The 90,631-nt window shown below is 67.3% G+C and carries 74 protein-coding genes and 1 tRNA gene (1 of these 75 running past the window's edge); 34 read left to right on the top strand and 41 right to left on the bottom strand.

The annotated features are described in order from the left end of the window. Nucleotides 1–57: 57 nt before the first annotated feature. The 3 genes from ACN0SE_RS11580 to ACN0SE_RS11570 all read right to left on the bottom strand — a co-directional run bounded on the left by ACN0SE_RS11580 (nt 58) and on the right by ACN0SE_RS11570 (nt 2,955). Entirely contained in the window at nt 58–882 is an 825-nt protein-coding gene (locus ACN0SE_RS11580) for a hypothetical protein (RefSeq protein WP_417524679.1), read from the bottom strand. 150 nt (nt 883–1,032) lie between these two features. After that, nucleotides 1,033–2,199: a mannonate dehydratase gene (gene uxuA / locus ACN0SE_RS11575; RefSeq protein WP_417524678.1), complete on the bottom strand. Its 1,167-nt coding sequence runs from the start codon at nt 2,197–2,199 to the stop codon at nt 1,033–1,035. Between the two features lie 24 nt (nt 2,200–2,223). Continuing rightward, the gene (locus ACN0SE_RS11570) at nt 2,224–2,955 is read right to left on the bottom strand and encodes an FCD domain-containing protein (protein WP_417524677.1); all 732 of its coding nucleotides are present in this window, start codon (nt 2,953–2,955) and stop codon (nt 2,224–2,226) included. Nucleotides 2,956–3,260: 305 nt separating this feature from the next. Here ACN0SE_RS11570 and ACN0SE_RS11565 point away from each other — a divergent pair, with 305 nt between their 5' ends. Further along, entirely contained in the window at nt 3,261–5,624 is a 2,364-nt protein-coding gene (locus ACN0SE_RS11565) for a TIM-barrel domain-containing protein (RefSeq protein ID WP_417524676.1), read from the top strand. Next, complete coding sequence (locus ACN0SE_RS11560; protein WP_417524675.1) at nt 5,621–7,024, top strand: mannitol dehydrogenase family protein; 1,404 nt, start codon at nt 5,621–5,623, stop codon at nt 7,022–7,024. The genes ACN0SE_RS11565 and ACN0SE_RS11560 overlap by 4 nt, the downstream gene beginning before the upstream one ends. A gap of 34 nt (nt 7,025–7,058) precedes the next feature. Here the strand turns inward: ACN0SE_RS11560 and ACN0SE_RS11555 are convergent, their stop codons facing one another. The 6 genes from ACN0SE_RS11555 to urtA form a co-directional block, all read right to left on the bottom strand. After that, entirely contained in the window at nt 7,059–10,055 is a 2,997-nt protein-coding gene (locus ACN0SE_RS11555; protein ID WP_417524674.1) for a calcium-binding protein, read from the bottom strand. 88 nt (nt 10,056–10,143) lie between these two features. Next, entirely contained in the window at nt 10,144–10,839 is a 696-nt protein-coding gene (gene urtE, locus ACN0SE_RS11550; protein ID WP_417524683.1) for an urea ABC transporter ATP-binding subunit UrtE, read from the bottom strand. 4 nt (nt 10,840–10,843) lie between these two features. After that, nucleotides 10,844–11,584 (bottom strand): urea ABC transporter ATP-binding protein UrtD, encoded by a 741-nt coding sequence (urtD, locus tag ACN0SE_RS11545; protein ID WP_417524673.1) that lies wholly within the window; start codon nt 11,582–11,584, stop codon nt 10,844–10,846. Then, on the bottom strand, nt 11,581–12,813 hold the full coding sequence (urtC, locus tag ACN0SE_RS11540; RefSeq protein ID WP_417524672.1) for an urea ABC transporter permease subunit UrtC: 1,233 nt from the start codon (nt 12,811–12,813) through the stop codon (nt 11,581–11,583). The genes urtD and urtC overlap by 4 nt, the downstream gene beginning before the upstream one ends. Before the next feature lie 124 nt (nt 12,814–12,937). Then, a complete protein-coding gene (urtB, locus tag ACN0SE_RS11535) occupies nt 12,938–14,914 on the bottom strand; it encodes an urea ABC transporter permease subunit UrtB (RefSeq protein WP_417524671.1) in 1,977 nt (658 codons plus the stop codon). 75 nt (nt 14,915–14,989) lie between these two features. Beyond that, nucleotides 14,990–16,228, bottom strand: a complete 1,239-nt coding sequence (urtA, locus tag ACN0SE_RS11530) for an urea ABC transporter substrate-binding protein (protein ID WP_417524682.1) — start codon at nt 16,226–16,228, stop codon at nt 14,990–14,992. A gap of 422 nt (nt 16,229–16,650) precedes the next feature. Between urtA and ACN0SE_RS11525 the strand changes: the two genes are divergently transcribed. The 9 genes from ACN0SE_RS11525 (at nt 16,651) to ureG (ending at nt 22,398) form a co-directional block, all read left to right on the top strand. Next, complete coding sequence (locus tag ACN0SE_RS11525) at nt 16,651–17,511, top strand: urease accessory protein UreD (RefSeq protein ID WP_417524670.1); 861 nt, start codon at nt 16,651–16,653, stop codon at nt 17,509–17,511. Nucleotides 17,512–17,515: 4 nt separating this feature from the next. Next, nucleotides 17,516–17,818: an urease subunit gamma gene (locus tag ACN0SE_RS11520; protein WP_417524669.1), complete on the top strand. Its 303-nt coding sequence runs from the start codon at nt 17,516–17,518 to the stop codon at nt 17,816–17,818. A gap of 47 nt (nt 17,819–17,865) precedes the next feature. Then, the gene (locus ACN0SE_RS11515; protein WP_417524668.1) at nt 17,866–18,033 is read left to right on the top strand and encodes a hypothetical protein; all 168 of its coding nucleotides are present in this window, start codon (nt 17,866–17,868) and stop codon (nt 18,031–18,033) included. Further along, nucleotides 18,030–18,335: an urease subunit beta gene (locus ACN0SE_RS11510; protein WP_417524667.1), complete on the top strand. Its 306-nt coding sequence runs from the start codon at nt 18,030–18,032 to the stop codon at nt 18,333–18,335. Before ACN0SE_RS11515 ends, ACN0SE_RS11510 begins: the two co-directional genes overlap by 4 nt. Next, nucleotides 18,332–18,655 carry an antifreeze protein gene (locus tag ACN0SE_RS11505; RefSeq protein WP_417524666.1) on the top strand — a complete coding sequence of 108 codons (324 nt, stop codon included), beginning with the start codon at nt 18,332–18,334 and terminating at the stop codon, nt 18,653–18,655. The genes ACN0SE_RS11510 and ACN0SE_RS11505 overlap by 4 nt, the downstream gene beginning before the upstream one ends. A 255-nt stretch (nt 18,656–18,910) precedes the next feature. Beyond that, nucleotides 18,911–20,623, top strand: coding sequence for an urease subunit alpha (ureC, locus tag ACN0SE_RS11500; RefSeq protein WP_417524665.1), 1,713 nt, complete (start codon nt 18,911–18,913; stop codon nt 20,621–20,623). Between the two features lie 53 nt (nt 20,624–20,676). Continuing rightward, complete coding sequence (locus ACN0SE_RS11495) at nt 20,677–21,138, top strand: urease accessory protein UreE (RefSeq protein ID WP_417524664.1); 462 nt, start codon at nt 20,677–20,679, stop codon at nt 21,136–21,138. Next, nucleotides 21,128–21,769 (top strand): urease accessory protein UreF, encoded by a 642-nt coding sequence (locus tag ACN0SE_RS11490; RefSeq protein ID WP_417524663.1) that lies wholly within the window; start codon nt 21,128–21,130, stop codon nt 21,767–21,769. Before ACN0SE_RS11495 ends, ACN0SE_RS11490 begins: the two co-directional genes overlap by 11 nt. Further along, the gene (gene ureG / locus ACN0SE_RS11485; RefSeq protein WP_417524662.1) at nt 21,766–22,398 is read left to right on the top strand and encodes an urease accessory protein UreG; all 633 of its coding nucleotides are present in this window, start codon (nt 21,766–21,768) and stop codon (nt 22,396–22,398) included. Before ACN0SE_RS11490 ends, ureG begins: the two co-directional genes overlap by 4 nt. A gap of 778 nt (nt 22,399–23,176) precedes the next feature. Here ureG and ACN0SE_RS11480 read toward each other — a convergent pair. From ACN0SE_RS11480 to nadA, 4 genes are all read right to left on the bottom strand, one after another. Then, nucleotides 23,177–25,390, bottom strand: coding sequence for an NADP-dependent isocitrate dehydrogenase (locus ACN0SE_RS11480; RefSeq protein WP_417524661.1), 2,214 nt, complete (start codon nt 25,388–25,390; stop codon nt 23,177–23,179). 433 nt (nt 25,391–25,823) lie between these two features. After that, nucleotides 25,824–26,675, bottom strand: a complete 852-nt coding sequence (nadC, locus tag ACN0SE_RS11475; protein WP_417524660.1) for a carboxylating nicotinate-nucleotide diphosphorylase — start codon at nt 26,673–26,675, stop codon at nt 25,824–25,826. Then, a complete protein-coding gene (locus ACN0SE_RS11470; protein WP_417524659.1) occupies nt 26,672–28,240 on the bottom strand; it encodes an L-aspartate oxidase in 1,569 nt (522 codons plus the stop codon). The genes nadC and ACN0SE_RS11470 overlap by 4 nt, the downstream gene beginning before the upstream one ends. Before the next feature lie 5 nt (nt 28,241–28,245). Beyond that, the gene (gene nadA / locus ACN0SE_RS11465) at nt 28,246–29,295 is read right to left on the bottom strand and encodes a quinolinate synthase NadA (protein ID WP_417524658.1); all 1,050 of its coding nucleotides are present in this window, start codon (nt 29,293–29,295) and stop codon (nt 28,246–28,248) included. Nucleotides 29,296–29,516: 221 nt separating this feature from the next. Here nadA and ACN0SE_RS11460 point away from each other — a divergent pair. Beyond that, nucleotides 29,517–29,592, top strand: a tRNA-Thr gene (locus ACN0SE_RS11460). Between the two features lie 118 nt (nt 29,593–29,710). Then, nucleotides 29,711–32,158, top strand: coding sequence for an ATP-binding protein (locus tag ACN0SE_RS11455; RefSeq protein ID WP_417524657.1), 2,448 nt, complete (start codon nt 29,711–29,713; stop codon nt 32,156–32,158). 44 nt (nt 32,159–32,202) lie between these two features. On the opposite strand, the gene ACN0SE_RS11450 is transcribed toward ACN0SE_RS11455, so the two are convergent. From ACN0SE_RS11450 to ACN0SE_RS11440, 3 genes are all read right to left on the bottom strand, one after another. Then, nucleotides 32,203–33,714 carry a tripartite tricarboxylate transporter permease gene (locus tag ACN0SE_RS11450; RefSeq protein ID WP_417524656.1) on the bottom strand — a complete coding sequence of 504 codons (1,512 nt, stop codon included), beginning with the start codon at nt 33,712–33,714 and terminating at the stop codon, nt 32,203–32,205. Between the two features lie 12 nt (nt 33,715–33,726). Then, a complete protein-coding gene (locus ACN0SE_RS11445) occupies nt 33,727–34,209 on the bottom strand; it encodes a tripartite tricarboxylate transporter TctB family protein (RefSeq protein WP_417524655.1) in 483 nt (160 codons plus the stop codon). A 291-nt stretch (nt 34,210–34,500) separates the two neighbouring features. Then, a complete protein-coding gene (locus tag ACN0SE_RS11440; RefSeq protein ID WP_417524654.1) occupies nt 34,501–35,481 on the bottom strand; it encodes a Bug family tripartite tricarboxylate transporter substrate binding protein in 981 nt (326 codons plus the stop codon). Nucleotides 35,482–35,590: 109 nt separating this feature from the next. Here ACN0SE_RS11440 and ACN0SE_RS11435 point away from each other — a divergent pair, with 109 nt between their 5' ends. The 3 genes from ACN0SE_RS11435 to ACN0SE_RS11425 are packed head-to-tail and all read left to right on the top strand — an operon-like array spanning nt 35,591 to nt 38,609. After that, nucleotides 35,591–36,256, top strand: coding sequence for a response regulator transcription factor (locus ACN0SE_RS11435; RefSeq protein WP_417524653.1), 666 nt, complete (start codon nt 35,591–35,593; stop codon nt 36,254–36,256). Beyond that, nucleotides 36,253–37,629, top strand: coding sequence for a sensor histidine kinase N-terminal domain-containing protein (locus ACN0SE_RS11430; protein ID WP_417524652.1), 1,377 nt, complete (start codon nt 36,253–36,255; stop codon nt 37,627–37,629). The genes ACN0SE_RS11435 and ACN0SE_RS11430 overlap by 4 nt, the downstream gene beginning before the upstream one ends. Further along, on the top strand, nt 37,599–38,609 hold the full coding sequence (locus ACN0SE_RS11425; protein WP_417524651.1) for an ABC transporter substrate-binding protein: 1,011 nt from the start codon (nt 37,599–37,601) through the stop codon (nt 38,607–38,609). The genes ACN0SE_RS11430 and ACN0SE_RS11425 overlap by 31 nt, the downstream gene beginning before the upstream one ends. Nucleotides 38,610–38,846: 237 nt before the next feature. On the opposite strand, the gene epsE is transcribed toward ACN0SE_RS11425, so the two are convergent. Beyond that, nucleotides 38,847–40,052 (bottom strand): exopolysaccharide biosynthesis GT4 family glycosyltransferase EpsE, encoded by a 1,206-nt coding sequence (epsE, locus tag ACN0SE_RS11420; RefSeq protein ID WP_417524650.1) that lies wholly within the window; start codon nt 40,050–40,052, stop codon nt 38,847–38,849. A gap of 94 nt (nt 40,053–40,146) precedes the next feature. Here epsE and ACN0SE_RS11415 point away from each other — a divergent pair, with 94 nt between their 5' ends. The 6 genes from ACN0SE_RS11415 to ACN0SE_RS11390 all read left to right on the top strand — a co-directional run bounded on the left by ACN0SE_RS11415 (nt 40,147) and on the right by ACN0SE_RS11390 (nt 55,946). Continuing rightward, complete coding sequence (locus tag ACN0SE_RS11415) at nt 40,147–40,989, top strand: glycosyltransferase family 2 protein (protein WP_417524649.1); 843 nt, start codon at nt 40,147–40,149, stop codon at nt 40,987–40,989. Beyond that, on the top strand, nt 40,986–42,353 hold the full coding sequence (locus ACN0SE_RS11410) for an oligosaccharide flippase family protein (RefSeq protein ID WP_417524648.1): 1,368 nt from the start codon (nt 40,986–40,988) through the stop codon (nt 42,351–42,353). The genes ACN0SE_RS11415 and ACN0SE_RS11410 overlap by 4 nt, the downstream gene beginning before the upstream one ends. A gap of 97 nt (nt 42,354–42,450) precedes the next feature. Continuing rightward, complete coding sequence (locus ACN0SE_RS11405) at nt 42,451–48,867, top strand: type I polyketide synthase (protein ID WP_417524647.1); 6,417 nt, start codon at nt 42,451–42,453, stop codon at nt 48,865–48,867. Next, nucleotides 48,864–49,862, top strand: a complete 999-nt coding sequence (locus ACN0SE_RS11400; protein WP_417524646.1) for a glycosyltransferase — start codon at nt 48,864–48,866, stop codon at nt 49,860–49,862. The genes ACN0SE_RS11405 and ACN0SE_RS11400 overlap by 4 nt, the downstream gene beginning before the upstream one ends. Next, nucleotides 49,859–54,406, top strand: coding sequence for a MupA/Atu3671 family FMN-dependent luciferase-like monooxygenase (locus ACN0SE_RS11395; protein WP_417524645.1), 4,548 nt, complete (start codon nt 49,859–49,861; stop codon nt 54,404–54,406). Before ACN0SE_RS11400 ends, ACN0SE_RS11395 begins: the two co-directional genes overlap by 4 nt. 232 nt (nt 54,407–54,638) lie before the next feature. Next, complete coding sequence (locus ACN0SE_RS11390) at nt 54,639–55,946, top strand: GumC family protein (RefSeq protein WP_417524644.1); 1,308 nt, start codon at nt 54,639–54,641, stop codon at nt 55,944–55,946. An 89-nt stretch (nt 55,947–56,035) separates the two neighbouring features. On the opposite strand, the gene ACN0SE_RS11385 is transcribed toward ACN0SE_RS11390, so the two are convergent. The 6 genes from ACN0SE_RS11385 to ACN0SE_RS11360 form a co-directional block, all read right to left on the bottom strand. Next, nucleotides 56,036–57,595 (bottom strand): CpsD/CapB family tyrosine-protein kinase, encoded by a 1,560-nt coding sequence (locus ACN0SE_RS11385; protein WP_417524643.1) that lies wholly within the window; start codon nt 57,593–57,595, stop codon nt 56,036–56,038. Nucleotides 57,596–57,697: 102 nt separating this feature from the next. Continuing rightward, nucleotides 57,698–59,791: an NAD-dependent epimerase/dehydratase family protein gene (locus ACN0SE_RS11380; RefSeq protein ID WP_417524642.1), complete on the bottom strand. Its 2,094-nt coding sequence runs from the start codon at nt 59,789–59,791 to the stop codon at nt 57,698–57,700. A 5-nt stretch (nt 59,792–59,796) separates the two neighbouring features. Next, the gene (locus ACN0SE_RS11375; RefSeq protein WP_417524641.1) at nt 59,797–60,771 is read right to left on the bottom strand and encodes a glycosyltransferase; all 975 of its coding nucleotides are present in this window, start codon (nt 60,769–60,771) and stop codon (nt 59,797–59,799) included. Beyond that, nucleotides 60,768–62,003, bottom strand: coding sequence for a glycosyltransferase (locus tag ACN0SE_RS11370; protein WP_417524640.1), 1,236 nt, complete (start codon nt 62,001–62,003; stop codon nt 60,768–60,770). The genes ACN0SE_RS11375 and ACN0SE_RS11370 overlap by 4 nt, the downstream gene beginning before the upstream one ends. Then, a complete protein-coding gene (locus tag ACN0SE_RS11365) occupies nt 62,000–62,956 on the bottom strand; it encodes an NAD-dependent epimerase/dehydratase family protein (protein ID WP_417524639.1) in 957 nt (318 codons plus the stop codon). Before ACN0SE_RS11365 ends, ACN0SE_RS11370 begins: the two co-directional genes overlap by 4 nt. Continuing rightward, a complete protein-coding gene (locus tag ACN0SE_RS11360; RefSeq protein WP_417524638.1) occupies nt 62,944–64,068 on the bottom strand; it encodes a Gfo/Idh/MocA family protein in 1,125 nt (374 codons plus the stop codon). The genes ACN0SE_RS11365 and ACN0SE_RS11360 overlap by 13 nt, the downstream gene beginning before the upstream one ends. A 231-nt stretch (nt 64,069–64,299) precedes the next feature. Here ACN0SE_RS11360 and ACN0SE_RS11355 point away from each other — a divergent pair, with 231 nt between their 5' ends. Continuing rightward, nucleotides 64,300–65,073 carry a WecB/TagA/CpsF family glycosyltransferase gene (locus ACN0SE_RS11355; RefSeq protein ID WP_417524637.1) on the top strand — a complete coding sequence of 258 codons (774 nt, stop codon included), beginning with the start codon at nt 64,300–64,302 and terminating at the stop codon, nt 65,071–65,073. A 2-nt stretch (nt 65,074–65,075) separates the two neighbouring features. Here the strand turns inward: ACN0SE_RS11355 and dxs are convergent, their stop codons facing one another. The 6 genes from dxs to ACN0SE_RS11325 all read right to left on the bottom strand — a co-directional run bounded on the left by dxs (nt 65,076) and on the right by ACN0SE_RS11325 (nt 70,451). Then, on the bottom strand, nt 65,076–67,004 hold the full coding sequence (gene dxs, locus ACN0SE_RS11350; protein ID WP_417524636.1) for a 1-deoxy-D-xylulose-5-phosphate synthase: 1,929 nt from the start codon (nt 67,002–67,004) through the stop codon (nt 65,076–65,078). Between the two features lie 18 nt (nt 67,005–67,022). Next, on the bottom strand, nt 67,023–67,892 hold the full coding sequence (locus ACN0SE_RS11345) for a polyprenyl synthetase family protein (protein WP_417524635.1): 870 nt from the start codon (nt 67,890–67,892) through the stop codon (nt 67,023–67,025). A gap of 63 nt (nt 67,893–67,955) precedes the next feature. Further along, nucleotides 67,956–68,198: an exodeoxyribonuclease VII small subunit gene (locus ACN0SE_RS11340; RefSeq protein ID WP_323765914.1), complete on the bottom strand. Its 243-nt coding sequence runs from the start codon at nt 68,196–68,198 to the stop codon at nt 67,956–67,958. Further along, nucleotides 68,195–69,118, bottom strand: a complete 924-nt coding sequence (locus ACN0SE_RS11335) for a histone deacetylase family protein (protein WP_417524634.1) — start codon at nt 69,116–69,118, stop codon at nt 68,195–68,197. The genes ACN0SE_RS11340 and ACN0SE_RS11335 overlap by 4 nt, the downstream gene beginning before the upstream one ends. 140 nt (nt 69,119–69,258) lie before the next feature. Beyond that, nucleotides 69,259–69,960: a response regulator gene (locus ACN0SE_RS11330; RefSeq protein WP_417524633.1), complete on the bottom strand. Its 702-nt coding sequence runs from the start codon at nt 69,958–69,960 to the stop codon at nt 69,259–69,261. Beyond that, nucleotides 69,957–70,451 (bottom strand): MarR family winged helix-turn-helix transcriptional regulator, encoded by a 495-nt coding sequence (locus ACN0SE_RS11325; protein ID WP_417524632.1) that lies wholly within the window; start codon nt 70,449–70,451, stop codon nt 69,957–69,959. Before ACN0SE_RS11325 ends, ACN0SE_RS11330 begins: the two co-directional genes overlap by 4 nt. Before the next feature lie 161 nt (nt 70,452–70,612). Here ACN0SE_RS11325 and ACN0SE_RS11320 point away from each other — a divergent pair, with 161 nt between their 5' ends. Further along, nucleotides 70,613–71,482 carry a branched-chain amino acid aminotransferase gene (locus ACN0SE_RS11320; protein ID WP_417524631.1) on the top strand — a complete coding sequence of 290 codons (870 nt, stop codon included), beginning with the start codon at nt 70,613–70,615 and terminating at the stop codon, nt 71,480–71,482. Between the two features lie 420 nt (nt 71,483–71,902). Here the strand turns inward: ACN0SE_RS11320 and ACN0SE_RS11315 are convergent, their stop codons facing one another. Then, nucleotides 71,903–72,589 (bottom strand): response regulator transcription factor, encoded by a 687-nt coding sequence (locus ACN0SE_RS11315; protein WP_417524630.1) that lies wholly within the window; start codon nt 72,587–72,589, stop codon nt 71,903–71,905. Between the two features lie 152 nt (nt 72,590–72,741). Here ACN0SE_RS11315 and ribA point away from each other — a divergent pair, with 152 nt between their 5' ends. Further along, nucleotides 72,742–73,836, top strand: coding sequence for a GTP cyclohydrolase II (gene ribA, locus ACN0SE_RS11310; protein ID WP_417524629.1), 1,095 nt, complete (start codon nt 72,742–72,744; stop codon nt 73,834–73,836). Continuing rightward, on the top strand, nt 73,836–74,315 hold the full coding sequence (locus ACN0SE_RS11305) for a L,D-transpeptidase family protein (protein WP_417524681.1): 480 nt from the start codon (nt 73,836–73,838) through the stop codon (nt 74,313–74,315). The genes ribA and ACN0SE_RS11305 overlap by 1 nt, the downstream gene beginning before the upstream one ends. A 3-nt stretch (nt 74,316–74,318) precedes the next feature. Here ACN0SE_RS11305 and ACN0SE_RS11300 read toward each other — a convergent pair whose 3' ends face one another. The 9 genes from ACN0SE_RS11300 to sfsA form a co-directional block, all read right to left on the bottom strand. After that, complete coding sequence (locus ACN0SE_RS11300; protein ID WP_417524628.1) at nt 74,319–74,807, bottom strand: hypothetical protein; 489 nt, start codon at nt 74,805–74,807, stop codon at nt 74,319–74,321. Nucleotides 74,808–74,810: 3 nt separating this feature from the next. Beyond that, a complete protein-coding gene (locus ACN0SE_RS11295) occupies nt 74,811–75,302 on the bottom strand; it encodes an RNA pyrophosphohydrolase (protein ID WP_417524627.1) in 492 nt (163 codons plus the stop codon). A gap of 59 nt (nt 75,303–75,361) precedes the next feature. Beyond that, nucleotides 75,362–76,702: a S41 family peptidase gene (locus ACN0SE_RS11290; protein WP_417524626.1), complete on the bottom strand. Its 1,341-nt coding sequence runs from the start codon at nt 76,700–76,702 to the stop codon at nt 75,362–75,364. A 7-nt stretch (nt 76,703–76,709) separates the two neighbouring features. After that, entirely contained in the window at nt 76,710–77,831 is a 1,122-nt protein-coding gene (locus ACN0SE_RS11285) for a murein hydrolase activator EnvC family protein (protein ID WP_417524625.1), read from the bottom strand. Further along, nucleotides 77,828–79,351, bottom strand: coding sequence for a 2,3-bisphosphoglycerate-independent phosphoglycerate mutase (gpmI, locus tag ACN0SE_RS11280; protein ID WP_417524624.1), 1,524 nt, complete (start codon nt 79,349–79,351; stop codon nt 77,828–77,830). Before gpmI ends, ACN0SE_RS11285 begins: the two co-directional genes overlap by 4 nt. A gap of 109 nt (nt 79,352–79,460) precedes the next feature. Beyond that, nucleotides 79,461–80,273, bottom strand: coding sequence for a type I methionyl aminopeptidase (gene map / locus ACN0SE_RS11275; RefSeq protein WP_417524623.1), 813 nt, complete (start codon nt 80,271–80,273; stop codon nt 79,461–79,463). A 68-nt stretch (nt 80,274–80,341) separates the two neighbouring features. After that, nucleotides 80,342–80,803 carry a GNAT family N-acetyltransferase gene (locus ACN0SE_RS11270; protein WP_417524622.1) on the bottom strand — a complete coding sequence of 154 codons (462 nt, stop codon included), beginning with the start codon at nt 80,801–80,803 and terminating at the stop codon, nt 80,342–80,344. Further along, nucleotides 80,800–81,657 (bottom strand): EamA family transporter, encoded by an 858-nt coding sequence (locus ACN0SE_RS11265; protein WP_417524621.1) that lies wholly within the window; start codon nt 81,655–81,657, stop codon nt 80,800–80,802. The genes ACN0SE_RS11270 and ACN0SE_RS11265 overlap by 4 nt, the downstream gene beginning before the upstream one ends. Beyond that, complete coding sequence (sfsA, locus tag ACN0SE_RS11260; protein ID WP_417524620.1) at nt 81,654–82,367, bottom strand: DNA/RNA nuclease SfsA; 714 nt, start codon at nt 82,365–82,367, stop codon at nt 81,654–81,656. The genes ACN0SE_RS11265 and sfsA overlap by 4 nt, the downstream gene beginning before the upstream one ends. 45 nt (nt 82,368–82,412) lie before the next feature. On the opposite strand from sfsA, the gene ACN0SE_RS11255 reads away from it, so the two are divergent. Both ACN0SE_RS11255 and ACN0SE_RS11250 read left to right on the top strand, forming a co-directional pair. Next, nucleotides 82,413–83,135, top strand: coding sequence for a competence/damage-inducible protein A (locus ACN0SE_RS11255; protein WP_417524619.1), 723 nt, complete (start codon nt 82,413–82,415; stop codon nt 83,133–83,135). Then, complete coding sequence (locus ACN0SE_RS11250) at nt 83,132–83,860, top strand: GNAT family N-acetyltransferase (RefSeq protein WP_417524618.1); 729 nt, start codon at nt 83,132–83,134, stop codon at nt 83,858–83,860. Before ACN0SE_RS11255 ends, ACN0SE_RS11250 begins: the two co-directional genes overlap by 4 nt. Nucleotides 83,861–83,917: 57 nt before the next feature. Here the strand turns inward: ACN0SE_RS11250 and ACN0SE_RS11245 are convergent, their stop codons facing one another. Further along, nucleotides 83,918–84,280 (bottom strand): PRC-barrel domain-containing protein, encoded by a 363-nt coding sequence (locus ACN0SE_RS11245; RefSeq protein ID WP_417524617.1) that lies wholly within the window; start codon nt 84,278–84,280, stop codon nt 83,918–83,920. A gap of 162 nt (nt 84,281–84,442) precedes the next feature. Between ACN0SE_RS11245 and ACN0SE_RS11240 the strand changes: the two genes are divergently transcribed. The 3 genes from ACN0SE_RS11240 (at nt 84,443) to ACN0SE_RS11230 (ending at nt 87,574) form a co-directional block, all read left to right on the top strand. After that, a complete protein-coding gene (locus ACN0SE_RS11240) occupies nt 84,443–85,015 on the top strand; it encodes a peroxidase-related enzyme (protein ID WP_417524616.1) in 573 nt (190 codons plus the stop codon). After that, on the top strand, nt 85,012–85,941 hold the full coding sequence (locus ACN0SE_RS11235; RefSeq protein ID WP_417524615.1) for an OmpA family protein: 930 nt from the start codon (nt 85,012–85,014) through the stop codon (nt 85,939–85,941). Before ACN0SE_RS11240 ends, ACN0SE_RS11235 begins: the two co-directional genes overlap by 4 nt. A gap of 214 nt (nt 85,942–86,155) precedes the next feature. Continuing rightward, entirely contained in the window at nt 86,156–87,574 is a 1,419-nt protein-coding gene (locus ACN0SE_RS11230; RefSeq protein WP_417524614.1) for a pyridoxal phosphate-dependent decarboxylase family protein, read from the top strand. Between the two features lie 147 nt (nt 87,575–87,721). On the opposite strand, the gene ACN0SE_RS11225 is transcribed toward ACN0SE_RS11230, so the two are convergent. Continuing rightward, the gene (locus ACN0SE_RS11225) at nt 87,722–88,141 is read right to left on the bottom strand and encodes a VOC family protein (protein WP_417524613.1); all 420 of its coding nucleotides are present in this window, start codon (nt 88,139–88,141) and stop codon (nt 87,722–87,724) included. Between the two features lie 118 nt (nt 88,142–88,259). On the opposite strand from ACN0SE_RS11225, the gene ACN0SE_RS11220 reads away from it, so the two are divergent. The 3 genes from ACN0SE_RS11220 to ACN0SE_RS11210 form a co-directional block, all read left to right on the top strand. Continuing rightward, nucleotides 88,260–89,717 carry an AMP nucleosidase gene (locus tag ACN0SE_RS11220; protein ID WP_417524680.1) on the top strand — a complete coding sequence of 486 codons (1,458 nt, stop codon included), beginning with the start codon at nt 88,260–88,262 and terminating at the stop codon, nt 89,715–89,717. Between the two features lie 131 nt (nt 89,718–89,848). Next, complete coding sequence (locus ACN0SE_RS11215) at nt 89,849–90,139, top strand: HU family DNA-binding protein (RefSeq protein WP_417524612.1); 291 nt, start codon at nt 89,849–89,851, stop codon at nt 90,137–90,139. 136 nt (nt 90,140–90,275) lie between these two features. Further along, nucleotides 90,276–90,631 carry the 5' end (the start) of a cation diffusion facilitator family transporter gene (locus ACN0SE_RS11210; RefSeq protein ID WP_417524611.1) on the top strand. Its footprint extends 562 nt past the window's final position, so 356 of the gene's 918 nt are visible here — the first part of the coding sequence; it begins with the start codon at nt 90,276–90,278; the stop codon falls past the right edge of the window.

Genomic DNA, 90,631 nt, shown 5'->3' with positions numbered 1-90,631 from the left:
CACGGTGAAAATCCTCCCGCCCTCCCTGTCGCCAGAAAGGGCAAAGGTGGACGACTTTTACGCCGCCCGCAGCGGGCTCATCCCGCCGCTACCGTGGCCGACTTTTGCACCGCAGTTCTCAAGCGCCTGCGACGACAGGGTCTCGTGCCAGCGTGCCCGCCAAAGCATCTGCAGCGCGTCAGCATTCCGGGCAAAGCTCTCGGGCGTGGTCAGCGTGATGCGATAAGGCCCGTCGTCGAGATATCGGCGGCGAAAGCGGCGGATCTTGCTGCGGATGCTCTTGCTGACGGTCTCTTGCAAGTAGGCGTCGGAGCTTTCGGGCAAGGCGACGGTTGGCACGCGCAGCTTGTCGGTGACACCGCCGTTGTCGGAATAAGCCGGCCAGGTGACGCGGAACTTCTCGGGATCAAAGCCCGCGGCAAAAAGCCGGGCGCGTTCTGGGGCGGAAAGATAGCGCAGCGACAGCCGCCTCCACGGCAGGGCCGCGAGCGCATTCGCAAGCGCGGCCATGGCGGGGGCTTCGCGGGTGGGATCGCAGAGAAACCCGGTCGCGTCGCTCAGCCCGAGGCGGCCGGCGGCATCATAACGCGTCTGGCAAGCACCGGCGCTGTCGCTCCAGTGAAAAGCATGGCGCAGGGGCAGGATGGCGGCGATGTCCTGAGGGGCGGTCCCGGAACGCGCCACCAGCACATGCCATGTGCCGGGGTTGTCGGCCAGCAGGGTCTTCATCCAGCGCCAGGACAGGAAGAAGCCAGCGTGCGGGTCGATCCCGGCCAGACGCTCCCAGCCACGGCGAAGCATGGTCAGCCCGTCGAGACTGTCGATCACCTCGACGCGCAGATCGGCTCCGGTCGCGGGGGTCAGCGCAGCGGTCACGTTCACGGGCATCTCCATTCGTCGCATAGGCCGTGGCTCTAGCAGGCAAATGCGGAACGAATGTGCCGGAAGTCGGGCCTGCGCCCGGAATGTCTACGGGCCTTGCAGCGCGTGGTCTCAGGTCGCGCGGAGGGCAGCCCCCCGCGCGACAAAGTCTCAGCCGCGGGCCATGGCGGCAAAGGCCGCCGCCGCGCCGCGCAACTCGGCCAGGCCGCGCAGACGGCCGATATAGGGATAGCCCGCGCGCATGCCGCGCGACAGGTCCCAGCCGATCATGTGGCCATGATCGGGGCGCATCGGGATCTGCCGCCCGCTGTCGGTCTCCAGCTCCAGCGCCCGGCGCACGATCTCGACCAGCCCGGCATCGCCGCCAAGATGCGCCGCCTCGTGGAAGCTGACGCCATCCGCCTCGCGCTCGGTCGAGCGCAGGTGCAGGAAGTGGATGCGGTCGCGGAAACGCTCGAACATCGCCGGCAGGTCGTTGTCGCCGCGCGCACCCAAAGAGCCGGCGCAGAAGGTCAGGCCGTTGGACGGGCTCGGCAAATGATCGAAGATCGCCGCCAGATCTTCGGCGGTCGACACCACGCGCGGCAGGCCGAACAGCGCAAAGGGCGGATCGTCGGGGTGGATCGCCAGCTTGACGCCCAGCTCTTCGGCCACCGGCAGCACCCGGTCGAGAAAGGCCAGCAGGTTGCCCCGCAGCCGCGCCGCGTCGATCTCGGCATAGGCGGCGATGCGGTCGCGGAAACTGTCGATTGTCCAGCTTTCCTCGGCCCCGGGAAGCCCGGCGATGATGGTGTCGACCAGCCGTTGGCGGGTGGCGGCGTCCATGGTGGCATAGCGGGTCTCGGCCTCGGCCACGATTGCGTCGAGGTGATCGGCGCGGGCGCCGTCACGCTCCAGCAGGAAGATGTCGAAGACCGCCGCGTCGACCGCATCGTAGCGCAGGCATTCGGCGCCATCGGCCAAGCGGTGATCCAGCGCGGTGCGCGTCCAGTCGAGCACCGGCATGAAGTTGTAGCAGATCGTGCTGATGCCCTGGGCCGCCACGGCGCGCAGGCTCTCGGCCCAGACATCGGCCATCGCCTCCCACCCCGGCGTGCCGGTCTTGATGCTTTCGTGCACCGGGATGCTTTCGACCACCACCCAGTCGAGGCCGGCGTCGCGGATCATCTGCTGCCGAGCGGCGACGTCCTCGCGCTGCCAAGGGGTGTCGGCGGGCACGCCGTGCAGGGCGGTGACAATGCCGGTGGCGCCTGCCTGACGGATGTCGGGCAGGGTGACGGGGTCATCAGGGCCAAACCAGCGCCAGGATTCGATCATGAGGGGCCTCTTCGGAATGTGGGGTTATCCGGTCTGGGCGACCGGTTCGAACAGGTAGCCGTCAAACGCCGGGTCTTCGACATCCGACAGCAGCATCAGGGTTTCGCGGACATTGCCGAGGTGCCGGCCCATGGCGGCCTTGGCGGCCTCGGGATTGCGGGCTTGCAGCGCGGCAAGGATCGCCTCGTGATCGTCCAGCCAGGCACGGCGGTACTCGGTTTCGAAGATGCGGGCGTGCAACCGGGCCCACATCGGGCTTTGATCGCGCTTGCGCCAGAGCTCTTCGACCACGTCGACCAGCACCGAGTTCTGCGTCGCCTCGGCGATCTGGCGGTGAAAGGCGCGGTCGCCGTCGTGGCTCGGGTCGCCCTGCTCCAGCTCGGCGCGTTCACGCGCCAGGGTCTCGCGCAGGCGGAGGATGTCGTTCTTGGTGACCATGCGGGCGGCAAAGCCGGCGATCTCGGATTCGATCAGCTGGCGGGATTGCAGCAGCTCGAAGGGCCCGATGTCGTCGCGCACTGGCGCGCCTGAGCCCTGCGGCGTGTCCGAGATGTAGATGCCGGAGCCCTTGCGCACCTCGACCACGCCTTCGATCTCGAGCAGGATCAGCGCCTCGCGCACCAGCGAACGCGACACGCCCAGCTGTTCGGACAGCCCGCGTTCTGGCGGCAACCTGTCGCCGGTCGAGAGCGCCTCGGCCCGGATGATCGCCTGGATGTCGCGGGCGACGTCCTGATATTGCCGACGTTCGCCCATCAGCCGGCCTGCGGGGCTGGCGCGGCGGTACCGTGCGGTGTGGCGATTGGGCGGGCGGCGGTGCTCAAGGGGGTCCTTTCTGCGGAAACGGTGGAATCTGGTTGACCAAACATGCCGCATGATGCCGCCTGATAGCAGAAGTAGTCAACCTGTTTCTTAAATTGGTTGACCAAAATTATCCCTTCTGCCAAGGTGCGGTCAATCTCAGCGCGAGGAGTCCCGATGACCGCCCACAGCCCGACCTGCCTGCCACGGCGCGCCGCTGATCCAGAGCGGACGCGGGCCACCCTCCGCGCGATCTCTCGATGAAGACCCTGCAGATCTGGGCGCTCGACGCCCGCCACGATTCGGGTGTCGATCTGCGGGTCGAAGGAAATCACCTGCTGTCGATCCGCACGCTGGAGCAGGACCTGATCCGTGTCTCGCTGAAAAAGCACGGCACCTGGCGGCTGGACCGGACCTGGTGCGTGGCCCCTGAGGGCGAGATGCCCTGGCAGGGACGCAGCCGCGACGACCTCGCCGGTTTCACCTGCCCGACGCCAAGGATCACCGAAGGCGCAACGCTGGTGATCGAGACCGAGGCGCTCCGTCTCACCGTCTCGCAGCCGCTGCATCTGGCCTGGGCCGCGCGCATCGACGGCCAATGGGTGCCCTTTGTCGAGGAACGCCCCACTGGCGGCACGCTGATGGGCATTCGTGGTCACCGGCACGCGCACTTCCTGCGCCGCTACCCCGGCGACCGGGTCTTCGGCCTTGGCGAAAAGACCGGCGATCTGGAACGCAGTGGCCGCCGCTTCGAAATGCGCAACCTCGACGCCATGGGCTATGACGCCGAAACGACCGATCCGCTTTACAAACACGTGCCCTTTACCCTGACCCAGACCGACGGCGCCGGGGCCTGGTCGATCTTTTACGACAACTTTGCCTCCTGCTGGTTCGACCTCGGCCACGAGCTCGACAATTATCACCTGCCGTATCGCGCTTACCGGGCTGAGGACGGCGATCTCGACTACTACATGCGCTGGGCGCCGCAACTGCTTGACCTGGTCAAGGGCCAGACCCGGCTGACCGGCGGCACCGCCTTTCCGCCGCGCTGGACGCTGGGCTATTCCGGCTCGACCATGAGCTACACCGACGCGCCCGACGCCCAGGCGCAGCTCGAAGGCTTCCTCGACCGGATCGCCGAGCATGACATTCCCTGCGACAGCTTCCAGATGTCCTCGGGCTATACCTCGATCGGGCCCAAGCGCTACGTCTTCAACTGGAACAGTGACAAGGTGCCCGACATCGCCGGCATGACCGCGCGCTTTGCCGAGGCAGGCGTGCATCTGATCGCCAATATCAAGCCCTGCCTGCTGCAGGATCATCCGCGCTATGACGAGGTTGCCACCGTCGGGCTTTTCATCCGCGACAGCGAGGCCAGCACCCGGCCCGAGCGCTCGATCTTCTGGGACGATGAAGGATCGCACCTTGATTTCACCAACCCCGAGGCGGTGGCCTGGTGGCAGGAGGGCGTGACGAAGCAACTGCTCGACCATGGCATCGGCTCGACCTGGAACGACAACAACGAATACGAGATCTGGGATCACCACGCCCGTTGCGACGGTTTCGGCGATCCGGTCGATGTCGGGCTGATCCGGCCGCTGATGCCGATCCTGATGAGCCGCGCCTCGGAAGAGGCACAGCGTCGGCATGCGCCCGGCAAGCGGCCCTACCTGATCTCGCGCTCCGGTGCGCCGGGGCTGCAGCGGCATGCCCAGACCTGGTCTGGCGACAACCGCACCGACTGGAAGACCATTCGCTACAACACCCGCACCGGCCTCGGCATGAGCCTGTCGGGGTTCTACAACATCGGCCACGACGTCGGCGGCTTTTCCGGCCCCAAGCCCGGGCCGGAACTCTTTGTCCGCTGGGTGCAGAACGGCATCTTCCATCCGCGCTTCACCATCCATTCCTGGAATGACGACGGCACGGTGAACGAGCCCTGGATGTACCCCGAGGTGCTGCCGCAGATCCGTGCGGCGCTGGCGCTGCGCTATCGGTTGCTGCCCTATCTCTACACCTGCCTCTGGCAGGCGGCGGCGTTGGACGAGCCGATGCTGCGGCCGCTGTTCCTGGATTTCCCGGGCGACCCGGCCTGCTGGGGCGAGCGGGACGAGTTTCTGCTGGGCCGCGATCTGCTGGTCGCCACCGTGATGGACGAAGGGGTGCAACGGCGCCGCGTCCTCTTGCCCGACAAAGCCGCCGGTTGGTGGGATTTTCACAGCGGTCAGTACCACGCCCCCGGCGCTCTGGTGGAACTGGCGGTCGATCTAGACAAAATCCCGCTCTTCGTTCGCGCCGGCGCGGTGCTGCCGGTCTCGGTCGGTGCCAAGCGCGCAGATCCCGCCGCTGACACGGCGCGCGAGCTGCTGGTCTTCCCGGCCCCCGGCACGGCGCAGGACAGCTCGGTCTTCTACGAGGACGACGGCATCAGCGAGGCGCCGGCGCACAGCCTGCTGCGCTTCACCCTCGCCAGCAACGCCACCGAGGTCAGCCTCGACTGGCAGCAGGACGGCAATGCCGCGCTGGTCCTGCCAAAGGCCCGGGTGATCCTGCCACAGGGCGAGACACGTTTGCTGCGCGCCCAAGGGCGGGCGATCACATCCAATGACGAGGTAGAGCTATGACCGATCTGCAGATCACCCACGAAGCGCCCGGCTATGACCGCGCCGCGCTGAAGCCGCGCATCCTGCATCTGGGCTTCGGCGCCTTTGGCCGCGCTCATTCGATGTGGTTTCTCGACCGCGGGCTTGATGCCGCCGGCGGTGACTGGGGCGTGGTCGCGGCGCGGCTGAACTCCGGGGCCGAGGCGCTCTCGGCGCTCGATGCCGCCGAAGGGCGCTATCACGTGGTCGCCGCCGATGGAGAAAGCGCGCTGTCGCGGCGGATCGGCTGTGTCATCGGCAGCCTGCATCCCCGCCGCGACGGGCCCGAGGCCCTGCCCGAGCTGATCGCCTCTGACCCGCTCGAGGTCGTCCTGCTGACCGTCACCGAAAAGGGCTATTGTCAGGCCGGTGGCCGGCTCGACAGGGCGCGCGATGACATCAAGGCCGATCTCTCCGGCGCGGGCGCACCGGGCACCGCCATCGGCGTGCTGGCCGAAGGGCTGCGCCGCAGGCGGGCGCGGGGCGGCGGGCCGATCACGCTGGTCTCTTGCGACAATGTCCCCGGCAATGGCGATATCCTGCGGCAGGTGATCCTCGACTACGCTGCCGAGATCGACGCCGACCTGCCCGGCTGGATCGAGGCAAACGCCGCCTTCCCCAATTCCATGGTCGACCGGATCACCCCGGCGCTCGATGCCGCCGGCACGGCGCTGGTCGAAGCGGCCGCCGGGGGTGCGGATGCCAATGGCATCGTCACCGAACCCTTCCATCAATGGGTGCTCGAGGATCATTTCGCCGGCGCCCGTCCGCCCTTTGCCGAAGGCGGGGCCGAGCTGGTGGCGGATGTCACGCCCTATGAGGAGATGAAGCTGCGCATGCTGAACGGCGCGCATACCTTCCTCGCCCAGGCGGGGCGCCTTGCGGGCTACGAGACCGTGGCCGAGGCCACGGCCGACCCGGTGCTGCGGGCCGCGACCGAAAAGCTGATGCTGGAGGAACAAGCGCCCACGCTCGACATGCCCGAAGGCGTCGACGTGCCGGCCTATGCCAAGGCGCTGATCGCGCGCTTTGCCAACACCCGGCTGCGCCACAGGCTCGACCAGATCGCCCAGGACACCAGCCAGAAGATGCCGCAGCGGCTGTTCGTGCCGGCCTGCCTGAACGCGGCCGCCGACCGGTCCTGGCCGCTGACCGCGCTGGCGATCGCCAGCTGGATCGCCGCCCTGCGCGACCTGCCGACGGTGGCCGATCCGCGCCAGAAGGAGCTGCTGGCCGCTGCCAATAGCGAGGATCCGGTGGCCGGTGTTCTGTCGCTGGACGGGCTGACCGAGGCGGGGGACGTGTTAGCGCCCGCCGTGCGCGAAGCCTTTGATAGCATCGGTCGCCAAGGGATCATCACAGCGTTGAAGCAGGCCCTGTAACCGGTACCTGCAAGGCCCGGCCGCGCGGTCGGGCCTATTGCAACAGGTCGGTCGCCACTTCGACATCATCGAAGCGCAGCATCTCGATCGCCCGCAGATGTGTCACGCCGTCCTTGTGCCAGGCACGCAGCAGCGCGCCGTCGCGGTCGAAGCCGTAGCTGGCATAAGGCCCCGGCAGCACCGCCACGTCGCGCCCGGGCCCGCCGTGCAGGAAATCGCCCCGGCCGTGGCTTACCAGCACATCGTCACCGGCATGGCCGATCAGCACGTCTTCCTCCGAGGTGCCCTCGAGCTCTTCGCCCCCGGCGCTGCCCTGCCGGATCACCCCCTGCAGAAAGGCGCCGGGATCGCGGGTCTCCCACCAGGCGGGGGTGCCGGTGTTGAAGGCCATCAGCGCGTCCCAGCGCGGGGTGGTGTCGTCGAGATGGCGCAGGTGGCCCCAGCTGCCGAACTTCGACGGCCTGCCGATATCGACGAAGGCATTGAACAGCGTGCCACCCACCGCCCGCCATTCCGTCAGCAGATCGGCATAGAGCGCGCCCATCTCGGGTGAATAGTTCAGCCGGTGGAAATAGGCGGTCATCTCCTCGTCCTGCTGCCACGGGCCGTGACCCAGGATATGCGTGCCGCCTTCGTACATCACCAGCTGCATGCCATGCGCGGCGGCGACGCGGGCGTGATAGGGCCAGAGCTCGCCGGTCAGCTCCTTGAATGACCCGGCGCGCAACCGGTCGATCACCGGCGCGATGGTGCCCTCGAACTGCCGCGCGCCCACGTATTCGCGCAGAGCCACGCGGCGCAGGCCCTCATCTTCGCCGGCCTCGCGGGCGCGGGCGGCGGCGGCGTCGAGCAGCGCTCTGACCTCGTGCCCCTCTTCCTCGCTGCCGATCAGATGGCCGAAATAGCCCGAGACCGCATAGGCCTGAAACCGCTCGGCCGGGGGCGCATTGCCCTCGGCCTGCCACAGCGGCGCCTCGAGCAGCGGCTCCTCCAGCCCCGGCCAGCCGGTGTGCACGCCGATCACGTTGACCAGCCTTGCAGGGGCCTGGGCGCCGAAAACCTCGGTCCAGATGTCGGCCACCTGGGCGGCGCGCATCCCGGCAAACTGCATCCAGGCGTCATCGCCGGCGGCGGCGCCCCAGCGGGCGCGGGCCTGCTCATCAGCCCAGGTCGCCTGCGGAAAGAAACGGTTCCAGAGCTCGTTGGAATACTCGGCATAGGCCTTGAGCCGCGGGTCGAGCCCGTCGCGCACCGCCTCGGCATAGGCGCGCAGGTAGCTGTCATCGGCCATATGCGGCATGGTGAACCACGGATCGGCACCCACCAGATTGGCCAGCGCGACCAGATGTTCGACCGGCACGCCGCGGTGGAAATAGGAATAGTCGCCGGTCCGTGCGCGGTCGTCCCAGGTCACCTTGGGCGAGCCGTTGGTGAACATCCAGTCCATGTAGCGCAGCGACCGCAGATCCTTGATGTGGTTGAGGAAATCCGGGTTGAACACCATCCCCGCCTCATGCAGCGGCACGTGATCCTCGCGCATCACCTCGATGTTGCGGATATAGTCGTCGGTGCCCTTGGGGTCGGTCTGGTTGATCTGTACCGCCACGGTGCCTTCGCCCGGCTCGTAGAGAAACCACAGCGCGCGCTCCTCCTTCTTCTGCACCCGGGCGCGGCCGACGATGTCGAGACTGCCGCTGCCCTCCCAGGTCACCCGGTAGCGCCCGGCGAGCGAGATAGCCTCGGGCGGCATGTCGGTCAGCAGGAAGGCCTCGACCCGGTCGACGCCTTCGGGCATCCGGGTCAGCCAGCCATGGGCATCAAGCACGCCCTGCGCCGCCAGGTCCTCGGCACTGACACCGCCCCATTGGCCGGGCAGGTGGCCAACCCAATGGCGCGCGGTCTTCATCACGTTGATGAAGGGCTGCTGGGTGGACCAGTCGGCGATGCCGTTGAGCCCCATGGCGATGGAGGGGTTGGCGAGACCGGTGCCGGTGGAGGGTGTAGCGTCCTGCGGCTCAGTGGCCACGACCTCTGGGGCGGGGGCCTCGGGCGCTTCGGCTTTTGGGACCGGTTCGGGTGCGGGCGCAGGTACCGGCGCCTCGGCTTTTTCGATGGGTTTTGGCGTGGGCGCTTCGGCACTCCGGCGCGGTGCGGCGTAATCCTGCATCTCCTGCCAGATGAACTCCGCCGCGGCAGCGTAGTTTTCGACCATCAGCGGATGGACGTTCTGGGTCAGGTCGAGACCCGCCGGCGGCGGGGCGTTGTAGAGCGCCGAATATGTGATCATCGCGGCGATCAGATAGGTCGTCGGCGTGCCGTGCGGCGCGTTGTCGGTGTAGAGATCGACCGGTCGCAGGTCTTCCAGCGGACCGTCGGTAAGCAACCCGGTAAGGATCGGCCCGACCGGGATCAGCCGCACATCGAGGCCGGGCAGGGCTTCGGCCACGGCATCGCGATAGGCGAGGTACCAGTCGTGGTAGTCGCCGGTGGTAAAGGCCAGGTAGCGGCGATAGGCGCGGCGGGTGGGCGGAAACGTGTCCATCTCGGCCCAGCCTTCATAAAGGAAGACCGTGGGCGAAAGCCCCTGATCGGCGACCCAGGAAGCCAGCGCCACGGTGCCGCTGACCGGGCTGCGGCCGTCGGTGTGATCGCCGTCGTAGGGCTCTGCCGGGCCCTTGTACTGGATGAAATTCTCTGGGTTTATCAGCAGGGTATCAATTCGCGCATCGCCAAATGCACGGCCCGTCTCATAGCTGGGGCTGACACCCGGAAAGCCCCATTCCGGCATTGGCGGCAGCTTGTCGGGGAACTGCCCGCCAAAGGCATACTGGCCGCTCAGCCGCAATTCCCGACCATCCGCCTTGGCTATCCGCGCCAGCCACCAGGGCACCGCCGTGCCGTCAGAGGCTGTGGGGTGGTTGATCAGCGAATTGCCCCAGACATAGGCCCTGACGGAGGCCACCTCCTGCGCCTGCGCGACGCCGGCCAGACCCAGCGCCAGCGACAGGGCCAGCCAGACTTTTCTCAACATGAGACATACCTTTCGAATCCCGCACCAACAGTCTTGCGAATGTTATGGCGAGAATTTGACGCGATGTCTCACGTTTGCGCGGGGTGGGTCAGACCGAGACATGCTCCAGCAGCACGTCGCGCTCGGCGCTGGCGCGGTCCCGCTCGAGCACGACCTCGCCGCGTTTGAGCACCACGAAGTGATCGCCCAGCCCATAGGCGAAGTCAAAGAACTGCTCGACCAGGATGATCGCCATCTCGCCCTTGCCGCGCAAGTATTTGATAACCTCGCCGATCTGCTGGATGATGTTGGGCTGGATGCCCTCGGTCGGCTCGTCGAGCAGCAGGAGTTTCGGCTTGGTGATCAGCGCGCGGGCAATTGCCAGCTGTTGCTGCTGGCCGCCCGACAGGTCGCCGCCGCGCCGGGCGCGCATCTGCTTGAGCACCGGGAAGAGCTCGAAGATCTCGTCGGGCACGAAATGTTCAGACCGGGGCAGGCAGGCATAGCCGGTTTCAAGGTTCTCCATCACCGTCATCAGCGGAAAGATGTCGCGACCCTGCGGCACGTAGCCCACGCCCTTTTGCGCCAGCACATGGGCGGGCGAAGGCGGGATGACCTCGCCGTCGATCAACAGGTCACCACCGGCGCGGGGATGGCTGCCGGAAATCGCCTTGAGCAGGCTGGTCTTGCCGACGCCGTTGGTGCCCATGACGCAGGTCACCTCGCCGGCGCGGGCCTGCATCGAGATGCCGTGCAGGATCTGGCTGTGGCCGTATTTCAGCGTCAGGTCGCGGGTTTCCAGCATCGGGTTACCTTCCGAGATAGACATCGATGACGTCCTTGTTCTTGGTCACGTGGTCGAGCGAGCCTTCTGCCAGAACCGAGCCTTCGTTGAGCACGGTGACCTTGCAGTTCAGCCGGCGGACGAATTCCATGTCGTGTTCGACCACCACCACCGCGTGTTTCCTGGCCGCCTCGACCAGCATGGTCGTGGTCTTTTCGCGTTCCGCCGGCGTCATCCCCGCCGCCGGTTCGTCGACCAGAAGCAGCCGCGGGTCCTGGGCCAGCAGCATGCCGATCTCGAGCCATTGCTTCTGGCCGTGGGAGAGCTCGCCGGACAGGCGGGTGAGTTCGTCGGTGAGGCCGATCAGCTCGGCGATCTCCTCGATCCGCTCGGCGCCGCGGCGGGTCTTGCGATAGAACAGCACGTCGAAGGGGCCACGCTTGTTGGCCAGCGCCATGGCGAGGTTTTCGCGCACGGTCTGGGCCTCGAAGACCGTGGGCTTCTGGAACTTTCGGCCGACACCGGCGCGGGCGATCTCGCTTTCGCTCATCTTCAGAAGCGATACGGACTTCTCGCCAAAGAGCACGCGTCCCTCGTCCGGCCGGGTCTTGCCGGTGATGATGTCCATGAAGGTGGTCTTGCCGGCGCCGTTGGGTCCGATGATGGCGCGCAGTTCCGGCTCGCCGATCTGGAAGCTCAGGTTGTTGATCGCCTTGAAGCCGTCAAAGCTGACCGAGACCCCCGACATTTCGAGAAGCGTTTTCATGGCTTGCCCTCCTCCTTGCGTCGCGCGCCGCCGTCAGGGCCGTAACCGCCCACGCGGTCGGGGATCGGGTGGCGGATGGTGATGAAGTCGAAGAGACCGCCGATGCCCTTGGGGAAGAACAGGGTGACGGCGACGAACGACAGACCCAGCAGCACCAGCCACCAGTCAGTCCACTGGATGGTGTAGAAGCCGAGCGGGATGGCTGGGGCGCCGCCACCGGTGAACCAGCTCGACAGCAGCGAGACGAAGGCCGCGCCGATCACCGCGCCATAGAGCCGGCCGCGACCGCCGATCGCCACCCAGACCGCGAGGTAGATCGACGCGATGGGCGCGATTTCCGCCGGGTTGATGATGCCGGCCTGCGGGTAGTAAAGCGCGCCGGCGATGCCCGCGACTATGGCGGTGAGGGTAAAGACGAAGAGCTTGTAGCTCTCGACGTGGTAGCCGAGAAAGCGCACCCGCGCCTCGTTGTCGCGGATGGCGCGGATCACGCTGCCCATCTTGCCGTCGACGACGACGGCAAAGAGCAGGTAGCCCAGCCCCAGTGCCAGCGCCGAGGCCCAGAAGAAGCCCATGGAGATCACCGATTGCGGCGTGTCCTCGAAGCCGGGGATGTTCTGCAGGCCCGAGAGGCCGTTGTTGCCGCGCAGACCGGTGTCATTCTGGAACAGGTAAAGCGACAGCGCCAGCGTCATCGCCTGGGTGAGGATCGACAGGTAGACGCCGGTGACGCGAGAGCGGAAGGCCAGCCAGCCGAAGACGAGCGCCAGGAGCCCCGGCACGATCACCACCGCGGCCAGTTGCAGCGGCAGCGAATGCGCGAAGCTCCAGAGGCCGGGGAGTTCCGAGGCGCCGACCACGCCGAAGATCTGCCCGGCGATGGCGTCCGAGACCTCGGTGGGCGTCGGCGGCAGGGCGCCGGCCTGCAGGCTTTCGAGCACGATGGCCTCGGTCCTGGCATACATCAGCCACATGCCGATGGCGTAGCCGCCGATGCCGAAAAAGGCGAAATGGCCGAGGCTGAGAATGCCGCAATAGCCCCAGACCACGTCCATGGCGATGGCAATGAGCGCGAGGCAGAGCGTCTTGCCCAGGGTCTTGACGAAGGAGGTGGAGACGAGGCCCACGCCGGTGGCTTCGCTGAGTGCGGTGACGCCCAGGGTGAAGAGGGCAAGCGCTGCGAGGAACCACATCACCGAGGGGTTGCGGAAGAGGAAGGAGCGGGTCATTGCGCGGCACCTTTCTGGTTGCGCCGCCGCTGGCGTCGCCGGGGGAGGGGGCTCTGCCCCCGTCCGCCAGAGGCGGACTCCCCCGCGGTATTTGCGGCAAGAGGAAGGACTGGGTGGGTCATGGTCAGTCTCCGGCGGCGCGGCCCTTGAGGGCGACGATGCCCTTGGGCCGGAACTGGATGAACAGGATGATGAAGAGGATCATGTAGGTCTGGGCGGCCAGCGTGTTCGACGGGTTGAAGAACTCGATGCCCTTTTGCAGGAAGCCGATCAGGGTGGCGCCCGCGAGCGTGCCCCAGACGTTGCCGACGCCGCCCACGACCACGGTCATGAAGCTCTGCACGATGTAATCGGCGCCCATTTCCGAAGTGACCTTGGCATAGAGCCCGATGGCGACGCCGGCGATGCCGGCGATGCCCGAGCCCAGGCCGAAGGTCAGCATGTTGATGCGGTCGGGGTTGATGCCCATGGAGCTGGCCATGCGCGGGTTCTGCGTCACGGCGCGCACTTCGAGGCCGAGGCGGGTCTTCTTCAGGATGAAGAGCAGCAGGCCGAGAAACAGGAGCGCCAGCACGAAGATGGCGATGCGGATGTAGGAGATCTGCACCACGTCGTTGAGCACCCAGGCGCCGTCGAGCCAGGCCGGCGAGGTCAGCGGGCGGGCCTGCGTGCCGAAGATGTTCTTGGCAAGCTGCTGCAGGGCGATCGAGATGCCGAAGGTGGCCAGCAGGGTCTCCAGCGGGCGGTGGTAGAGCCAGCGGATCACCAGCCGCTCCATCGCCACGCCGGCGGCGAAGGTGACGGCAAAGGCCAGCGGCAGGGCGACGATCAGCGACAGCGTGTAATCGGGCACGAAGAGCTGCACCACGTAGCCGGTATAGGCGCCCATCATGATGAATTCGCCATGCGCCATGTTGATCACGCCCATGACGCCGAAGGTGATGGCGAGGCCGATGGCGGCGAGGAAGTAGATCGAGGCCAGCGAAATGGCATCCATCGTCAGGTCGATGGTCTGGCCGACGCCGACGCGGGTCTGCACCTTGGCGAGGGTCGCCTTGGCGGCGGCGGTGATGTCCGGATCGGCCTCGTCATAGGTGTCGAAGAAGACGTGGGAGTCCAGCGCGGCGTCGATGTCGGCGTCGGTGACCAGCTGCGGCACGGTGCCCTCGGCGGCCAGCGCGGCATAAGCCCTGGCGCGGGCCTCTTCGGTGCCGAGCAGGCCCAGCGGCACGCCGCCGACCTTGCCGTCGACGATATTGGCCTCGAGCGCGGCGCGCAGGTCGCCGGCGCTGACCAGCGGCGGGGCGAGCTTGGTTTCGACCAGGGCGGCATAGGCCACGTCACGGTCGATGCCGTCACCGGAGGTCAGCACGCGGGCGATATTGCTGCCCTCGGGCAGAGACTTGGCGGCGGTGAAGCGGGTCGAGAGGATCTGGTTGAGCACCGCGCGGCCCTCGACGCTGAGATCCTCGGCAAGCGCCTCGATGGCGCTGATCCGCGCCTCGGGCGTCTCGCCGAAGCGGGCGGTGAGGTAATTGGCGAGGCGGATCTTGCGGGTCTTCAGGGCGGGGTCGCTCTCGCCATCGATCGAGGCCGCGAGCGCGCCCAGCTGCGAGGGGTCGGGGTTGCGCGAGATCGCGTCGAGCGCCTCGCGGCGGCGCTTGATGTCGGGGTCGGAGAGCTGGAACTGCACCAGAGCCGCGCCGATCTCGCGGCGGACGCCGCCGTTGGGCTTGATGTTGGTCAGGGCGTCACCGGCGGCGGTGCCGGCGGCATCTCCGCTGTCGATATCGGTCAGGGCATAGGCGTCGCCGGACTTCGCGGCATAAAAGAACAGCCCGTCGGCATCGCGCTGCCAGAGGTCCTTTTCCGCCCAGCGGTTGAGGAAATCGGGCACCTGCGGCAGGCCGGAGGCAACCAGCGCCTCGAGTACGGTGCCGACGGAGTTGCGCGAGGGCTTGGCCACCAGCGGCGCATGCTCTTGCAAGAGCGCCTGCAGCGGGGCGGGAGAGGTCTGAGGGGTCGTCGGGCCTTGGTCTTGCGCCAGCGCCATCAGGGGCAGGCAAAGCAGAGCCAGACACGCGAGGAACACGCGGTGCATTGTGAGGGCCTGTTCTTGCGGAGGGGGAAGGGGAAGCCGGGGGCGCGGGTGGGCCGCGCCCCCGGGACGGTCAGATCAGTAGTTGGACTTGATCTGGACGCAGGTCGAGGTCTCGGTGTTGTACATACCGCAGCCGAGTTCTTTCCAATCGGACTTCAGCACGGCCGATTCCGGCAGGAAGTCGGTCCAGGCGTCGCCGGGGACTTCTTCGGTCTGGCTGACGATGTCGAACTGGCCTTCGGCGGTGATCTCGCCGATCAGGACGGGCTTGGAGAGGTGGTGGTTGACCAGCATCTCGGCGGTGCCGCCGGTCAGGTTCGGGAAGGTCTGGCCGTACATCGCGTCACGCACGGCGTCGACGTCGGTGGTCTCGGCGTCGGTCACCGCGTTGACCCACATGTTGAAGCCGATGTAATGGGCTTCCATCGGGTCGTTGGTCACGCGGTCGTCGCCCATCCGGGCCTTCCAGGTGGCAATGAATTCTTCGTTGGCCGGGGTGTCGGCCGACTGGAAGTAGTTCCAGGCCGCGAGGTGGCCGACCAGGTTCGAGGTGTCGAGGCCCGAGAGCTCTTCTTCACCGACCGAGAAGGCCACGACGGGGATGTCGTCGGCAGAGACGCCGGCAGCGGCCAGTTCCTTGTAGAAGCCGATGTTGGCATCGCCGTTGATCGTCGAGATCACGCCGACCTGCTTGCCGTCGGCACCCAGCGCCACGACGTCAGCAACAATGGTGGCCCAGTCGGAATGGCCAAAGGGGGTGTAGTTGACGAAGATGTCTTCCTCGGCGATGCCCTTGGATTTCAGGTAGGATTCCAGGATGTTGTTGGTGGTGCGGGGATAGACGTAGTCGGTGCCGAGCAGAGCGAATTTCTCGACGCCAAGCTCTTCGAGGAAATAGTCGGTGGCCGGGATCGCCTGCTGGTTGGGGGCGGCGCCGGTGTAGAAGACGTTCTTCGACGATTCCTCACCTTCGTACTGCACCGGGTAGAACAGCAGGCCGTTCAGCTCTTCGATCACCGGCAGCACGGATTTGCGGCTGACCGAGGTCCAGTTGCCGAAGATCACGTCGACCTCGTGCACCGACAGCAGCTCGCGGGCCTTTTCGGCAAAGAGCGGCCAGTCAGAGGCCGGGTCGACGACAACGGCTTCCAGTTCGCAGCCCAGCAGGCCGCCTTTTTCGTTCTGCTGTTCGACCAGCATCTCGATGGTGTCTTTCAGCGTGGTCTCGGAAATCGCCATGGTGCCGGACAGCGAATGCAGCACGCCGACCTTGATCGGGCAATCGGCGGCCAGGGCCGGTGCGGCGGCGAACATGCCAAGCGCTGCGATACTGGTGAATGTCTTGGTGATACGGGTCATATCTTCTGTCTCCCCGCAGAGCGGCTGTGGAGCCATTGCACCAAAGGGCGCGGCGGCCTACAGAAAGCCCTGCAACGTTTGTTGCGAAAGTGTGGCGGCCGCTACGAATGCCAGTTCTCTTGGCCGTCACACGCCCCTCGCGCCGGTGTCCTTGCGAACCGTCACCGTTGCGTGAGCAAGGACATGAGTTCTGCATTGCGGCGAAGGGATCAATTCCGCTGCGAGAATTTCCGGCGCCTCATCGGCGATTGCCTGATTTCCGGGCGACGTTAACCTCTTTTGATTAAAAGATGGGCGAAAACCCCGGGCATTTGCTTCCAAACTGCCGCGAATCTGGCCATTGCCGGCGTCGATATGCTCAATCCGCAGCAGAACAGATGTTTTGCCGGAGCAAGCCGATTACCCTTCAGCCGCCGATATCCCAAGCGTTTCAGCCGCTTGCACGCCAGCCGCGGGCGCGGGGGCAGATCGCCCTCTCGGCCAAGCGGCTGGGCCGTCGCAGCGTGATCGACGGGTTGCGGCAGGCCGGCGCGATGAAGGCGCTGTTTCCGCGGGCGGAGGAGATGTTGCAAGCGATCTGCATCAACACCGCCGGCGGCGTGACCGGTGGCGACCGCCTGTCGCTGGCGGCCGAGGCCGGTCCCGGCGCGGCGCTGGGGCTGACGACGCAGGCCGCCGAGCGCGCCTACCGCAGCCGCGATGGCGACTTCGGCACGGTGGACAGCACGCTCAAGGTGGCCGAGGGCGCCATGCTGCACTGGCTGCCGCAAGAGCTCATTCTTTATGACGGCTGCGCGCTGCGCCGTCGGCTGACCGTCGATCTGGCCGCTGATGCCCGTCTTTTGATGGTCGAACCGGTGGTCTTCGGCCGCGCTGCCATGGGCGAGCGCCTGACCGACGCCCGCTTTCACGACCGGATCGAGCTGCGCCGCGACGGTCGACCGCTCTATCATGATGCCGTCCGGCTCGAGGGTGACATCAGCCGCCAGCTCGCCCGCCCGTCGATTGCCGGCGGGGCCGGGGCGATGGCCGCGCTGGTCTATGTCGCCCCCGACGCCGAGCGGCATCTGGAGGCCGTGCGCGCCTATCTGCCCGAGACCGGCGGTGCCAGCCTCTTGGCGCCCGACGTGCTGGTGCTGCGCCTGCTTGCCCCCGACAGCCATATCCTTCGGCAGCACCTGCTGCCGGTGCTCGACCGACTGTCGGGCGATACCCTGCCTGTTTCCTGGAGATTGTGACCCGATGAACCTGACCCCCCGCGAAAAGGACAAGCTGCTCGTGGCCATGGCAGCCGAAATCGCCCGGCGGCGGCTTGGCCGTGGCGTCAAGCTGAACCACCCCGAGGCGATTGCCCTGATCACCGACGCGGTGGTCGAAGGTGCCCGCGACGGCCGCTCGGTGGCCGACATGATGGAGGCTGGTGCCCAGGTCATCAGCCGCGACCAATGCATGGAGGGCGTGCCCGAGATGATCCACGAGGTCCAGGTCGAGGCCACCTTTCCCGACGGCACCAAGCTCGTCACCGTCCACAATCCGATCCGCTGACCCGCAGGGTGGGTTTGCAACCCACCGTTCCAAAAGGAGACTTCACCATGACCCGCCTGCTCACCCCGCTGTTCACCCTCACCCTCTCGACCGCGCCGGCGCTGGCCCATTCCGGCGGCCACCTGCACCCGCATGGCGCCGGCAACTGGCTGACGGTGACCCTGGCGCTGGGCCTCGTGGCTGTCGCCACCGCGCTGTTGGTGCTGCGCAAATGATCCCCGGTGAGCTTTTCCCCGCCGAAGGCCGCCTGACGCTGAACGAAGGCGCCGAGGCGATCACGCTGATGGTGGCCAACACCGGCGACCGCCCGGTGCAGGTAGGCTCACATTATCACTTTGCCGAAGCCAATCCCGCCCTAGATTTCGACCGTGACGCCGCGCGTGGGAGACGTCTGGACATTGCTGCAGGCACCGCCGTCCGGTTCGAACCCGGCCAGCGGCGCGACGTCAGCCTGATCCCGATCTCCGGCGCCCGACGCATCTTTGGTTTCAATCAAAAGGTTATGGGTCCGCTATGAAATACGATGTCTACACCGATCCCTTCGGCATGCTGAAATTCCAGACACAGGCCACGCTGATGGCGATGGAGGCCAGCGCCGTGATCTGGATGCGGGTCATGGGATGGGCCGGTCTCTGGTCGGTCCTGCCGTCCGAGAACACCCGCATGGTCACCGAAAAGCAGAAGGCCTTTACCGAGGCCGGCACCCGCATGGTGATGGGCACGATGAAGGGGCAGGAAGCGCACAAGACCCTGTCCCATGCGCTCAAGCCCATTCGCTCGACCACCAAGTCCAACGTCGGCCGGCTGATCAAGCGCGGCCCGAAGACCAAGAAGTAGGTGGATGTCACCACCAACCTTTCCATTGCCCGGTGATCGCGAGGAGAAAGATTAGATATGCGAAGGCCTGTAGCCAAAATGCTGTGCTCGACATGATTCACCCTTTTTCCGAGTCTCATCGAGTGAACTATTCTGGTCATGCCGAAGTCGTCGAGGGTGTGGAAAACCACGAGTCCCCCCGACCCTTAACGAAGATAAGATCTTAATGATCTTCGAGTCACAGTTTTCTTCACGTAAATGTGAAAGGTTGAAACAATGCCCGCCACGATCAAACGCTCTGACTATGCCGCCATGTTCGGCCCCACCGTCGGCGACCGCCTGCGGCTGGCCGACACCGACCTGATCATCGAGGTCGAGCGTGACCTGACCGGTCCCTACGGCGAAGAGGTCAAGTTCGGCGGCGGCAAGGTGATCCGTGACGGTATGGGCCAGGCCCAGACCACCCGCGCCGGGGGCGCGGTGGATACCGTCATCACCAACGCGCTGATCGTCGACTGGACCGGCATCGTGAAGGCCGACGTCGGCCTCAAGGACGGCCGCATCGCCGCCATCGGCAAGGCCGGCAACCCCGACACCCAGCCCGACGTGACCATCATCGTCGGGCCGGGCACCGAGGTGATCGCCGGCGAGGGCCGCATCCTGACGGCCGGCGGGTTCGACAGCCACATCCACTTCATCTGCCCGCAACAGATCGAGGATGCGCTGCATTCCGGCCTGACCACCATGCTGGGCGGCGGCACCGGCCCGGCGCATGGCACGCTGGCCACCACCTGCACCCCCGGCCCCTGGCACATCGGGCGGATGATGCAGGCGGCGGACGCCTTCCCGATGAACCTCGCCTTCGCCGGCAAGGGCAATGCGTCGCTGCCCGAAGCGCTGGTCGAACAGATCAAGGGCGGCGCCTGCGCGCTGAAACTGCACGAGGACTGGGGCACCACCCCCGGCGCCATCGACTGCTGCCTCTCGGTGGCCGACGACATGGATGTGCAGGTGATGATCCACACCGATACGCTGAACGAAAGCGGCTTTGTCGAAAACACGGTGAAGGCGATGAAGGGCCGCACCATCCACGCCTTCCACACCGAGGGCGCCGGCGGCGGCCACGCCCCCGACATCATCAAGATCTGCGGGGAAGAGCATGTTCTGCCCTCGTCCACCAACCCGACCCGGCCTTTCACTGTGAACACGCTCGAGGAACATCTCGACATGCTCATGGTCTGTCACCACCTCGACATGTCGATCCCCGAGGACGTGGCCTTTGCCGAGAGCCGCATCCGCCGCGAGACCATCGCCGCCGAGGACATCCTGCACGACATGGGCGCGTTTTCGATCATCGCCTCGGACAGTCAGGCCATGGGCCGCGTCGGCGAGGTGCTGATCCGCACCTGGCAGACCGCCGACAAGATGAAGAAACAGCGCGGACGGCTGGCCGAGGAGACCGGCGACAACGACAACTTCCGCGTTCGCCGCTATATCGCCAAATACACCATCAACCCGGCCATTGCGCATGGTCTGAGCCATGAGATCGGCTCGATCGAGGTCGGCAAGCGCGCCGATCTGGTGCTCTGGAACCCGGCGTTCTTCGGCGTGAAGCCCGAGATGGTGCTCTTGGGCGGCACCATCGCCTGCGCGCAGATGGGTGACCCCAACGCCTCGATCCCGACGCCGCAACCGGTCTATTCCCGGCCGATGTGGGGCGCCTATGGCCGCTCGGTCGAGAATTCCGCCGTAACCTTCGTCTCGGCCGCCGCGCAATCGCTTGGCATTGCCGAGACCTGGGGGCTGGCGAAACAGACCGTGGCGGTGGAGAATACCCGCCAAATCGGCAAGTCGCACCTCAAGCTGAACACCGCGACGCCGCATGTCGAGGTGCACCCCGAAACCTACGAGGTGCGCGCCGATGGCGAGCTGTTGACCTGTCAGCCCGCCGAAGTGCTGCCGATGGCACAGCGGTATTTCCTGTTCTGATCCCGGGCGCGCCCGCGCGCCTGACTGACCCTCATCCCCAGAGGACGATTCCCATGACCCTTCCCGTCACCCAGACCGTGGTGCCCCATCCCGACAATTGCACCGACCGCGTGCATCTGACCTATGACGACCGTTTCCTGCGCCGCAAGGTGCTGACGACCGAGCGCGGTCTGCGCTTTCTGGTCGATCTCGAACAGACCACCTCGGTCGATCACGGTCAGGGGTTTGCCCTGCCCAATGGCGCCTGCATCGAGGTGGTGGCCGCCGAGGAAGCGCTTTATGCCGTGACCGGCGATCTCACCCGCCTGGCCTGGCATGTCGGCAACCGCCACACCCCCTGCCAGATCGAGGGTGCCCGCCTGCTGATCCAGCGCGACCCGGTGATCGGGCATATGCTGGAGCATCTGGGCGCGGTTTTGCAGGAAGTGAACGAGCCCTTCACCCCCGAAGGCGGCGCCTATGGCCATGGACGCACTCATGCGCATGAACACGGCCATACCGCCCATGCACACTGATCTGCTGACCCTGCAGCACTGGCTCTCGCCCGGCTTTCCGCTGGGCGCTTTCGCCTATTCGCACGGGCTCGAAACCGCCATTGCCCGCGGTTGGGTGCGCTGCGGCGAGAGCCTGCGCGACTGGCTGGAGCCTCTTCTGGCCGACGGGAGCGGCCGGGCCGATGCGGTGCTGGTCTCGCTGGGCTGGCAGGCCGAGGATGACGCGGGGCTGGATCAGGTCGACGCCACCGCCCGCGCCTTCGCCGCCTCTGCCGAGCGGCTGATGGAGGCCGATCTGCAAGGCGTGGCCTTCTGCAAGACGGTGCGCGAGATCTGGGGCTTCGACCTGCCCGACATGGTGCTACCGGTGGCGCTGGGCCGTGCCGCGCGGCTGGCGGGTCTGCCGCTGGAACAGACCAGCGCCATGTATCTGCATGCCTTTGCCGCCAACCTGACCTCGGCCGCGATCCGGCTGGTGCCCTTGGGCCAGACCGAGGGGCAGGCGGCGCTGGCCGCGCTCACCCCGCTTTGCGCCCGTATCGCCTCCGAAACCGCCGAGGCCGGGGTCGAGGACCTCTACAGCAATGCCTTCCTGTCGGACGTGGCGGCGCTGGCCCATGAAACCCTGCAACCAAGGATCTTTCGCTCATGACCCGGATGAACGGACCCCTCCGCATCGGCATCGGTGGCCCCGTCGGCGCCGGCAAGACCACGCTGACCGCCAAGCTGGCGAAACTGATGCACCCGGAGTACTCGATCGGGGTGATCACCAATGACATCTACACGCAAGAGGACGCCGAGGCGCTGATGCGCATGCAGGTGCTGCCGCAGGACCGGGTGATGGGGGTCGAGACCGGCGGCTGCCCGCATACCGCGATCCGCGAGGATGCCTCGATCAACCTCGCCGCCATCGCCGAGATGCGGGCGCGGCACGACGATCTCGAGGTGGTGCTGGTGGAATCTGGCGGTGACAATCTCTCGGCGACCTTCAGCCCGGAGCTGGCGGATTTCACCATCTACGTGATCGATGTCGCCGCCGGCGAGGAGATCCCGCGCAAGGGTGGCCCGGCGATCACCAAGTCCGACCTGCTGATCATCAACAAGACCGACCTCGCGCCGCATGTCGGTGCGTCGCTCGAGGTGATGGAGCGCGATGCCCGGCGGATGCGCGGGGAGCGGCCGTTCCTCTTTGCCGCACTGCGGCATGACAAGGGGCCGGAGGAGGTACTGTCGGCGATCTGCGAGCTGGCCGGTCTGCGGGAGCTGGCGCGGGTTGGGTGAGCTCCGGGCTTTCTGGCTGGCCGGGAGGTCCCGGGTCGAGCCCGGGACGGATCTTGCTTGGATCGACGTCGGAGCAAGCCGCGCGTGGGCCAGACCGCGGGATGGCGATCCCCGGTCTGATCGGCGCGGTTTATCCCTGACATCTCCGGACTCCGAACGTGCGTCGCGCCCACGTCGACCAATCGCCAGCCCGGGGGGCGGTCTGGCGATCGCGCGGCGCCTTTGGCGCTGTTCGCGCGAAGGTGCTGGTGTCTCTTTGCGACGTCTGACCCTGGCCAGCCGCTCTCGCAAGACCTGACGCATGCAGGCTCAGCGACCGCGCAACATTCCGCACGCCGCGCCCCGGACCTGAGCCTCATGGTTGACGGCGAGGTCCCGGGTCAAGCCCGGGACGGCGACGTTCAGAGCGCTGCCTTTCCCCGCAACATCCGCCATGCCGCGCGACGGCCAGACCGCGGGATGGCGATCCCAGGTCTGATCGGCGCGGTTTATCCCTGACATCTCCGGACTTCGAACGAGCGACGTGCTTACGTCGGCCAATCGCCAGCCCTGGGGGCGGTCTGGCGATCGCGCGGCGCCTTTGGCGCTGTTCGCGCGGTCTGGGTAATCTGGCCCGTATCGTGCACGACCGAGGCGGGACGCTTGCCGACCGGGCGAGTAACCAACACCCGGCGAAACACGCCCCGGACTTGATCCGGGGCCTCCCCGCCAACCCATTACCGAAACGAAAAAGCCGCCCGGGACCCCCGGACGGCTTCAACCTTCAACACCGGCCAGTTCAGCCGATGATCGCGTTCAGCGTCGCGCTCGGGCGCATCACCTTGGCCTTCTTCTCGACGTCGGGCTTGTAGTAGCCGCCAATATCCACCGCCGGACCCTGCGCCGCGGCCAGTTCACCGGTGATCTCGGCTTCCTTGGCGGCCAGTTCCTCGGCGATCGGCTTGAAGTGCGCTGCCAGTTCGGCGTCGTCACCCTGCGCGGCCAGCGCCTCGGCCCAGTAGCGGGCGAACCAGTAGTGGCTGTCGCGGTTGTCCGGCTCGCCCACCTTGCGCGAGGGCGACCGGTCGTTGTCGAGAATGCCCTGCGTCGCCACCTCGGCAGCTTCGCCCAGCACGCCGGCCTTGGCATTGCCCTGGCTGTCGGCGAGGAACTTCAGGCTCTCGCCCAGGGCGCAGAATTCACCCATCGAATCCCAGCGCAGGTGGTTTTCCTCGACCAGCTGCTGCACGTGCTTCGGCGCCGAGCCGCCGGCGCCGGTCTCGAACAGACCGCCGCCGTTCATCAGCTTGACGATCGACAGCATCTTGGCCGAGGTGCCGAGCTCGAGGATCGGGAACAGGTCGGTCAGGTAGTCACGCAGCACGTTGCCGGTGATGGCGATGCTGTCCTTGCCGGCGGTGATGGTCTCGAGCGAGGCGCGGGTGGCTTCGCGCGGGGCCATGATCTCGAACTTGTCGGCCACGCCCTTGGCTTCGAGGATCGGCGTGACGTACTTGATCAGCTCGGCATCATGCGCCCGGCTCTCGTCCAGCCAGAAGATCGCCTGAACGCCGGTCAGGCGCTGACGGTCCATCGCCAGCTGCACCCAGTTCTCGATCGGCGCCTTCTTGGTGGTGCAGGCGCGCCAGATGTCACCGGCTTCGACGTCATGCGCATGCAGCACGTCGCCGTTTTCCAGCACGATGCGGAAGCTGCCGTCAGAGGGGGCCTCGAACGTAGTGGGGTGCGAGCCGTATTCCTCGGCTTTCTGGGCCATCAGGCCGACGTTCTGCACCGAGCCGGCGGTGGCCGGGTTCAGCGCGCCGTTTTCCTTGAAGAACTTGATGCTCTCGTCATAGACCGGGGCATAGGAATTGTCGGGGATGACGCAGTTGCTGTCGCCTTCCTGACCGTCCGGGCCCCAGCCCTTGCCGCCGGCGCGGATCAGCGCGGGCATCGAGGCGTCGATGATCACGTCCGAGGGCACGTGCAGGTTGGTGATGCCCTTGTCCGAGTTCACCATGTACATCGGCGGGCGCTGGCCGGTCACCTCTTCGATGGCCGCCATGATCTCGGGCTTGTCCTTGACCCGCTCGAGCAGGTCGCCGAGACCGGAGTTCGGGTTCACGCCAGCGGCTTTCAGCTCGTCGCCGAACTTCTCGAAGACCGGCTTCAGCCAGGCCTTGACCGCATAGCCAAAGATGATCGGGTCGGAGACCTTCATCATCGTGGCCTTGAGGTGCAGCGAGAACAGCGTGCCTTCGGCCTTGGTCTCTTCGATCTGCTTTTCCAGAAAGGCCGAGAGTGCCTTGGAGGACATGAAGGTCGCATCGACCACGGTGCCGTCTTCCAGCGCCCAGCCGTCCTTCAGCACCTGCGCGCTGCCGTCCTTGCCGACGAATTCGATCTTTGCCTTGCCGGCCTGGGCGGCGCTCAGCGTGGCCGACACCTCGTTCGAGCGGAAGTCGTTGCCGTCCATCGACGAGACCTTGGTCTTGCTGTCGGCAGACCATTTGCCCATGCGGTGCGGGTTGTTCTGCGCGTCCTTCTTGACGGCCTTGGCGGCGCGCCGGTCGGAGTTGCCTTCGCGCAGGACCGGGTTCACCGCCGAGCCCTTGATCGCGTCATAGCGCGCGCGGACGGCTTTCTCTTCGTCGGTCTGCGGGTCTTCGGGGTAATCCGGCAGCGCGTAGCCCTGGGACTGAAGCTCCTTGACCGCGGCCACCAGCTGCGGCACCGAGGCAGAGATGTTGGGCAGCTTGATGACATTGGCGCCGGGCTGTTTCACCAGCTCGCCCAGCTCGGCCAGGTCATCGGACTGGCGCTGCGCGTCGGTCAGGTTCTCGGGGAAGGTGGCGATGATCCGGCCGGCCAGCGAGATGTCCTTGGTGCCGACGCTGATGCCCGCCGCCGAGGCGAACTTGCGAATGATCGGCAGGAAGGAGGCGCTGGCGAGCTCCGGCGCTTCGTCTACAATGGTATACAGTATGTCTGGGGACTTGTTTTCGGCCATGATGTGGTGCCCTTTTTCAGATAGTGGAAGTGCAAGGTTCTTTGGGATGTGACGGGTTATCAGTGAACGCGCGCCCCGCCCGGGCGCAACCCGGATTTCGCCAAATGCTTCTATTCCCCGGTCGAATAAACCAGCCCCGCCTGCGTTTCAACCGGACAAAGCCGCGCGGTCCTGTTGGAGGGGGGCAGGGGGGGCGTTTTGTGTGGAAAGCGGGCGGTTTGGGGGGCTTGGCGGGCGGCTGTACCCCGGCGCGCCGCGCCCCGGGCGTGATCTGGGGCCTCATGGCAAGCGTTGAGGTCCCGGCGCGGGGGCCGGGACGGCGTGGAACAAGCGCTCCGCATTAACTCTCGGCGCACCGCGCCCCGGACTTGATCCGGGGCCTCATGTCAAACGTCGAGGTCCCGGCGCGGAACCGCGACGGGCGGTAAAAGCCTCAGAAGTCGAGGCCGAGGTCGAGCGTCCGGGCGGAATGGGTCAGTGCGCCGGAGGAGATGTAGTCCACCCCGGTCGCCGCCACCTCGGCGATCCGTTCGAGCTTCATGTTGCCCGAGGCTTCGGTCACCAACCGGCCGTCGACCAGCGCCACCGCCTTGCGCAGGCTGGCCGTGTCCATGTTGTCGAGCAGCACCACGTCGGCGCCGCCGACCTCGAGCACTTCGGAGAGCTGGTCGAGCGTGTCGACCTCGATCTCCACCCGCATCATGTGGCTGGCCTGCGCCTTGCAGGCCTCGAGCACCGGGCGCACACCGCCGGCGGCGGCGATGTGGTTGTCCTTGATCAGGATCGCATCCGACAGCGAAAAGCGGTGATTGAAGCCGCCGCCGTGCAGCACGGAGAGTTTCTCGACGATCCGCAGCCCCGGCGTGGTCTTGCGGGTGCAGGTGATGCGGGTCGCGGTGCCCCTGGTCTCGGCCACGAAGGCTGCGGTCAGGCTGGCAATGCCGGACAGACGGCCAGCAAAGTTCAGCGCGACGCGTTCACCGGTGAGGATCGAGGCGGCATCGCCCTCGATTTCCATCAGCACGTCGCCGGGCGCACAGGCGCTGCCGTCTGGCAGGTGGGTGGTCAGCGACAGCGCCGGATCGACCAGACGAAAGGCCAGCGCGGCGACCTGCATGCCGGAGACCACGCCGGGTTCGCGCGCGGTCAGTCGGGCTTTGTAAATGGTGCCGGCGGGGATCACCGTGCGGGTTGTGATGTCGCCGTAGCTGCCCAGATCCTCGGTCAGCGCCATGCGCAGCATCGGTTCGAGCACCAGATCGGGAACGGAGGAATGGGCGGTCATGCGGGGGTCTCCTGTGCCACCCGGTCACGCAGGGCGCAGGCCTCGGCGAGGGTGATCCGGCTGCGCCACGCCTCAGGCGCGGGCTGCGGGAAATCCTCGCGGAAATGCGCGCCACGGCTTTCCTCGCGCAGGAGGGCGGCCGCGGCGATCAACGTGGCGGTGGCGGTCATGTTGCAGAATGTTTGGCTCTGGCGGTTCTCGGCCTCGAGCTGGGCGATGTCGGTGAGCGCGCGGCGCAGGCCTGTGGCCGTGCGGATGACCCCGACATCGGCGGTCATCACGGCGCGCAGCGCGGCCAAAGCGGTCTCGTCGGGCGCTTGCCCGCCCGCTTGGAGCGGTAGCTGCACCTCGGGGGCCTCGGCAGCGGTGCCAAGGCTCTCGTCCATGCTCAGCGCGCAGGCGCGGGCATAGACCAGCGCTTCCAGCAGTCCGTTCGAGGCCAGCCGGTTGGCGCCGTGCAGCCCGGTCGAGGCCGCCTCGCCGCAGACCCAGAGGTTGCCGAGGCTGGCGCGGCCCTTGGCGTCGGTGTCGATGCCGCCCATGTGGTAGTGCGCGGCGGCGGCCACCGGGATCGGCCGTGTCGCCGGGTCGATGCCGGCGCGCAGGCAGGCCTCGGCCACGCCGGGAAAGAGCGTCAGGATGCGGTCGCCGAGCGCGGCGCGGGTGTCGAGCATCGGCGACAACCCGGCTTGGGTCTGGGCAAAGACCGCGCGGGCCACGATGTCGCGCGGCGCCAGTTCGGCATCGGGATGGGCCGCCGGCATGAAGCGGGTGCCGTCGCGGTTGACGAGGGTGGCGCCCTCGCCGCGCAGCGCCTCGGTGGCCAGCGGTGCCGGGTCTTCGCCCGAGGCGATGGCGGTGGGATGGAACTGCACAAACTCGGGATCGGCGATCAATGCGCCGGCGCGGGCCGCCATGCCAATCACCTGGCCGCGGATGCGGCGGGGGTTGGTGGTCAGCGCATAAAGCCCGCCGGAGCCACCGCCGGCCAGCAGCACGCCTGCGCCACGCAACAGCACCGGGGCGGAGCCGCCCTCGCCTGCGGATTCCAGCGTGACGCCGGTGACACGGCCGCCCTCGACCTCCAGCCCCGAGGCCAACCAGCCTTCGATCACCTGCACCGAGGGCGTGGCGCGGACCTGCGCCACCAGTGCCTTCATGATCTCTGCCCCGGCCTGGTCGCCTTTGACCCGCACTACGCGGGCAAAGCTGTGCGCCGCCTCGCGCGAGAGCACGTAGCCGCCAGCGTCGGTGCGGTCGAACGGCGCGCCGAGGTCGGTGAGGTCGAGGATATGGTCGCGCGCAGCCCGGGCGACCTGATCGGCCACCGTGCCGTCAACTATGCCGGCCCCGGCCTTCACCGTGTCGGTGGCATGCGCCTCGGGGCTGTCGGCCGGGTCCATCGCCGCGGCCACCCCGCCCTGCGCCCAGGCGGAACTCGCGCCCTCGCCCAGAACTTCGGGCGAGATCATCACCACCGGACGCGGCGCCAGTTTCAGCGCCGCGTAAAGCGCCCCCAGCCCGGCGCCGATGATGACGACGCGGGTGGTCTCGACCACCTGCACCCGTCTCAGAGCCCCAGCTTGCGCGACAGGTCGATCATCCGCTCGACCGCGACGCGGGCATTTTCGGCAACAGCCGGGTCAACCTCGACCGGGGTCTGCATGGTGTGCAGCGACCAGAGCACCTTTTCCAGGGTGATCTTCTTCATGTAGGGGCAGGCGTTGCAGGGCTTGGTCAGGTCGACCTCGGGCAGCTCCTGCGCTACATTGGCGGCCATCGAGCATTCGGTGACCAGCATCACCTTTTCGGGCCGGGTGTCGCGCACCCAGTCGATCATGCCGGTGGTCGAGCCGGTGAAATCCGCGGCCTCGACAACGTCGGGCTTGCATTCCGGGTGGGCGACGATCTTCACGCCGGGGTTGGCCTCGCGATAGGCGTTAAGTTCATCGGCGGTATAGAGCTCGTGCACGATGCAGGAGCCGGGCCAGTAGACCACCTTCTTCGAGCTCTGCGCCGCGACGTTCTGGGCCAGGAACTGGTCCGGCGTCATGATGACGGTGTCGCTGTCCATCGCCTCGACGATCTGCAGCGCATTGGCCGAGGTGCAGCAGATGTCCGAGGCGGCCTTCACCTCGGCGGTGGTGTTGACGTAGCTGACCACAGGCGCGCCGGGATACTTGGCGCGCATCTCGGCGATGCCGTCGGCGGTGATCGATTCGGCCAGCGAGCAGCCGGCGCCCATGTCGGGCATCAACACGGTCTTCGAGGGGTTCAGGATCTTCGAGGTCTCGGCCATGAAATGCACGCCGCATTGCACGATGACATCGGCCTCGACCTCCTTGGCCTTGATCGCCAGCGCCAGGCTGTCGCCCACCACGTCGGAAATGCCGTGAAAGACCTCGGGCGTCATGTAGTTATGCGCCAGGATCACCGCATTGCGCTCTTTTTTCAGACGGTTGATCGCCGCGACATAGGGCGCGAACATCGCCCAGTCCGGCGGGGTGAGCGAGGGCTTCATCGGCGCGTAGAGATCGGCCATGTCTTCGGCGAGATCGAGCGATGGGGCGAGATCATAATGTTCGGCAAGCGTGCTGCGCATGTCGAGGTGATCGAGCATCGGAGATGTCCTTTGCCAAGGGGCAGGGCCGGGGGCCCGGGATACAAGAGCGGCTTACATATGTCGGATGTGACCCAAGGTCAAAAGCCTGTTACCGGTAAAGCCGCGAATATCGCCCCCGCGACGCCCTGTCACGCCTGACCAGAGGTCGCCCGGGGCCATTCACGGGCCGCAAACGCGGCTTGCAAGGGGATCGGGGCGGTGCTAATTGCCTGACCGGCGCCGGTGTAGCTCAGCTGGTAGAGCACGTCATTCGTAATGATGGGGTCGTAGGTTCGAGTCCTATCACCGGCACCAGTACCGCCTGTCCCGGGGGCGTGCCAGCCGCGACACCCCTTCCCGCCTATCCTTTTGAGACCGGAACCTGCCCCATTGCGCGCGCCGGGCGTCGCATCGGGTGGTGTAGGGTAGCCGCATGACCCTACGCACCACATATTTGCAGATCCGCTGGCGCTCGCTTGTCGTGGCGACGCTTGCCGGCCTGATGCTGCTGGCCCTGATTGTCGCGCTTGTCACGCTCTATGTGCGCGAACGCGATCAATCCCATGCCTTCAACGCCGAGACCCTCGCCAATGGCGAGCTGATGGCGACGCGTTCGGCGCTGGAATCGGCGCTCTACAAGCGGCTCAGCCTGCCGATTGCGCTCGAGGCCTTCGTGAAGGCCAACCCCGGCTTCACCGCCCGGGATTTCGAGAACTTCGCCCACAGCCTCAAGGAATCGGTGCCCGGTGTCATGAGCCTGCAACTCGCCCCCGATGCGGTTGTCACCTATCTCACCGACGTCGAGCGCAACCGTGCCGCCATCGGCCATGACCTGATCGCCGATCCGGCGCGGCGCCCGGCGGTGCTGCGCTCGATCGAAGAGCGCAAGTTCATCGTCGCCGGCCCGCTGACGCTCAAGCAGGGGGGCCTCGCGATCATCGCCCGCCTGCCGATCTTTCTCGAAGGCTTCGAGAGCCGCACCGGGTTCGACGAATTCTGGGGCTTTGCAACCATCCTGATCGATGTCGACGCGCTCTTTGCCGATGCCGGGCTGGGCGGGATCGATCCGCGGGTCGATCTGGCCATTCGCGGTGTCGACGCGCTCGGGACCGACGGCGCGCTGATCGTGGGCGAGGCCGGCGTCTTCGACACCGCCAGCACCTTTGCCGAGGTCGTCCTGCCCAACGGCAGCTGGCAGCTGGCGGCGGTGCCCAACGAAAAGGCCTTTGTCCGCGACACTTCGTGGTTCTTTCTCGGGGCGATTCTCGGCGGTGTGCTTCTGGTCGGGCTGATCTCGGTGCTGGTCTATCGGCAGGGCAGCCGCGAGCTGCTCAATGCCAAGGAACAGGCCGAGGCGGCGAGCAAGCTCAAGTCCGACTTCATCGCGGTGATGAGCCACGAGATGCGCACGCCGCTGAACGGCATCCTCGGCGCGGTCGACCTGCTGCGCAGCACCGAGCTGACCGAAGAGCAGTCGACCTATGCCGATACCGCCAGCACCGCCGGCGAGCATCTGCTGCGGCAGATCAACGACGTGCTGGATGTCAGCCGGGCCGAGACCGGCTCGTTGCGGCTGGAGAGCACGCCGATCGACGTCGAGGAAATCGTCGGCAACGCCATTCAGGTGACCGGCTCTGCCGCCACCTCCAGGAACCTGAAGCTGGTCAGCACCCTGACCGCGCCGGACCATGCGCTGACGGGTGACAGCCACCGCATCCGGCAGGTTCTGGTCAACCTGATCGGCAATGCGGTGAAGTTCACCGATGCCGGCCGGATCACCGTTCAGGCCACCCCGCGGCGGCAGGAGCACGGCCTGACCGAGATGGAATTCAGCGTCATCGACTCGGGCATCGGCATTCCCGAGGACCAGCAGGGCCGGGTGTTCGACGACTTCGTGACGCTGGAAACCGGCTATGCCCGCAATGCTGACGGCTCGGGGCTGGGCCTCGCGATCTCGCGCCGCATCGTGCAGGCGATGGGCGGCGAGATCGGCGTCGAGAGCACGCCGGGCGTCGGCAGCCGCTTCTGGTTCCGGCTGCCGCTGCGCTGGGATGACACCGCCGCCAGGACCGCCGAGGATGCGGTGCCGGCCGCGCATGGCGCCGTGCCCCTCCGCGACGGACCGGTCGCACCGCTGGATATCCTGCTGGTCGAGGACAACGAGACCAACCGCATGGTGGCGCGGGAACTGCTGACCCGGGCGGGCCACGCCATCACCGAGGCGCGCGACGGGCTGGAAGGGGTCGAGATGGCTCAGGGCCGGGCTTATGACGTGATCCTGATGGATGTCAGCATGCCGCGGATGGACGGCATCAAGGCGACCGAGGCAATCCGCGCTGGCCACGGCCCGAACTGCCGGACGCCGATCGTCGGGTTGACCGCTCATGCCATGCCCGGCGAATGCGCCCGGTTCCGCAAGGCCGGCATGAGCGCCTGCCTGTCCAAGCCGATCCGCGTGCAGCAGCTCTACGAAGCCGTGGCGCAGAACGCGCCGGGCGCAGAGGCTGGTTCCGAGGCGCAGAAATGCACCGCGGTCGACGGCCGGGTGCTCGACGAACTGGGCGATGTGCTTTCGCCACTGGCCTTCAGGACAACGCTCGACAAGGTCTGCGCCGAGATCGAGGCGGCGGTGCCGGCGCTGATCGCGCTGGACCGGGCCGGCGATGTCGAGGCACTGGGCAAGGCGGCGCACAAGCTCGCCGGCTCGGCGGCGCTGGTCGGCGCGGTGGCCCTGCGCGGCACGCTGGGCGAGATCGAAGAGGCCGCCAAGCTGCGCGGCGCGGGACTGGATGATGCTGCGGGGGAACGGCTGGGCCGGGTGGCCGAGGCGACGGTGGCCGCCCTGACGCGCAAGGCCGCGTCGCTGGACGCTGCGGCCTGAGGAATGGTCGCGCGGGCGGGGACAGGCCCCCGCCCGCCGCCGTATCAGTCGCCTTCGGCCACACCCTTGGCGCGGGCGCGGGCCCGGTGGGCGCGGTAGCTCGGCAGGATCACCAGCAGCGCGGCAACCACCAGAAGCGCCAGGGTCATCGGCCGGTCGAGGATGAAGCCCATGCCGTCATAAAGCTGCATCGAGCGGGCAAAGTTGTTCTCCATCATGCCGCCGAGGATGAAGCCGATCAGCAGCGGCGCCAGCGGATAGTCGGCGAACTTCAGCGCCGTGGCGCAGACCCCGAAGCCCACCAGCAGAAGCAGCTCGGTGGCATTGTTCTGGCCGATGTAGGCCCCCATCAGGGTGAAGAACAAGATGAAGGGGATCAGGTAGTTGCGCGGGATCGACAGCACCTTGGCGATATAGGGAATGAGCGGCAGGTTGAGGATCAGCAGCACCAGGTTGCCGATGAACATCGACATGATCACCGCCCAGAACACCTGCGGCTCGTCCACCATCAGCCGCGGGCCCGGCGTGACGTTGAGCGCGATCAGCGCGCCCAGCAGGATCGCCGTGGTGCCGGAGCCGGGGATGCCCAGGGTCAGTAGCGGCACGAAGGAGCCGGTGCAGGCGGCGTTGTTGGCGGTTTCCGGTGCGGCCAGGCCCTTGATCGAGCCCTTGCCGAATTCCTCCTGCTCGGCCTTGGTGGCGATGTTGCGTTCCACCGCGTAGCCCAGGAAGCTGGCTATGGTGGCGCCGGCGCCGGGCAGGACGCCGATGAAGAAGCCCTGCAGCGACTGCCGGCCGATCACCGGCGCGATGGCGCGCGCCTCGGCGCCGCTGATGCGCAGGTTGTCGATCTTGCCGCCGTCGCCCGACATCTCGCGCTTTTTCAGCACGAGAAAGAGCGCCTCTGGCAGGGCGAACATCGCCATGGCGAGGGTGATGAAGCCGAAGCCCGACTGCAGGTCCATGATCCCCATGGTGAAACGCGGCAGGTTGAAGAGCGCGCCTTCGCCCACCGTGGCCATGATCAGGCCCAGCAGGGTCATCAGCACCGCCTTGGCCACCTGGCCGGTGCCGGCAAAGGCGGCAATCGCCGAGAGGCCGACCACCATCAGCGCGAAATATTCCGCCGAGTGGAACAGCAGCGCCACCGAGGACAGCGCCGGGGCGAAGATCATCAACAGCAGGGCGCCGATGGTGCCGCCGGCGAAACTGGCGATGGCGGCGATGGTCAGCGCCTTGCCGGCCTGTCCCTTGCGGGCCATCGGATAGCCATCGAAACTGCTGGCCACGGTGCCGGCCACGCCGGGGGCGTTGAGCAGGATCGAGGAGGTCGAGCCGCCAAAGATCGCGCCGTAGTAGACGCCCGCCAACAGGATCAGCGCAGCAGAGGGGTCGCCCATCGAGATGGCGACCGGGATCATGATGGCGATGATCGACATCGGACCGAGGCCCGGCAGCATGCCGATGAACGTGCCGATCAGGCAGCCGGCGATCACCATCAGCAGGTTCTGGAGCGACAGGGCCGTTTGCAGGCCGATGAGAAGTCCTTCAAGCATGTCTCTGTCTCCTCACAGGAAAAACGGCAGCGGGCGCAGGAAGATGCCCAGGACCTGCTCGACCAGGTACCAGACCACGCCGGTGGCGAAGATGGTGATCGGCAGCAGGATGTGGAACTTGCGCTCGCCGAGGATGGCGGCGCCGCCGGCAAGGAAGCCCACCGTCGACAGCAGGAAACCCGCCGGGCGCAGCAGCAGCGCATAGGCCACCATCAGCGCCAGCAGCGCGATCGCCTGCCAGAGGTGGTAATCGCCAAGGCGGCGGTAGTCGATTTCCGGCTCGGCATCGCTCTCGGCGGCCTTTTCCAGCCCGAAGAGGATGACCAGCGAGGTCAGGATGGCGAGGACCGAAAGCACCTTTGGAAAGGTGCTGGGCCAGATCGGGTTGCGCTGCATGAAGGGCGGCAGCAGCTGGTCCATGGTGAAGAAGGCCGCATAGGCATAGGCCAGGGCGACGCAGAGTATGATGAAGGCAATCCAGCGATCGAGGGCCATCCAGGGTCTCCTTGAGGGGTGCTTGTCTCTGGCCGGGCACAGGGTGGGGCTCTGCCCCGCCGCCATGGGCGGCCCCCCGAGGGTATTTTCGGCAAGAGGAAAGACTATCTTAACGAATTCTGCGGCATCCTGCGAACACGGTACAGGCTGAGGAGCCGATGACCGTGCAAGGGGAAGGGTCTTGGACCTTTCAGGGAAGGGAGGACATGGAGTCCCCCCTTCCTTTCTGCTCGGATGCCTTTGAGTGTGCGGGGGGCTGCGACGCCCGCCCGCGAAAGCGCCATGGACGTATCAGAGGAAGCCCAGCTTCTTCATCAGGTCGCCGATGACCTTTTCCTGGTCTTCCAGGAAGGTGCGGAAGTCGTCGCCGGAATTGTGGATGTTGACCCAGCCGTTGCGCGCGCGCACGGCTTCCCATTCCTCGGTCTCGTACATCTTGGCGATGGCGTCCTGGTACATCGCCACCTTGTCCTCGGGCAGGCCCGGGGCGCCGAAGAAGCCGCGCCAGTTGACGAAGGTGGTGTCGATTCCCTGTTCCTTCATCGTCGGGGCGTCCTCGTAGGCCGGCACGCGCTCATCGGAGGTGACGCCGATGATCTTGACCTCGCCGGCCTCGGCCAGCGCAACCGCTTCGGAGAAGCCGGTCGACAGCGCCGTGATCTCGCCCGAGAGCAGCGCGGCCATCGCCTTGCCGCCGGCGTCATAGGGGATGTACTTGACCTGCAGCGGGTCCTTGCCGGCCGCTTCCATCACCATGGCCGCGACCAGATGGTCGAGACCGCCGGGCACCGAGCCGCCGCCGATGGCGGTGGCATTGGGGTCTGCCTCGTAGGCGGCGAGCAGGTCTTCCATGTTGTCGACGTCGCTGTCGGCATTGACCACCAGCGCGGCATAGTCGCCGATGGTGCCGGCCACCAGCGTCAGGTCGCGGAAGTTCTGCGGGAAGACGCCGGTCAGCGAGCGGATGATGATCGGGGTCGAGTTGACCATCAGCGTGTCATGGTTGCTCTCGGCGTTCTCGATCAGATAGCCGATCGCCTTGCCGCCGCCGCCGCCGGACATGTTCTCGTAGGAGGCATTGCCCACGAGGCCCGCCTTGGTCAGCGCCTCGCCGGTGCCGCGCGCGGTGCCGTCCCAGCCGCCGCCGGCGCCGCCGGGGATCAGGAAGTGGATCTTGTCGAGCATCTGGTGGCCTTCGGCAAAAGCCGGACCGGTGAAGGCGACGGCCGCAGCGGCGGCCAGAAGGGCGCGACGGCCCAGAGCGAATGTCATAATCTTTTCCTCCCGTTTGACGGCATGACATATGCACGTCATGTGAAAGGGGGTTTGGTCGCAAAACCTGACACCAAGCTGACATGGGTTGCAGAAGGAGACAGGGCGGGTGCGCTTCTTGCTGATCGAGGACAATGCGCCGCTGGCCGCGGCGGTGGTCGACCGGCTCAGTCTCGACGGTCACGTCGTCGACCATGCCGGCGACCTTGAGACCGCCCAGGATTTCGTGGCGACCACCTCTTACGACATGATATTGCTGGATATTATGTTGCCGGACGGCGATGGCAGCAGCTTTCTCACCCACCTGCGCCTGACCGAGAACCGGACGCCGACCATCGTGCTGACCGCCCGCTCGGAGGTGTCGGACCGGATCAGCCTGCTCGATCTCGGGGCCGATGATTACATGGTCAAACCGATCGATTTCGCCGAGCTCGAGGCGCGCTGCCGCGCCGTGCTGCGCCGCAGGGGCAGCAGCGCCAGCAGCGTTCTGACCCTCGGGGCGATTCGCTTTGATTCGGCCAGCGGCGTGCTGCATGTGGGCGCCGAGGCGATCCAGTTGCGCACCCGAGAGCTGCGGCTTTTCGAGGTGTTCATCAATGCGCCGGGGATGATCTTTTCCAAGCCGGTGCTGGTCGACCGGCTGTTCTCCTATGACGAGGACGTCTCGGAGAACGCCATCGAGGTCTATGTGGCGCGGCTGCGCAAGCATCTGGCCGGCACCGATGTGACCATTACCACCGTGCGCGGGCTTGGCTACAAGCTGGAGCGGACATGACCCAGCCGGTGGTCCAGGGCTCGATCCGCCGCCGGCTGCTGGTGTTCCTGCTTTGCGCCTCGGCGGTGCTGGCGGTGCTGGTCTATTTCCTGGTGCAATCGGTGGCGCGGCAAGTGGCGCAGCAGAGCCAGGACAACATCCTCACCGCCTCGGCGCTCTCGGTGCTCGACAGTGCGCGGATCGTCGATGGTTCGGTCATGGTCGACCTGCCCTATGCGGCGCTCTCGATGCTCGACAGCATCACCGACGAGCGGGTGTTCTATGCGGTGCGGCTTGGGGACGAGCTGTTGACCGGCTATGCCGATCTGCCGCGCCCGGCGACGGTGGCGGCGCGCGGCGCGGCGCAGCTCTCGGCCGAGTTCCTGGGCGAGGACGTGCGGATTGCCGCCGTCACAAGGCCCTTTGCCACCGATCTGGGGCGCAACGTGCTCGAGGTCAGCGTGGCGCAGACCCTGTCGGGCCAGCGCCAGACCCTGGCCTGGACCTCGCGGCTGTCGCTGGCGGTGGGGGCCGGGTTCTTTGTGCTGACTGCGCTGCTGGCGCTGCTGATCGCGCGGGCGACGATCCGGCCGCTCGACCGGCTCACCGCCTCGGTCTCGCGCCGGGGGCCGACCGATCTGCGGCCGGTGAACGCACCGGTCCCGCAGGAGATGGCGCGGCTGGTGACCTCGCTCAACGGTTTCATGGCGCGGCTCGAGGCCTCGCTCAAACGGTCCGAGGATTTCATCGCCGAGGCGGCGCACCGGGTGCGCACGCCGCTGGCGGTGGTGCGGACCAAGGCCGAGATCATCCAGCGCCACATCCACAAGCCCGAGAACCGCGACGCCATGCGCGAGATGATCGAGGCGATCGACGAAAGCTCGCGCACCGCCGGGCAGCTGCTTGATCACGCCATGGTCTCTTTCCGGCTCGACAGCCTGGCGCAGGAACGGGTCGATCTGCAGGCGCTGATGATCGACGCGGTCGAGCGCATCCGCCCGGTGGCCGAGATCGCCGACATCGGGCTGCAGATCACCCGCTCGGAGCCGGGCGAGATCAGCGGCGACGCGATCCTGCTGCAAAGTGCGGTGCGCAACCTGCTCGACAATGCCATCAAGTACAGCCCCGCCGACACCCGCATCGAGATCTCGCTGATGCGCGAGGCCGGCGGCATTCGCCTGGCCGTGCAGGACGAGGGGCCGGGCTTTCCCGAGGGTGCCGAATCCGCCCTGACCGAGCGGTTTGCCCGTGGCAGCAATGCCAAGGGAGTGGTGGGCTCGGGCCTCGGGCTGACCATCGTGCAAGACGTTGTGGCCGCCCATGGCGGCAGCCTGCGGCTCGAAACCCAGCCAGGAGGTGGTGCATGCGCCAGTTTGTTCTTTCCCTTGTCCTGACACTGGCCGCCACTGCGGTGGCAGCGCTGGAGATCGAGGACCGCACGCTCTTCGGCCCGGCGGATGCGACGCGCCGCCTGCGCATTCTCTCGACAACGGACACCGCGATCTTTGCGCCGCGGATCGAGAGCTATCTGGCCACCGTGCCGGGGGTGTCCATCGATTATATTGTCGCCAGCTCCGCCGATGTCATGGCCGAGATGACCGGCGGTCAGGCGGCTTATGATCTGGTGATCTCCAGTGCCATGGACCTGCAGACCAAGCTGGCCAACGACGGCCACGTGCAACGCCACAGCTCCGAGGTGACGCGCGATCTGCCAGCCTGGGCCAAATGGAACGACATGGTCTTTGCCTTCACCCAGGAGCCGGCGGCGATCGTCGTCTCGGATGCTGCCTTTGCCGCCGAGGGGATACCGCGCAGTCGCCAGGGCCTGATCGACGTGCTGCGCCGCAACCCCGAGCGGTTTCGCGGCAAGGTGGGCACCTATGACGTGCGGGTCTCGGGGTTGGGCTATCTCTTTGCCACCCAGGAGAGCCGGGTGTCCGAGACCTACTGGCGGCTGACCGAGGTGATGGGGGGCTTGGGCGCGCGGCTTTACTGCTGCACCTCCGAGATGATCGACGCGGTGTCCTCTGGCGATCTCTACGTCGCCTACAACGTCTTGGGCAGTTATGCGCTGCAGCGCCAGGATGTCTCGGGGATCAGCATCATCCTGCCCTCGGATTTCACCACCATCATGCTGCGCACCGTGGTGATCCCGGTCGAGGCGCCGGAGCCGGAGCTGGCGGGGGATTTCGTCGACCACATCCTGGCGCAGGCCTTCGGCCGCGACCCGGCGCTCTCGGTCGACCGCTGGCTGAGCAACAGCGAGATGGCGCTGAGCCGGATCAACCTCGGGCCCGGTCTGCTGGTTTACCTTGACCAGCTCAAGCGGGCGGCGTTCGAGAACGAGTGGCGGAATGCGATCTTGCGGGAGTAGGGGGGCGCAGAGGGGTGTCGTGAGATATCCAAGGTTCACCTCATGAGGCCCCGGATCAGGGTCCGGGGCTGCGTTTGGCGCCTGTTCCGGTTGGGCGCCGTGCCCTCGCCGGGTTGGCGTAAAGCGACCCCGGCACCTTACAAGGCACCGCCGTCCCGGACTTGATCCGGGACCTCCAGGCCTGCCTCCACGAGGCCCCGGATCAAGTCCGGGGCGCGTGTCGCGCAACGGTCAAAGTCACCCCAAAGCCTTGCGCATCTCCGACACGATCACCTCAGCCCCCAGCCGCGCGCTGTAGTCGCGCTCGATCCGGGCGCGGCCGGTGGTGCTGAGGCGCTGGGCCAGCGCAGGGTCCTCGGCGATGCGCAACAGCGCTGCGGCCAGTGCCTCGGGGGCTTTCGGCGGCACCAGAAGCCCCTCGACGCCGTCGTCGATCAGCTCGGGCACGCCGCCCGCCGCGGTGCCGATGGTGGGCACGCCGCAGGCAATCGCCTCCATGTAGGCCACGCCCAAAGGCTCGTGCCAGCTGGCCAGCGCAAAGACATGTGCCTCGAGCAGCCGGGCCTTGACCGAAGCCGCGTCGATCGCGCCCAGCAGGCGCACGTGGTCCTGCAGCCGGTGCTGCTTGATCAACTGCTCCAGCACCAGCCGGAAGCCGCCGCCGCCATCGTCGTCCTGCCCGGCGATCTCCAGCGTCACGTCATGGCCTGCGGCGCGCAGCTGGCGCACCGCCTCGATCAGGTCCTGGTGGCCCTTGACGACGTTGAGCCGTCCGCAGGCAAAGACTCTGAGCGCCTCGCCGGGCTGCACCGGGCGATAGGGCGTGTCGCGGCGCAGGTAGTCGGTGTCGACGCCCATCGGCCGCAGGATCATCGGCGGCAGGTCCTTGGGCAATTCGGCCTGCATCTCGGCGATCAGCTTCCTGGTGATCACCGTGGCAAAGCGCGCATGGCGCCACTTGTAGCGCTGGCCGGGGCCGTAGTCCGACAGCGGGCCATGCAGGGTCAGAGAATACCCAGGCCCCCCAAGATGCCGGGCAAAGGCGGCGATCAGCGCGGCGCGGCCGCAGGAATGCACGTGGACATGGGAAATCCCCTGCCGCGCGCAGTGGTCGCGTAGCGCCTCGCCGGCGGCGGCGCAGACCAGCACGTCCTTCAGCACCGCGATCCCGTCGCGCCCTGCTTCGCGCAGAAGCGCGCCCCAAGGCAGGCGCGGCAGCACCCGCGCAGCGCGGCGCAGGGAGACCTCGCCCAGATAGGTGGTGCGCGCCATCGCCGCCTCTGACCAGTCATGCGCGATCAGGCCAGCCGGCGGCCTTCGGGTCGAAAACAGCACTGGCGTGACGCCCATGGCTTCAAGCGCGGCAATCTCGCGCCAGAAGAAGATATGCGTCTGGCCCGGAAACTGGGGCACAAGATAACCAAGCGTGTCGGGCTGGGACATGGGCGACTTTCCGCGGAATTTCTGCGCCGCATCATGGTTTGGCCACAGTTGCATGTATAGTCCCGGATGCTGAACTTATCGCATGTGAGGCCCTGTGGTGCCAGAAGAGGCGCAATACCAACTCGCCGTGGTGCTCCCCGCCCACGACGAGGCAGAGTGGATCCGGCCCTGTCTCGCCGCCGTTCTGGCGTCGCGGGGCCCGTCGCGCGCCCAGGTCATCGTCGTTGCCAACGGCTGCCGCGATGACACCGCCGCACTGGCGCGGGGGTTTTCCGAGGCGTTTGCCGCCCGCGGTTGGCGGCTGGATGTGATCGAGCTCACCCAAGGCAGCAAGATCGCGGCGCTCAATGCCGGTGACGCGATTGTCCGGGCGCCGGTGCGTGCCTATCTCGATGCTGACGTCGAGGTCGATGAAGAGGTCCTGGGACAATTGGAAGAGCACCTGAGCGGCGCCGCGCCCGCCTATGCCAGCGGTCGGCTCGAGATCATGCTCCCGCGCTCCGCCGTGTCGCGTGCCTACGCCCGGATTTACCGCAAGGTGCCGTTCATCGCCCAGGGCGTGCCGGGCTGCGGGCTGTTCGCGGTCAATGCCGGCGGTCGTGCCCGCTGGGGTGACTGGCCGCAGATCATTTCCGACGACACATTTGCCAGGCTGCAGTTCACCGCGGCAGAGCGCCACGCGGTCCCCGGCCGCTATCGCTGGCCGCTGGTCGAGGGCTGGCGCGCGCTGGTGCGGGTGCGGCGACGGCAGAACATCGGCGTGACCGAGATCCACCGGGCCTATCCGGCGCTCGCCGCAAATGACGAGAAGCCGCCGGTGAGCCTCGCGCGCAAGCTGCGGCTGGCGCTGGGCGATCCATCGGGTTTTGTCGTCTATGCCGGGGTGGCGCTGGCCACGCGGCTGGGTGGCGACAGCGGCTGGAGCCGCGGCCGATGATTGCCATGGTGCAGAAATTCCGCGGCAGCTCGCTGACCGCGCGGGCGTTGCGCTCGGCGCTTTTCACGCTGGGCGGCTTCGGCTCGGCCCAGCTGATCCGGCTGGCCTCGAACCTGATCCTGACCCGGCTGCTCTTCCCCGAAGCCTTTGGCATGATGGCCCTGACCATGGTCTTCCTGCAGGGGCTGCAGATGTTTTCCGACGTGGGCGTCGCCCCGGCGATCCAGCAGAGCAAGCGCGGCGACGACCCGGATTTCCTCGATACCGCCTGGACCATCCAGGTGGTGCGCGGCTTCTGTCTCTGGCTGGCCGCCTGTGCCTTGGCCTGGCCCGCGGCGCAGATCTACGGCGAGCCGATGCTGATGCTGCTGCTGCCTGCCATGGCGGTGACGCTGATCGTCCAGGGTTTCAACCCGACCAAGATGGAGACCGCCAACCGCCACCTGATGCTGGGCCGGGTGACGCTGCTCGACATCGGCACCCAGGTGATCGGCATTGTCCTCGCGGTGTCGCTGGCGTTCTGGCTGCGCTCGGTCTGGGCGTTGGTGATCTCGGGCGTGCTGTCGATGCTGGCGCAGCTCTGGCTGAACTCGGTCTTCCTGCCGGGGCGGCGCAACCATTTCCGCTGGGAAAGGCCCGCCGCGCAGGAGCTGATCCATTTCGGCAAGTGGATCTTCCTGTCGACGCTGGTGGGGTTCCTGTTTCACCAAGGCGACAAGATCATCCTCGGCCGTTACCTGCCGATCGACCAGTTCGGCGTCTACAACATCGGCTATTTCCTCGCCTCCTTTCCGATGATGCTGGGGCTGATGATCACCCGCAAGGTGCTGATCCCGATCTACCGCGAAACTCCGCCGGGTGCCGATCCTGCAAACTTCGCCAAGCTGCGCAAGATGCGGGTGCTGGTCTCGACCGCGCTGATGGCGCTGCAGGCGGTGTTTGCCGCCTCGGGCGTCTGGCTGGTCGATCTGCTTTATGATCCGCGCTACGCGATGGCCGGGCCGGTGGCGGTGGTGATCGCCATCGTGCAAATCCCCCTGATCGTGGCGCTGACCTATGACCAGACGGCGGTGGCCGCCGGCGACAGCCGCCGCTTCTTCATGCTGCAGGCGACGCGAGCCTGCCTGATGGTCACCGGGCTGCTGGCGGGCCTGCAGTTCGGCGGGCTGCTGGGTGCGCTGGCGGGGCAGGGGATTGCGATGATCGCGGTCTACCCGGTGGTGGTGCGGCTGGCGCGCAAGATGCAGGCCTGGGATCCGCTGCATGACCTGGTCTTTGCCGCCGTCGGCGTGGTGATCGCGCTGGGCGCTTGGGCAATCAATGCCGAGGCGATCCTGCGGCTGATGCCGGGGGCACAGCCATGACAGCAAGGCACGGCCACACCGCCGATTTGCGCGGTCGCCCTAATTTCACCAAGATTTTTCGGTATCCAGACACCCGGCGCAAGCGCAGGATTACAGTATGTGTGTTCATGACGACCTCGCAGACATAAGCGAGACCGATATTGCCATTGTCGGCATGGCGGCGCGCCTGCCCGGTGCCTCGTCGATCGAGGCCTTCTGGGACAACCTGCGCGCGGGCCGCTCGTCCATCGTCCGGCTGGACGAAGAGGCGCTGCGCGAGGCTGGCGAAAGCCCGGGCCTGATGCGCCACCGCAATTACGTGCCCTTTGCCGCGCCGCTCGACGGTTTCGCCGATTTCGACGCCGAGTTCTTCGGCCTGTCGCCCAAGGATGCCGCGATCATGGATCCGCAGCACCGGCAGTTCCTCGAATGCGCCTGGGAGGCGATGGAAACCGCCGGCCGCCCGCCAGAGGCCGCGCCCGGCCCGGTCGGTGTCTTTGCCGGCTGCGGCATGGGCAGCTATTTCTATTTCAACGTCTGCTCCAACCCCGATCTGGTGGACCAGACCGGCATGTTCCTGCTGCGCCACACCGGCAATGACAAGGATTTCATGGCCACCCGCCTGAGCCATATCCTCGACCTCAAGGGCCCCTCGCTGAATCTGCAGACCGCCTGCTCGACTTCGCTGGTGGCGACGCATTACGCCGCGCAGTCGTTGATCAACGGCGAATGCGACATGGCGCTGGCCGGGGGCGCCACCATCGAGCTGCCGCAGGGCCGCGGCTATCTCTACAAGGAAAACGAGATCCTCTCTCCCGACGGCGAATGCCACGCCTTCGATCACCGGGCTCAGGGCACGGTCTTTGGCTCCGGCGTCGGCGTTGTGGTGCTGCGCCGGCTCAAGGATGCGCTGCGCGACGGCGATCACATCTGGGCAGTCATCAAGGGCTCTGCCGTCAACAACGATGGCGCCGCCAAGGCCGGCTACCTCGCCCCGTCGGTCGAGGGCCAGGCGGCGGCGATTGCCGAGGCACAGGCCATGGCCGGCATCAGCGCCGAGACGGTGGATTACATCGAATGCCACGGCACCGGCACCTATCTGGGCGATCCGATCGAGGTCGCGGCGCTGACCCAGGCCTTCGAGGAGACCACCGATCAGACCGGCTTCTGCCGCATCGGCTCGGTCAAGACCAACATCGGCCATCTGGATACCGCGGCGGGTGTGGCCAGCCTGATCAAGACCTCGCTGGCCTTGACCCACAAAGAGATGCCGCCGAGCCTTGGGTACGAAAAACCCAATCCGGCGATCGATTTCGAGACCTCGCCCTTCCGTGTCAATGACCGGCTGACGCCCTGGGCGCCGCGCAACGGCCCGCGCCGCGCCGGGGTCAATTCGCTGGGCGTCGGCGGCACCAATGCCCATGTGGTGCTGCAGGAGGCGCCCGAGCGCCCCGCCTCGGAAGCGAGCGACTGGCCGTTCCAGATCCTCACCGTGACCGGCCGCACCAAGGCGGCGGTCGAGGCCAATGCCCGCAAGCTCGCCGCCCATCTGCGCGCCCATCCCGAGCAGAGCCTCGCCGATGTCGCCTTTACCCTGGAGACCGGACGGCGCAAGTTCGAGCACCGCCGGGTGCTGGTGGCCGAGAGCCACGAGCAGGCCGCTGAACTGCTGGAAACCCTCGATCCGCGGAGGGTCTTTGCCCATACGGCGCTGGATGCCGTGCCCGAGGTGGTCTTCATGTTCCCCGGCGGCGGCGCGCAATATGCCGGCATGGCGCGCGATCTCTACGAGACCGAGCCGGTTTTTGCCGACTGGATCGACGCCGGGCTCGAGATCCTGCAGCCGCGGCTCGATTACGACATCCGCGCGCTCTGGCTCCCGCGCGAGGAGGACCGGCAAAGGGCCGATGAGCGGCTGACCCGGCCCTCGGTGCAACTGCCGCTCATCATGATCGTCGAATACGCGCTGGCGAAGCTCTGGCAGAGCTGGGGCGTCGAACCGGTGGCGCTGGTCGGCCATTCCATGGGCGAGAACACCGCCGCCTGCCTCGCCGGCGTGATGACTTTCGAGGACTGCATCGGCCTTGTCCATCTGCGGGGCCGGCTGTTCGATACGGTGCCCTCGGGCGGCATGCTCTCGGTCTCGCTCTCGGCCGAGGCGCTGATGCCCTACCTCGGCGCCGATCTCGACCTCGCCTCGGTCAATGCGCCCGAGCTTTCGGTCGCTTCCGGCCCGCAGGCCGCGCTCGACGCGCTGCAAAAGAGGCTCACCGCCGAGGGCATCGACTGCCAACGCGTGGCCATCGACATTGCCGCCCATTCCGCCATGCTCGAGCCGATCCTGGGTGAATTCCGCGCCTATCTGCAGGGTCTGACGCTGCGCCCGCCGCAGATCCCGATCATCTCCAACCGCTCCGGCCAGCCGCTCACCGATGCCGAGGCCACGGACCCCGATTATTGGGTTGGCCATCTGCGCAACACCGTCCGCTTTGCTGATTGCATCGGCACGCTGGCCCGGACCCAGCCGCGCGTCTTTCTCGAGGTCGGCCCCGGCAAGGCGCTGGCCTCGCTGGCCCGGCTGCACCCCGACCTGCCCGCCAATCAGGTGCTGGGCAGCCTGCGCCACCCCGAGGACCGGGTGCCCGACGACGCCTATTTCCTCGCCGCCCTCGGCCGGCTCTCGGCGCTGGGCGTGGCGATCGACTGGGGACAGGTCTGGGGCGAGGCGCGGCGCAACCGCGTGGTGCTGCCGACCTATGCCTTCCAGCATCAGACCTATTTCATCGAACCAAGCCAGGCCCGCGCCACCCCCGCCGACAGCTTCCTGACCCGCTCCGACGAGATCGAGACCTGGGCCAGCCGCATGGCCTGGGTGCCCGGCCTTGCGGCCTGCGAGGTGGATGTCGAGACCGAGCTGCATCTGACCACGCCGGAAACCTGGCTGATGTTCATGGACGACGCGGGCCTTGCGCGCCGCGTCGCCGATCAGCTGCGCGGTGCCAATCACACCGTCATCGAGGTCTGGCCCGGCGATGCCTTTGCTCGCGCTGCCGATGGCTCTTACGTGCTGGCGCCGGAACGTGGCCGCGAGGGCTATGACCTGCTGATCCGCGACCTGATGGCCCATGGCGTGGTGCCCGGCCGCGTGGCGCATTTCTGGCTGGTTACCCGCGACGAAAGCCACCGTCCCGGCTCTTCCTATTTCCACCGGGTGCAGGAGCATGGCTTCTACTCGCTGTTGTTTCTCGCCCAGGCGATGGAAGAGGAGAGCCTGCCCAAGCCGCTGCACCTCACTGCCTTTACAAATGGCGCCGCCCGGGTCCGGCAGGAGGCGCTGCGCTGGCCCGAGAAATCCACTCTCGCCGGCCCCCTCCGGGTGATCCCCCGCGAACTGCCGGGCGTCACCACCGCCATGGTCGACCTGGAGCTGACCGAGGGCCGCACCCGCAAGGACCGGCTGGAGCCGCTGGCCCTGCAGGTGCTCGAAGACCTGCTGGCCCCGCCAGCCAATACCGAGGCCGCGCTGCGCGGCGCCAAACGCTTTGTCCGCGCCCCCTGCGCCCTGCCGCTCACCGCGACGGAAACGCCCCGCGTGCGCGACGGCGGCACCTACCTGATCACCGGCGGTTTCGGCGGCATCGGTCTCAGCATCGCGCGGCGGCTGGTCGACGAAGGTGCGCGGCATATCGTGCTGGTCTCGCGCAGTGCGCTGCCTGATCGCGCCAGCTGGGACAAGTACCGCCGCAGCCACGGCCCGCAGGATGCCACCACCAGCCGGATCGAAGCGGTCGAGGCGCTGGAGGCGCAGGGCGCCGAGGTTCTGCTGGGCGAGGCCGACGTCAGCAACCTGCAGCAGATGCAGGCGGTGGCCGCCGAGGCGCAGGCGCACTTTGGCCCGATCCACGGCGTCATCCATGCCGCCGGCGTGGTCGACGATGCGCCGCTGCTGACCAAGACGCAGATCGGCATCGAAAACGTGCTGACCCCGAAAATTCACGGCACCAAAGTGCTGGCCGAGGTCTTCCCTGATGGCGCGCTCGACTGGCTGGTGCTGTTTTCCTCTAGTTCGACCGTCACCGCCCCGGCGGGGCAGGTGGATTACGTCGCCGCCAACGAATACCTCAACGCCTTTGCCCATGCCCGCCAGGGCGGCGCGACTCGGGTGCTGGCGCTGAACTGGGGCATCTGGGCCGAGGTCGGCATGGCCGCCCAGGCCGTGGCCGAGCGCACCGGCGACCTGCCGGATCCGCCGCGAGAGCCGGCAGGCCAGCCGCTGCTCGACGTGGCCACCTTCGATGATACCGGCGCGCGGATGTTCGAAGCAACCTGGCGGCCCGAAGAGCGCTGGGCGCTGGACGAACACCGCACCCGTGACGGCAAGGCACTGCTGCCCGGCACCGGCACGCTGGAACTGGCGGCCGAGGCCTTGGCTGCGCAGGGCGAGACCGGGCCCTTCGTGATCCGCGACCTGACCTTTCTGCGGCCGCTCTACACCCCCGATGGTGCCGCGACCGACATTCGCCTGCATCTGCGCCGCTCCGACGCGGGCTACGCCCTGCAGCTGCGCAGCGCCGTGCCGCATGAGGGCCGCATCGGCTGGCAATTGCACGCCGAGGCCGACATTGCCCTGCGCCCGCAGGTCACGCCGCCGCCGGTCGACCTCGCCGCCATACGCGCGCGCTGCGCGGGCGGCCAGTTCAGCGACGTGCCGCTGCGCTCGGCGCAGGAGAAGCACCTCGATTTCGGCCCGCGCTGGCGGGTGCTGCGCGCGACCGCGCTGGGCACGGGCGAAGGCATCGCCGATCTGGTGCTGCCGGCCGAGGCCGCGCAGGACCGGACCCTGCTGCACCCGGCGCTTATGGATATCGCCACCGGTTGGGCGATGGAACTGATCGAGGGCTACGACCCCGGCGCGCTCTGGGTGCCGATGTCCTATGGCCAGGTCCAGGTCTTCGGCCCGCTGCCGGAGCGGCTGGTAAGCTGGGTGCGAAACCGTGGTACCAATCGCGCCAGCGACCCGGTGGCCCGCTTCGACATCACCCTGACCGACCCCGAGGGCAATATCTGCGTCGCCATCGAGGGCTTCTCGATCAAGCGGCTCGACACCGGCGGCTTCGGCCAGGCGCCAAGGCCCGCACCGACCGAGCTGCGCTTTGACAAGGCCCAGGACATCCAGCCGCTCTCGCCCGCCGAAGAGCGCTTGCAGCACAACCTGGGCCAGGGCATCCGCCCCGACGAGGGCGCCGAAGCCTTCCTGCGGGCATTGGCGACCGATCTGCCGCAGCTCGTCGTCTCGTCGCTCGACCTGCCGGCGCTGATCGCCCAGGCGGGCGAGAGTGGCGCGGCGCAGGCCGGCGGCCAGCAGTTCGAACGCCCCGACCTCGACACCGATTTCGTCGAACCCGAGAGCGATATCGAACGCTCGCTCGCCGGCTTCTGGCAGGAGCTTCTGGGCCTCAGCCAGGTCGGTGCCGAGGACAATTTCTTCGATCTGGGCGGTCACAGCCTGATCGCCGTGCGGCTCTTTGCGATGATCAAGAAGACCTATCGCGCCGAGTTCCCGATATCCGTGCTCTTCGAGGCGCCCACCATCCGCGCCTGCGCCGCGTTGATCGAGGCCCGCGTCGGACCGCAAACCGCCGAGGCAGCCCCGCAAGGGGCCAAGGAGGACGAGCGGCGGTTCACCCACGTGGTGCCGATGCACGAGGGCGAGGGCAGTGCGCGCACGCCCTTCTTCCTCGTGGCCGGCATGTTCGGCAACGTGCTCAACCTGCGCCATCTCGCCAACCTGATCGGCAGCGACCGGCCGTTCTACGGGCTGCAGGCCCGCGGGCTTTATGGCGACGACCAGCCGCACCGCGATATCCGCGAGGCCGCGCGCGACTACATCGCCGAGCTGCGGCAGGTGCAGCAGCATGGCCCCTACTTGCTGGGCGGCTTCTCCGGTGGCGGAATCACCGCTTTCGAGATGGCCCATCAGCTTGAAGAAGCGGGCGAGGAGGTGGCGCTGGTCGTCATGCTCGACACGCCTTTGCCGGTGCGCCGCAAGCTGGCACTCAAGGACCGCATGCTGATCCAGTTGCAGGAGCTCAAGCGCGGCGGTCTCGCCTATCCGCTGCACTGGGCCGCGCGCCGCATCCGCTGGGAGATCCAGAAGCGCCGCGCCCAAGAGGTCGAGGAGACGCCCGAGCACCAGTTCCACAATGCCGCCATCGAGGCCGCCTTCTATGACGCCATCGCCAGCTATCCGATGCGCGGCTGGCACGGCAATCTGCATCTCTTCCGCCCGCCGCTCAGCGGCAAGTGGCAGGTGTCTGGCGGCCGGCTGGTGGATGCCGACCGGGCCTATGTGCTGCCCGACAACGACTGGACAGGCTGGGTTCCCGGCGTTCAGGTCGAAGAGGTGCCCGGCACCCATGACTCCATGGTGCTGGAGCCCAACGTCCGCGTGCTCGCCGCCCGCATCCGCGCCGCCATCGAAGCGGCGGAACAGCCCGAGCCGGTCTTTGTGCCCAGCGAAAGGGCGGCGGAATGACCCTGAGCAAATCGCGCATCCTCTGCATCCTGTTGAACTGGCGCACGGCCGAGATGTGCACCCGCGCCGCGCGCGCGGCGGTGACGGCGCTCGAGGGGCTCGATGCCGAGCTGGTGATCGTCGACAACGACAGCGGCGACGGCTCCTTCGAACAGCTCACCGCCTTTGTCGCTGATCAGGCCTGGCCGCATGTGCGGGTGATCGCCTCTGGCCGCAACGGCGGCTTCGGCGCCGGCAACAATGCCGGCATCCGCGCCGGGCGGGCAGACGGGCAAGAGGCGGATTACCTCTACATCCTCAACCCCGACGCCTTTCCCGAACCCGACGCGATCCGCGTTCTGGCCGACTGGCTCGATGCGCATCCGCAGGTCGGCATCACCGGCAGCCTGATTGCCAACGAGGAGGGCGGGCAGGAGCATACCGCCTTTCGCTTCCCGACCATCGCCAGCGAGTTCGAACATGCGATCCGCTTCGGTCCGGTCAGCCGCCTGCTGCGCAAATCCCGCGTGCCAATCGACCTGCCGAAGGCGCCGCAGCGCGTCGACTGGCTGGCCGGGGCCTCGATGATGATGCGCCGCGAGATGGTCGACCAGATCGGCCTTTTTGACGAGACCTTCTTTCTCTACTTCGAGGAAACCGAGCTCTGCCTGCGCGCCGCCCGCGCCGGTTGGCAGACGGTCTATCTGCCGCAGAGCCGGGTGACACATATCGGCTCGGTCTCGACCGGCATGAAGCGCTGGACCCGGATCCCGCGATACTGGCTCGACAGTCGGCTGTATTATTTCACCAAGTCGCATGGCGCCGGCTACGCCGCGCTGGCCACGCTGTCGCATGCCGTGGGCGGGGTGATCTGGCGGCTGCGCAAGCTGGTGCAGCGCAAGCCCGACGCCGATCCGCCGCATTTCCTGGGCGACCTGGTGGCGCATCACCTGCGCGCACTGCTGACCCGATCCGCGCCCCGTCCCGCCCCGCAATCCGCAAGGAGAACGCCATGACCGACGTCACCGCAATCCTGATCGGCAATGACACGCTGACCCGCGCCTGCGCCGAACAGATGCTGGCCCGTGGCCATGGCATCGCCGCGCTGGTCACCCGCCTGCCGGACCTGCGTGCCTGGGCCGAGGCGCAGGGGGTGCGGGTCGAGGCACCGGGCCGCGACCTTGCAGCCCGGCTCTCTGGCCTTGACTGCGACTGGCTGCTGTCGGTTGCCAATCTCGACCTGCTGCCCGCCGATGTGCTGGCGCTGCCCCGGCGCGGTGCGGTCAACTTCCACGACGGCCCGCTGCCGCGTCACGCCGGGCTGAACGCCCCGGTCTGGGCACTGCTGGAAGGAGAGACGCGCCACGGCATCACCTGGCACATGATCGAAGGCGGCATCGATGAGGGCGATATCCTGGTCTCGCAGGAGGTCGACATTGCCCCGGACGAGACCGCGCTGAGCCTGAACCTGAAGTGCTATGCCGCCGGCGTCGAGAGCTTCGGCACCTTGCTCGACCAGCTCGAGACCGGCGCGCCGGAGCGTCAACCGCAGGACCTGAGCCAGCGCAGCTACCACGGCCTGAGCGCGCGGCCCGAGGCGATGGGCCTGCTGCGCTTTGACAGACCGGCGGCCGAAGTGGCGCGGATGGTGCGGGCGCTGGATCATGGCGATTACGTCAACCCGTTGGCCACCGCCAAGGTCGAGATCGGCGGCGCGCTCTATGCCGTGGGCTCGGCCGAGGTCACCCCAGGCCAGGGCGCCCCCGGAGACGTGCTGGCGGTCGGCGATGCGCTCTCCATCGCCTGCGAGGAGGGCGCGGTCGCCCTGACCGGTCTGCGCCGGATGGACGGCGGCACGCCCGATGTGGCAATGCTGGCCAAGCCCGGAGACCAACTGCCCCTGCTCTCCGACGCCGAGGCGCAGGCGTCGACCGAGTTCGCCGAGGCGCTCGCCCCCGCCGAGCGCAACTGGCGCAAGACCCTCGCCGATTTCACTCCCGCCAGCATCGCCGGCGGCGCGCAGGACGACAGCGGGACCGCCACGCTCGCCATCGACTGGCCCGAGACCCTGACCCTGCAACAGAAAGCCGACCTCGTGCGCCATTGGGCGGCGCAGGCCAGCGGTGCGCCGGAGGCCGGGATTGCCGTGACCCATGCCGCGCTCGACCCGCGCGGGGGGCTGGCGCTGGACTGGGTGCCCTTCCGCGAGGGCGACGATCTGGAGATCGTGACCAAGCGGCCCGGCATTGCCGCCGACCTTGCCCTGCGCATGCCAGAGCTTCCGGCCCTGCAACGGCCCGATGTCATCTTTGCCATCGACACGCCGACCGAGGCGCCGCTGACCGTCACCGCCGCTGGCCAGTTGATCCACGACCGCGCCCGGATCAGCCCCGCCATGGCGCAGATCCTTGCCGATCGTCTGAACGCCATGGCCGAGGCCGCCGCCCGTGGCGAGGCGCTGCCGACCATGCCCGAGAGCGAGCGCGATCTGGTGCTGCATGGCTGGAACCGCACCGAGGTGGAGTTTGACCGCACCCTGACCATGCAGACCGCCTTCGAGGCGCAGGTCGCGCGCAGCCCCGAGGCCATTGCTCTCGTCACCGGCCCTGACGAGCTGACCTATGAAGACCTCAATGCCCGTGCCAACCGCGCCGCCCATGCGCTGCGCGCGCTGGGGGTCGGGCCGGGCACGCTGGTCGGGCTCTGCACCGCGCGCAATGCGCATCTGGTGGTGGGCGCCCTCGCGATCCTCAAGGCCGGCGCCGCCTATGTGCCGATGGACCCGGCCTATCCCGCCGACCGGCTGGCGCTCTATCTTGAGGACAGCGGCGCCTCGGTGGTGCTGACCGAAAAGGCGCTGAAGGACGATCTGCCGGCCAGTGACGCCCAGGTGCTCTGCCTCGACGGCCCGATGTCCGAGGCGCCGACGGGCAATCCCGCGCCGAGCGCGAAACCCGAGGATCTTGCCTATCTGATCTACACCTCCGGCTCGACCGGGCGGCCCAAGGGCGTGATGGTCGAACATCGCAACGTGGTGAATTTCTACGCCGGCATGGACGCCCGTATCGGCCGCGAGACGCCGGGCACCTGGCTGGCGCTGACCTCGCTCAGCTTCGACATCTCGGTGCTCGAGCTGTTCTACAGCCTGGCGCGCGGCTACAAGCTGGTGCTGGTCAACGAGGAACAGAAGCTCGAGACCACGCAGCCCGGTCAGGGCATGGAGTTCAGCCTCTATTACTGGGGCAATGACGATGGCGTCGGGCGCGACAAGTACCGCTCGCTGCTCAAAGGTGCGAAGTTTGCCGATGCCAACGGCTTCTGCGCCGTCTGGACGCCCGAGCGCCATTTCCATGCCTTTGGCGGACCCTATCCCAACCCCTCGGTCACCGGCGCCGCCGTCGCTGGTGTCACCCAGAACATCGCCGTGCGCGCCGGCAGCTGCGTCGCGCCACTGCACCATACCGCGCGGATCGCCGAGGAATGGGCGGTGATCGACAACCTCACCAACGGGCGCGCCGGCATGGCCATCGCCTCGGGCTGGCAGCCCGATGATTTCGTGCTGCGCCCCGAGAACACCCCGCCCGAGAACAAACCCGCCATGCTGCGCCAGATCGAGGAGCTGCGGCGGCTCTGGGCCGGCGAGGCGGTGGAATATCCCAAGCAGGACGGCACGCTGCACGCTGTGGTGACGCAGCCGCGACCGGTGTCGAAGAAACTGCCGATCTGGGTCACCACCGCCGGCAACCCGGCGACCTGGAAAGAGGCCGGCAAGATCGGCGCCAACGTGCTGACCCACCTGCTGGGCCAGTCGGTGGACGAAGTGGCGGGCAAGATCGCGCTGTATCACGAGGCGCTGCGCGAAGCCGGGCATGACCCCGACGATTTCACCGTCACGCTGATGCTGCACAGCTACGTGGCCGAGACCCGCGAGGCCGCGCGCGAAGTGGCGCGCGAGCCGATGAAGGATTACCTGCGCTCGGCCGCCGGGCTGATCAAGCAATACGCCTGGGCCTTTCCGGCCTTCAAACGCCCCGAGGGCGCCAAGAACGCCTTCGACCTGACCCTCGACGGTCTGAACGAGGAAGAGATGGACGCCATCCTCGACTTCGCCTTCCAGCGCTATTTCGAGGACTCGGGGCTCTTTGGCACCATCGAGGATGCGGTGGCGCGGGTCGAGAGCCTGAAGGAGATCGGGGTCACCGAGGTGGCCTGCCTGATCGACTATGGCATCGACGTCGACACGGTGCTCGACGGGCTGCGCCCGCTGGCCGAGGTGCTGCAACGCTGCAATGCCGGGGTAGAGCGTGATTTCTCGATCGCCGCGCAGATCATCCGCCATGGCGTGACCCATCTGCAATGCACGCCCTCGACCATGCGGCTGCTGCTGCTTTCACCCGACACCCGCAAGGCGCTGGGCGCGGTCGAGCAGATCATGCTGGGCGGCGAGCCCCTGGCCGGGGCGCTGGTGGACGAGCTGCGGGCGCTGACCGACGCCAGAATCGAGAACATGTACGGTCCGACCGAGACGACGATCTGGTCCTCGACCGGCCCTGCGACGGGCGGCGAGGCGATCTGCGGCATCGGAACGCCGATTGCCAATACCCAGATGTATGTGCTTGATTCCAAGGGAGACCCGGCCCCGGTTGGCGTGATCGGCACGCTGCATATCGGTGGCGAGGGCGTGACCCGTGGCTATTGGCAGCGGCCCGACCTGACCGAAGAGCGCTTCCGCGACAACCCCTTTGCCGAGGGGCGGATCTACGACACCGGCGATCTGGCGCGCTGGCAGGCCGATGGCAGCATCGACTTCCTCGGCCGCGCCGACACCCAGGTGAAACTGCGCGGTTACCGGATCGAGCTGGGCGAGATCGAGGCCCGGCTCGAGGCGATGGCCGGCGTGAGCCAGGCGGTGGTCGTGGTGCAGGACGCCCAGTCCCTGGTGGCCTTTTACGACGGCACGGCGGCGGCCGGCACCCTGCGGCGCGCGCTCGCCGAGGCGGTGCCGGATTACATGGTGCCCTCGCGCTTCGAGCAGGTGACGGAGTTCCCGCTGACGCCCAACCGCAAGGTCGACCGCAAAGCTTTGAGCGCCCGCAAGCCGGTCAAGGCTCCGGTAGCGCCCGCCGCTCCGGCCCCAAGCCCCGTGACCTCCGGCGCGGATCAGGCCGATGTGCAGGCCCAGGTGGCCGAGGTCTGGAAAGAGGTGTTGGGGTTGGCAGAGGTCTCGCCGCAGGGCAATTTCTTCGACCTTGGCGGGCATTCGCTGCTGGCGGTGCAGGCCCACCGGGCGCTGCGCAAGGCACTGGGCGTAACCCGGCTGAGCATCGCCGATGTCTTCGGTTACCCGACGCTCTCCGGCCTTGCGGCGCGGATCGTCGAGATCGGTGGCGCGAAACCTGTGCCGAAACGGCGGGTCGAGGCCCCGGTCGCGCCGCCGCCGGCCAATGTCGCGGCCGAGCCGGCACCCGCCGCGCCCCCGCCCAACAACCCCCGTGCGGCAGCGCGGCAAGAGGCCATGGCGCGCCGCCGCGAGATGCGCGCGCGACGACAGGCGGGCTGAACCGGGGCGGAACCGGACGGCTTGGGATAAGTTTCTGGTTTGTATGTGAAAAATCCTGTCAGGAAACGCATTGTTTCCAGGAATCCGGGCCGAAAAGGTGGCGAAATTTAGGCAAATCCCCTAGATTGCATCTGGGGCAAGTCGCTTGGTCTGCCAGTTGTCGAGAAGACAGTCTGAGCCCCAAGGCCAAGGTGAAATGTCCCCTCGCGGGGGCGCGTGTTGGAGCATTGAAATGAACCAGTTGGGATCGTTTTCCGATCTGAAGAACGTGCTGCGCCGGCGGCTGCCCCTGATCATGCTGATCACGCTGATCGGCTGTGCCCTGTCGATCCATTTCGCGCTGAAACAGCCCAAGGTCTACGAGGCGATTGCCGTCGCCCAGATCGAGGACGCCACCATCATCGACGCCCGCACCGGCCGCACCGATGCCGCCCACCGCCTGACGCTGATCGAACAGCGGATGATGGCCCGCGACAACGTGATCGAGATCATCGAGGATTTCGGCCTCTATGCCGACGAAGATGAATCCCTGGGCTACAAGGTGGCGCTGTTCCGCGAGGCGACCTCGATCATCCCGGTGATGGACAGCACCCAGCCCTGGCTGACCAACGGCAGCCCGACCGGGCTGACCATCCGCGTCACCATGTCCGATCCGCAGCAGGCAGCGGATGTCGCCAATGAACTGCTGGCCCGCATCGTCGACCAGGGCCGCTCGACCCAGCGCAACCAGGTCGATCAGGCGCTGGCCTTCTTCAGCGGCGAAGAGCAGCGGCTGACCACCGCAATCGTCGAACTGGAAGAGCGCCTCTCTCGCTTCAAGCAGGAGAATGCCGACAGCCTGCCCTCGGTGGTGACCGGCCAGCGCAGCCGTCTCGACACCCTGCGCCAGACCGAGCTCGATATCGAGCGCGACATCATTCAGCTGCAGACCAATGGTCGCCGCGCCCGCGAAGGCGTGCTCGAGGCGCAGCTCGCCCAGCTTGCCGAACAGCGCCGGCTGGTGCAGGAACGTATTGCCGTGGTCGAGGCCGCGTTGGCCAATGGCCCGCAGGTCGAGCAGGAGCTGAACACCCTGACCCGCGACCTGACCCAGCTGCGCGACCAGCTGGCGCAGATCACCAGCAGCAAGGTCAAGGCCCAGACCGAGCGCACGCTGCAGGAACAGAAGCAGACCGAGCGCTTCGAAGTGCTGGAGACCGCGCTGGTGCCGGAATACCCGGTGTCGCGCAGCCGCAAGAAGACGGCGATCATGGGCGGCGTGGCCAGTGTTGTCTTTGGCGTCGGCCTCGCGCTGATCCTCGAGGTCATGAACCCCGCGATCCGCACGTCGGCCCAGCTGGAGCGTGCGCTGGGCATCCAGACCGTGGTGGCGATCCCGGTGGTGCAGACGAAGCGCGAACGGCGCTTCCGCAACCTGATGATCCTGGGCTGGGTTCTCGGGATGCTGGCGCTGATCCCGGCGGCGCTGCGGGTGATCACCGACAGGTGGCCCAACATCAACCCTTTTGACACGGGCGATCGCCAGCAAGCCCGGCTCTGACACCCCGGCCCGCACGGGACGGCTTGAGGATTGGGGATGTGCAGGCGTGCGCCGCGCGGCCGCGCCTCGCGCCCACGTCAGGCTGTTCGTCAGTATCCGTAGATCTGCGCGGCCTCGTCCTCGGCCCGGTTCAGCACGATGCCCAGAAGCGGCGTCTCGGTGCCGAGGCGCCGTTCGACGTCGCGCACCTGCTGCGGCTTGGTGATGCCGCCGCCGACCACCAGGATGATGCCGTCGAACAGCGGCCGCGCCGCCAGAACGTCGTCATTGACCAGCGCCGGCGGCATGTCAAACAGGATCACGTCCGGCTCCAACGCCGCCTCCATCGCCTTGAGCACGTCGGCGGTGTCGGGGTCCTGCAGCAGCTCGGCCGCATAGGGCTCGCGCTGGCCGTTGACGCCGAAAGCCACCTGGTCGCTGATCTTGAAGCCGTTCTGCGCCGGACGGCACAACAGGTCCTGCATCGGCAGGTTGCCGCGCAGAAAGGCCGGAAGATCAGGCGGTTGCTTGATGTCGAGCGCCCTGGCGAGGCCCGGATGGCGCATGTCGAGGTCCATCAGGATCGAGCGGCAATTGCTCTGCCGTGACAGCGAGATGGCGAGGTTGGCGGCGAGGAAGGTCTTGCCGCAGCCCTCGGTGGGCGAGGTGACGGCGACCCGCGTCCAGCCATTCTCGCGCAGCGCCCGCAAGAGCTTGGTGCGCAGCACGTCAAAGGCCGAATGCACCGGGTCCTCGCGGGTGGCGGTGATGATGCGGTTGCGCTCGAGCCTGCGGGCGTTGATCGGGAAGGTCGGCAGGCTGTCCCAGGCCCTGGACCCCTCCGGTTTGCGCGCCAGCACGGCGAGGTTGGATTGGGCGGGCGCATTGGCGGGCTCTGTGTCTGTATGGGGCGCGGTGTCGAGCGCTGGGGTGGGCTCAGGCTCCGGCGTGGCCTCTGCGGCGGTTTCAGGCGCTGGCACGGGCGCTGGCTCAGGCACGGCCTTCAAGGCGGGTTCCGGCTCTGCCGGGGCAGGTGCGGGCTCGGGCATGGGTTCCGAGACAGCTTTCGGCTCCGGCTCTGGCGTCGGGGCGGGTGCAGGCTCGGGCGCCTGTGCCGCCTCCGGCTCTGGCGTCTCAGCGTTCACTGTCTCAGGCTCCGGTGCGACCTCCGGCTGAAGCATCGGAACAGGCCCGGCCTCCGCCACGACGACCGGCTCCTCGGCAGCTTCGGGTCCGGGCTGTCCAGTGGAGGGCCGGCGCTTCAGCCTGATCTTGCGTGATTTCTTGGATTTGGATTTGGATTTGGATTTCGGCTCGGGCTCGGGTTCGGCCTCCTTCGAGACCGGCTCCGGGTCGACGGCAGGCGCTTCGGTCTCTTCGGGCGGCTCGGGTGTCGGCTCGGCCACAACCACCCTGGCCACGCGGCGTGGCGAAACCACGGCAGCGTCATCGCTGACGTCAGGCGTTGTGACCTCTGTTTCGACGTCAGACGGCGCAGCAGTCTCGGACACAGTCTCATGCCGCTCGCCGTTCCGACGGTCCTGCACAGCTTCGCCCGACTCGGCAGACTCCTCCCCCGCCAGCCGGATCGGCCCGGTCAGCGCCGGTTTCGGCTCCGGCCCCCCGGCATCGCGCAGGGCGCGCTTCTTCCTTGTCCAGCGTTTTTCCATGATCAACTCTTGCCTCGACGGGGTCCGGTTTGTCCCGCCTTGTTATTCTCCGGCAGCAAACACCGAAAATCGGGCAGAAATAAGCCTATTCCTTGCGACTTGTCAGAAACCGAAGAGGTTGGCGCGGGTGATCGCCTTGTCGATGAAGGCGGCGCGGTCCGTCTCGGGCTGCCAGCCCAGCACCCGCTTGGGTTTGGAATTGTCGAAGGGCGACAGATGCGCCCGGCTTTTCCAGTCGCGAAGCGAGGCGCGCAGCGCGCCCTTGCGGCCCAGCACATGGCGTTTCAGCCGGTATTTCACCGCATCCGCCGCCCAGAACAGGTGCAGATTGCCGGGCTTCACCGCGATGCGCGCGCCGGTGGCCTGATGGATGGCGTCGAAATAATCGCGCGCCGACATCATCGGCTCGCCGACAAGGGTAAAGCTTTCGCCCACCGCATCGGGGTGGTCCCCCATGGCGATCAGCCCGTCGCAGACATCCTCGATCAGCACGAAGGGCAGGATGTTGCGCCCCTTGCCCCAGATCCGCACCGCGCCGGCGCCATGCCAGCGACCGATGCCCCAGTGCTGCAGCGGCCCGCCGGGTCCGACGACGATGCCGGGCCGGGCGATGGTCACCGGCAGGCCGGTGTCGCGGTGCATCTGCATCAGCCGGCGTTCGCATTCCGCCTTGGAGCGGGCGTAGAGATTGCGGTCGCTCATGTCCTCGTCAAAGCCCGTGGCTTCGGTGATTGTCTGGCCCGGATCCGACATGTCGTAGGACGCGATGGTGCCGGTATAGACCAGCCGTTTGACACCGGCGGCCTGCGCCGCGTGGGCCACGCGCACCGCGACGCCGACGTCGTTCTCCAGCGCCGCTTCCCACGTGGTCTCGAGCGATCGGGCGAGGTTGTAGACCACTTCGATCCCCTCCATCGCCGCCCGCAGCCCCTCGGCGTCGCTGAGCGAGACGGCCACGGTCTCCACCTGGTCCGGCAGGTCGGCAAAGGGCCCGGAGCGCCCGCGCGACAGCACCCGCACATCGGTGCCCCGCGCCACCAGCGCCCGGGTCAGATGCCGGCCGATGAAGCCGGTGCCGCCGATCACCAGCGCCCGTGGCTGCGGATCGCGGGTCTTCGCGGGCACCTTCGGCGCGGCCAGCTCCGGCAGCAGGGCGAGGGTGTCGTCCAGCGCTTGGGTCACCTGCAGTGCGGCCTCGGGGCCGAAACGCGCGTCAATCGGTCTGCCTTGGGCGGCGGCGTCGTAGAAGGCCCGCACCACGCCTTGAAACGACAGCGCATAAGGCTGCTTGCGGTTCAGCGAGACCAGCTGCCGCGCGCCGTTCACCACGCCTTCGCGCAGCGCGCCGCCGGCCTGTCCCATCTGCCGCAGGAAGGGGTTGGCGACGATATCGGCGGTGTTCTCGCGGCTGATCTGCAGGGTGTCATTGGCGTAGTCCAGCCGCGCCATGGCCGAGGAGCCGCGGATCGTCAGCGACCGGTCGTCCATGATCTCGACCAGCGAAATATTGAACGACAGCTCCACCCCGCCGGCCCGCGCCAGCACCCGCCAGACCTGCGGCCGCTCGCCCATGCCGGGCAGTTCGACGGGCTTGGAGACGTCGAGAAAGATCACCTCGACCGGGCCGAAGAGATCGACGGCAAAGGCATAGAGATGCGGCCCCAGCTCCCTCAGCAGGTTGCCCGGCTCGCGCAGCAGCCAGAGCCCGTAAGGCCCCGAGCGCAGCGGCGGCAGCGGGAAATGCCAGTTGATCTCGGCCTGGGCGAACTTGCCCAGTGTACCGTCGCGCACCAGCGCCTTCAGCCGCTCATACCGCGGCACGCCGAGGAAATTATGCCCCGAGGCCAGCACCTTGCCGGAAGCCTTGGCGGCCTCGGCCATCGCCTCCATCTCGGCCAGTGACAGCGCGACGGGCTTTTCCACCAGGCAATGCAGCCCGGCGGTCAGGCATTGTACCGCCAGCGCCTTGTGCAGTTGCGGCGGGGTGCAGATGTGCACGGCGTCGACCACATCAGCGGCGATCATCTCCTCGACCGATGTGAAGACCTGCGCCCCATGCGCTGCGGCCAGCGCGCCCGCCGCCTCGGCCGACAGATCGCAGACCGCGGTCAACCGGGCCGCGCCGGTCAGTTTCACCGCATCCGCATGCCAATCCGCGATATAGCCCGCGCCGATAATGCCAGTTCTCAAAACCATTTCACTCACTTGTACTCGATGATCCGCATGTCCCGGCCCATCCACCTGCGCAGATGAAACCGGACCATGCCGATCAGGTTGGGAAACTTCGACAGCGTCAGAAAGACCGCGTGATGCAGCGCCTGTCCGCGCGGCAGGCCTTCGTGGCGCATCAGCCCCCGGGCGGATCGCAGCCAGGACACCATGTAAGCCAGCAGCACCAGCGCCGTCAGCCAGGGCGCGGCGATCAGGCCGAAGAGCGCCAGCAGGGGCGCGAAGAGGCCCCAGGCCCATGTGCGCAGGCGCTCGCGTTTGAAATACTCGGGATGCAGATGGCCGACCTGGGCAAAGCCATGCCCGGTGCGCACCGCCCGTTGCCACCAGGCGCCGAAGTGCATCATCGCGGCGTCGTGGCGGGTCATCTCCTCGGGGATGCGATAGAGCTGCCAGCCGGCCTTGCGCAGCCGGCAGCAAAGCTCGTCATCCTCGGCGGCGATCACCTGCGCGTCAAAGCCGCCGGCCTCGACGTAAGCCGCCCGGCGCACCATCATGTCACCGCCACAGGCGGCGATTTCGCCCGCCGGACGGTGCCATTCCACCTGCGCGAGGGCGTTGTAGACCGAGGCTTCGGGCGCGATCTCGCGCCGCCAGCCGGTGACAAGGCCACGCTTCGGCTCGGCCAGCAGGGCCGCGCGGGCGGTCTCGATCCAACCCGGGGCGATGGCGCAATCGCCGTCGATGAATTGCAGGATCTCGCCCGCGCCGCCGGTGGCCTCGAGATGCTCGAACCCGGCGTGCCGCGCCCGCGCGGCGGTGAAGGGCCGCGACAGGTCGAGATGCACCACCTCGGCCCCCGCCGCCTCGGCCGCGGCAACACTACCATCGCTCGAGCCACTGTCGACATAGACCATGCGCCGCGCCTGGCCGCGGGCCGAGGCGAGGCAGCGCTCCAGCCGCGCGCCTTCATTGCGGCCGATCAGGATCAGGTCGACATCGCTCATGGGCGCTTGCCCGGATGTGTCGCGCCCTCGGCGTAGATCTCGAACAGCCGGCCGAGCCAGACCGCTTCCTTGCCGATGTCGAACTCCTCGACCACCTTGGCGCGTCCTGCTCTGCCCATGGTGGCCCGCCGCTCGGGGTCGGACAGCACGCCGCGGATCGCCTCGGCCAGTTTCAGCGCGTCACCGGGCGGCACCAGACAGCCACTCTTGCCGTCCTCGACCAGCTCGGGCACGCCGGCCACGGAGGTGGTGATCACCGGCCTGCCTGCCGCCATCGCCTCCATCAGCACCACCGGCACGCCCTCGGCAAAGCTCGGCAGCACCAGCGCGTCGGTGTCCTTCAGCGCCTCGGCCACCTCGGACTGGCTGCGATAGCCGGCAAACTCCACGATGTCGCTCAGGCCCAGATCGGCCGCGTCCTGCTCCAGCCGCGCGCGTTCCGGCCCGTCGCCGATCAGGGTGACGCGCAGCTCGGGGAACTCGGTGCGCAGGAAGCTCAGCGCTTCGAGCAGCACCGGAATGCCTTTCACCGCCGCCAACCGGCCGACGAATGTCAGGTGCGGCGGGCCTTGCCGCGGGGCGGGGTCATAGCGCGCCGGGTCGATGCCGCAGTGGACGATATGCAGCTTGTCCCAGAGCGCACGCTCGGAAAAGATCATCGCCTGCGCCCGGCAGAATTCCGAGATGCAGGCCACGAACCGCGCCCGGGCGATCTTTTGATCCAGCCGCCAGTGTTCCGGCGCAAAGAAGATGTCCGGCCCGTGCAGGGTAAAGCTGTAGGGAATGCCGCTGAGTTCCGAGGCCAGCATCGCCACGGTACAGCTCGCCTTGGCGATATGGTTGTGCAGGTGCCGCACGCCGTGGCGCTGCATGTGATCGGCCAGCATGATCGCCTCGGCAAAGTAGAACATCTGCCAGAGCCAGTTGCGGAAGCCCCCCGGCGCGGTCCGCCAGGCGAGGGCAAAGGCGCGAAAGAAGCGGCGGGGATGGCGCAGCAGCCGCAGCTTGGCGCAGGCCAGGTGCAGCGGGTTCTTCGCCGCTTCGAGCACGTGAAAGGTCTGCGCCGCCTCGGTGATCTGTTCCTCGCCCACCAGATGCTCCGGCCCGGTGCGGCGGATCGAGGCGGTCATGACGACGAGGCCCTGCGCCCGCAGCGCCGCCACCTCGCGCTGGATGAAGGTGTCGGTGGCGCGGGGGTATTCGCCGGTCAGGTAGAGCAGGGGTCCGGTCATGATTGCGCCTCGTGCATAAGCGCCTCGAAGCTCTGCGCCTGTCGCAGCCCCAGCGCCTCGCGCATGCGGCTGTTGTCATAGCTCACCGGCAGAAAGCGGGCGCGCAGCACCTCGGGGCGCATCAGCCCCGGCAGCCTGTCGCGCGGCACGATCGCGGCGGCACAGCGCGCCAGCGGCATCAGCCAACGCCAGTTGAGCGGCAGCACCACGGGCGGCTTGCCCTCCAGGTTGGCGAGGTAGCGCTGCCGGGTCGGCAGGTCTTCGTCGAGCAGGTTGATCGGCCCGGTGGCGCGGCGTTCGGCGGCATGGATCAGCGCCGCGGTGCAGGTCGAGACATGGCAGAGCGGGATCTGCCCCAGCCCCGCCAACCGCAAGAGCACCGGCCCCACCGCAATGCCCAGATGCGCATTCCAGAGCCGGTCCGGCCCAAAGATCGCCCCGGCGCGCAGGGTGATGAGCCTGAGATCGCGCGCCTTGGCGGCCTCGGTCACCATGCGCTCCTGCGCGGCCTTGGCGGTGGCATAGGCATCGGCGGGGGAGTCGGGGGCAAGCAGCGGGAAGCTCTCGCTGATCATCTCGCCGGTGTCGGCGCGGGTCATGTCATAGACCGCCATCGAGCTCAGGTGCACCAGCTTCGCGCCCTCCGGCAGGGCGGCCAGCAGCGCCTCGGTGGCCTGCAGCGTGTCGCGCGCCTGCCGCTCGGCCTCGCCAGAGAGCGAGGCGGCGAGGTGCAGCACCACGTCGGCGCGGGCGCAGGCCTCTGGCAGGGCGGGACAGTGCGTCAGATCGCCGGCGATCACGGTGATACCCGGGTCCTCGATCCAGCCCTCCGGCAGGTCCGACGAGTCGCGCATCACGGCGATCACCGCATGGCCGTGCATCCGCGCGGCGGCGACGGTGTGACGACCGACATAGCCCGCCGCGCCGGTGATCAGCAGGGTCAGCTTGCCCATGGCATCGGCTCCGGTCTGTCGCAGCTGGTCACCATGTCCTGCGGCCCGGTGTCGTCACCGGCGTTCTGGATCGCCAGGGTCACCTCGGTCAGGTGCAGGGCAAAGGCATTGTCGAGCCGGCAGGGCCGTCCTTCGGCCAGGGCGTCGAGCATCTCGACCGGGCCGAGGGCAAAATTCATCGCCGCCGCGCCCTTGCGAGAGACCTTGGGATGGGTGACCCCGCCCGGCTTGCAACGCCGGCCGATGGGCAGCTCCAGCAGCCGCCGTCGCAGGTTGATCCGCTGATGAAAGCGCACCGGGGCGGCGTTGTTCCAGGCCTGGTTGACCGCCAGCACGCCCTGGTCACCTATCGCGCGGATGCGGTGATCGTGCGGGGCGACGATCGAACAGGTCAGCCGCGCAACCTGGCCTTCGTGGAAGAACAGCGTGGCCGTGGCGAAATCCGGGGTCTGCGCGCCGCCGGGCTTGCCCGGGATGACCTCGGCCGAGGCCGCCACCACCCGGCGCACCGGCCCAAAGGCCGCCATCAGCCAGGTGAGGTAATAGCCCGCGTGCTCCAGCGTGCAGCCGGTGTGGTACTCGTCCTCGGCGGGCCAGGGCGCGCCGCTTTCGCTGATCCAGGTCTCGGTGCGGGCCTGCGGGACAAATCCGTCGTCAAGCTCGGCATAGACCAGCCGCACAGGCCCGGCGGTGCCGCGCCGGATCTCGCGCAGAAAGACCTGCGCCGCCTCGCCCAGCACGCTGCTGGGGGCGGAGGCCAGCATCAGACCGGCGTCGTCGGCCATGGTTTTCAGCGCTTCGGCCTCCGGCAGGCTCATCGCCAGCGGTTTCTCGCACCAGACATGGAGGCCGGCGGCAAGACAGGCGCGGTTGACCTCGTAATGCGCCGCCGGGTTGGTGAGGTTGAGCACGATCGCGCCCTCAGGCAGCGCCTCGAGAAAGCCCTGCAACTGCGCCTGCGGCGGCACGTCCCAATGGGCGCAGAAGGCGGTGAGCCGTGCGGCGTCGATGTCATGCGCCGCGACGATCTGAATGTCGTCATAGAGCGCGAAGGATCGCATGTAGAGATCGGCGACAAAGCCGCAGCCGATGAGACCCACGGCGCGCATCATCGCACCCCCGCGAGCGGGGCAGGGCGAAGGGTCGTGCCGGTCTGGGTCAGAGGCATGCGAACGTCCGTTTGAATGTCGTCGGGCGGGGTTTAACCACCGGAAGATGGCAATTTTTCGGCTCTCGACAGCTTTGCCGGCAATTAATGCCGCAGCGCCGCGTGGTTTTTGCGATTTGTCCTTACCTTCGCCATCTTGCCCGCCGATGATAGGCCCGAGGATGCGGAGGGCAACGTGTACTTTGAGGTAGGGACTTACCGGCTGGCAATCAATATGCCGCGCCGGGCGGATTTGATGGCGGAAGTGGCGGCGCGGTTTTCGCGCGGCGAGGGATTTGCCCTGGCGACGGTCAATCTCGACCACCTGGTGAAGCTGCGCCAGAGCCCGGAGTTCCGAGCGGCCTATGCCGCGCAGGACCTGGTGGTGGCCGACGGCAACCCGCTGGTCTGGCTGTCGCGCCTGGCCGGCGACCCGGTCGAGCTGATCCCTGGCGCCGACATGGTGCTGCCGCTGGCCGAACTGGCGGCGCGGCAGGGCGTGCCGGTGGCTTTGCTGGGCAGCACCGACGCGGCGCTGGCTGGCGCGGCAGACGCCTTGTGTCAAAAGGTGCCGGGCTTGAAAGTCGCGGCACGGATCGCGCCGCCGATGGGGTTCGATCCGATGGGGCCTGGGGGCGCGGCGGTGTTGCAGGAGGTCGCGGCGTCAGGGGCGAGGCTGGCCTTTCTGGCGCTGGGCGCGCCCAAGCAGGAGATCCTCGCCGCGCGGGGCCGCGAGATCACGCCGCAGGTGGGCTTTGCCTCGATCGGCGCCGGGCTCGATTTCCTGGCCGGAGAGCAGAAACGCGCGCCGAAGCTGGTGCGGAAACTGGCGCTGGAATGGCTCTGGCGAATGCTGTCGAACCCGCGGCGGCTGGCGTCACGCTACGCGCAATGCGCCGCCATCCTGCCCGGTCACACGCTCAATGCCCTGCGGCAACGGCGTCAGCCGAAGCTCGGAACCACGCCGTAGCCTCACGCCCGCGACGACTTGATCTCCGCGACGCCCAGAACCTCGAGCACCTTGGCCTCGATATCCTCGGCATTCAGCCCCGCCACCGCATACATGTCGCGCGGGCTGGCCTGGTCGATGAAAATGTCCGGCAGCACCATCGAGCGGAATTTGAGCCCGTTGTCGAACACGCCCTCATCCGCCAGTAGCTGCGCCACATGGCTGCCAAAGCCGCCGACGGCGCCCTCTTCGACGCAGATCAACGCCTCGTGCTCGGCGGCCAGCTTCAGGATCAGATCGCGGTCGAGCGGCTTGGCAAAGCGTGCATCGGCCACCGTCGGGCTGATGCCCTTGGCGCCCAGCGCCTCGCAGGCGTCGAGCACCTCCTTGAGCCGTGCGCCGAAGGACAGGATCGCCACGCCCTTGCCCGCGCGCACCATGCGGCCCTTGCCGATCTCCAGCGGAACGCCCTTTTCCGGCATCTCGACGCCGACGCCTTCGCCACGCGGATAGCGAAAGGCGATCGGCCCCTCGTCATGCGCCGCGGCGGTTGCGACCATGTGCACCAGTTCGGCCTCGTCGGCGGCGGCCATCACCACCATGCCCGGCAGATTGGCCATGAAGGCAATGTCGAAGGCCCCGGCATGGGTGGCACCATCCGCCCCGACAAGACCCGCGCGGTCGATGGCAAAGCGTACCGGCAGGCGCTGGATGGCGACGTCATGCACCACTTGGTCGTAGCCGCGCTGCAGGAAGGTCGAATAGATCGCGCAGAACGGCCGCATCCCGCCCGCCGCAAGCCCGGCGGAGAAGGTCACGCCGTGCTGTTCGGCAATGCCCACGTCGAAGCAGCGACTGGGGTAGCGGGTGTTGAAGAGGTCGAGCCCGGTGCCATCGGGCATCGCTGCGGTCACCGCGCAAATCCGGTTGTCGGTCTCGGCGGCCTTGATCAGCTCCTGGCCAAAGACCTTGGTGTAGGAGGGCGCGTTCGACGGCGTCTTCTTCTGCTTGCCGGTGACCACGTCGAACTTGGCCGTGGCATGGCCCTTGTCGTCGGCGCTCTCGGCCGGGTGATAGCCCTTGCCCTTCTTGGTCAGCAAATGGATCAGGATCGGCCCGGTCGCCCGCGCCTGCACCGTGCGCAGCACCGGCAGCAGCTGGTTCAGGTCATGGCCGTCGATCGGCCCGAGGTAGGAAAAGCCCAGCTCCTCGAACAGGGTGCCGCCCACCGCCATGCCCTTGAGCATGTCCTTGGCGCGCTTGGCGCCTTCGCGAAAGGGTTCGGGCAGCAGCGAGACTGCGCCCTTGGCGGCGGCCTTGAGATCCTGGAACGGCGCCTCGGCATAGAGCCGCGACAGGTAAGAGGACATCGCGCCGACGGGCGGGGCGATCGACATCTCGTTGTCGTTGAGGATGACGATCATCCGCTTGCCCAAATGGCCAGCGTTGTTCAGCGCCTCAAACGCCATGCCGGCGCTCATCGCGCCGTCGCCGATCACCGCGATGGCATCGCCGTGCCCGGTATCGCAGGCGCCGCCCAGATCGCGCGCCACGGCAAAGCCCAGGGCGGCGGAGATCGAGGTGGAACTATGCGCCGCGCCGAAGGGGTCGTAAGGGCTCTCGGAGCGCTTGGTAAAGCCCGACAGCCCGTCCTTCTGCCGCAGGGTCCGGATGCGGTCGCGCCGCCCGGTGAGGATCTTGTGCGGGTAGCACTGGTGGCTGACGTCCCAGATGATCTTGTCGCGCGGCGCGTCAAAGACTGCATGCAGCGCCACGGTCAGCTCGACGACGCCAAGGCCCGCGCCCAGGTGGCCGCCGGTCTCGCTTACCGCGCTGATGGTTTCCGCGCGCAGCTCATGCGCCAGCCGCACCAGCTCCACGTCGGACAGGCGTTTCAGGTCGGCAGGGCCGCGGACGTGGTCCAGCAGCGGGGTTTCCGGGCGGTCAGACATGCGCGGCTCCTTGGCCTCTCAATTGTCGCGCGAGATAACGAAGCGGGCGGCCTCGCGCAAGGTTTCGGCCCGGGGGCCGTAAGGCGAGAGCGCATCGCAGGCCTCGGTGACCAGCGCCTGCGCCCGTTTGCGGGCCGGTTCCAGCCCCAGCAACGAGACGAAGGTGGCCTTGCCCGCCGCCGCATCCTTCTGCAGGCGTTTGCCGGCTTTCTGCGCATCGCCTTCCACATCCAAGATGTCGTCGGCGATCTGAAAGGCAAGGCCCAGCGCCTGCGCATAGTGCCGCAAGGGGGCCGGATCGGCCTCGGCCAGCCGCGCCCCGGCCTCGGCCGACCACTGGATCAGCGCGCCGGTCTTGCCGGCCTGCAGCCGGGTGATTTCCTGCAGGTCAAGCGGCGCATCGGCGCTTTCCGCCGCGATATCAAGCGCCTGGCCCAGCACCATGCCGCGCGCCCCCGCCGCCCGTGCCAGCGACAGCGCCAGGTCGGCACGCACCGCAGGCGCGTCATGGCAGCGCGGATCGCTCACCATCTCGAACCCCAGCGTCAACAGGGCATCGCCGGCCAGCACCGCCGTCGCCTCGGTCCATTTCACATGCACGGTGGGTTGACCGCGGCGCAGGTCGTCGTCATCCATGCAGGGCAGGTCGTCATGCACCAGGCTGTAGGCGTGCACCGCCTCGATCGCCCCGGCGGGCCAGAGCCCATTTTCCTCGGCCACGCCATGCAACCGCGCGCTCTCCATCACCAGAAAGCCGCGCAGCCCCTTGCCGCCGGTAACGGCATAGCGCATCGCGCGGGTGACCGGCAGGTCATCCATCGCGGCAATCACCCGCTCGAGATGGGCCGAGACGCGGGCAGCGTCCGATTTCAGGGCATCGGTGAACATGCGGGGGATCCTCTCGGGCGCAACCCGGCGAAAGCTGCCGAAACGCGGCGCCTGCGCCTGTGGTTACAGGCCTTCGACCGGGCGCGAGCCGGTGGCATTGCCCTCGGCGTCGGTGGTGATCGCATGGACCTTTTCCTCGGCCTCCTTGAGCTTCTGCTCGCAGCGCTTCTTCAGCGCCGCGCCCCGCTCGTAGAGCTTGATCGAATCGTCGAGCGCCACGTCGCCGCGTTCCAGCTGGCCGACCACGCGCTCCAGCTCGGCCATGGCCTCTTCGAATGTCAGATCGTCTACTGTCTTCTCGCTCACGCCGCGGCCTCCTGAAGCGTTTTCACATGGGCGGTGACTGCCTCCGCCAATGCGGCCAGATCATAACCGCCTTCCAGAACAGAGACCACCCGGCCCTCGCAACAGTCTTGCGCCACCTGGCAGATCTCCTGCGTCAGCCAGACGAAATCCTCGGTCGACCAGTTGAGATTGGCCAGCGGGTCGTCGCGATGGGCGTCGAAACCGGCCGAGATCAGGATCAGCTCGGGCGCAAAGTCGCGCAGCCGCGGCAGCACCTCATGAGTATAGGCATCGCGCATCTCGTAGCCATCAGAGCCCGGCGCCAGCGGGATGTTCAGCACGTTGCCATGCGCCCCCCGCTCCGAGGGATCGCCGCTACCGGGCCAGAGCGGCATCTGCTGACTGCTGACAAACAGCGCGCGTGCCTCGTCCCAGAGCAGCGCCTGGGTGCCATTGCCGTGATGCACATCGAAATCCACCACCGCGACGCGGCTCAACCCGTGCCGCTCCAGCGCATGTTTCGCGCCGATGGCGACATTGCCGAACAGGCAGAACCCCATCGGCGTCTCGCTTTCGGCATGGTGCCCCGGGGGCCGGATGGCGCAGAAGGCGTTCTTCACCTCGCCCGCCAGCACCCGGTCGACCGCCTCGCGCACCGCGCCGACCCCGCGCCAGGCCGCCGCCAGCGATCCCGGCGACATCCAGGTATCCGCATCCAGCGCCTTTTGCCCCGTCGCCGGCTGCGCCCCTTCAAGATAGGCCACGTAAGCCTCCGGGTGGCAGAGCAGTACATCCGCCCGTGCGCCCTCCGGCGCGGTCTCAACCTGCACATCCGCCTGTCGCAGCGCGTGCAACACATGCTCCAGCCGCGCCACCTGTTCCGGATGGCCCTCCGGCGTCACATGTCCCAGCCCCGCCTCATGGCTCAACACCAAGGTCATCGTGCCTCCCCCCTGCTTCTTCTCTTTGCAAAATACGCCAGTGCCCCATACACGCCAGGCCCCACGGCACAGAAGGCTCCGCCGGCCCGACATAAACCCCGCATGCGGGTGGGCAAGTCTGCCCACCACCTGCCGCAAGATCAATCCGGCGCCAGCATGTACCCCGCCCCGCGCACCGTCTGCAGGTAGCGCGGTTGTTTCGGATCGGCCTCGAGCTTGCGCCTGAGTCGCGTGATCTGCACGTCGACCGCGCGTTCCTGGCTCTGACCCTTGTCGCGGCCGAGGTCCTCGACCAGCTGCGCGCGGCTCACCGCCTCGCCGGGCTTGGCGGCAAAGATCCGCATCAGCTGGCTCTCGGTGGCGGTCAGGCGCACCTGCTCTTCGCCCTGCCAGAGCTCGCCGCGGGCGATGTCATAGCGCAACGGCCCCAGCGACAGCAGCTTGGGCAGCGCATTGGTCTCCGGCGCCTCCGGCATGCGCCGCAGGATGGCGTTGATCCGGAGCAGCAGCTCCTTGGGTTCGAAGGGTTTGACCAGGTAATCATCGGCGCCGGCCTCGAGCCCGGCAATCCGGTCCTCGGTCTCGCCCTTGGCGGTGAGCAGCAGGATCGGCGTGGTCGAGGTCTGCCTCAGGTCGCGGGTCAGGCTGATGCCATCCTCGCCCGGCATCATCACGTCGAGCACGATCAGGTCGAAATCGAGCCCTGACAGGATGCGCCTGGCATGGCCGGCATCGCGCGCCGCCGAGACGAGGAAGCCGTTGCGGATCAGGAATTTCTGAAGCAGCACGCGGATGCGTTCGTCGTCATCGACGATCAGCAGGTGCAGGTCATGCGCGGTCATGGCCGCGGCTCCCGCAGGGCAAGATAGTTGCGCCGCATGTCGGCATCCATCATTGCCTCGAGTACCTGGCGAAATCCGGCCACGGCCTCGGGTCCGGCCTTGCGATAGGCGGCGCGCATCCGCGCCCGCTGGGCATCCGACAATTGTGCCTCCAGGGCCTTGCCCTCCTCGGTCAGGTAGAGGTGGCGCTCGCGCTTGTCCAACCGGCCCACCCTGCTTTCCACAAGACCGTCAGCGATCAGCGTGCGCAACACACGGTTCAGCGATTGCTTCGTGACCCCGAGGATGTTGAGCAGGTTGTTGACGGTGGTGCCGGGGGCACAATTGATGAAGTGGATGGCCCGGTGGTGTGCCCGGCCATAGGCATATTCATCGAGGATCCTGTCAGGGTCGGCGGTAAAGCCGCGATAGGCAAAGAACATCGCCTCGATCCCCTGCCGAAGCTGTTCATCGGTCAGATAGAGCAGCTGTTCTCCGCTTGGCTCTGCCATGCCTCTCCCTTGTCTTGCCTGTCTGCCCTGTCACAGTACGTCAGCCTTGTTGACATTCCAAGGCTCAACTGCTAGCGACGGACAGTTTTTGCGCAATATTATGTCCACATCGGTCCGAATCTGCGCAACTTATGGAAAATGAAGGGCTTTGGAGGAGCGTTATGGCTGGCTCATATGATGATCGCGACGGCAAGATCTGGTTGGACGGCACGCTCGTCGACTGGCGGGATGCAAATGTGCACATCCTGACCCACGGGCTGCATTACGCCAGCTCGGTGTTCGAGGGCGAGCGCGCCTACAACGGCAAGATTTTCGAAAGCCGCCGGCATTCCGAGCGGCTGCACAAGTCCGGCGAGCTGCTCGACATGCCGATCCCGTTCTCGGTCGATGAGCTGGAAGCCGCGAAATACGAGGTGCTCAAGGCCAATGGCCTGACCGACGCCTATGTGCGCGCGGTGGCCTGGCGCGGGTCTGGCGAGGATATGGGTGTCGCCTCGGCGCGCAACCCGGTGCGGGTCGCGGTCGCGGCCTGGGAATGGGGTGCCTATTACGGTGACGCCAAGATGAAGGGCGCCAAGCTCGACATCTCCAAGTGGAAACGCCCCTCGCCCGAGACCATCCCGACCTCGGCAAAGGCCGCTGGCCTCTACATGATCTGCACCATGTCCAAGCACGCCGCCGAGGCCAAGGGCTGCTCCGACGCGCTGTTCATGGACTACCGCGGCTACGTGGCCGAGGCGACGGGCGCCAACATCTTCTTCGTCAAGGACGGCGAAGTGCACACGCCGCTGCCCGATTGCATCCTCAACGGCATCACCCGTCAGACGGTGATCGGCATGCTCAAGGACCGCCAGATCGCGGTGCACGAGCGCCACATCATGCCGGAAGAGCTGGAAGGCTTCGAGCAGTGCTGGCTGACCGGCACGGCGGCGGAAGTGACGCCGGTGTCGCAGATCGGCGACTACACCTTCGAGGTCGGCGCGCTGACCCGCGACATGGCAGAAGCCTACGAAGAGCTGGTGCGGACGTAAGCCTGTCCGCTTGGGGTTCGAAAGGGCGGGGGGGTCTCCCCGCCCTTTTTCGTTGGAGCGCTCCGAGCCGCGTATCGTCGGGCCGCGGTGCGGCGACCTCTGCCAGTTCGGCAGCGCTTTATCTCGGCCAAGTCCGAAAGAGATCAGATCGGCGCGCTCACGCCAGCCAAATCGCCGTGCCGGGGGGCGGCCCGGCGATGCGCGGCGGCTTGCAGCCGCTGTTAACGCGCTGGCGCTCAGGACATCTGCTGGGGGCTGATATTGCCCAGATGGCTCCCACCCAAAAAAAGACCCGAGCCGAGGCCCGGGTCAGTCCAACAGGGAGGAGCATGTGATAACCCGCACATGCAACGGGATCTCGTTCACCTTAAAAGGTACACCGAACCTAGCACTTTTTCTGCCACCGATCCATGCGACCTTTCAGGCATTCAGCCGATATCCGCCAGATTCAGTCACAAGAAGCCTTGCATTTGACGGCTCAGGCTCAATTTTTTGGCGCAACCTGTAGATGTGCGTCTCGAGCGTATGTGTCGTCACGCCGGCATTGTAGCCCCAGACCTCGTGCAGCAGCACGTCGCGCGGCACCACGCCTTCGGGAGCGCGATAGAGGTATTTCAGGATGTTGGTCTCTTTCTCGGTCAGCCGGATCTTGCGCTCGTCCTCGGTCACCAGCGTCTTCATCGACGGCTTGAAGGTGTAGGGCCCCAGCGCAAAGACCGCGTCCTCGCTCTGTTCGTGCTGGCGCAGTTGGGCGCGGATGCGGGCCAGAAGCACCGGGAACTTGAACGGCTTGATGACGTAATCGTTCGCCCCGGCATCAAGCCCGAGGATGGTGTCGGCATCGCTGTCATGGCCGGTCAGCATCAGCACCGGCGCCTTGACGCCCTGCTTGCGCATCAGCCGGCAGAGCTCGCGGCCGTCGGTGTCGGGCAGGCCCACGTCGAGGATGATCAGGTCGAAGTGCGACGCCTTGACCTTTTCCATTGCCTCGCCGCCATTGCTGGCCTCGAAGACCTCGAAATCCTCGGTGATGACCAGCTGTTCGGCCAGCGCCTCGCGCAGGTCGTCGTCGTCATCCACCAGAAGCAGGTTCTTCAGTTGTGCCATCTCGGTCTCTCCAATTCGCTTGCTTCCGACATTGGGGCGCGGCGGGCCTGGGGCAAGTTTTGCTGCAGCCCGTTCACGCGCTCGTGTGATATTGGCCCGCGGGATGAGGAAATGTTTCAATTCCCGATCATTAAGCGCTACATCCGGAGCCGATGACTGGACATTTCGCCCCTGACACCGCGGAGCTGATCAACCGCGCGCGCGCCGATCTTCGGATGGGGGTGCCGGTCGTGCTCTGTGGTCATGGCAGCAGCGCGCTGGTGCTCGCGGCCGAGACCATGGGCCCGGCGCGGCTGGCCACGCTCAGGGCGCTGGGCGGTGCCCCGGTGCTGGCGATCACCGGACGGCGGGCCGAGACGCTGAAAGCACGGGCCTATGACGGCGATGTCGCGCGGCTGCCGCTGCCCGAAAGCGTCGATTGCGGCTGGATTCGGGCGATGGCCGACCCCGCCGATGATCTGCGGATGCCGATGAAAGGCCCGCTCTTTGCCCTGCGCGACGGCGATGCGGCGCTGCACCGGCTGGCGGTTTCTCTGGTCAAATCGGCGCAGCTTCTGCCTGCCGCCGTGGTGCTGGAAACCGCGGTCGAGAGCCTGCCGGAGGTCGGCCTGCTCACGCGGCTCGATGCCGAAAGCGCCGGGCCTCTGCTGCTGCGCGCCACCGATCCGCATCCGGTGGTGGCCGCGCGCCTGCCCACACGGCTGGCCCAGGGCGGACGGCTGCACATCTTTCGCCCCGACGATGGCGGCGTCGAGCATTACGCCTTTGAGATCGGCCGGCCCGATCGCAGCCAGCCGGTGCTGGCGCGGCTGCATTCGGCCTGTTTTACCGGCGATGTGCTGGGCTCGCTGAAATGCGACTGCGGCCCGCAGCTGCATGCTGCGCTGGCGCAGATGGGCGAAGAGGGCCGGGGCGTGCTGCTCTACCTCAACCAGGAGGGGCGTGGCATCGGCCTCGCCAACAAGATGCGCGCCTATTCGTTGCAGGATCAGGGCTTTGACACGGTCGAGGCCAACCACAGGCTGGGCTTCGAGGATGACGAGCGCGATTTCCGCATCGGCGCCGATATCCTCAAGACCATGGGGTTTGCCCAGGTGCGCCTGCTGACCAACAACCCGCGCAAGATTGCGATGATGCAGGACACCGGCATCGCAGTGACGGAACGGGTGCCTCTCAAGGTCGGCCAGACCGACCAGAACGCCGCCTATCTCGCCACCAAGGCGGCGAAATCGGGGCATCTGCTATGATGGTGCTGACGCCGCGTGGACTGCGCTTTGCCGGGCGGCTCTGGCCCTGCACCATCGGCAAGGGCGGGCTGGCCGCTGACAAGCGCGAAGGCGACGGCGCCACCCCGCGCGGGGTGCATCACATCACCGGGCTGCTCTATCGCCCCGACCGGATCGCCCGCCCGGCGCCTTGGGCCGAGCCGATCCGGCCTGGCGATCTCTGGTCCGACGATGCCGGTGACGTGGACTACAACACGCTGGTGCGTGCGCCCTACGCCGGCTCGCACGAAGTGCTGCGCCGGGCCGATCCGCTGTATGATCTGGTGCTGCTGACAGACTGGAACTGGCCGGTGGCGACGTCCGGGCGTGGCTCGGCGATCTTTCTGCATCGCTGGCGTCGGCCGGGCTATCCGACCGAGGGCTGCATCGCCTTCCGCCCGGATCACCTGCGCCGGATCGCGGCGCTGGCCGCCCCCGGCACGCGGCTGATTGTGCCCTGAGCCCTAGCGGTGCAGCCGCGGCGTGCAGTCGCCGCCGTTGTGGCAGGCGATCACCTGTTCGGTCATCTCTGGCGTGGGCGAGCCGAAAGCAAAGCCGCCGCAGGGATTGATCGTGACCTCTGGCGTCTCGGCGTCGAGGTTGACGAAGGCCAGCACTTCGTTACCGGTCACCGCGCCGGCGCACCACGGGCCATAACATTGCGCATTCAGCACGATCTCTTCGTCATAAGGATGGTTGAAACCCGCGCGGGTCAGCGCCTCGCCCTTCAGGCGGGCGGGAATGCGGGTGTCTGGCGGGTTGTTCTGCTGGTTGGCCATGTCGGTCTTGGGCAGCAGGCCCTCGTCAAAGCTCATCTGCCCCAGTACCACCATGTAGCGGTCTTCGCTTTTCTCGGCATCGCGATAGGTCGCGGCCACGTCATGTGGCAGGCAGGTCAGCGCCTGGGCACCGGCGGCCCAGAGCAGCAGGGGAAGGGAAGTCAGAAGGCGCATCTGTCACCTCTCGAGATACGGGCGGAACTCGTCGACGACGCGGGCATAGACCTCGCGCTTGAAGGGCACGATATGGGCCACCAGCTGGTCATGCGGCAGCCAGCGCCATTCCGAGAATTCCTGGTGGTCGTCGGCATCGATCCGCACCTGGTCGTCGCTGCCATGGAAACGCATCAGGAACCACTTCTGTTCCTGACCGCGAAACCGGCCCTTCCAGATGCGCGGCACCAGATCGTGCGGCAGGTCGTAGGGAATCCAGGTCTCGGTCTCGGCCTCGACCGTCACCAGCTCGGGCAGCACGCCGGTCTCTTCCTGCAATTCGCGGAGCGCGGCGTCGCGGGCGTCCTCTCCGGCGTCGATGCCGCCCTGGGGCATCTGCCACGCCGGGGTCTCGCTGTCGATCCGCTGACCGACAAAGACGCCACCCTCAGGATTGACGAGCATCACGCCGACATTGCGGCGATAGGGCAGGCGGGCGATCTCTTCGGGGGTCATCGGGGCCTCCTGCTGATGGAGCGCCGCCCCCGGCGCGAGGTCCGGGGACGGATCAGGTCTTACTCGGACTTGCTGCCGAGGGCCGAGAGGCCCTTGAGGATGTCGATGGCATAGGCCAGCTGGTAATCCTCTTCGCGCAGCGCCGCGGCGGCCTCGGCCTTGGCCCGGTCGGCCTCGATCTGTTCGATCTCGTCCTCGGTCAGGCTGTCATTGTCGAGCGAGCCGCGCAGATCGGCCTCGGAGCGCGAGTTGGGCGTTGTGTTGGGATCCTCTTCCTCGTCGGCGGGGGTGCGACGGGGCTGTTCCACCACGATGTCCGGCGAGACACCCAGCGCCTGGATCGAGCGGCCCGAGGGCGTGTAGTAGCGCGCGGTGGTCAGGCGCATGGCACCATCGCCGCGCAGCGGCATCACCGTCTGGACCGAACCCTTGCCAAAGCTCTTGGTGCCCACGACGATGGCGCGGCGGTGATCCTGCAGCGCGCCGGCGACGATTTCCGAGGCAGAGGCAGAGCCACCGTTGATCAGCACCACCAGCGGCTTGCCCTCGGCCAGGTCGCCCGGCGTGGCATTGTAGCGCTCGCCGTCCTGCGGATTGCGACCACGGGTCGAGACGATCTCGCCCTTCTCGAGGAAGGCATCAGACACCCGGATCGCCTGGGTCAGCAGGCCGCCGGGGTTGTTGCGCAGGTCCAGCACGATGCCATTGACGTTGTCGAGCCCGCCGGCGGCCTCGATCTCCTTGGCCAGACCCTCTTCGAGATTGGGCGTGGTCTGGTCGTTGAAGGTGGTGACCCGCAGCACGACGGTCTCGCCCTCGGTGCGGGTGCGCACGGCGGTCAGGGTGATGGTGTCGCGGATGATCGAGACATCGAAGGGCTCGGGCTCGTTCTCGCGGACCACGGTGATGATGATTTCCGAGCCGACCGGCCCGCGCATCATCTCGACCGCCTCGTCGAGGGTCAGGCCGAGCACCGATTCGCCGTCAACGTGGGTGATGAAATCGCCCGCCTCGATGCCGGCGGCATCGGCCGGGGTGTCATCGATCGGCGAGACCACCTTGATGAAGCCTTCTTCCTGGGTCACCTCGATTCCGAGACCGCCGAACTCGCCGCGGGTCTGCACCCGCATGTCGGCGGCGTCATCCGGCGAGAGATAGCTGGAATGCGGGTCGAGCGAGGTCAGCATGCCGTTGATCGCGGCTTCGATCAGGTCGCCTTCGTCCACCTCCTCGACATATTGCGCGCGGATGCGTTCGAAGATGTCGCCAAACAGGTCAAGCTGCTCGTAGACATTGCCCGAGCGGCTTTCTTCCTGCGCCAGCAGCGGCCCGGCAAGCTGTGTGGTTGCGACAATGCCTGCCAGCGTACCGCCGACGGCGGCCATGACGAACTTCTTCATTGATGTCTTATCCCTTGTCGGTGGTGCGGAACCAATCTTGCGGATCCACTGGCTGATTCAGCTCTCTGACCTCTATATAGAGCGTTTCCGGGCGGGCGTTTCCAGCCCCATCACCCGATAGTGACACATCTGTCTGCAACTCTCCGCCCATCAGACCGACCGGATCGCCGGCGGGCAGAACCTGCCCGGTCTGGCCAAAGACCGCCTCGAGCCCGGCGAGGATGAAGAGCGTGTCGGCCTGCGGTTCGAGAATGGCGACGAGGCCGTAGTTCAGCAGCGGCCCGGCGTAACGGATGGTGGCGGCGGTGGGCGTGGTCACCACGGCCTGCGGCCCGGTGGCGATCAGCACGCCGGGGCGGCGCACGCCGGCGGCATCGGCCTCGCCGGCGCGGCGCAGCAGCTGGCCCTGCACCGGCAGCGGCAGGTTGCCCTTGCGGTGGCTGATATCGGGCAGGCTGCCCGGCGCCTCGTCCTGGGCAATGGTGGCAAGACCGCTGGCAAAACCTTCGAGCGTTTCGGTGGCGGCGATCAGCACCGCGGTCTGCAGCGGGTTCTCGACAAAGCGGCGCGGCAGGTCGGTGCGATCGGCCACCGCTTTCGACAACGCGGTGCGTGCCTCCTGCGCGCCCTCGAGGCCTTCCTGCAGCTTGGCGGCGGATTGCTCCTGCAACAGCCTGAGCGCCTGCACATCCTGCAGATCGGCGCGCAGGGCATCGGCGCGGGCCTTCAGCCCCGGCGTCACCTCGGCCAGCAGCATGCCGGCCCGGGCGGTGCCGGTCGGCCCCGAGGGATGCAGCAGCGTCGCCGGCGCCGGCGCCCGCGACATCGACTGCAACACACCCAGCAGCTGCGAGATTTCCTTGTCGCGCGCCTGCAGGTCCTCTGTCAGCTGCGCCTCCTTGAGCGAGGCCGCACGCATGCCGTCGCGCAGCGCCGCGAGGCCGGTCTCGTAGCCCTTGACGATCTCGGTCAGCGCCTTGACCCGCTCGCGTCCGCCACGCGCCTCGCTCAGCGCCTCGGCGCTTTCCTCGAGCATCCGCACCGCGTCGCGCGCGGCCTCGGCGGTGCTCATCTGCGCATGCGCCGTGCCCGCGAGCAGGCACAGCAGGGTCACGGCACGCAGGATCATGCGATGAGGCTCTCTCCGGTCATTTCCTCGGGCGTGTCGAGGGCCATCAACGCCAGAATCGTCGGCGCCAGATCGGCCAGCCGTCCGCCTTGGCGCAGGCTGGCGTCCTCGGGCCCGCCCACCAGGATCACCGGCACCGGGTTGAGCGTATGGGCGGTATGCGGCCCGCCGCTCTCGGGGTCGATCATCATCTCGCAATTGCCATGGTCCGCCGTCACGATCATCGCGCCGCCGGCCTTTTCCAGCGCCGCGAGCGCCCGGCCGAGGCCGGTATCGACCGACGCACAGGCCTTTTTCGCCGCTTCGAGATCGCCGGTATGGCCGACCATGTCGGGATTGGCAAAGTTCACCACGATCAGGTCATAGCCGGTTTCGATGGCCTTCACGAACTGGTCAGAGACCTCTTCGGCGCTCATCTCGGGCTGCATGTCATAAGTCGCCACCTTGGGCGAGGGCGCCATGTAGCGGTCTTCGCCCTCTTCGGGGACCTCCTTGCCACCGTTCAGGAAGAAGGTGACATGCGGGTACTTCTCGGTCTCGGCCAGGCGGAACTGCTTCAGCCCTTTCGCGGCCACCCAGGCGCCCAGCGTGTTCTTGACCACCTTCTTGGGATAGGCGGCGGCCATGAAGCTGTCATGGGTCTTGGAGTAATCCACCATGCCGAGGATCGAAGCCCATTGCGGCCGCTTGCGGTCGGCAAAGCCGTCAAGGTCGTCCTCGCCCACCGCCAGCAGGATCTCGCGCGCCCGGTCGGCGCGGAAGTTCAGGCAGAAGAAACCATCGCCGTTCCTGGCGCCGTCATAATCGCCGATCAGCGTGGCGGGGATGAACTCGTCGGTCTGGTCACGCGCATAGGCCTCCTTGACCGCCTCGATGGCATTGGCGGCCCTGTGCTCGGCCTGGCCGCCGACCATGGCCCGATAGGCCTTTTCCACCCGGTCCCAGCGGTTGTCGCGGTCCATGGCGAAATACCGCCCGGTGACGGTGCCCACCTTTGCACCCTCCGGCAGCTTCGACACCAGTGTCTGCAGGAAGCCGTCGGCGGATTGCGGCGCCACGTCGCGGCCGTCGGTCACCGCATGCACCACCACCGGCACGCCGGCGCTGACGATCATCTCGACCGCGGCCAGGACGTGATCGATATGGCCATGCACGCCGCCATCCGAGATCACGCCCATCAGATGCGCGGTGCCGTCATGGCCGCGCACGCTCTCGATGAAGGCATGGATGGCCGAGTTGGAAAAGAACGACCGATCCTCGATCGCCAGGTCGATGGCGCCAAGGTCCATCGCCACCACCCGGCCGGCGCCGATGTTGGTATGGCCGACCTCGGAATTGCCCATCTGGCCGGTCGGCAGGCCGACGTCATTACCATGGGTGATCAGCGTCGCATTGGGACATTCCGCCATCAGCCGGTCGAAGTTCGGGGTGTCGGCCTGGGCCACGGCATTGCCCTCGGTCAGGTCCGACAGGCCCCAACCGTCGAGAATGCACAGAACCACGGGTTTCGGAGCAGGCATCACAGTATCCTCGTTCTGATCTGGTCCCCGGCCGGTGACATCCTGTCACCTCCTAGGGCTTCTTCTCTTTTAAAATACGCCAAAGCCCGGCCCGCCACGGGCGCGCGGCTCATTCGGAATAGGTCGGGTGAAACAGGCCGGCAGGCGACAGGGTGAAAATCTCGGCCCCGTCAGAGGTCACGCCGACCGAATGTTCGAACTGCGCCGAGAGCGACTTGTCCCGGGTCACCGCGGTCCAGTCGTCCGACAGCACCTTGGTCTCGGGTCGGCCCAGGTTGACCATCGGCTCGATGGTGAAGAACATCCCTTCCTCCAGCACCGGCCCGGTGCCGGCGCGGCCATAATGCAGCACGTTGGGCGGCGCGTGAAAGACCGTGCCCAACCCGTGACCGCAGAAGTCACGCACCACCGACATGCGCTGCGCCTCGACGAAGCTCTGGATCGCATGGCCGATGTCGCCGAAGGTATTGCCCGGCCGCACCGCCTCGATGCCGCGCATCAGCGCGTCATGGGTCACCTGGATCAGCCGCTCGGCCTTGCGCGGCAGCTTGCCCGCCACGTACATCCGCGAGGTATCGCCGAACCAGCCATCCTTGATCACGGTCACGTCGATGTTCAGGATGTCGCCGTCCTTCAGCTTCTTGTCGCCGGGAATGCCGTGGCAGACCACGTGGTTGACGCTGATGCAGGAGGCGTGCTGATAGCCCTTGTAGCCGATGGTGGCCGACTTGGTGCCCAGTTCTGTCACCCGCTTCTCGATAAAGGCGTCAAGCTCACCTGTGGTCTGGCCGACCTCGACCAGCGGGGCCACCTCGTCGAGGATCTGCGCGGCGATCTGCCCGGCCGCATGCATGCCGGCGAATTCCGCGGCGTCGTGAATCCTGATGCCGTCGCGCGTCATCCGTCCCTTGTGACGGTTCATGGCCTTGCTCCGTTCAACTCTGTTGCCCCTATTTATGCGCTTGCAGCGAAAAGAACCAGAGTCAGAGGCTATCGCAGCGGTTTTTCCAGCCTTTTGGCCCCCGGAGCGACCGGCAGGTAGCCGCGGGCCAGGTAAAACCGCCGCGCGGTGGCGGTGCTGTCGAGGCTTATGGTGGCACATTCGTCGGCGCGGGCGATGTCCTCCATCGCCGCCAGCAGGGCAGAGCTCACGCCGGCAAAGCGCGCCTCGGGCGCGACATAGAGCACCTGGACCAGCGCCGTGGCATTGATCATCCCGACGCCGGCAAGGCGACCCGCCACTTCGGCCACCAGCACGCCGGCTCCGGGTACCGCCAGCCATTTGAGCCAGTTGGCTTCGGTCTTGCTGGCGAGCCAGGGGTCCAGCTCTGCAGGGTCATTGCCGTGATCGGCCGTACAGAGCTCGGTGATCGAGCGGCGCAGCACGTCCATCGCCGCCGCGGCGTCCGAGGGGCGCCCGGCCCGGATCACGAGGCTCTCCGCTTGGCTCATCCCGTCACCAGAAGTGCCATGCCCGCCACGATCACCACGGCCCAGCCGGCACGGCGGCGCAGGTGCCCTTCGCCCAAGATCAGCGAGCCCGCCAGCACCGTGAGCACCACGCTGACCTCGCGCACCGGGGCGACATAGGCCACCGGGGTGAATGTCATGGCATAGAGCACCAGGATATAGGCCAGCGGGTTGAACACCGCGATTGCCAGCACCGCGCCGCGGTGCGTGGCCCATGTGGCGCGCAAGGCCACCCGACGCCGCAGGGCCAAGGGCGTCAGCAGCACCGTGCGCGCGGCGCTCGAGACGTAATCCAGCAGCAGCGGCGAGATCATCACCACAGAGACGGAATAGGCGTCCCAGACCGTGTAGCTGCCGATCAGCCCGCCCGCGGCCAGCCCGAAGCCCAGCGAGACCAGCGCCTGCCGGCCGCGGATCTTCAGCCCGCCGCTCAGCATCACCACGCCGCTCACGATCACCGCCGCGCCCAGGGCCATCTGCGGCGAAATCGTCTCGCCCAGCACGGCAATGGCAAAGCCGGTGGACAGGAGCGGCCCGGTGGCCCGCGCAATCGGATAGACCACCGACAGGTCGCCCTTGCGATAGCCGGTCTGCAGCAACAGGAAATAAGCCATGTGCAGCGCCGTGCTGCCGATGAGGAACAGCAGCTCCGGCGGCCCGAAGCGCGGCGCCTGCGCCACGATCACCCAGAGCGCCAAGGGCGCATAGATCACCACCGAGAGGATCGAGAACAGCCAGACCAGCTCGGGCCCGGCGTTGACCTTCTTGAGGCAGACATTCCAGGTCGCGTGGCAGAGCGCCGCCGCCAGCACCAGCGCCAGACCGGCGAGGCTCACGGCGCGGGCTCGTCGAAGGGCAGCGCACCGCCGGGCAGGATTGCCTCGGGGGTGAGGGCGCAGCCCAGCACCATGACCTCGACACCCGCCGCCCGCGCCGCGGCAAAGCCCGCCGCATAGGCCGGGTCGATGTCCGCCGCCAGCCGCATGGTGGTGCAGTCGTTGCGCTGGATCAGGTAGAGCATCACCGCCCGGTGGCCCTCGGCCGCCATCGCCGAGAGCTCGGCCAGGTGCTTGGTGCCGCGCGCGGTCACGCTGTCTGGAAACTCCGCCAGCCCCGGCGCGCGGCTCAGCGTCACCGATTTCACCTCGACATAGCAGTCGCGCCGCCCCGGCGCGATCAGCAGGAAATCGATCCGGCTGTTGGTGCCATATTTCACCTCTGGCCGAACCGCTGCGTATCCCTCGAGCCCCGGCACCGCGCCTGCCTCCAAAGCCGCGCGCAGCGCCCGGTTGGGCACCGAGGTATCCACCCCTACCAGCACGCCCTCGGCGGGCGACACCAGCCGCAACCCATAGTCCAGCTTCTTCTTCGGGTCGTCGTTGGGCTCCAGCCAGACGCGAAAGCCCGGTTCGGCCAGTCCCAGCATCGAGCCGGGATTGGCGCAATGGGCCACCACCTCGCGGCCATCGTCGAGCCGGCAATCGGCGAGGAAACGTTTGTAGCGGCGCAGCAGCGTGGCCGGCACGAGAGGGGTTTGAAAGCGCATGCGCCCGGCCTATACCTCCCAAAACCTGCATTCAAGGAGGCCCTGATGGCCAATCCCACCGCCGCCATGCTGGTGATCGGCGACGAGATCCTCTCGGGCCGCACCCGCGACGCCAACATGCATTACCTCGCCGGCGAGCTGACCAAGCACGGCATCGACCTGCGCGAAGTCCGCGTGGTCAGCGACGACGCCCCGGCGATCGTCGCGGCGGTGCGGGCGCTGTCGGAGGGGTTCACCCATGTGTTCACCTCGGGCGGTATCGGTCCCACGCATGACGATATCACCGCCGATTGCATCGCCGAGGCCTTTGGCGTGCCGATCGACGTGCGCGACGACGCTCGCGCGCTGCTGGCCGCGCATTACGAGAGCACCGGCCGCGAGCTCAACGAGGCGCGGCTGCGCATGGCGCGCATCCCCGAGGGCGCGACGCTGATCGACAACCCGGTGTCGATTGCGCCCGGTTTCACCATCGGCAACGTGCATGTCATGGCCGGCGTGCCCAGCGTCTTTCAGGCGATGGTCGCCACGGTGCTGCCGACACTCTCGGGCGGCGCGCCGCTGCTCAGCCAGACCCTGCGGGTGCAGCGCGGCGAAGGCGATATCGCCGGGCCTCTGGGGGCGCTGGCCACGGAATTCGACGATCTCTCCTTCGGCTCCTACCCGTTCCAGCAGGACGGCGCCTATGGCTCCAACATCGTGATCCGCGGCCAGGACGGCGCGCGCATCGACGCGGCGATGACCCGGCTCAAGGCGCTGTTTTCCGAATGAGGCCGGGCGCCCAACAGCTGATGGCGGTCTGCGAGGTCACCTGGCCGCCGGCGCGCAGCTTTGCCGCCGGGCCCTTTCAGCTGCGCGATGGCGCCGGCGGCGGAAAGCGGGTTTCGGCCGCGACGCTCCTGCCCGGCGCGACCTGGTCCGAGGAGGACCGGCACCGGGCCGAAGAGGAGATGCGCGGTCTGGGCCAGAGCCCGCTCTTTCAGGTGCGCGCCGGCGAGGCCGCGCTCGATGCAGAGCTTGATGCCGCAGGCTACCGGGTGGTCGATCCGGTCAACCTTTATGTCATGCCGGTGCAGGCGCTGCTCGACCGGGCGATCCCGCGGGTCACCACCTTCTGCGTCTGGGAGCTGCTGGCCATCATGCGCGATCTCTGGGCCGAGGGCGGGATCGGGCCTGAACGGATTGCGGTGATGGAACGCGCGGATTGCCCCAAGACCAGCATCCTCGGACGGATCGAGGACAGCCCGGCCGCTACCGCCTATGTCGGCCTTTCCGACGGTGTCGCCATGCTGCATGCGCTCGAGGTCACGCCCGAGAAACGCCGCAAGGGCATGGCGCAGTGGATGATGCGGCAGGCGGCCTTCTGGGCCGCCGATCAGGGCGCGGCGCATCTGTCGGTGCTCTGCACGCGCGGGAATGCCGGCGCCAATGCGCTCTATCAATCGATGGGGTTCGAAGTGGTCGGCGGCTATCACTACCGCGTCAAGGACATCTGACGCAAAGCCGCCCCTCGACGGGTGTCGAGGGGCGGCAGGTCAGTGGTCGATCGCGCGTCACATCCAGTAGAACGGCGCGTCGTAGTGTTCGTGCATGCGCTGTTCCCAGTCGCGGTCGCGGTGCCAGTCGTCGCGGCGCTCGGGCGCGCCCTGCACTTCGGCTTCGGTCAGGTCGGTGACAAAACCGTCACGGCTGACGTCGTAGTTCAGCTTGCCCCAGGGCACCGGGTGGTGATCCTCGCCAAGGCCGAGGAACCCGCCAAAGCCCATGACGGCATAGGCGACCTTGCCCGATTGCTTGTCGATCATCAGGTGGTCGATGGTGCCGATATGGGTGCCATCGCGGCCATAGACGGCGGTGCCGTTGACATCTGACGACGACACCAGATTGCTGCTTCCAGTGGTACTCATGACATTCATAACAAGTCCTCCATACGGTGGACCAGTGAAACCATCGGGCCTGTCAGGATGTTCCTGGCCCGCCAGCGCGAGGGGCGGAAACCCGCGCAGGGCTGCTGGCAGTTGAATGCCCCGGCGTTTTGCGATTTGCTCGGGCCTGCACTCAACCTCGGAGCTCCGCCCATGCGCGCCAAAGACCAGCCCACCGCGCTCGACCTGCCGATGGTCGATCCGCTGCCGCCCGAGACGGCCAAATACTTTGACGTCTGCCAGGACAAGCTGGGGATGATCCCCAATGTCCTGCGCGCCTATGCCTTCGACATCGACAAGCTCAACGCCTTTACCGCGATGTACAACGACCTGATGCTGGCCGGCAGCGGGCTCAGCAAGCTCGAGCGCGAGATGATCGCCGTCGTGGTCTCGTCGATCAACAAGTGCTTCTACTGCCTGACCGCCCATGGCGCCGCCGTGCGCCAGCTGTCCGGCGATCCGGCGCTGGGCGAGATGATGGTGATGAACTGGCGCGCCGCCGATCTCGACGCCCGCCAGACCGCGATGCTGGGCTTTGCCGAAAAGGTCACCAAGACCAGCGCCGAGGTCACCGAGGCCGACCGGCAGGCGCTGCGCGACGTGGGCTTTTCCGACCGCGACATCTTTGACATCGCCTCGGTCACCGGGTTCTTCAACATGTCGAACCGGGTGGCCAGTGCCATCGACATGCGGCCCAACCCCGAATACCACGCGTCCGCGCGGTGAGCCTGCGGGCGCTGCTGCTGCTGGCCTGCTGCGCGGCCGGCTCGGCCCACGCGCAAGAGGCGCAGGATCTGGCGCTGCCCGCCGGCGCGGCGCTGACCTTCGAGGAGCGCAGCGATCCGGGCTCCTACGCGCTGCCCACCGGCGCCTTTGTCGAGGGTCGGCTGCCGGTCGAGGTGATCGAGGGCGCGGTGCTGCGGCAATCCTGGCGCGTGCCGGGCGACATCCGCACCACGTTGCAACTGCTCGGCCCGCTGCGCACGCAGATCGCCGCCTCGGGCTACGAGATCCTCTTCGACTGCAAGACCCGGCAATGCGGCGGCTTCGACTTCCGCTTCGCGACCGAGGTGCTGCCGGGCCCCGGCATGTATGTCGACCTGACCGATTTCCGCTTTCTCGCCGCCCGCGACGACGAGGGTGGCGCGATCTCGGTGCTGGTCTCGCGCAGTGCTGCCGCCGGGTTCGTCCAGATCATCCGGGTGGGCGCCGCCGCCGACGAGGTCCTGAGCGCCGCGCCGGGGCCGGTGGCCGAGATCCAGCCGCGCACCACCGGGCCGGTGGCCGATCAGCTCGAAACCCTGGGCCGGGTGGTGCTGACCGACCTGTCCTTCGAGACCGGCTCTGCCAACCTGGGCGAGGGCAGCTTCGACAGCCTGTCGGCGCTTGCGCGTTACCTCGCGGCCTTTCCCGACCGTCGGATCGCGCTGGTGGGCCACACCGATTCGGTGGGCACGCTGGAGAACAACATCGCCCTGTCGCGCCGCCGCGCCACGTCCGTGCGCGACCGGCTGGTGGCGGACTACGGCGTCAACGCGGGCCAGCTCGAGGCCGGCGGCATGGGCTACCTCTCGCCACTCGCCAGCAACCTGACGCCGGAGGGCCGCGAAGCCAACAGGCGGGTCGAGGCGGTGCTGGTCTCGACCGAGTGACCGGAGATCTGCCGCCACGTCAGTGCCGACCGCGCCCCTTTGCATAGGTTGCCCAAAGCGCTTTCACGGGGCAATTTATTTCCTCATTCCCCGTTAAAAACGTTACCAAGTGTGCGCCATATCAACCTATCCGGCGAGGCACCCGCGTTAGGTTTTGCTGGTCTGAAGGGGCCATTCCCCTGATTCACGAGGGACGCGAGACTTGGACATGAGGATGACACAGCTTTCCACGGGCCTGACCGTCGAAGAGCGGGCGGCGCTTGCCACGGCCTATTCGGCCGCCCTGGCCTATCGCTCCAACGTCTCGCACCACCCGGCCCGCCCGAGCGTCGGCCTCGATGAGGCCGTGGCCCGGTTCCGGCTGCCGCTGAGCGACCATGGCGAGCAGGCGCCGCAGGTGATCACCGAGATCACCGCAGCCGCCGAGGGCGCGCTGCATGCCATGACGGCGCCGGGGTTCTTCGGCTACGTGCTTGGCGGCTCCCACCCGGTGGGGGTGGCGGCGGATGCCCTGGTGTCGGCCTGGGGCCAGAACGCCGGCTCCTCGACCGAGACACCGGCGATCACCGGCATGGAGCGCACGCTCTGCGACTGGCTGGTCGAGCTCTTCGGCCTGCCGGAGGGTACCGGCGCCGGGCTGGTCACCGGCGCCAGCGCGGCGAATTTCTCGGCGGTGCTGGCGGCGCGGCATGCGCTGCTGGCGGCGCAGGGATGGGATGTAGAACAGGACGGGCTGATCGGCGCGCCGGCGATCCCGGTGCTGATCGGCGCCGACGCGCATTCGGCGGTAACCGCGGCGCTGCGCTATTCCGGGCTGGGCGCCGGGCGGGCGCAGAGGGTGGCAACCGATGAGCAGGGCCGCATCGACCCCGCGGATTTCGCCGACAAGCTGGCGCGCTGCGAGGCGCCGCCGCTGGTCATCCTTCAGGCCGGTCAGATCAACACCGGCGCCTTTGACCCCTTCGAGGCGCTGATTTCGCAGGTCCACGACCGCGGCGGCTGGGTGCATGTCGACGGCGCCTTCGGCCTTTGGGCGACGGCAGTGCCCGAGCTGGCGCATCTCTGCGCCGGCGTGGCGCGGGCCGACAGCTGGGCGGTGGACCTGCACAAGGGGCTGAGCGCGCCTTTCGACGCCGGCGTGGTGCTGGTGCGCGACCGCGCCATGCTGGTGGCGGCGATGTCGGCGCGGGGCGCCTATCTGCCGGCACAGAACGCCGAATGGGAGCCCTCGGACAGCACGCCGGAACTCTCGCGCCGGGCGCGCGGCGTGCCGAGCTATGCCATCCTGCGGCACCTGGGCCGCTCCGGCGTCGCCGAGCTGATCCTGCGGCATCATCGGCTGGCAAGGCGGATCGCCACGGCGGTGGCGGCGGAACCGGGGCTGACGGTGCTCAACGACGTGGTATTCAACCAGGTCGCGATCTGCTGCGGCGACGGGCCCGAGGGCGACCGGCTGACCGAGGCGGTGCTGAAACAGGTGCAGGCGCAGGCCCGGGTCTATCCCTCGCACGGTGCCTGGCGCGGTCGGCAGATCATCCGCGTCTCGGTGTCGGGCTATGCCACCCGGGCGGAACATGCCGACCTTGTGGCAGAGGAGATCATCTCGGCCTGGCGCGGGGTGCGAGAGGGCTGAAAGGTCTGGGGGGCGGCTCTCTCTCGAGTGTACCGTCCAGCCCTCGAGGCCGACCGCCCCGGACCTGATCCGGGGCCTCCCGAGGGACGCCGGGCATGAGGTCCCGGATCAGGTCCGGGACGGCGGTGCGAGGAATTCCTCGCAGGGTCACTTCGGCCGAGAGGCCACCCAGCAATAGCCGTCGGGATCGAGGATGAAGACCTCTCGCAGCCCGTGCGGCTTGTCGGCCGGTGGGGCCAGCACCATGCCGCTGGCGGGCTCGGCGCGACGGGCCGCATCATCGGGATCGCTGTCATACAGCCTGATCTCGACGCCCAGCCCCCGCGGCGGGCTTTCCGGCAGCATCGTCTGCAGCGGGTGACCAGCATAGGTGCCGTCGGCATGCAGCTGAAAGACCTGAGCGCCGTAGACCATGATGGCGAAATCACCCGACAGCCGGTGCGCTTTCATTTCGAAGACCGTCTCGAGAAACGCGGCCGTGCGGCGCACGTCGCGCACAAGGAAGTTGATCCCCAGCCCGCGCAGCCCGGCGCCGAAGTCCTCGGCAGAGACGCTGTCGTAATCCATGACGCCACGCTCCTTGTTGCGCGGCCATGGTTGAAGTCCCCCGCGGCCTAAGTCAATGTCAGCGCCAACAAGGGCAAAGGATGGACCGGGCATGGCAGGCAGCGACAGAAACAGGGCGATGCAGACGCCGGAGCTTCCGCGCGAGGCGTTCTTTACCGATGCCGACAAGGCGGTTGACCAGCTCTGCCTGCTCTACGAGAAATCCACCGCCTTTCTTGCAGATGCCTTTCGCAAGGCGATGGTCGAGGGCCAGCCCGCCACCCGGTTTCGCGCCTATTACCCCGAGATCCGCATCACCACGACCAGCTTTGCCCATGTCGACAGCCGGCTGAGCTTTGGCCATGTCTCGGCGCCCGGCACCCATGCCACCACCGTGACCCAGCCGCGGCTGTTCCGGCGCTATCTCAAGCAGCAGATCCGCCTGCTGATGGAGAACCACGGCGTGCCGGTCTCGGTCGGGGTGTCGGACACGCCGATCCCGGTGCATTTCGCCGTCGCCGCCCAGACCGATGTGACCGTGCCGCAGGAGGGCGCGGCAGAGTTCATCCTGCGCGATGTCTTTGACGTGCCCGACCTCAGCACCACCAACGACGATATCGTCAACGGAACCCATGTGCCCGGCCCCGACGGCCCGGCGCCGCTGGCGCCCTTCACCGCGCAGCGCATCGATTATTCGCTGGCGCGGCTGTCGCATTACACCGCCACCGATCCGAGCCATTTCCAGAACTTCGTTCTGTTCACCAACTACCAGTTCTACGTCAGCGAGTTCGAGGCCTATGCCCGGGCCATGCTGGCCGATCCCGACAGCGGCTACACCAGCTTTGTCTCGACCGGCAATGTCGAGATCACCGCCGCCGATCAGGAAATCCCGCCGACGCTGAAGCAGCCGCAGATGCCGACCTATCACCTCAAGCGGCCGGGCGATGCCGGGATCACCCTGGTCAACATCGGCGTCGGCCCGTCGAACGCCAAGACCGCCACCGACCACATCGCCGTGCTGCGGCCACATGCCTGGCTGATGGTGGGCCATTGCGCCGGGCTGCGAAACACCCAGGCGTTGGGCGATTTCGTGCTGGCGCATGCCTATCTGCGCGAGGACCGGGTACTGGACGACGATCTGCCGGTCTGGGTGCCGATCCCGGCGCTGGCCGAGATCCAGATCGCGCTCGAGGAAGCGGTGGCCGAGGAGACCCAGCTCAAGGGCTATGACCTCAAGCGGATCATGCGGACCGGCACCGTGGCCAGCGTCGACAATCGCAACTGGGAGCTGCGCGACCAGGAGGGCCCAGTGCAGCGGCTCAGCCAGTCGCGTGCCGTGGCGCTCGACATGGAGAGCGCGACGATTGCCGCCAACGGCTTTCGCTTCCGGGTGCCCTACGGCACGCTGCTCTGCGTTTCCGACAAGCCGCTGCACGGTGAATTGAAGCTGCCCGGCATGGCCAGCGCCTTCTATCAGACCCAGGTCGCGCGCCATCTGCGCATCGGAATCCGGGCGATGGAACGGCTGCGAGAAATGCCGCTGGAGCGGATCCACAGCCGGAAATTGCGCGCATTTGACGAAACTGCCTTCCTGTGACGTCGGGTAAAGCGGCCCAAGCCTATATTTTTAAGGCCCGAGGCGCCACTAATCGTTGTGTCCTCCCGCAACATGACGTTTAATGTGACCGATGAGGCCCAAGTGCTGGGCAGACTGAAGGAGACCAGAAAATGGCAAAACCGTTGACCAAGACCCAGCTCGTTGCGGCTCTGGCAGAAGAACTCGACACCGACAAGAAAGCCGCCACCGCGGCGCTTGACGCGGTGTGCAACATCATTACGCGCGAAGTCGCTGGCGGCGGCGCGGTGACCCTGCCGGGCGTCGGCAAGTTCTATCTGAAAGAGCGCCCCGCGCGGATGGTGCGCAACCCCGCCACCGGCGAGCAGTTCCAGAAAGAGGCGGACAAGGTCGTCAAGGTGACCATCGCCAAGGCTCTGAAAGACAGCGCCAACGACGAGTGATCCCTTGGGGCGCGGGATGCGCCCTCGGCAGAGATCGTCATGGCCGGCACCCTCCGAGGGTGTCGGCCATTTTCGTCTTGACCTTCCCGTGCTGGACTTAGCTCCTGTGGCAGGAACGTTTCACGGGGAGGCATCCATGCCGCATGATCACCACGGCCACGCGCATCTCGATCCGCAGTCCGGCGACCGCCGGGTAGCCATCGCGATCTGGGCCAATGCGGCGCTGACCGTGGCGCAGATCCTCGGCGGCATCTTCTCCGGCAGCCTCGCGCTGATTGCCGATGCGCTGCACAACCTGTCGGACATGGCCTCGCTGGTCATCGCTTTCGTCGCGCGCAAGATCGCCCGGCGGCCGGCGGATGCGCGCATGACCTTCGGCTATGGCCGGATCGAGGTGGTGGCGGCGCTGATCAACTATACCACGCTGATCCTCGTGGGGGTCTACCTGATCTACGAAGGCGGCCTGCGGCTGATCGAACCGCCGGCGGTGGC

Source organism: Marinovum sp. (assembly GCF_048263515.1).
Taxonomy (GTDB): Bacteria; Pseudomonadota; Alphaproteobacteria; order Rhodobacterales; family Rhodobacteraceae; genus Marinovum.
The sequence above is the reverse complement of the archived record's forward strand: the minus strand, read 5'-3'. Positions and strand labels throughout refer to the sequence as shown.

What these genes read in the sequence shown, in the direction of transcription:
- uxuA (WP_417524678.1), bottom strand. Translation starts at nt 2,199, where the DNA reads ATGATCGAATCCTGGCGCTGGTTTGGCCCTGATGACCCCGTCACCCTG.
- ACN0SE_RS11570 (WP_417524677.1), bottom strand. Translation starts at nt 2,955, where the DNA reads ATGGGCGAACGTCGGCAATATCAGGACGTCGCCCGCGACATCCAGGCG.
- ACN0SE_RS11565 (WP_417524676.1), top strand. Translation starts at nt 3,261, where the DNA reads ATGAAGACCCTGCAGATCTGGGCGCTCGACGCCCGCCACGATTCGGGT.
- ACN0SE_RS11560 (WP_417524675.1), top strand. Translation starts at nt 5,621, where the DNA reads ATGACCGATCTGCAGATCACCCACGAAGCGCCCGGCTATGACCGCGCC.
- ACN0SE_RS11555 (WP_417524674.1), bottom strand. Translation starts at nt 10,055, where the DNA reads ATGTTGAGAAAAGTCTGGCTGGCCCTGTCGCTGGCGCTGGGTCTGGCC.
- urtE (WP_417524683.1), bottom strand. Translation starts at nt 10,839, where the DNA reads ATGCTGGAAACCCGCGACCTGACGCTGAAATACGGCCACAGCCAGATC.
- urtD (WP_417524673.1), bottom strand. Translation starts at nt 11,584, where the DNA reads ATGAAAACGCTTCTCGAAATGTCGGGGGTCTCGGTCAGCTTTGACGGC.
- urtC (WP_417524672.1), bottom strand. Translation starts at nt 12,813, where the DNA reads ATGACCCGCTCCTTCCTCTTCCGCAACCCCTCGGTGATGTGGTTCCTC.
- urtB (WP_417524671.1), bottom strand. Translation starts at nt 14,914, where the DNA reads ATGCACCGCGTGTTCCTCGCGTGTCTGGCTCTGCTTTGCCTGCCCCTG.
- urtA (WP_417524682.1), bottom strand. Translation starts at nt 16,228, where the DNA reads ATGTTCGCCGCCGCACCGGCCCTGGCCGCCGATTGCCCGATCAAGGTC.
- ACN0SE_RS11525 (WP_417524670.1), top strand. Translation starts at nt 16,651, where the DNA reads ATGTTTTGCCGGAGCAAGCCGATTACCCTTCAGCCGCCGATATCCCAA.
- ACN0SE_RS11520 (WP_417524669.1), top strand. Translation starts at nt 17,516, where the DNA reads ATGAACCTGACCCCCCGCGAAAAGGACAAGCTGCTCGTGGCCATGGCA.
- ACN0SE_RS11515 (WP_417524668.1), top strand. Translation starts at nt 17,866, where the DNA reads ATGACCCGCCTGCTCACCCCGCTGTTCACCCTCACCCTCTCGACCGCG.
- ACN0SE_RS11510 (WP_417524667.1), top strand. Translation starts at nt 18,030, where the DNA reads ATGATCCCCGGTGAGCTTTTCCCCGCCGAAGGCCGCCTGACGCTGAAC.
- ACN0SE_RS11505 (WP_417524666.1), top strand. Translation starts at nt 18,332, where the DNA reads ATGAAATACGATGTCTACACCGATCCCTTCGGCATGCTGAAATTCCAG.
- ureC (WP_417524665.1), top strand. Translation starts at nt 18,911, where the DNA reads ATGCCCGCCACGATCAAACGCTCTGACTATGCCGCCATGTTCGGCCCC.
- ACN0SE_RS11495 (WP_417524664.1), top strand. Translation starts at nt 20,677, where the DNA reads ATGACCCTTCCCGTCACCCAGACCGTGGTGCCCCATCCCGACAATTGC.
- ACN0SE_RS11490 (WP_417524663.1), top strand. Translation starts at nt 21,128, where the DNA reads ATGCACACTGATCTGCTGACCCTGCAGCACTGGCTCTCGCCCGGCTTT.
- ureG (WP_417524662.1), top strand. Translation starts at nt 21,766, where the DNA reads ATGACCCGGATGAACGGACCCCTCCGCATCGGCATCGGTGGCCCCGTC.
- ACN0SE_RS11480 (WP_417524661.1), bottom strand. Translation starts at nt 25,390, where the DNA reads ATGGCCGAAAACAAGTCCCCAGACATACTGTATACCATTGTAGACGAA.
- nadC (WP_417524660.1), bottom strand. Translation starts at nt 26,675, where the DNA reads ATGACCGCCCATTCCTCCGTTCCCGATCTGGTGCTCGAACCGATGCTG.
- nadA (WP_417524658.1), bottom strand. Translation starts at nt 29,295, where the DNA reads ATGCTCGATCACCTCGACATGCGCAGCACGCTTGCCGAACATTATGAT.
- ACN0SE_RS11455 (WP_417524657.1), top strand. Translation starts at nt 29,711, where the DNA reads ATGACCCTACGCACCACATATTTGCAGATCCGCTGGCGCTCGCTTGTC.
- ACN0SE_RS11450 (WP_417524656.1), bottom strand. Translation starts at nt 33,714, where the DNA reads ATGCTTGAAGGACTTCTCATCGGCCTGCAAACGGCCCTGTCGCTCCAG.
- ACN0SE_RS11445 (WP_417524655.1), bottom strand. Translation starts at nt 34,209, where the DNA reads ATGGCCCTCGATCGCTGGATTGCCTTCATCATACTCTGCGTCGCCCTG.
- ACN0SE_RS11440 (WP_417524654.1), bottom strand. Translation starts at nt 35,481, where the DNA reads ATGACATTCGCTCTGGGCCGTCGCGCCCTTCTGGCCGCCGCTGCGGCC.
- ACN0SE_RS11430 (WP_417524652.1), top strand. Translation starts at nt 36,253, where the DNA reads ATGACCCAGCCGGTGGTCCAGGGCTCGATCCGCCGCCGGCTGCTGGTG.
- ACN0SE_RS11425 (WP_417524651.1), top strand. Translation starts at nt 37,599, where the DNA reads ATGCGCCAGTTTGTTCTTTCCCTTGTCCTGACACTGGCCGCCACTGCG.
- epsE (WP_417524650.1), bottom strand. Translation starts at nt 40,052, where the DNA reads ATGTCCCAGCCCGACACGCTTGGTTATCTTGTGCCCCAGTTTCCGGGC.
- ACN0SE_RS11410 (WP_417524648.1), top strand. Translation starts at nt 40,986, where the DNA reads ATGATTGCCATGGTGCAGAAATTCCGCGGCAGCTCGCTGACCGCGCGG.
- ACN0SE_RS11405 (WP_417524647.1), top strand. Translation starts at nt 42,451, where the DNA reads ATGTGTGTTCATGACGACCTCGCAGACATAAGCGAGACCGATATTGCC.
- ACN0SE_RS11400 (WP_417524646.1), top strand. Translation starts at nt 48,864, where the DNA reads ATGACCCTGAGCAAATCGCGCATCCTCTGCATCCTGTTGAACTGGCGC.
- ACN0SE_RS11395 (WP_417524645.1), top strand. Translation starts at nt 49,859, where the DNA reads ATGACCGACGTCACCGCAATCCTGATCGGCAATGACACGCTGACCCGC.
- ACN0SE_RS11390 (WP_417524644.1), top strand. Translation starts at nt 54,639, where the DNA reads ATGAACCAGTTGGGATCGTTTTCCGATCTGAAGAACGTGCTGCGCCGG.
- ACN0SE_RS11385 (WP_417524643.1), bottom strand. Translation starts at nt 57,595, where the DNA reads ATGGAAAAACGCTGGACAAGGAAGAAGCGCGCCCTGCGCGATGCCGGG.
- ACN0SE_RS11380 (WP_417524642.1), bottom strand. Translation starts at nt 59,791, where the DNA reads ATGGTTTTGAGAACTGGCATTATCGGCGCGGGCTATATCGCGGATTGG.
- ACN0SE_RS11375 (WP_417524641.1), bottom strand. Translation starts at nt 60,771, where the DNA reads ATGAGCGATGTCGACCTGATCCTGATCGGCCGCAATGAAGGCGCGCGG.
- ACN0SE_RS11370 (WP_417524640.1), bottom strand. Translation starts at nt 62,003, where the DNA reads ATGACCGGACCCCTGCTCTACCTGACCGGCGAATACCCCCGCGCCACC.
- ACN0SE_RS11365 (WP_417524639.1), bottom strand. Translation starts at nt 62,956, where the DNA reads ATGGGCAAGCTGACCCTGCTGATCACCGGCGCGGCGGGCTATGTCGGT.
- ACN0SE_RS11360 (WP_417524638.1), bottom strand. Translation starts at nt 64,068, where the DNA reads ATGATGCGCGCCGTGGGTCTCATCGGCTGCGGCTTTGTCGCCGATCTC.
- dxs (WP_417524636.1), bottom strand. Translation starts at nt 67,004, where the DNA reads ATGTCTGACCGCCCGGAAACCCCGCTGCTGGACCACGTCCGCGGCCCT.
- ACN0SE_RS11345 (WP_417524635.1), bottom strand. Translation starts at nt 67,892, where the DNA reads ATGTTCACCGATGCCCTGAAATCGGACGCTGCCCGCGTCTCGGCCCAT.
- ACN0SE_RS11335 (WP_417524634.1), bottom strand. Translation starts at nt 69,118, where the DNA reads ATGACCTTGGTGTTGAGCCATGAGGCGGGGCTGGGACATGTGACGCCG.
- ACN0SE_RS11330 (WP_417524633.1), bottom strand. Translation starts at nt 69,960, where the DNA reads ATGACCGCGCATGACCTGCACCTGCTGATCGTCGATGACGACGAACGC.
- ACN0SE_RS11325 (WP_417524632.1), bottom strand. Translation starts at nt 70,451, where the DNA reads ATGGCAGAGCCAAGCGGAGAACAGCTGCTCTATCTGACCGATGAACAG.
- ACN0SE_RS11320 (WP_417524631.1), top strand. Translation starts at nt 70,613, where the DNA reads ATGGCTGGCTCATATGATGATCGCGACGGCAAGATCTGGTTGGACGGC.
- ACN0SE_RS11315 (WP_417524630.1), bottom strand. Translation starts at nt 72,589, where the DNA reads ATGGCACAACTGAAGAACCTGCTTCTGGTGGATGACGACGACGACCTG.
- ribA (WP_417524629.1), top strand. Translation starts at nt 72,742, where the DNA reads ATGACTGGACATTTCGCCCCTGACACCGCGGAGCTGATCAACCGCGCG.
- ACN0SE_RS11305 (WP_417524681.1), top strand. Translation starts at nt 73,836, where the DNA reads ATGGTGCTGACGCCGCGTGGACTGCGCTTTGCCGGGCGGCTCTGGCCC.
- ACN0SE_RS11300 (WP_417524628.1), bottom strand. Translation starts at nt 74,807, where the DNA reads ATGCGCCTTCTGACTTCCCTTCCCCTGCTGCTCTGGGCCGCCGGTGCC.
- ACN0SE_RS11295 (WP_417524627.1), bottom strand. Translation starts at nt 75,302, where the DNA reads ATGACCCCCGAAGAGATCGCCCGCCTGCCCTATCGCCGCAATGTCGGC.
- ACN0SE_RS11290 (WP_417524626.1), bottom strand. Translation starts at nt 76,702, where the DNA reads ATGAAGAAGTTCGTCATGGCCGCCGTCGGCGGTACGCTGGCAGGCATT.
- ACN0SE_RS11285 (WP_417524625.1), bottom strand. Translation starts at nt 77,831, where the DNA reads ATGATCCTGCGTGCCGTGACCCTGCTGTGCCTGCTCGCGGGCACGGCG.
- gpmI (WP_417524624.1), bottom strand. Translation starts at nt 79,351, where the DNA reads ATGCCTGCTCCGAAACCCGTGGTTCTGTGCATTCTCGACGGTTGGGGC.
- map (WP_417524623.1), bottom strand. Translation starts at nt 80,273, where the DNA reads ATGAACCGTCACAAGGGACGGATGACGCGCGACGGCATCAGGATTCAC.
- ACN0SE_RS11270 (WP_417524622.1), bottom strand. Translation starts at nt 80,803, where the DNA reads ATGAGCCAAGCGGAGAGCCTCGTGATCCGGGCCGGGCGCCCCTCGGAC.
- sfsA (WP_417524620.1), bottom strand. Translation starts at nt 82,367, where the DNA reads ATGCGCTTTCAAACCCCTCTCGTGCCGGCCACGCTGCTGCGCCGCTAC.
- ACN0SE_RS11255 (WP_417524619.1), top strand. Translation starts at nt 82,413, where the DNA reads ATGGCCAATCCCACCGCCGCCATGCTGGTGATCGGCGACGAGATCCTC.
- ACN0SE_RS11250 (WP_417524618.1), top strand. Translation starts at nt 83,132, where the DNA reads ATGAGGCCGGGCGCCCAACAGCTGATGGCGGTCTGCGAGGTCACCTGG.
- ACN0SE_RS11245 (WP_417524617.1), bottom strand. Translation starts at nt 84,280, where the DNA reads ATGAATGTCATGAGTACCACTGGAAGCAGCAATCTGGTGTCGTCGTCA.
- ACN0SE_RS11240 (WP_417524616.1), top strand. Translation starts at nt 84,443, where the DNA reads ATGCGCGCCAAAGACCAGCCCACCGCGCTCGACCTGCCGATGGTCGAT.
- ACN0SE_RS11230 (WP_417524614.1), top strand. Translation starts at nt 86,156, where the DNA reads ATGACACAGCTTTCCACGGGCCTGACCGTCGAAGAGCGGGCGGCGCTT.
- ACN0SE_RS11225 (WP_417524613.1), bottom strand. Translation starts at nt 88,141, where the DNA reads ATGGATTACGACAGCGTCTCTGCCGAGGACTTCGGCGCCGGGCTGCGC.
- ACN0SE_RS11220 (WP_417524680.1), top strand. Translation starts at nt 88,260, where the DNA reads ATGCAGACGCCGGAGCTTCCGCGCGAGGCGTTCTTTACCGATGCCGAC.
- ACN0SE_RS11215 (WP_417524612.1), top strand. Translation starts at nt 89,849, where the DNA reads ATGGCAAAACCGTTGACCAAGACCCAGCTCGTTGCGGCTCTGGCAGAA.